Origin of the sequence: Azospirillum himalayense (genome assembly GCF_042657465.1) — a bacterium.
GTDB lineage: Bacteria > Pseudomonadota > Alphaproteobacteria > Azospirillales > Azospirillaceae > Azospirillum > Azospirillum himalayense.
Window position 1 is genome coordinate 55,677 of record NZ_JBHSLC010000004.1, and the last position, 112,344, is coordinate 168,020.

Sequence of the window (112,344 nt, forward strand, 5' to 3'; positions counted from 1 at the left end):
GCCCCTGCGCGGCGATCCACATCCAGCTGCCATCGGCGCGGCGCAGCCGGTAATCGTAGGCATAGGCCGCGGTTTCGCCCCGCAGATGGGCGTCGATGGTGGTCAACACGCGCTGCCGGTCGTTGGGATGCAGGCGGACGTCCCAGAAGTCGGGGGGCATCTCCGGCGGCTCGGCGTAGCCCAGCATGCGCGGGAAGCTGTCGGACCACCAGCAGGTCCCCCGCGGAATGTCGGTGTCCCACACCGCGGCTCCGGTGGCGTCCAGGGCCATTTCCAACCGGTCGGCCAGATCGCGGCGCACCGCGTCGGCCTTCTTCTGCTCCGTCAGATCGTAGAACCAGCTGATGTGGCAGCGCCGCCCTTCGAAGTCGATGACGGTCGAACTCAGCGAACCCATGCAGGTTTCGCCGTCGCCGCGGCGCAGCAAAACCTCCTGTCCGTCGAAGAGGCCGTCGGCGTACAGGCGATCGATGGCGGCCCGGCGGTCCCGCGGGTCATGATAGAGCGGCCACATGCCGTCGCGCTGGAGCTGCTCACCGCTGACTTTGAAACAGGTGGCGGCGCTGGGGCTGTGGTAGAGATTGTCCCCGTCGCGCGTGTTGATGAGAACACCGATGGGTGCGGTGTCCAGAATGGCGCGCAGCCGGTCTTCCGGCGCGCCGGAGGCGTTCAAGCCTTCCGCCGGAGGCCTTGCCCCCATGCGCCGCGCCGCCAGCACGCCGGCGAGAAATCCGGCCAGGAGACCGGCGAACAGCGCAAACAGCGCCACCGTCAGCGAATCTGCAATCATTGGGCCTCCCGCCGGCCCCACTTGAAACCGACGGGAGAACAAAATCAACGGTTATGACGCCGCACCATGCCATGGCATGGCGTCACAACCGCTTCCCGATCAGCCCTTCAGCTTGGTCATCAGGATTTCGTTGACCAGGGCCGGGTTGGCCTTGCCCTGGGTCGCCTTCATGACCTGACCGACGAAGAAGCCGAACAGCTTGTCCTTGCCCGACCGGAACTCCGCCACCTTGTCGGCGTTGGCGGCCAGAACGGCGTCGATGGACGACTCGATGGCTCCGGTGTCGGTGACCTGGCGCAGGCCCTTCTTCTCGACGATGTCGGCGGGCTTCTCGCCCGTTTCGAACATCGCCTCGAACACCTCCTTGGCGATGCGGCCGGAGATGGTGTTGTCGGCGATCAGGTCGATCAGGCCACCGAGGTTCTCCGCCGAGACGGGGCTCTCCTCGATCTCCTTGCCGGCCTTGTTCAGATAGCCGAACAGCTCGCCGGTGACCCAGTTGGCGGCCAGCTTCGGGTCGCGGCCCTTGGCCACCGCCTCGAAGAAGTCGGCGCGGGCCTTCTCCGACACCAGCACGTTGGCGTCATAGGGCGACAGCTTGTACTCGCTGATGAAGCGGGCCTTCTTGTCGTCCGGCAGTTCCGGCAGGGTCTTCTTGATGTCCTCGACCCAGTCGGCGTCCAGCTCCAGCGGCAGCAGGTCCGGATCGGGGAAGTAGCGGTAGTCGTGCGCCTCTTCCTTGGAGCGCATGGAGCGGGTCACGAACTTGGTCGTGTCCCACAGACGCGTCTCCTGGTCGATCTTGCCGCCCTCCTCGATGATCTCGATCTGGCGGCGCGCCTCGTACTCGATCGCCTGCATGACGAAGCGGATCGAGTTGACGTTCTTGATCTCGCAGCGCGTGCCGAAGGGCGCACCCGGCTTGCGCACCGACACGTTGACGTCGCAGCGCATGGAGCCTTCCTCCATGTTGCCGTCGCAGGTGCCGAGGTAGCGCAGGATGGAGCGCAGCTTGCGCACATAGGCGCCGGCCTCCTCCGCGGTGCGCATGTCCGGCTCCGACACGATCTCCATCAGCGCCACGCCCGACCGGTTCAGGTCGATGTAGGTCTTGGCGGGGTGCTGGTCGTGCAGCGACTTGCCGGCGTCCTGCTCCAGGTGCAGGCGCGTGACGCCGACCGTGCGGGAGGAGCCGTCCGGCAGGTCCAGCACGATCTCGCCCTTGCCGACGATGGGCTGCAGATATTGGCTGATCTGATAGCCCTGCGGCAGGTCGGCGTAGAAGTAGTTCTTGCGGTCGAACACCGAGTGCAGGTTGATCTGCGCCTTCAGCCCCAGGCCGGTGCGCACCGCCTGCTCGATGCAACGCTCGTTGATGACGGGCAGCATGCCGGGAAAGGCGGCGTCGACGAAGCTGACCTGGCTGTTCGGCTCCGCGCCGAAAGCGGTGGCGGCGCCGGAGAACAGCTTGGCGTTCGAGATGACCTGGGCGTGGACCTCCAGCCCGATCACGATTTCCCAATCGCCCGTTTCGCCCTGAATGTACGACATCGGTCTCTTCTCTCGTCCGGCTCAGGCCATGAACGGCGGGGTGGCGGTGACGGCGGCGGCCTTCTCGATGACCTGACCGACGCGCAGGACGGTCTCCTCATCGAAGGGCCGGCCCAGCAGCTGGAGCCCCAGCGGCAGCCCGTCCGACCCGACGCCCGCCGGAACCGACATGCCCGGCAGGCCGGCCAGCGAGGCCGGCACCGTGAACACGTCGTTCAGGTACATCTGGATCGGATCATCCATCTTTTCGCCGATGGCGAAGGCGGTGCTCGGCGCGGTCGGCGTCAGGATGACGTCGCACTGCTTGAACGCCTCGTCGAAGTCCCACTTGATGCGCGTGCGCACCTGACGGGCCTTGTTGTAGTAGGCGTCGTAATAGCCGGCCGACAGCACGTAGGTGCCGATCAGGATGCGGCGGCGGACCTCCTTGCCGAAGCCGGCGCCGCGGGTGTTCTCGTACATGTCCTTCAGGCTGGCGCCCTCAACCCGCAGGCCGTAGCGCAGGCCGTCGTAGCGCGCGAGGTTCGACGACGCCTCGGCCGGAGCGACGATGTAGTAGGTGGCCAGCGCGTACTTGGTGTGCGGCAGGCTGATCTCCACCGGCTCGGCGCCGGCCTGCTTCAGCCATTCGATGCCCTGGTCCCAGATCGCAGCGATCTCGGCGGGCATGCCCTCCACCCGGTATTCCTTGGGAATGCCGACCTTCAGGCCGCGGATGTCGCCGGTCAGCGCGGCGCGGAAGTCCGGCACCGCCATGTCGACCGAGGTCGAATCCTTCGGATCGAAGCCGCACATCGAGCGCAGCATGATCGCCGCGTCCTCGACCGTGCGGGTCATCGGGCCGGCCTGATCCAGCGAGGAGGCGAAGGCGACCACGCCCCAGCGCGAGCAGCGGCCGTAGGTCGGCTTGATGCCGACGATGCCGGTGAAGGCGGCGGGCTGGCGGATCGAGCCGCCGGTGTCCGTGCCGGTGGCGCCCAGCGCGGCGCGCGCGGCCACCGCCGCGGCCGAACCGCCCGACGAGCCGCCGGGAACGAGCTGGCGCGACCAGTTGCCGACCTCGCCCGGGCTCCACGGGCTGATCACGTTGCCGTGGTGGGAGGTGATGTTGGCCGAGCCCATGGCGAACTCGTCCAGGTTCACCTTGCCCAGCATGACGGCGCCGTCGCGCCACAGGTTGCTGGTGACGGTGGACTCATACTCCGGCTTGAAGCCGTCGAGGATGTGGCTGGCCGCGGTGGTCGGCACGCCCTTGGTGCAGAACAGATCCTTCACCGCGATGGGCAGGCCCTCCATCGGCCCGACTTCGCCCTTGGCGCGGCGGGCATCGGAAGCCTTGGCCATCGCCAGCGCCTGCTCCGGCGTCTCGGTGATGAAGGCGTTCAGCGGGCGGATGGTCTCCACCGCCTTGACGTGGGCCTCGGTCAGTTCGACCGCGGTGAATTCCTTCTTGGCGAGGCCGTCGAGGGCCTCCGCCATGGTCAGATGCGTAAGACCGGTCATCACTCGACCACCTTCGGAACGACGTAGAAGCCTTCGGCCGTCTCCGGGCCGTTGGAGAGGACGGCGTCGCGGTAACCGCCATCGGTCACCTCGTCCTTGCGGCGGCGCAGCTTTTGCGCGGCAACGCTGGTCATCGGCGGCACGTCCTGCGTGTCGACCTCGCCCAACTGTTCGACAAAGGTCAGGATTTGGCTCAGCTCACCCGCCAGGTGATCCAGTTCATCGTCCGGCACCTTGATGCGGGCCAGATGCGCGATCTTGGCCACGGTGGCCTTGTCGAGCGACATGCCTTCCACTCTCTTCCGAAACGTCTGGAAAAACGGCTTGGAAGCTATCACCCGAATTCTATTACCGCAATGATTCAGGGCTATCCGCCCGAGGTCATCGCGTTTCGTCCGCCCGACCTTCTCCCCTTCGGGAGAGGGAACGGCGCGTGCGGCAGCCATGCCCGACACCTCCGCCGGGCTTGCCGTCCGGGCTTGCGGCTTCTATGGTCCGCAGCATGATCCACACGCTTCCCGAACTGGCCGCCCGTCTGGGCCGGGGCCAGCGCCTGCTCGGCCTCGACGTCGGCACCAAGACCGTCGGCATGGCCGTGTCCGACCCGAACTTCGTCGTCGCCTCGCCGATCGGCACGTTGAAGCGCACGAAGTTCACCCAGGACGCCCGCGAGCTGTCGCGGACGCTGCGCGATTACGGGATCGGCGGGCTGGTGATCGGGCTGCCGCTGAACATGGACGGGTCGGAGGGGCCGCGCGCCGAATCCACCCGCGCCTTCGCCAAGAACCTGATGGAGCGGTCCGACCTGCTGGGCTGGGACGCCGAGATCGCCTTCTGGGACGAGCGGCTGTCGACCTCCGCGGTGGAGCGTTTCATGATCGGCGAGGCCGACATGACCCGGAAACGCCGGGACGAGGTCGTGGACAAAATGGCCGCCGCCTACATCCTGCAAGGCGCGCTGGACGCGCTGGCCCACATCCGCCGCATGGAGCGGGAGCAGCGGGAACGCGACGAGGAAGACGGCATCGGCGGCGACAGCGGCGGAGACGCCTGATGGCCCCATGCTGCCCATCGCCGGGGCGTTGGCCCCGATCTTCCTGTTGATCCTGTTCGGACAGGGGCTGCGCCGCCGCGCCGTGATCCCCGACTCCGCCTGGCCGTCGCTGGACCGGCTGACCTACCTACTGTTCTTCCCCTGCCTGATCGTCGACGAGTTGACGCGGACCGATCTGCGCGCGCTGTCCATGGGGTGGTCGATGGGCGGTACGATGGCGGCGGGGATCTTCGCCGGTGCCGCCCTGGCGCTCGCCGTCCGGCGCCCGATCGGGCTGGATGGTCCGGCCTTCACCTCGGTCTTCCAGGGGGCGATCCGACCCAACACCTATGTGGGTCTGGCGGGGGCAAGCGCGCTCTACGGGTCCGCCGGGCTGACGCTGACGGCGGTGGGCATCGCCGTGGTGGTGCCGCTGGTCAACCTGCTCTGCGTCACGGCGATGGTGCGCTATGGGCGCGTGGCGGACGGCACGCCGCAGCGCAGCGGCGTCGGCGCGGTCGTCTCCGGCATTCTGCGCAACCCGATCATCATCGCCGTCGCCATCGGCGCCGCCCTGAACCTGAGCGGGATCGGCCGGATTCCGGTGGTCGGGGACGTGGTGGGCATCCTGGCGCGGGCCGCCTTACCCATGGGGCTGCTGTCAGTCGGCGCCGGTCTGGACCTCGCCGCGGCGCGCGGTGCCGGGCTCGGCGTGGCGCTCTCCAGCGTCCTGAAGTTGCTGCTGGTCCCCGCCGCGACGGCGCTCGCCGGGCTGTGGCTGGGGGTGGACGGGCTCCCGCTGACCATCGCGGTGCTGTTCAACGCCCTCCCCTGCTCGGCCAGTTCCTATGTGCTGGCCCGGCAGATGGGCGGCGACCACGCGCTCGTCGCCGGCATCATCACCGTCCAGACACTCGCTTCCGCCGCCACGCTGCCGCTGGTCGTCGCCTTGGCAGGGTGAGGGGCCGTCACGACCATAGTGAGGCTCCCTCAGCAGTAAGGCCCCATCAACGCCTCATCAGCGCGAACACGCCCCACCCCAGATAGTCACGCGTGTGGGTGGCGTAGCGCTCGGGCTCCGAGGTCAGCTTATCCCGGACATCCTGCGCAAGTTCGTCGTCGGGATTGGCTTCGAGCCACCGGCGCATGGTCAGCCATTTGGCCGCCTCGTAGCGATCCCATCCGTCCTGATCGGCCAGCATCATTTCAACGACGTCGCAGCCAAGCTGGCGAAAGGACGCGAGCAGGCCCGGAAGCGTGAGAAAGTCGGAAACCGCCCGGGCAAGACATCCCTTGGCGACGTCGTCCGTCGGCGGCAGACGCCGCCAGTAGGGCTCCCCGATGAGGATGATTCCGCCGCGGCGCAGGCTGCGCTCCAGCAGTTCGATCGTGCCGGCGACTCCACCGCCGATCCATGTGGCCCCGATGCAGGCCGCCACGCCGACCGGCTCGGCGGAGACATAACCCGCGGCATCGCCATGGATGAACGTGACCTGGTCAGCAACGCCGAGTTCCACGGCACGACGCTTCGCCTGCTTGGTGAACAGTCGGCTCATATCGACGCCGGTGCCGACGATGCCGTGATCGCGCGCCCATGTGCAGAGCATCTCCCCCGAACCGCTGCCGAGGTCGAGCAAGCGGGTCCCCGCCTCCAGACGCAGCGCAGCGCCGAGTGTGGCAAGTTTCTCCGGGGTGATCGGATTGTGGATGCGGTGAGCGCTTTCCGTTATGTTGAATATTCGCGGAATGTCCATTGCCAAATTCCCAAATTAACGCGAGCAATTCCTTCTTCAGCCCGAGCAGTCCTTCTGAAAACATCTGAGCGGATTCAGGTTACCACAACCCCATTCTCGGCAGCCGGAATTCCGTGCTGGTGCAATAATGTGCGACGACTTGTCCAGCGGCTTACGGCGGCTCGGGAGCGCCCTGGGGGAAGCGCTCCAGCCCGTCGTCGATCGTATAATAGTCCGCCTTGTCCGCCACATGGATGTGCCGCAGCGTGGCGAGCCCGGTCGGTTGGTCCAGGCTCCCGGCGGCGACGTCGAACAGGTCGGACCCGTCGCCGTTCCAGAACAGAGACGAACCGCATCGCGAGCAGAAGCCGCGTTGCGCCTTCCCCGAGGACTGGTACCAGGACAGGGTGCCTTCCGAATCGGACACGGCCACCGTCTCGCGTGGGATGGTGATGTAGGCGCCGAAATGGCCGTGGAAGCGCCGGCACTGGCCGCAATGGCAGTTCACCACCCCCATGGGCCGCTCGGCCACCTCGTACCGGACGGCGCCGCACAGGCAACCACCGGTCAACGTCGCGCCGTCGCTCATGCCTCAATCCTCCATCGGGTTGTTGAAGAGGGTCTGGTTGCCGGGCTCCGTGCTGGTCCGGCGGAGCAGACCGTCGTCGCACAGGCTGTAATAGTCGCCCTTGAAGTCCACCCAGATGTGACGGTCGGCCTGCAGGCCGGTCGGTTCATCCAGGCTGCCCGCCGCGGCGTCCATGCGCGGCTCGGCGACCGGGTCCCAGAACAGGCCGGTTCCGCAGCGTGAACAGAAGCCCCGCCGCGCGCGTTCCGACGACGCGTACCAAGCCAGGGTGTCGTCCGCCACCAGGCGAAGCGCGTCCCGCGGGAATGTGGTGTAGGCGCCGACATGGCTGTGCTGGCGCCGGCACTGGCCGCAATGGCAGAAGGACACTGGCGACGGCGTCGCCATGATCTCATAGCGCACGCCGCCGCAGGCGCAACCGCCGGTCCAGACCCGCCCGTTCCCGCCCTCCGTCATGGGGTCAGCCCTGCCAGAAGGGCTTGTCGGCCTCGGTCACCGCGTCGGCGCGGGACAGGCCAATGTCGTGCAACAGATGATCGGGCAAAGCCTCCAACGCGCGCCGCTGGCGCCGCCGCTCATTCCAGGTCGCCACCGTGTCGAACAGGGTGACCAGCACCCCGCCGAAGCCCTGGCCGGGCCGCTCCTGCGCGTCGGTGCGTGTGTTCATGCTGCCATTCATGCTCTGGGTCATGACCGCGTCTCCTCTTATGTCCGGTCGTCGTCGGGACCTTTGCCCGACGTTCAGGACTGTGTTCCGTGACTGGAGGATGGGCCACCCGATCCTTGCGCACAAACGACGCTTTCTCATAGTTTGGATTAGGAAAACTAATCCGAAGCCCGTGTCCCGGAGTCGCTTCATGGCCCGCCGCCTGCCGCCGCTGAACGCCCTGCGCGCCTTCGAATCCGCCGCCCGGCACCTGTCCTTCACCAAGGCGGCGGAAGAGCTTCACGTCACCCAGGCCGCCGTCAGCCACCAGATCAAGGGATTGGAGGAATGGCTGGGCATGCCGCTGTTCCGCCGGATGAACCGCGCGCTGATCCTGACCGAGACCGGGCAATCCTACCTGCCGCCGGTGCGCGACGCGCTCGACACGCTGTCGCACGCCACGGAGCGGCTGTTCCGCATGGACGGGTCCGGCGCGCTGACCATCTCGACCATGCCCAGCTTCGCGGCGAAGTGGCTGGTCATGCGGCTCGGCCGCTTCCAGGCCCGCCATCCGGAGCTGGAGGTGCGGCTGCACACCACCCCGCAGCTTGTCGACTTCAGCCAGCAGGACGTGGACATCGGCATCCGCTTCGGCGCCGGCAACTGGCCCGGCCTGCGCTGCGAGCGGCTGATGACCGAGGACATCTATCCGGTGTGCAGCCCATCGCTTCTCGACGGCCCCCGCCCCCTGTGCTGCCCGGAGGACCTGCGCCACCACACGCTGCTCCACGACGACTACTTCATCACCTGGGGCACCTGGGGCGAGGCCGCGGGGATCGCTGGGCTGGACCACGCCCGCGGCCCGCGTTTCGACGATTCGGCGCTGCTGCTCCAGGTCGCGGCGGAGGGCGGCGGCGTGGCGCTGGCCCGCGGCGTCCTGGTGGCGGACGACGTCGCCGCCGGGCGGCTGGTCCGGCTGTTCGACGTCCATCTGCCGGGCAACTACGCCTACTACGTCGTCGCCCCGCCCCATTACTTCTCGCGGCCGAAGGTGAAGGCGTTCCGTGACTGGCTGTTCGAGGAAGCCGCCGCCGACCCTGCGGCCGGACACAGCCGGGCCTTGTCCGCGGCGGAGTCCGCCACAACCTCTACCCCAGACGCCTGAACAGACGCCTGACCGGGGAAAGGTTGCGCCATGACGCCCGCACGCCCACTCGCCCTCGCCGCCCTGCTGTCCGCTTCGCTGGCTTGGCCCGCCGCCGCCCATCATGGCTGGGGCGGCTACGAGTCGGACAAGGAGATGACGCTGACCGGCACCGTGCAGCAGATCGCCTTCAACAACCCGCACGCCATGCTGAACCTCCAGGCCGACGGCAAGCTCTGGCACGTCGTGCTCGCCCCGCCCAGCCGCATGAGCACGCGCGGCCTGCCCGCCGATTCGATCAAGCCCGGTCAGACCGTGACGGTGGTCGGCTATCCCGCCAAGTCCGACCCGGCGGAGCTGCGGGCGGAGCGCATCACCGCCGCCGACAAGACCATCGAGCTGCGCTGACGACGCCCCCGCGCTCGGTCGCAACATGGACCACGATCTTGCCCCCACCGGCCCCGGCTGGCTCGTCGCGCTGGAAACGTCCGGGCTCGGCGAGTCGCTGCGCCAGTCGGTCTGGCTCTACCCGCTGGTCGAGATCACGCACATCCTCGGATTCGCCCTTCTGGTCGGGGCGATCCTGGCCTTCGACCTGCGGCTGATCGGGGTCCGGGCGCCGCTGCTGCCGGCGGATGCGCTGGCGCGGCTGCTCCTGCCGGTGGCGGTGACCGGCTTCGCGCTGGCGGTGCCGACCGGCCTTCTGCTGTTCACCACGGAAGCCACCGCCTTGGCCCGCAACCCGGCTTTCCTGGCGAAGCTGGTGCTGATCGGGCTGGCCTTGCTGAACATCCTGGCCTTCCACGGGCTCGCCGGCCGTCGCATGGCGGAGTGGAGCCTTGCGGACCGGCCGCCGCCGGGCGCCCGGTTCGCCGGCGCTGCCTCGCTCGCGCTGTGGGTCGGTGTCCTGGCCTGTGGGCGCCTCATCGCCTACCTTTAAAAAGGGCATAGGGCGCGCTTGCGGGCGTCCGGGACCGCTCCTATAGTCGCGGCCCATGACCGGATCGCCCCATTCCACGACGGTTTTCCCGCACCGCCACCTCCTTGGCATCGAGGGGCTGACGGCAGGCGAGATCACCACCATCCTCGACCTCGCCGACGGCTACGTCGAGCAGAACCGCCAGCCCACGAAGAAGTCGTCGCTTCTCGACGGGCGGACGATCGTCAACCTCTTCTTCGAGAACTCGACCCGCACCCGCACCAGCTTCGAGCTGGCCGGCAAGCGGCTCGGCGCCGACGTCATCAACATGTCGTCGGACGGCAGCTCGGTGAAGAAGGGCGAGACGCTGATCGACACGGCGATGACGCTGAACGCCATGCACCTCGACGCGCTGGTCGTTCGCCACGCCGATTCGGGGGCGGTGAAGCTGCTGGCCGACAAGGTCAACTGCTCGGTCATCAACGCCGGCGACGGCCATCACGAGCACCCGACGCAAGGGCTCCTGGACGCGCTGGCGATCCGCCGCCGCCTCGGCAGCCTCGACGGTCTGATCGTGGCGATCTGCGGCGACATCCTGCACAGCCGCGTCGCGCGCTCCAACATCCATCTGCTGAACGCCATGGGCGCCCGCGTCCGCGTTGTGGCGCCGCCGACGCTGATCCCCTCGCAGATCGACCGGCTGGGCGTCGAGATCCACCACTCCATGGCGACCGGCCTGAAGGACGCCGACGTGGTGATGATGCTGCGCCTCCAGACCGAGCGGATGAGCGGACAGTACGTCCCCTCGACCCGCGAATATTTCTATTTCTACGGCCTCGATTACGAGAAGCTGGCGGTGGCGAAGCCGCACGCGGTGGTGATGCATCCCGGCCCGATGAACCGCGGCGTCGAGATCGATTCGGAAGTCGCCGACGACCTCAAGCGCTCCATGATCCTCGACCAGGTGGAACTGGGCGTGGCCGTCCGCATGGCCGTGCTCGACCTTCTCACCCGCGATCGCCGGGGGAACAATGCCTAATTCCAACGCACCCCGCGTCGCCTACCGCAACGCCCGCCTGCTCGACCCCGCCAGCGGTCTGGACCAGCGCGGCGACCTGCTGACCGAAGGCGCGAAGATCGCCGACTTCGGCCCGTCCCTGTTCGCCGACGGCGTGCCGGAGGGAATCGAGGTCGTCGACCTCCAGGGCCAGTGCCTCGCCCCGGGCCTCGTCGACATGCGCGTCCTCATCGGCGAGCCCGGCGAGGAGGAAAAGGACACCATCAAGAGCGCCTCGCGCGCCGCGGTGGCCGGCGGCATCACCGCCGTGGTCCTGCTGCCCAACACCGACCCGGTGACCGACGAGGTGGCGAGCCTGGAGTTCATCGCCCGGCGCGCCCGCGAGGTCCGTCTGGTCAAGGTCTTCGCCTACGCCGCCGCGACCCGCGGGACGGACGGCAACGAGATCACCGAGATGGGCCTGCTGTCCCGCGCCGGGGCGGTGGCCTTCACCGACGGCACCAAGGCCATCGCCAGCGCCAAGGCGATGCGCCGCGCGCTCAGCTACGCCCGCACCTTCGACAAGCTGATCGTCCAGCATCCGGAGGAGCCGAGCCTCGCCAGCGGCGGCATGATGAATTCGGGCGAGCGGGCCACCCGCCTCGGCCTCGTCGGCATCCCGCGGGAGGCCGAGATCATCATGATCGAGCGCGACCTGCGCCTGCTCGAACTCTCCGGCGGCCGGCTGCACTTCGCCCACGTCACGACGGGCGAGTCGGTGGACCTGATCCGCCGTGCCAAGGCGCGCGGGCTCAAGGTCACCTGCGACACCGCCCCGCACTACTTCGCCCTGACCGAGACGGACGTCGGCGACTACCGCACCTTCGCCAAGGTCTCCCCGCCGCTGCGCGGCGAGATGGACCGGCGGGCCATCGTGGAAGGTCTGGCCGACGGCACCATCGACGCCATCGCGTCCGACCACACGCCGCAGGACCAGGACCAGAAGCGCCTGCCCTTCGCCCAGGCCGCCTGTGGCGTGATCGGGCTGGAGACGTTGTTCCCGCTGACGCTGGAGCTGGTGCACAAGGGCGCCATGCCGCTGCTGAAGGCGCTGGCCTGCGTGACCGTGAAGCCGGCCGAACTCCTCGGCCTGCCGCTCGGCCGTATCGCCAAGGGCGCCCCCGCCGACCTGATCGCCTTCGACCTGGACGTGCCGTGGAAGGTGGACGTGGCGGCCTTCAAGTCGAAGTCGAAGAACAGCCCCTTCGAGGACCGCCCCGTCCAGGGCCGTCCGCTGCGCACCGTGGTCGACGGGCGCACCGTCTGGCAGTTCGAGGGCTGATGCGGTGACCCTGCTTGTCTCGGCCCTGCTGGGCTATCTGCTGGGCTCAATCCCCTTCGGGCTGGTGCTGACGCGGCTGGCCGGTCTGGGCGACATCCGCCAGATCGGGTCCGGCAACATCGGCGCCACCAACGTGCTGCGCACCGGCAACAAGCCGCTGGCCGCCGCCACCCTGATCCTGGACAGCGGCAAGGGCGCCATCGCCGCCCTGCTCGCCCTCGCCTGGGCCGGGCCGGAGGCGGCGGTCTTCGCGGCGGGCGGCGCCATGCTGGGCCACAGCTTCCCGGTCTGGCTCGGCTTCAAGGGCGGCAAGGGCGTGGCGACCGCGCTCGGCGTGCTGCTCGCCGTGTCCTGGCCGGTCGGCGTAATCGCCTGCGCAACGTGGCTCGCCATGGCCTTCCTGTTCAAGATCTCGTCGCTGTCGGCCCTGACCGCTCTCGGCCTCAGCCCGATCGTCGGCTGGTTCTTCGGCGGGCCGCTGGTGGCGGGGCTCTGCCTGTTCATCGCCGTGCTGGTCGCCATCCGCCATTCCGCGAACATCACGCGCCTGCTGAAAGGCGAGGAACCGAAGATCAGCTTCGGCAAGAAGAAGGCCTGATCGCGCTCCGGTCAGGTCTTCAGGAACACCCGCTCCATCGCCGCCAGCAGTTCCCCCGCCAGGACGGGTTTCCTCAGGATCACCAGCGGTCCGCCCTCCCCGTCCTGCAAGCCGGGGATTCCATCCTCGGGCGGAGAGGCCGACAGGACGACGATGGGCAGGTCGGGCCAGTCGAGGCGCAGCCGGCGGATCATCGCCTCGCCGCCCAGCCGGGGCATCACCAGATCTGTGATCAGCGCATCGAAGGAGCCATCGGCCAGGGCGCTCAAACCGGCTTCCCCATCCGTCACGGTGGTGACCGTGCAATGGGCCATCTCCAGCATGCGGGCCATTGCCATGGCGGTGAGCGAGTCATCCTCAACGAGAAGAATCTTGAGCGGCCTCGCGAAACGCACCAGGAACCTCCACGGGTGGCGAACGGGCCGACACTCTCCACGAAGGCCGATGGCTTCGCTCCTGCAAAAAAGTGTGGCCGGGGGCGTTATTTAGGACGCCGGCTTCACCGTACCATGGTGGGGAGTCCGGCGGGATGGTTTCGAGAAGGTCGTGACCGACCCCGCCCCTCGGCCCTTGCGGCGGCTCGACCAGCGGTATTGCGGGTCGTCGGCGATGAGGTGCAGATGATCGGAGATGCGGTTGCGCTCCAGCCAGCCGAGGGCGGCCTCCAGTTCCGACAGCGTCATCTCCGACCGCGCCTTGTTCATGCAGCGCTTCAGCACGGCGTTGTAGGTGTGGTAGCTGACCGGCCCCTCGGCGACGAGGTTGTTGTCCTGGTCCTCGATCACCTGGGCCGCCACGATCTGGCCGATGCGCTGGCGCAGATGATGCTCCACGGCGCTGGGCACCTGCACCCCGTCCTTGGACGGGCGGTCGGCCGAGGGGCGGTCGGCGGAATCGCGCCCCGGCGACGGGTTGCCGAAATCTGGCCCGGGAGCGACCACGGCGAAGCGCAGGGCCGTCGCGTTGGATTCCAGCGGGATGATCTCGGGCTCCGCCTCCACCGTGCGCTCGAAGGGCAGTTCGTGCTGGCGCCGCGTCTTGACCATGGCCCGCGTGCCCTGCTGGGTCTCGACCATCTGGCGGAACCGCTCGAACATCATGTCGGAGGGGTGGTAGATCACCGCCCGCTGCTGTTCGTAGGCGCCGGCGTGGGGATCGACGCGGGTTGCCCGCGCGATGGCCTGCTCCAGCCAGGGGCGGGAGCGGATGTGGGTCAGGCAGGCGACGTGCGAGATGGCCGGCGCGTCCAACCCCTCGTAGGCCATGGCGACGGAAACCAGAACGGCGGGCTCGGGGCGCAGGCGGAAGGCGGCCACCACCTCCTGGGCGTCGCGCCGCTCGGAAATGGCGATCTGCGCCATCCGCGCCGCCTGCGCGCCGGGCATCCAGCCGCGCAACGTGTCGAGGTAGTTGCGGGCGGTCTCCTGGTCCGGCGCGATCACCAGAAGCTTGCCCAGCCCGGCGCCCTCATGCCCCGCCCCATGTGGACCGTTCCCCGCGGCGCGCCGTTTCGCCCGGTGCTCGCGGCACGAGCGGTAGGCTTCGCGCAGCATGGCCTGGGCGAAGCCGGTGCGCAGCGCGGTGAACAGGGCGTCGCGGGTGTTCTCCCCGGCGCGGGACAGCGCGTCGACGCTGCGAGCCGTCCGCTCGGCGTCCAGCCACGTCGCGGTGCCGTCCATCGCGCCGAAGGTCACCGGCAAAATGGCCTTCTCGGCCAGCGCCTGCCGCCGCGAATAGCCGACGATGGCCCAGCCCGGCGCCTTGAAGTCGATCTCGCGCACCCTCCGCACCCCCTGCGGCGCGCGGTAGGGCAGCCAGAGGATGGGGCGCCCGTCCGCCCGTTCCAGCGTGCCGCTCATCAGCAGCCGGGCGGCGGCGCTTTCCAACAACGGCAGGATGGAGCGGCTCCAGGCGGTCTCGTCCTCCGCCGTGGCCGCCGCTCCGCTGTCGGCAACGGCGGGCAGGTGGTGCAACTCGTCCACGGCCAGCAGGTAGCGGTGGCGGCGGAACTCCTGAAGGTGCAGGTCCGGCGCCGCGGCGACCGCCTGATAGGTGGTGACGTAACCCTGGAGGCCGCGGCAGGGATCGCGCCCGTTCTCCGCCGCCCGCAGCGCGATCCCGTGACCCAGCGCCTCGCGCCAGCGCGGATCGGCGAAGGCCTCCTCGGCCTGCCGGCGCAGGCTGTCGCGCGGCACGATCCAGCAGATGCGGTCGATCAGCCCGGCGCGCATCAGCGCCGCCCCCATGATCACCGGCAGCAGCGACTTTCCCCCACCCGGCGTCACCGCGGCCAGCACGTCCCGCACGTCGGTCTGCCGCTGCGCGATGGCCGCGGCGACGCCGGCGACCATGGTCTGGTGGCTTCTCAACGCTGGCATGCCGGCCTGACGCCCCTCCCTGACGGTTTCCGCGGTACGGACCGGCAAGGCTAAGCTGCAGGGAGTCACCGGGTCACGGATTCAATCGTAGGTAGGCATCCCCCAAAGGAGGGGGGCCACTCGCCAAAGGAGTCCGAAGGAAAGGCGCCGGATGCGCTTCGGTCTGGGCGCGGCTCGGGCTTCGTGGTACACGAATTGTTCTTTTGAAAAGTCCCCAACGAGACGAGCAAGGAGGGCACCAGGAGATGAGCACCCGTCCGCAGGCGGTTTCCACCCAGCATGTCGAGAACGAGCGCACCCGCGTCACCGAATGGCGTCTGGTGCCGGGGGCGGAGACCGGCGCCCATGTGCACGGCTACGACTATGTGATCGTTCCGGTGACGGCCGGCGCCTTCACCATCGTCGATCCGGACGGCAACGCCCGCCAATTCCCGCTGGAGCCGGGCCGCTCCTATTTCCGCAAGGCCGGCGTCAGCCACAACGTCATCAACGACGGCGACAGCGACATCGTTTTTGTCGAGGTCGAATTCCTCCAGCTCGGCTGACCCCTCACGCCCGATCCGACTGACCGATGCACCGCGGCTCCTCCATGTTCGACTATGGCCAGGACGGCGACGAGCCGCTTCCCGACGCCGTCATCCGCACCGGCGGGCCGCGGTCCGTCCAGCATTTGCTGCTCTCGCTGTCGCCGGAGAACCCGCTCTACCTCTACGCCGACGCGGCGGACGCCGGGGGCGGCGCCTATTACCGGGACTCCCGCGAGGTCTGGCAGTCGCTGGCCGACGGCGAGGGCCAGCGCTGGCGCTGGTTCGTCGGCAGCCAGGGCCGCGTCGTCGAGGCCGCGCCCGGCGACGTCCATGGCCTGCGCCGCGCCGCGCCGGTCGCCCTGACCATCACTTGGTACAGCCTCCCGGACCGCGAGAGCGTCGGGCGGGTGCGCAACGCCCTGCGCGCCATCGGCGCCACCTGCAGCCGCGGCCCGGCGGGCTGACGGCATCCCTGCCCTGCTGGTGCCGGCGTGAACGCATAGGCGCCATGTCATTTCGGAATCCCTCTTGATCAGGCCGTTATTGTGTGGGCGCGACTTCTGTCCTAATGTTAGGAACTAGGAATCCGGGAGCATCCGACAGAGTGGCCGTCACCCTGGCACAGCCTTCGCGCGTTCTGACGCCCTGTGCCTCATCGCTCGCCCTGCGGTGACCGCCCATGATGGCCTCTTCCCACATGATCGTCGGCGGGGCGGCGTGGTTCTACACCTCGGCGCGCTTCGGCCTGCCCTTTGACGTAGTGGCGTTCGGGGCGGCGGTGATCGGGTCTCTGGCGCCGGACATCGACCATCCCAAATCGACGCTCGGCCAGTTGATGCGGCCACTGTCGAACGTGATCTCAGCCGTCTTCGGGCATCGCGGCGTCACCCATTCCACGCTGGCCATCGCGGGATGCTTTTGGGTGCTGCACGAGTACGCGGACTACTCGCACCTGATCCTGCCCTTCCTGATCGGCTATCTGACCCATCTGGCGGGCGACCTGCTGACCCCGGCGGGGCTGCCTCTGCTGTGGCCGATCAAGCGGCGGCGCAACTTCGCGCTGCCCATCCTGAAGACCGGCGGATTCTCGGAACAGCTGGCGGTCACGCTGCTGGCCGGCTGGATGATTTCCGGCCTGTTTTCCGCGTCCTGGCCGGGCCTGCCCCTCGACCGCCTGCCCTTCGAGAACTGGATGGCGATGGACCGCCCGTGGCGCTCCGCCGTCGTCGCGGCGCAAGGATTCCTTGGGGAGGAAGGGCGGGAACGCAGTGCGCCGCCCATCCCCGCACGCAAGCCCACCGAGCCGGCGAAGACCCGCCCGTTGAAAGGCTGAGTCATGAGCGCCTGGATTGTGTTTTAAATGTAACGGTCAATGACTCATCTTGGCTTTCTGTTTCGTCACCCTTGTTGCATTTCGTCATAGAGACCGTGAAAATCTGTCTTTGTCACCGCTTAGCGATTCGTTAGGCTTTTTAGGCACATTCTAACGACCATATCCAATCGATCTTAGATTGAATTTCCACACGCTTCGATGCGGACGGATCCGACCATGGCAAAGCTCCGGATGTCGAAAGAGAGGCAGGCGGTCGACGGCGTGCCGCCCAATGCGGCGACGGCGATTCCGCTCCACCTCGCCCTTCCCGATCTGCCCGGCGGGCAGGACAAGAGCTTGAAGCGTGTGTCCGACGTGCTGGCCCCGCTGGACCATGGTCAGAAGCTCCAGCTCTACAAGATGATCCGCGACGGGTATCTGGAGGACATGGCCGAGCCGGTCGCCCAGATGCTGGTCACCATGCTGAACGGGCGGCGGTCCGAGCACGCGCGCCGCGTCTGGACCGGCCTGTTCGACGCGCTGATCCTGCGCGACGATTCCCTGCTGACCAGCGGGGTCCGGCTGGCCGGCGCCCTGCATCTGGCGGACGTCAGCGCCTGGTGGTTCGCCCTGGCCCCGCGCATGGAACCGCTGGTCGGCCGCGTCCAGGAAACGGTGGCCCGCCTCGCCAAGGACCAGCCGCTGAACGAGATCTTCGCTTCCGCCGAGGCGCAGAGCTGGGCGGACGCGCTGCGCCAGCGCAGCCTCGCCGTGCTGGCCCGCCTGCGCTCCGCACCGGCGGAGGCGACCGCCTTCCTGTCCGAAGTGTCGGGCTTCCGCGCGCAGATGTTGAAACGCCACGGCGTCCGCCAGCGCGAGGGCGTCGCCCGCGCGGAGCTGGAGCGGATGGAAACCATCCTTCTGGCCGCCCCCGCCTGGGCGGACCAGCCCCTGCCGTCGCTGCTGCACGGCGACCCGGTGCGTCTGGCGCGGGAGATGGTGCGCCGCGGCGACTGCACGCGCGAGGGGGCGGCCATGTTCGCGGTGGCCGGCCTGCACCGGCGCGACGACGCCGCCCTGGCGATCCGACTGTTCGAAGCCTTCCCCGTCGCGGTGGCCAAGGACGCCATCATCGGCCGCCTTCTGGTCGCCGCGGAAGCGCTGAAGGCCACGCTGACCGGCAGCTTCCTCAGCAAGCCGGGCCTGCTGGTGGCGGACGCGGTGGACGACCGCGACCATCCCTCCGCCCAGCTCCAGCATTTCCTGGCTTGGTACGACGCCGTCCATGCGCTGGAGCTGGACACCACCGACCGCGAACGCAACATGGTCCATCAGGCGTTCCGCGAGCTGAGCAACGCCGTGCACGAGGACCTCGCCCCTGTCCTCGCCCGGCGGATCGAGGCGCTGACCATGCACAGCGTGCTCGACCCGCTGATGGAGCGCGTGCGCTTCGTCAACGAGTTCCAGGCACAGCTGGCGCGGCGCGGCATCGTGTCGTCGGGCAAGCCGTGGCGGGCCGAGGACGGCAACCACGTCGCCACGGCCTTCCGCCGCCTGTCCTCCACCGGCGCCGCGGAAGGGCTGCGGATGCTCGGCCAGCTCGCCGATCTGGCGGACATGCTGAGCTACCCCATCGAGATCACCGCGCTCGACATCGCGCTGGCCGGGGTGATCGAGGCGGCGTTGCGGCAGCAGAAAACGTTCGGCGCTGCCGAAACCCGCCTGATCGACCGGGTGATCGCCGTGTCGAGCGACGAGCGCAAGCGCTGCCGTTGGTGGGTCGCCCCCGAGGTCGTCACCCTGCTGGACGCCGCGGAAAAATCCGGCATCGCCGGCACCGCGAAGAAGTAACGGCGAACCGCCGAACCCCCATCATTTCAGCGTGTGCCCAGGATGCGGCGGCGCCCGCTCCCGGCCGGTTCATTCCGTCTTCGGAACGGCGGTGCCAACCTCCTGTTGTCCGGACATGTGATGTCGGCGCAGCCCTTGATCGTGGCGGCGTCCGGCGCTCCCCCGCAGATCCGGAGTCTCCATGGCACAGCTCAACGCCAGCCTGCGCCCGGCCCCCGCCCCGCCGCCCGAACCGATTCCCGTCACGCTGAACGTCAACGGGGTGGAGCGGACACTTCACCTTGCGCCATGGACGACGCTGCTGGACGCGCTGCGCCTGCATCTCGGCCTGACTGGCACCAAGAAGGGCTGCGACCACGGCCAGTGCGGAGCCTGCACCGTCCTGGTGGACGGGCGGCGCATCAACTCCTGCCTGACGCTGGCGGCGATGCAAGACGGCCGCAAGGTCACCACCATCGAGGGGCTGACCACCGGCGACGCGCTCCACCCGCTCCAGGAAGCCTTCATCGAGCATGACGCCTTCCAGTGCGGCTACTGCACGCCGGGCCAGATCTGTTCCGCCGCCGGACTGATCGCCGAGGGCAAGGCCAGCACCGACGACGAGATCCGCGAGTTGATGAGCGGCAACCTCTGCCGCTGCGGGGCCTATCCCAACATCGTCGCGGCGATCCGGCAGGCCATGACCATCGCCGGCCCGAAGGCGGAGGGCGCGCCATGAGATCCTTCACCTACGCCCGCGCCGACAGCGCGGCGGACGCGGTCGGGCGGGCCGGCGCCTCCGGCACCGCCTTCGTCGCCGGGGGGACCAACCTGCTCGACCTGATGAAGGCCGACGTGCTGCGTCCGGAAGGGCTGGTCGACATCTCCCGCCTGCCGCTGGACCGGATCGAGGAGACGGCGGAGGGCGGCCTGCGGCTGGGCGCGCTGGCCCGCAACGCTGACACCGCCTACGACGAGCGCGTGCAGACCCGCTACCCCATGCTGTCCAAGGCGATTCTCGCCGGCGCCTCGGCGCAGCTCCGCAACATGGCGACCAACGGCGGCAATCTGCTGCAGCGGACCCGCTGCTACTACTTCTACGACACGGCCACCCCCTGCAACAAACGGGAGCCGGGGTCGGGCTGCGGCGCGATCGGCGGGGTCAACCGCATCCACGCCATCCTGGGCGCCAGCAATCAGTGCATCGCCGTCCACCCCTCCGACCTCTGCGTCGCTCTGGCGGCGCTCGACGCAGTCGTCCAGGTGACCGGGCCGGAGGGTGAGCGCAGCATCCCCTTCGCCGAGTTCCACCGCCTGCCCGGCGACCGTCCGGAGATCGACACCACCTTGCAGCCGGGCGACCTCGTCACGGCCATCGACCTGCCGGCCAGGGGCTTCGCCGAGCATTCGACCTATCTGAAGATTCGGGACCGCGCCTCCTACGCCTTCGCGCTGGTGTCGGTGGCGGCGGGGCTGGAGATGGATGGGGACACCGTCCGCGAGGCCCGTCTGGCGCTGGGCGGGGTCGCCCACAAGCCCTGGCGCGACCCGGAGGCCGAAGCCGCCCTTATCGGGAAGCCCGCCACGCCCGACCAGTTCCGCGCCGCCGCGCGCGTGCTGCTGCGCGACGCCAAGGGGCACGTGCACAACAGCTTCAAGATCGAACTGGCCGAGCGCGCCATCGTCCGCGCCCTGACCGAAGCCGCCGAGCGCAAGGGAGCGCCCCGCCCATGATCGCCATTCCCAGCATCCCCGGCTTCCTGACGGAGCCCAACGGCCCCATCGGGAAACCCGTCAGCCGGGTGGACGGGCGCAAGAAGGTGACCGGCAACGCCCATTACGCCGCCGAGTTCACCTTGCCGGACCTCGCTCACGGCTGCATCGTCTCCAGCGCCATCGCGCGCGGACGGATCACCCGCATCGACACGGCGGCGGCGCTCGCCCTGCCCGGCGTCATCCACGTCTTCACCCACGAGAACCGGCCGAGCCTCGCCTGGTTCGACCGCAAGTGGAAGGACGACGACGCGCCCAAGGGAACGCCCTTCCGCCCGCTCTACGACGCGGAGATCCACCACGCGCTCCAGCCGGTGGCGCTGGTGATCGCCGAGAGCTTCGAGCTGGCCCGCTACGCCGCCCGCCTCGTCCACATCGAGTATGAGGCGGCGCCCCACCAGACCGACCTGCGCGCCAACCGCGCGAACACCTTCACCCCCGGCAAGGACAAGGGCGGCTTCCAGCCCCCGCCGAAGCCGCGCGGCAACCCGGAGCAGGCCTTTCTCGACTCGCCCGTCCAGGTGGACGCGGAGTTCACCCAGGCGGCGGAATACCACAACCCGATGGAGATGCACGCCACCACCGTCCTGCACCACGACGACGGCACGCTGACCGTCCACGACAAGACCCAGGGCGCGCAGAACTGCCACACCTACGTCTGCAACGTCTTCGGCTTGGCCAAATCCGCCGTGCGGGTGATGTCGCCCTTCGTCGGCGGCGCCTTCGGCTCCGGCTTGCGGCCGCAGCATCAGCTCTTCATGGCCATGCTGGCGGCGACGCAGTTGAAGCGCTCCGTCCGGGTGGAGCTGTCGCGCCCGCAGATGTTCAGCTTCGGCCACCGGCCCGAAACCATCCAGCGGGTGGCGCTGGGCGCCGAGCGCGACGGCACGCTGCGGGCCCTGATCCACGAGGCGGTGCAGGAAAGCTCCCGAAACGAGAATTATGTGGAGATCGTCGTCAACTGGTCGGGCCAGCAGTACGCCTGCGACAATGTCCGGCTGGACTACAAGCTGTCGCGGCTGGACGTGCACACGCCGCAGGACCAGCGCGCGCCGGGCGCTGCGACCGGCGTCCCGGCGCTGGAGATCGCCATGGACGAGCTGGCCTGCAAGCTCGGCATAGACCCGGTGGAGCTTCGTCTGAAGAACTACGCCGAGACCGATCCCAACACCGGAAACCCCTTTTCCAGCAAGGAGCTGCGCGCCTGCTTCCAGCACGGGGCGGAGCGGTTCGGCTGGGCGAAGCGCAACCCCGCGCCGCGCTCCATGCGCGAGGGGCGGGAGCTGATCGGCTGGGGCATGGCGGCGGGCGTGTGGGACGCCATGCAGGGGCAGGCCGCCGCCAAGGCGGTCCTGGGCGTCGATGGGAAGCTGGTGGTGTCCAGCGCCACCGCCGACATCGGCACCGGCACCTACACCGTCATGACGCAGATCGCCGCCGACGTTCTGGGCCTGCCGATCGAGGAGGTGACCTTCTGCCTGGGCGATTCCTCGCTTCCCACCGCCCCCATCGAGGGCGGGTCCTGGACCGTCTCCACCGTCGGGTCGGCGGTGAAGGCGGTGTGCGACCGGGTGCGGTCACAGCTGGTCACGCTGGCCGGCAAGCTGGAGAACAGCCCGCTGAAGGGCGTGGCGGAGGAGGATGTGCTTTTCGCCGACGGTCATCTGATCGTCCGGGACGACCGGGCGCGGCGGCTGTCCATCACCGACGTGATGCGCGGCTCCGGCACCCTGAGCATCGAGGAGGAGGCGCGCGCCCTGCCTTATCTGCTGGCGCGGGCGCGGCACACCTTCGCCACCCATTCTGCCGTCTTCGTGGAGGTGCGGGTGGACGAGGATCTCGGCACCATCCGTGTGGCCCGCGTGGTCAGCGCCATCGCCGCCGGCCGCATCATCAACCCCAAGACGGCGCGCAGCCAGATCCAGGGCGCCGTGGTCTGGGGCATCGGCATGGGTCTGGAGGAGGAGGCCTTCACCGACCACCGGCTGGGCCGGGTGATGAACCACGACTACGCGGAGTACCATGTCCCGGTGAACGCCGACGTGCCGGAGATCGACGTGCTGTTCGTCGAGGAGCACGACGACATGGTCAACGCCCTGGGCGCCAAGGGGGTCGGTGAGATCGGCATCGTCGGCGTTCCCGCCGCCATCGCCAACGCCATCCATCACGCGACCGGAGTGCGCGTGCGCGATTTCCCGATCACGCTGGACAAGGTGCTGGCAGGGCTACGCTGACGAGGGCGGATGGTCGCAACGGGCCCCCACCCAACCCTCCCCCGCTTCGCAGGGGAGGGCTTTCTCCTCCCCCTGCGTCAGCGGGGGGAGGCCGGGAGGGGGGCCCTACACGACCAGATCCCCCTTACGCCGCGGCGACAGCCTCGACCGGCGCCATGCGGATCAGGTAGTCGAAGGCCGACAGGGCGGCCTTCGAGCCCTCGCCCATGGCGATGATGATCTGCTTGTAGGGCACCGTCGTCGCGTCGCCCGCAGCGAACACGCCGGGGACGGAGGTCTGGCCGCGCGCGTCCACCTCGATCTCGCCGCGCGGGCTCAGCGCCACAGCCCCCTTCAGCCACTCGGTGTTGGGCACGAGGCCGATCTGCACGAAGATGCCTTCCAGATCGATCCGGTGCACCTCGCCGGTGTTGCGGTTCTTGTAGCTGAGGCCGGTCACCTTGGTGCCGTCGCCATGCACCTCGGTCGTCAGGCCCGAGGTGATGACGCGCACGTTCGGCAGGCTGCGCAGCTTGCGCTGGAGCACCTCGTCGGCGCGGAGCTGGCTGTCGAACTCGATCAGCGTCACCTCGGCGACGATGCCGGCCAGATCGATGGCCGCTTCCACACCGGAGTTGCCGCCGCCGATGACCGACACGCGCTTGCCCTTGAACAGCGGGCCGTCGCAGTGCGGGCAATAGGCCACGCCCTTGTTGCGGTACTCGTCCTCGCCGGGGACGCCCATCTGGCGCCAGCGGGCGCCGGTGGACAGGATCACCGTCTTCGACTTCAGCGAGGCGCCGTTGGCGAGCTGGACCTCGATCAGGCCGCCCGGACCCGAAGCGGGGATCAGCTTCTCCGCCCGCTGCAGGTTCATCACGTCGACCTCATACTCCTTGACGTGCTGCTCCAGCGCGGTGGCCAGCTTCGGCCCCTCGGTGTGGGAGACGGAGATGAAGTTCTCGATGGCCATGGTGTCGAGCACCTGACCGCCGAAGCGCTCCGCCGCGACACCGGTGCGGATGCCCTTGCGGGCCGCGTAGATCGCCGCCGCGGCGCCGGCCGGGCCGCCGCCGATCACCAGCACGTCGAAAGCGTCCTTGGCCTTGATCTTCTCCGCGTCGCGCTGCGAGGCGCCGGTGTCGATCTTGGCAAGGATCTGCTCCAGCCCCATGCGGCCCTGGCCGAACGGCTCGCCGTTCAGGAAGACGGACGGGACGGCCATGATCTTGCGCGATTCGACCTCCTGCTGGAACAGCGCGCCGTCGATGGCGACATGCTTGATCCGCGGGTTCAGAACGCTCATCAGGTTCAGGGCCTGCACCACGTCGGGGCAGTTCTGGCAGGACAGCGAGAAGTAGGTCTCGAAGCTGTACTCACCTTCCAGCGCCTTCACCTGCTCGATGACCTCCGCCGACTCCTTGGAGGGGTGGCCGCCGACCTGCAGCAGGGCGAGGATGAGGGAATTGAATTCGTGGCCCATCGGCAGGCCGGCGAAGCGGACGCCGACGTCGGTGCCGGTGCGCTTGATCGCGAAGGAGGGCTTGCGCGCGTCGTCGTCGCTGCGGACGAAGGTGATCTTGTCCGACAGGGACGCGATGTCCTGCAGCAGAGCCTGCATGTCCTGCGATTTGACGCCGTCGTCCAGGGAGGCGGCCAGTTCGATGGGCTGCGTGATCTTGTCGAAATAGGCCTTGAGCTGGCCTTTGACGTTGCTATCCAACACGGCGAGGGCTCCCGAAAGTGGTTTTTCGAAGCGAGCCCGGTGGCGCCAGGGCGGGTCCGGGCAGCAGAGTGTCTTTGAGCAGACTTTTTTTGAACGGATGAAGGCCACTCGTGATCCGGGCCCGGAATCGATCCGGGCCCAGAGCCGTGGCGCCGCGGCCGGCGTGGCCGCGGCCGAACCGTCCGGCCGCGGTTGCGGCCGGCGGTTCCCAGAGGATCAAGCCGGAGAGGCTTAGATCTTGCCGACGAGGTCGAGCGACGGGGCGAGCGTCTTCTCACCCTCTTCCCACTTGGCCGGGCAGACCTCGCCCGGGTGCGAGGCGACGTACTGGGCGGCCTTCACCTTGCGGAGCAGCTCGCGGGCGTCGCGGCCGATGCCGCCGGCGGTGATCTCGATGATCTGGATCTTGCCGTCCGGGTCGACGACGAAGGTGCCGCGGTCGGCGAGGCCCTTCTCCTCGATCAGGATCTCGAAGTTGCGGCAGATCGTGGCGGTCGGGTCGCCGACCATGGTGTAGCCGATCTTGCCGATGGCCGGCGAGGTGTCGTGCCAGGCCTTGTGGCAGAAGTGGGTGTCGGTCGAAACGCTGTAGATCTCAACGCCGAGCTTCTGGAACTCGCTGTAGTTATCGGCCAGGTCTTCCAGCTCGGTCGGGCACACGAAGGTGAAGTCCGCCGGGTAGAAGAAGACGACCGACCACTTGCCCTTCAGGTCGGCGTCGCTGACGTCGATGAACTTGCCGCCCTTGAAAGCGGTCGCCTTGAACGGCTTAATCTCGGTGTTGATCAAGGACATGATTTCTCCATCAGTCTGAATGATTGGAGCAAGCTTCCCTCCGGTGTCCTGCCAGCCTGGCGCCGTTTCCCATATGGGCTACCGGTGCCGCGGCATCCCTGCCGGATGTCTGCTCCCCCCTCGTTGGTCGCTTGACACCAGGGAAGTTAGGGGCAATGGGTCAGCGATGGAAGCGAAAAATACCAATCGCTTTGATCGATAAAACCGATTATTGTGCAGCGCATGAAGCCGCTTCCCACCCTGCGCCAGCTCCACTACCTCGTCGCCGTCGTCGATCGCTGCCATTTCGGCAAGGCGGCGGAGGCCTGCCTCGTCAGCCAGTCCACGCTCAGCGCCGGCATCCAGGAATTGGAGAATCTGCTGGGCGCCCCGCTGCTGGAACGAACGCGGCGCACCGTCCTGCCGACCCCGCTGGGCCGCGAGATCGCCGACCGCGCCCGCATCGTCCTGAAGGGGGCGGAGGAGCTGGTGGACATGGCCCGCTCGGTGGAGGACCCGATGTCCGGGCCGCTCCATCTGGGCGTGATCCCGACCATCGGCCCCTTCCTGATCCCCCGCGTGATGCCGGCCCTGCGCGACAGCTTCCCCAAGCTGAAGCTGTTCCTGCGCGAGGACCAGACCGCCCGGCTGCTCGACCGGCTGGAGTCGGGGGAGCTGGACGCGGCCATCCTCGCCCTGCCCTATCCGTCCGGCGACGTGGAATCGATCGACATCGCCGAAGACCGCTTTTCCGTGGTCTGCACGCCCGAGCACCGGCTGAGCGACGTCACGGCGCCCCGCCCGTCCGACGTCGCGCTGGAGGATCTGCTGCTGCTGGAGGATGGGCATTGCCTGCGCGACCACGCGCTGGCCGCCTGCTCGATGGAGGGGGCGCGGCAAAGCGCCACGTTCCAGGGCACCAGCCTGCACACGCTGGTCCAGATGGTCGCCAACGGTCTGGGAGTGACGCTGCTGCCGCAGATGGCGCTCGACTCGGGGATTCTGCGCGGTTTGGATGTGGTGGTCCGCCCGCTCGGCGGGGAACGGCCGTTCCGCCGCATCGGGCTGGTCTGGCGCCGCACGTCCGGCCGCAAGGAAACCTTCCGGCAGCTCGCCGCCGCCCTGAAGACGGAGATGTCCCGCGACAGCGGACCGCAGGCCCCGGCCAACGGCGACGCCAGCGTGCGGACCGCCGCCTGACCGGGCTTAGAGCACGTAGGTCATCACAAGGTACAGCAGCGCCTCGCCGTCGCCCACATTGCGGTAGGCGTGGGGGGCGTCGGCGTCGAACTGGATCGTGTCGCCCTCCTCCAGCCGGTGGGTGCCGTCGCCGGTTTCGATCTCGACCACGCCGCGCCCGACCAGGATGTTCTCCACCGTGCCGATGGTGTGGGCGTCGGCCCGCTCGTCGGTGCCGGGAGCGAGGCGCAGCTCGTAGAACTCCACCTGCCGCTCTCCGCGGAAGGGAAACAGCGCCCGCGAGCTGAACCGTCCGTCGCGCGAGGCCAGCGGCCGGCTGTCCGCCCGCCGGATCACCGTGGTCCCGCCGCTGCCCCCGCTGCTGAGCAGGCTGGAGAAGGGCACGTCGAGCGCGCGGGCGATGGTCCACAGGAAATCGATGTTGGACGGCCCCTGCCCGGCCTCCACCGCCGTCAGCTCCGCCCGGCTGTTGCCCGACAGCTTGGCAAGCGCGTCGACGGACAGCCCCTGGCGGAGTCGGAAGTTGCGGATGTTTTCGGCGATCACGCCGGTCAGCGGGTTGGCGTCGCCATCCGTGCTCCGGGGGTCCGTGCTCCGGGGGGTCGATGTCGTGCTCATGGTGTTTGGCCCTCCCGTTCCATCACTGCGTGCTCATGTCCTGGGATTCAGCGGGGCGCTGACTGGATCTGGTCGAACAGGGCACCCTCGGCGAAATGGGTCGCCTGGGCCTTGCGCCAGCCGCCGAACACGTCGTCCACGGTCACCAACTCCACCGGGGAGAAGCGCCCGGCATATTGCCGCGCCAGCTCGGGATGGCGGGGGCGGTAGAAGTTCCGGGCGGCGATCTCCTGCCCCTCGCGGGTGTAGAGATATTGCACATAGGCCTCGGCCACCTTGCGCGTGCCCTTGCGGTCGACCACGCTGTCCACCACGGACACCGGCGGCTCGGTCAGGATGGACAGGGACGGCACGACGATCTCGAACTGATCGGCGCCAAACTCCTGAAGCGACAGGAAGGCCTCGTTCTCCCAGGCCAGCAGAACGTCGCCGACGCCCTTGCGGGTGAAGGTCAGCGCGGCCCCGCGGGCGCCGCTGTCCAGCACCGGGACATGCCGATACAGATCGGCGACGAACTGCCTGGCCTTCGCCTTGTCGTTGCCGTTGGTCTTCAGCGCGTAGGCCCAGGCGGCAAGGTAGTTCCAGCGCGCCCCGCCCGAAGTCTTCGGGTTGGGCGTGACCACCTCAACGTCCGGCTTCACCAGATCGTCCCAGTCCTTGATCTGCTTCGGGTTGCCCTTACGGACCAGGAAGACGATCGTCGAGGTGTAGGGGGAGCTGTTGTTCGGCAGGCGCGTTCGCCAGTCCTTCGCGATCAGACCGGCGTCTGCAATCGCATCCACGTCGTAGCCCAGAGCCAGCGTCACCACATCGGCGTCCAGCCCATCAATGACCGAGCGCGCCTGCGCGCCCGATCCGCCGTGCGACTGGTGGATGACCACCGTCTCTCCCGACGCGTCCGCCCAGGTGCGGGCAAAGGCCGGATTGAACTCCTCGTACAGCTCCCGCGTCGGGTCGTAAGAGACGTTCAGGATCGTACTGCGGCTCGCGGCGCTGGCGGTCGCCAGGGCGGCCAAGGTCACCAGCCCGACGGCGATGAGGCTCTGGCTGAAGCGCGACGGCATGAACGGTGATCCCCAGGCTGACGGTCGATGGCGCGGTGCCGGGGATTATTGAACACGGACGATCCCTATCAGGCAAGTCGTCTTTTGCGGACTTGTGTGTAATTCACATATGCTCAATTCACATTTATCAAAATTTATATGTGAAAATAGGAGATTGAAAGGCGCCGCCAGCCGAACGGCGCATCCGGACCGGTCAGGCCTGCTTGGCGTCGATGATGCCGCGGCGGATGGCGCGGGTCTTGGTGAAGTGGTCCTGCAACTGCTCCCCCTCGCCCCAACGGATGGCGCGCTGGAGGGCGGTCAGGTCCTCGGTAAAGCGCTGGAGGATTTCCAGGACCGCTTCCCGGTTGTTCAGGAACACGTCGCGCCACATCACCGGATCGCTGGCGGCGATGCGGGTGAAGTCGCGGAAACCGCCGGCCGAGAACTTGATGACCTCGGACTTGGTGTCGTCCTCCAGGTCGGACGCCGTGCCGACGATGGTGTAAGCGATCAGGTGCGGCAGGTGCGAGGTGATGGCCAGCACGCGGTCATGGTGGTTGGCGTCCATCAGTTCCACGGTGGAACCGATGCGGCGCCACATCGTCACCACCTTGTCCACCGCGCCCTCGTTGGCGCCGGGCGGCGGGGTGACGATGCACCAGCGGCCCTGGAACAGGGTGGCGAAGCCCGCTTCCGGCCCCGAATGCTCGGTGCCCGCCACCGGGTGGCCGGGAATCAGATGCACGCCGTCCGGGATGTGCGGCCCGACGTCGCGCAGCACCGCCTGCTTCACCGAGCCGACGTCCGTCACGATCATGCCGGGGCGCAGCAGCGGCCCGAGCTGCTCCCCCACCTCGGCAAAGGCGCCGACGGGAGTCGCCAGGACCACCACGTCCGCACCCTCCAGCGCTTCCGCCAGATCGGTGGTGGCGCGCTCCACGATCCCCAGTTCCACCGCCTTGGCGCAATGCTCCGGGCTGCGGTCCGCGCAGACGACCTGACGCGCCACCCCGTAATGCGTGAGCGCCCGCGCCAGGGACGAACCGATCAGACCCACGCCGACGATGGCGACGCGGTCGAACAGGGGGGCGGCCAGAGGGGCTGCGGTCTCGCTCATGATCTCAGGGCACCGGCTGCGGATGGGTTGCAGAACGCCCCGCTATAAAGCACCAAGGCGCCCTGTGACCAAGGGAAAGTTTGGTCGGCCGGCCTCGTGAGGAAACGCGCGCAGCGGCGCGATCCCCTCTCCCGGGGCGGGAGAGGGAAAGCCACTCCGGCCTTACGCCGCCAGGAAGTCCTTCAGCGCCTGCACCACCTCGCGCATTTCGGCTTCCGTGCCGATGGTGACGCGCAGGCAGCTCGGCAGGCCGTAGGCGGGCATCTGGCGGACCAGGATGCCGCGGCCCTTCAGGAACAGGCGCGCCGTCTCGGCGTCGTCCTTCCCGGAGGTCTGGCCGGCGAAATCGACCAGAACGAAGTTCGTCACGCTGGGGTGGGTCTTCAGCCCCAGCCCCTGCACCTGCTGGACGAACCACTCCCGCCATTCGGTGTTGTGGCTGCGCGAGCGCTCCAGGAACGCGGTGTCCTCCAGCGCCGCCACCCCGGCGATCTGCGCCGCGGAGGAGACGTTGAAGGGGCCGCGCACGCGGTTCAGCACATCGGCGATCCCCGCCGGGCAATAGGCCCAGCCCAGCCGGACCGAGCCCAGCGCGAAGATCTTCGAGAAGGTGCGGGTCATCACCACGTTGGGGAAGCGGTCGACCAGCTCCTGCCCCGCCGAATAGTCGTTGTGGTTCATATACTCGGCGTAGGCCGCGTCAATGACCAGGATGGCGTTCTCCGGCAGGCCGGCGTGCAGGCGGGCCATCTCGTCGGCGGTGATGTAGGTGCCGGTCGGGTTGTTCGGGTTGGCGACGAAGACCAGCCGGGTGCGCGGCGTGACGTGGGCCAGCAGCGAATCCACATCGGTGGTCAGGTTCGTCTCCGGCGCCTGGACCGGGGTGGCGCCGACCGACTTGGCGCCGATCGGGTACATCAGGAAGCCGTGCTGCGAGTACAGCACCTCGTCCCCCGGACCGGCATAGGCGCGGATCAGCAGGGCGATCAGCTCGTCGGAGCCGGCGCCGCAGACCACGCGCTCGGCGTCCAGGCCGAAGCGCTCGGCGATGGCCTTGCGCAGCTTGGCGGAGCCGCCGTCCGGGTAGCGGTGCAGCTCGCCCGCGGCGGCCTTGTAGGCCTCCACGGCGCGCGGGCTGGGGCCGAGCGCGCCTTCGTTGGAGGCGAGGCGGATGTGCCCCGCATGCTCGCCGCCGACATAGGGGGCGATGTCGAGAATCCCCGGGCGGGGCGCCGGGCCGTTGTTCGGCTGGGTCATGTCAGGTCTCGGACCTTGCGGGCGTCATTGGGCGGGCGTCATTGGAAAGACGAGGTGGAGAGATGGAGCGGGACGGCGTAGCCGCCCACGATGTTGATCCGCACCGGGATCTCGCCCAGCCGGCCGGCAAAGGCGGCCAGGCGCGGGTCGGTGTGGTCGACGAAGTCGGCGACCTCGACCAGATGGATGGACGGGCCGGACGGGTCGCGGGCGTGCCAGGTGCAGAAATAGGTCGGGGCGAGGCCGCTCGTCTCCAGATGGTCCTTGAGCCGGCCGCGGCTGAGGTCATGACCCAGCTCGATCCCCAGGAGGGTGCGGTCGTCGCCGGTCGGCTCGTGCGGAACCAGCGCGATGGCCAGCGCGTCGCGGTCCTCGCCGCGGGCGTTGCCGCGCCCGGCGAAGGGCAGCCGCGCCACCACGCGCGGCGTGCGCGCGTCGGACGACACCAGGAAGCGCCACCAGGGGTCCGCGTCGTCTTCCGCCGGGTAGGGAACGACGCCGACGGTGGCCGTGCCCTCCGACACCGCGCGGATGGCGGCGGCGGGGGAGTTGACCGCGGTCATCGGAACGACGCTGCCGAAATGGTCGCGGGCCACGTCCCAGAATCCGCGGCGGTCCTCCGGCGCGTAGACGGCGACGGCGAAGGGCCCCTGGAGACGGGTGAAGGCCGTGATCATCTCCCGCCACATGCGGACGACGGCCATCGCCGGAAAGGAGCCGGCGTGGCGCGCCATCAGGCGGCGCAGGATCACCGCCTCGCGCGCCGGGCGCAGATAGATCGGGCTCTGGGGGTTCCCGCTGACCTGGCCTTCCGCAGCCTCGATCTGGCTTTTGACGACGCCGACGCGCTCCACCACCGCAGCGCGGCGCATCAGCAGGTCGTGGATCGTATCGTCGATGTGATCGATCTCGCGGCGCAGATCGTCGAGCGGGGACTTGGGCGGAGGCATGGGGCGGGAAACCGTCAAATCCAGGGCGAATCCAAAGCCGGATAGTAGTAGTCCGCAAGCGACGCGAAATCAAAGAAAACGTTGACACTCCCAACCGACGATCCGTAGCTATACCGTCCCGTTTTCCGGAGGCCACCGACCCGTCATGTCCGCGCCGAACCCCGCCGCCGCCGTGCCTGCCGCCGCGCCTGCCGAGCCCGCGACGATGCCCGGCCACCGGGTCACGCTCGGGGTGGATCGGCCCATGCGGCTGGACAGCGGAGCGGAGCTGGGTCCCTTCGAGGTCGCCTACCAGACCTATGGCGCGCTGAACGCCGACCGGTCGAACGCCATCCTGATCTGCCACGCCCTGACCGGCGACCATTATGTGCTCGACCAGCATCCGGTGACCGGCAAGCCGGGCTGGTGGGAGATGCTGGTCGGCCCGGGCAAGCCGGTCGACACCGACCGCTATTTCGTCATCTGCTCCAACGTGATCGGCGGCTGCATGGGCTCCACCGGCCCGAAGGAGACCGATCCGGCGACCGGCAAGCCCTACGGCCTCGGCTTTCCCGTCATCACCATCGGCGACATGGTGCGCGCGCAGAAGCTGCTGGTGGAGCATCTGGGGATCGACCAGCTGTTCTGCGTGATCGGCGGCTCGATGGGCGGCATGCAGGTCCTGCAATGGGCGGTGGCCTATCCCGAATCGGTCTTCGCCGCGGTGCCGATCGCCACGGCGGCCCGCCACTCGGCGCAGAACATCGCCTTTCACGAGGTCGGCCGGCAGGCGATCATGGCCGACCCGGACTGGGCCGGCGGCAATTACCTGCTGGAGGGCACCCGCCCCCACCGCGGGCTGGCGGTGGCGCGCATGGCCGCGCACATCACCTACCTGTCGGAGCCGGCGCTGCACCGCAAGTTCGGGCGCAACCTGCAGAACCGCCAGACCGTCACCTACGGCTTCGACGCCGATTTCCAGGTGGAGAGCTATCTGCGCCATCAGGGCATCACCTTCGTCGAGCGGTTCGACGCCAACTCCTACCTCTACATCACGCGGGCAATGGACTATTTCGACCTTGCCGCGGATTACGGGGGCGGCACCCTGTCCAACGCCTTCCGCAAGGACGGCAAGGGCACGCCGGTGCGCTTCTGCCTCGCCAGCTTCTCCAGCGACTGGCTGTTTCCGACCTCCGAATCGCGGGCCATCGTGCACGCGCTGAACGCGGTGGCGGCCAACGTCAGCTTCGTGGAGATCCGCACCGACAAGGGCCACGACTCCTTCCTGCTCGACGAGCCGGAATTCCATCAGGTGATCCGCGGCTTCCTGGACGGCTGCGCCGAGCACCGGGGTCTGACACGGGCGTCCCGGCCATGAGCCCCCTCGACGAGAATCAAGCCGCCGCCCGCGCCGCTTCCGGCAACGGCATCCGCACCGACCTGAGGCTGATCGCCGAGATGGTGGAGCCGGGCAGCCGCGTGCTCGATGTCGGATGCGGCGACGGCGCCCTGCTCGCCTACCTGTCCCGCCAGAAGGGGGTTGACGGGCGCGGGATCGAGCTGTCGATGGACGGCGTGCACCAGTGCGTGGCCCAAGGCCTGTCGGTCATCCAGGGCGACGCCGAGACCGACCTGAAGGACTACCCGCCGGGCGCCTTCGACTACGTGATCCTCAGCCAGACCCTCCAGGCGATGCGCGAGCCGCGGACGGTCCTGGAGACGATGACCCGCATCGGGCGGCGGGCCATCGTGTCGGTGCCGAATTTCGGCTATTGGCGCATCCGCGTGCAGCTCCTGCTGACCGGGCGCATGCCGGTGACCGAGAAGCTGGGCTACCAGTGGTGGGAAACGCCCAACATCCATTTCTGCACGATCAAGGATTTCGTTGTCCTGGCGGAGGAGATGGGCATCCGCATCGAGCGCTGCATGATCGTCAACGACACCGGAAGGGTCACCGGCCACGCCCATTCCGGGCTCGCCAACCTGCTGGGCGAGCAGGGCGTCTTCCTGCTGCGCCGGGACTGACCGGACCCCGCCGCTTCCCGGCGATGCAACCCCTGCCCCGCTGGCGCTGTTGATAGGCAAAGTCCGTTCAACAACAGACCAGCGGGAGCCACGCACCATGCGCCTCGTCCCCTCCTCCATCCTGGCCGCATCGGCCGCCGTCCTGCTGCTGTCCGGCGCCGCATCGGCCCAAACATCGCAGGCCCAGGCCCCGCAAGCGTCACCGGACGCCGCGCGTCCCCCGCTGATGACGGCGCCGCGCCCGGACGACACCCCGGCCACCCCACCCGCCGCCTCGCCGGAGGGGCTCGGCGGCGACGCACCCTCTGACGAGATGCAGCGCGCGGCCCCCTCCGTCGCCGCGATTCCCCATCTGCTGACCCCGGAGGAGGCGCGGACCCTGATCGGCAAGGAGGTGCGGACCCGCGACGGTCAGCCTGGCGGCTCCATCAAGGATTTCACGCTGGACGGCAGCGCCGCCTCGATCGAACGGATCGTGCTGGCTCCCGCCGAGGGCAGCGGGGCGGACGGGAAGCTGCGGTCCCTGCCGGTCAGCATGCTGCGCACCGACATTGCGGGCGCGGCCGCCAGCAGCGACGGCTCCACGCCGCCGACTTTGGACCTGCCGGCGGCCGAACTCGCGCGGGCGCCGGAATTCACCTACGGCGAGGGCGTGAAGACGGTGAGCGGCCAGCCGCAGTGACGGCTCAAGCGCCGCTGTCCACGGCGCGCAGCAGGTCAAGAACAAGCCGCTCGCCGTCCGGCCAGGGACCGTAGCCGGCGGCGGTGTTGATGTGGCCGAGATCGCCCGCATCGATGAAGTCGGCGCCCCACCCCACCGCGAAGGCGCAGGAACGCGCGATCGCAGCGTAGGGGTCGTTGCGGCTGGCCAGCACCAGCGCGCGGAAGGGCAGCGGATCGGTGGGCACCGGGGCGAAGCCGTGGACCTCCGGCGGCGTGTGCTCCGCCGATTCGACGTCGGGCGGGGCGACCAGCAGGGCGGCGGCGACGTTGCCGACCGCCGAGCCGCTCCGCACGGCCCAATGGGCCACCGTCATGCCGCCCAGGCTGTGGGCGATCAGCACCACCGGGGCGGCCGCGGCAGCCACCGCCTGTTCCAGCGACCACACCCAGTCCTCCAGGGCCGGCGCGTCCCAATCGGCCTGCTCGACCCGCGTGAAGGACGGGTGGCGCTGCTGCAACCAGCTTTGCCAGTGGTCCGGGCCGGAATTGCCGAGTCCGGGGACGATGAGAACGCTCGCCTTCGCCATGGGGTCCGATCCGCTGCGGTGACCACGAAAGTTACAAACCGCAACGACCCCGGAGCAAGACCTACGGCTCCTCCGACACCCGCCACGCGCCGGACCCCGCCGGGCGGCGGGCCGGGGCCGCGCCGCCGGGAAGCGGGACGATCAGGCGGCGCTTGGCCGGCTGCTGGGTCTTGCGCGACACCCCGGCGAAGATCTGCTTGGACGCCTCGATCATCGTGACCCCGGCGAAGGCCTTGAACCAGCGTCCGCCGACCTCCTCCCAGGCCGGGGCGGTCTTCATCAGGAAGCGGGAACGCAGCGGCGGCAGGAACAGGGCGTGGCCGGTGCGCTCCGGCACGAACATGGTGTCGCGCAGCACCTGCTTCAGTTGGGAGGCCGAATAGGGAAAGCCATGGCCGAAGGGCGTCCAGTCGGCCCGCGCCCACAGGCCGCGGCGGTTGGGCACCACCACCAGCACGCGCCCGCCGCCGGCCAGCACGCGCCAGATCTCCCGCATCATCGGGCGGAGCTGCTCCGTCCCTTCCAGCCCGTGGACGAGCAGCACGCGGTCCACCGACATGTCGGCCAATGGCAGGTCCGCCTCGTCGCCCAGCGCGACCAGCCCCGGCCCGCCCGGCGGCCAGAAGGTCACGCCCTGGGTCGCCGGCATGATCGAGAACACCCGCTCCGCCTCGTCGCGGAAGGGTTGCAGGTACGGCGTCGTGTAGCCGACCCCCAGCACGATCTGGCCACGCAGGTCGGGCCAGATCGTGCGGATGCGCCGGCGGATCATCCGCCGCGCCGCCTGACCAAGCCCGGACTCGTAGAATTCACGAAGATCGACGATATCGGTGTACATGGTCATCCCAGGCTATCACGTTTTGATCAAACGTCCATTCATGCGGGAGGGGCCCAAGCCCATGGACATCCACCTGATTCCGGCGTTCAACGACAACTACATCTACCTCCTGCGCGACCCGGCCAGCGGCGCTGTGGGTGTCGTCGATCCCGGCGACGCGCAGCCTGTGCTGGCGGAACTGGACCGGCGCAACTGGACGCTGACGCACATCTTCAACACCCACCATCACAACGACCACATCGGCGGCAACCACGCGCTGAAGGCGCGCTATGGCGCCGACGTGATCGGTCCGCGCGCCGACGTCGCCCGCATTCCCGATATGGAGACGTGTCTGGGCGAAGGCGAGACCATTTCGTTCGGATCGCTCACCGCACACGTGTTTTTCGTCCCTGGCCACACCTCCGGCCACATCGCCTTCTGGTTTCCGGAGGCCAAGGCTCTGTTCTGCGGGGACACGCTGTTCGCGCTCGGCTGCGGGCGGCTGTTCGAGGGCACGCCGGCCCAGATGTGGACCTCTCTGGTCAAGCTGCGCGGCCTGCCGGACGACACGCGCGTCTATTGCGGCCACGAATACACCCTGTCCAACGCCCGATTCGCCGTGACGGTGGAGCCGGACAACGCCGCCCTGAAGGCCCGCGCGGCGGAGATTGCCGCACAGCGCGAGCGCGGGGAGCCGACCATCCCCTCCATCCTGGGCGTCGAGAAGGCCACCAACCCCTTCCTGCGCGCCGACGTGCCGGAGGTCCAGTCCGCCCTCGGCATGGCCGGGGCCGACCCGGTGGCGGTCTTTGCCGAGATCCGCGGCCGCAAGGATCGCTTTTAAGAGGGACCGCTTTCAAGACGGCGCGCCCTCGCGCTACGCTGACGCCCACAGAACGGGAGGAGAGATTTTGATGAAGCTGCGCTGGAGCCCGACCTCGCCCTACGTCCGCAAGGTCGCGATGGTCCTCATCGAATGCGGGCTGGAGTCGGCGGTCGAGAAGCAGGTGACCAACGCCTGGGCGCCGGACACCGACCTGCCGGCGGACAACCCGCTGGGCAAGGTGCCGGCCCTGATCCTGGACGACGGCTCGGCACTCTACGACAGCCCGGTGATCGCCGAGTATCTCGACTCGCTGCACGATGGCCCGCGCCTGTTCCCGGCCGCCGGCCCGGCGCGCTGGACGGCCCTGCGCCAGCAGGCACTGGCCGACGGCATCTGCGACGCCGCCATCCTGCGCCGCCTGGAGCTTCAACGTCCGGACGGTGAGCGCTCCGAAACCTGGGCGGACCGCCAGCGCCGCGCCGTGGCCCGCGCGCTCGACGTGCTGGAGGCGGAGGCGCCGGCCCTCGACGGCAGGCTGACCATCGGCACGCTGTCCATCCTGGTGGCGCTCGGCTACCTCGACTTCCGCTTCGGGCACGAGGACTGGCGGGCGGGCCGTCCGGAGCTGGCGGCGTGGTTCGCCGCCGCCTCCGACCTCGACAGCTTCCGCCGCACCACGCCGCCGCCGGCGTAAGGGCCGCCGTGGGAAAGGACGACGCCATGGAGACCCTGACGCCCGAGCGCATCATCGCGACGCTGGGCATGCAGCCCCATCCGGAAGGCGGCCACTATGTGGAAACCTTCCGGGACGCCCCGTCGGGCGGCGGACGCGGGGTCAAGACCGGCATCCACTACCTGCTGCAGGCGGGCGAGCGCTCCCACTGGCACAGGGTGGACGCGGTCGAGATGTGGCACTGGCACGCCGGAGGGCCGCTGGAGCTGTCCATTTCCACCGACGGGCGGTCGGTGGAGCGTGTGGTGCTGGGGATGGACCTTGCGGGCGGCCAGCGCCCGCAGGGGGTCGTTCCGGCGCAGGCGTGGCAGGCGGCACGGCCGCTGGCGGGCTGGGTTCTGGTGGGTTGCACCGTATCCCCCGCCTTCGAATTCGCCGGTTTCGAGATGGCGCCGGAGGGGTGGGAACCCGGATAACGGAACCCGCTCAGCACCCCCGCGAACGAAAAAGGCGCCCCGGAAACGGGGCGCCTTTTTCTTGTTGGCCTTCGGAAATCAGCCCTCAGGGCTGTTCCAGGTTGATCCGGCTCGGCAACGGGTCGAGCTGGTCGCGGTACTTGGCATCGGGGCGCGCGGCGTAGGGCTTGGAAGTCGGCGACATCAGCGTCTCGAAGCTGAGGGCGCAGATCCGCATGCCCGGGCGCAGCGCCAGCGGCAGCCGTCCGCAATTGAAGAATTCCAGCGTGATGCGGCCGTTCCAGCCCGGATCGATGGTGTGCGCGGTGGCGTGCACCATCAGGCCCAGGCGGGCGAGGCTGCTGCGGCCGTCCAGGCGACCGGCGATGTCGTTGGGCAGGCCGATGCGCTGCACGGTGATGCCGAGCACCAGCTCGCCCGGATGCAGGAAGAACGGCTCGCCGACGGGAACCTCGACGCGGTCCATCAGCTTGTCGGGAACCTGGCTGGGATGCCCCTCCGGCGGGGCGAGGTCAACGAAGGCCGCCTTGCCCGGCGGGAAGACCTGGAAGGCGCTCCCGAGCTGGAGGTCGACCGACATGGCGCCGATCTGGCTCTCCGCCGGCAACGGGTCGATCTCGATGCGTCCTTCGGCGAGGTATCGGCGAATATCGACGTCTGACAGCTTCATTCCTTCCGAACCTCCTGGCGAACCCGCAATCGGCGCGGCTCCGGTCGCGTCCCTGGCGCACTCTATAGCCGGATCGACGCCTCTCGACAACACAATCACCAGTCCCTTAGATGGGGCCGCTTTGCACAAGGGGTGATGGGAATGGCGGTATCCTCGATCGACGCGGCGGCAACGGAGCATGAGGCCACCCTGCGGCGGCTGTCCGTGATCCTGGGCGATGTCCCGCCCGAGGGTGACCGGCCGGACGCGGTCGCGCTGTTCCGCAGCCACGTCGCAGAACACGGAGAGCGGGTCAGTGCCCTCAAGGCCTCGGTGTCGCCGCTGTTCGTCGAAAACGGCGACCTCGCCGCCTACGCCACCACCGACGGCCCGCTGCCGGCGCTGATCCTGGTCGGCGACAATCCGGGGCGCCGGGAGTTCGAGCAGTCCGTCTATCTCTGTGTCCAGGGGCGCGCGGGGGCCATGGCGCACAGCTTCTTCGACGGCATCTTCGGCGCCGGTTCCTTCCGCCGCAAGGTGATGGTGCTGAACAAAAGCTCCTTCCACACACCGCGCACGGTGGGGCTGACCGAGGCGATGCGCGGCGATCCGGCGCTCGCCGAGGCCATCCGGCGCGACCAGGAGGAAAACGCCCGCCTGATCGCCGACTCGGTGGCCCTGCTCGGCGTTCCGGTCGTCACCATCGGCATGGAGAGCGGCGGGACGACCTTCCAGAGTTTCCGCAAGACTCTGGAAACCCGCTACCGCGCGCTCGGCAACCCGCCAGCCGTCTTCCAGGGAAAGCGTCTCGCCGGCCCCTTCCGCAAGGTGCCGCACTTCTCGCTGTCGAAGATCTTCTGCCGCAACGCCGATGCCGCCTGGAACGCCGGGTTGGACGGCTTCCTGGCCCGCCACGCCGCGGTTCCGGGCCTGCGGACGGAGAACGGCAACGTCTCGTCCAAGCTGCTGCTCGGGCTGGGTGATGGCCCCCTGCTTGCCGATTACCTGGACCGGGTGATCCTCGGCAACGCTGGATAAACCGCCGCTTCCGTCAATGGCTCAGGGTCTGCCGGGCCTTGCGGCAGGCGTCCTCGCAGGTCCGGCAGGCTTCGGCGCAGATGCGGCAATGCTGGTGCATGCCGGCGTGGCGCTCGCACTCCTCGGCGCACAGACGGCAGGCGGTGGCGCAGGCGTCGAGCATGGCGCGGATCACCGCCTCGTTGGAGCCGCTGCGCCGGGTTGCGACGGAGCCGGTCGCCGTGCAGACGTCGGCGCAATCCATATTCAAGCGGATGCACTGGACCAGTTCGGCCACCTGATCCTCGCCCAGGCAGGCGTCGGCGCAGGTGGTGCAGGTCTGGGCGCAGTCGTAGCAGGCCTCGATGCAGCGGATGAGCGCGTCGTTGGTGTTGCCGCGGACCTGAGGGTGCGTGCTGATCATTTCGCGGGCGTGCATGGGCAGCCTCCGAGGGACAGGGGTGGGGGTATGGGCGTCGGTGCCCTCCTTCCGCCAACAGCGCCACGCCGCCATGGTTCGGAAAATCTCCACCCTTTCCCTGGCCCCTCCCACGCGCCCCGGTTTACAAGCGATCGGCACGGCTTGAGGGGAAACGCGGGTGTTCAACGAGACGGTCGGACTGACGACGCTGATTCTGGTCATCGCCACGCTGTACGCCGCGGTCGGGCAGGCGGGAGCCTCCGGCTATCTCGCGGTCATGGGCATCGTCGGGCTCGACCCCGCGACGATGAAGCCGACCGCGCTCGCCCTCAACCTTCTGGTGGCGACCATCGGCACAATCCGCTTCGCCCGCGCCGGGCTGTTCACGTGGCGGGCCTTCTACCCATTCGGCGTGCTGGGAATGCCCTTCTCATTCCTCGGCGGCACGATGCACCTGCCGCCGCAACTCTACTACCCGCTGGTCGGGGCGATCCTGCTCCTGGCGGCGCTGGAGCTGGCGCGGTCCACCTGGGTGGCGCGTGGGACGCCCGGGCGCACGGATGCGGCAGCACCACCCTTCCTGCCGGCGCTCACCGCCGGGGCCGCCGTTGGCTTCCTGTCCGGAATGACCGGCACCGGCGGCGGCATCTTCCTGGCGCCGCTGATTCTGCTTATGGGCTGGGTCGAGACGCGTCGCGCCGCCGCCGTCTCGGCCGCCTACAACCTGCTGAACTCGGCGGCGGCGCTGGCCGGGACCTGGACAACCGCGTCCACCCTGCCCGCGGCTTTGCCATGGTGGCTGGCTGCCGCCGGAGCGGGCGGCGCGGTCGGCGCCTGGCTGGGCAGCCGTCATCTGCCGACCGCCATACTGCGCTATCTGCTGGCGGCGATCCTCGCCTTGTCCGCCCTCAAGATGCTGACGGCCTGATCCGCGAGTTCTCCCACGCCCGCCGCTCCCAGACATGGGCGGGCAGTCGGCTCATCAGGCCGATGGGCAGCAGGAACAAGGCGACGTTGGTCCAGCACAAGGCGCGGCGTCCGTCTCCCCGGCCCTGCGGCGCCTGCGCGGCCGCGCGCTCCATCCAGCCGCCGCTCGCCTCCCGGTAATCCGGCATGGCCTCCAGAACGCCGCCAGAGGTGTCGTGGGCCGGGCGGTTGTCGAACATGTCGCGGTCCATCCGGTGGGCCAGCATGCGGTCGGCCAGCGCCGGCGCCACCACATGCGGCAGAGCGGCGGAGCGCCCCGCGGCGCCGACGAACAGCTCCGGCCGGGGATTTTCGGCCAAGCGCAGGATGGCCTCGGCAACCTCCTCCGGCGGGCGCAGCGGCGTCATTGCCTTGACGGCGCGGCCGGTGTAGTTGGCGCCATGCTGCCACAGCGGCGTGTCGATGGGGCCGGGCAGCACGGTGCAGACCTGAATGCCGGGATCCTCCACCAGCTCCTGCCGCAGCGTCTCGGAGAAGCCGCGCACCGCGAACTTGCTGGCGGCGTAGGCGGCGGCGTAGCGCTGCCCGACGATGGAGGCCAGCGAGGCGACGTTGATGACGGTGCCCTCCCCCCGCTCCAGGAAATGCGGCAGCACGGCGCGGCAGCCGTTGGCGGTGCCGAAGAAATTGGTGCGCATCACCTCCTCGAACACGTCCTGCGGAGTCTCCTCGAAGCGCCCGAAGGCGATGACGCCCGCGTTGTTCACCCAGACGTCGATCCCACCGAACACCTCGATGGCGCGCTCGGCCAGCCGGTTCATCTGCTCGTGGTCGCGCACGTCGGTGGGCACGACCATCGCCCGCCCCCCGGCCTCGATGCAGTCCTCCGCGACCTCGTGCAGGGCGGCGTGGCGCCGCGCCGCCAGCACCACCGCGGCGCCATGACGCGCGAACTCCAGGGCGGTCGCCCGGCCGATCCCGCTGGACGCCCCGGTGATGACCACCACCTTGTCGAAATGCCGACCGGCCATAAGCGTTGCTCCCGCATTGTTCGTTCGAATCCGTTTCCCTGGCTAACATCCCAGCCCGGCAAAGGTGCCCTGGGCCAACGGACCGCCAAACTGTCCGGAACACCAAATCTATGGGAACGGTGGAGACGGCGGCGCGAACCCGCTACAGTCGCGGCGTCCGGTGCCCATGCAGAAGAAGAGGTTACGTCCGTGGCGGCCAAGGAACTCGACGTGAAGGGGCTGCATTGCCCGCTGCCCATCCTGCGGACGCGCGCCCTGCTGGACAAAATGGCCGAGGGGGAGGAGGTGATCGTCTACGCCACCGACCCGGCATCGATCATCGACTTCAAGCATTTCTGCAACACGACCGACAACGTGCTGCTGGCGCACGAGACGCGCGGGGAGGTGTTCGTGTACCACATCCGCCGCGGCGTCTCCGCCGCCTGACGTTCATCTCCATTCCTGAAGGAGTCCGCCCCATGCCGACCCTGCGCCCCGCGGTCCCGCCCCCGCTGCGTCCTGGTGCTGTGGTCCATGGCCCCGGTTCCATCGCCGTCGACGCGATGATCGACCGCTTCGTGATGGAGCTGCGGCGGCGCGGCTTCCGCGTCGGCGGCGTGATCCAGCGCAACACCGGCGCGCCCGGCGACTGCGCCGACCTGATGGAACTGGTGGACGTCGCCACCGGCCAGGCCTACGACATCTCTCAGCATCTCGGCCGCGAATCGCAGTCCTGCCGCGTCGATCCCCAGGGGGTGGCCGAAGCCAGCCAGGCGTTGCGCCGCGCCATCGCGGAGCGCGCCGACCTGCTGGTGGTCAACAAGTTCGCCGGGCTGGAAGCGCATGGCGAAGGGCTGGCGGACGAGCTGCTGGCCGGCATCGCCGAGGGCATCCCGGTGCTGACCAGCGTCGGCAGCCGCTTCCTCAACGAATGGCAGAGCTTCACCGGCGGCTTCACCACGCTGATCTCGCCGGACGAGGACGCGCTGTGGCGCTGGTGGGGAGCGCACCGGCTTTACGACGACCTGCTGCACGGCGTGGAGGACGCCGAGGTCCGCGCCATCACCATCGGCGCCAAATGGATCATGGTGGAGACGGACGGCGCCGGGGGACCCGGCATCGGTCTGGCCGCTCGCCCGCAGTCGGCGCCGCCGCCCGATCCGGCGCGCTGGGCCGGCGTCGGCCTCGCCGAACTGGCCGCCCACGCCGCGCGCTCCTGGGACCCGCAGGAGGCCGCGGTCGGCATGGCCGCGCTGAACGCCCATTACAACCGCCCCGACCTGACCGGCTCTTCGGCCAACGGGCTGGACCTGTTCACCGGCATGGAGGGGCGCGTCGTCGTCTTCGGCGCCTTCCCGCAGATTGCCCGTCGCCTGCCCAACGCCCATGTGGTCGAAATGAACCCCAGCGACGGGGAGTATCCGGAGGCCGCCGGGGAATGGCTGCTGCCGGGGGCAGAGGGCGCGGCGATCACCGCCTCCACCCTGACCAACCGCACCCTGCCCCGCCTGCTGTCGGTGGCGGAGGGAACCCGCGTCGCCCTGGTCGGGCCGGGGACGCCGCTGACCCCGCGGCTGTTCCGCTACGGCATCGCCGCGCTGGCCGGCTTCGTGGTGGAGAACCGCGACGCCGTGGCCGAGGCGATCCTGGCCGGGGGCTCGTCCCAGAGCTTCCACCGCCATGGCCGCTTCGTCACGCTGCACAACGAACAGAATTGAGAGGGATTGGAATGGACGAGAAGACCCGCACCGAGTTGGAAGCCGCCGCGTTCCGCGGTCTGGTCGCGCATCTTCAGAAGCGCACCGACGTGCAGAACATCGACCTGATGAATCTGGCCGGCTTCTGCCGCAACTGCCTGTCCAAATGGTACGCCGCCGCCGCCCGGGAGCGGAACGTGCCGCTGACCGACGAGGAGGCCCGCATCGCCGTCTACGGCATGCCCTATTCGGAATGGAAGGCGAAGCACCAGAAGGAAGCCACCCCCGAGCAGCAGAAGACCTTCGAGGACACCAAGCCCCTGCACGCCGAGATCAGCGGCCACATGCCGAAGAAGTAAAGGCTCTCTCTCCCTCTCCCGCCTCCGGGAGAGGGAGCGTCCGGCGTTCAGGCGAACAGGCCGGTGAAGGGCAGGAACTCCACCATGTCGCCGTCGCGGATCGTGGTGGCGTCCGCCGGCATGTCCACCAGCCCGTCGGCCTCGACCATTGAGGTCAGGACGCCGGAACTGTCGCTGGGAAACTTGTGGGCGACCGGGCGGCCATCCGGTCCGATCGCCAGACGGGCGCGCAGGAACTCCCGCCGCCCCGGCTTCTTCTTGAACTCGAAACCGGCGACGACGAGGCAGCGCGGGGCCGGCGCGCTCTCCGCCCCCGACAGGCGCAGCACCAGCGGGCGCCCCACCAGCATGAAGGTCACCATGGCCGACACCGGATTGCCCGGCAGGCCGAGGAACGGCGTGGTGCCGATGCGCCCGAGCGCCAGCGGCTTGCCCGGCTTCAGCGCGAGCTTCCACAGATCGACCGACCCCAGCTCGCCGACCACCCTCTTCACATGGTCCTCCTCACCCACCGACGCGCCGCCGGAGGTGACGACGAGGTCGGCGGTCGCCGCGGCGTCGGCCAGGGCGGCGCGGGTCACGTCCGGCTTGTCGGGCAGGATGCCGAGGTCGCGCACATCCGCCCCCAGCGCGTCGAGCTGGGCGGCCAGCGTGTAGCGGTTGGCGTCGTAGATCGCGCCCTCCGGCTTCTCCGTCCCCGGCTCGCGCAGCTCGTCGCCGGTGGAGAACAGGACGACGCGCAGGCGCTTGCGCACCGACAGGCTCGACCGCCCGACCGCGGCGGCCAGCCCGACCTCCTGGGCGCGCAGCCTCAGGCCGGGGGTCAGCACGACCGACCCGGCCGTCATGTCCTCCCCGGCGTCGCGGATGTTGGCGCCGCGCTTCAGGCCGGCGGGCACCAGCACCGCCCCGTCCCCGGCCCGGCAATCCTCCTGCATGGCGACGGTGTCCACCCCCGCCGGGATCGGCGCGCCGGTGAAGATGCGCACCGCCTCGCCCGGCCCGACCGTTCCGGGGAAGACCGAGCCGGCGGGCACGCGCCCCACCACGGCCAGCCGCAGGACGTCGCCGTCCGCCCCCACGGCGTCCGCCTTGCCGTATCCCCAGCCATCCATCGCCGAGACGGCGACCGGCGGCACGTTGACCGTCGCCGTCACCGGTTCCGCCAGGATGCGGCCGAGCGCGGCGCGCAGCGGCACCTCCTCCGGCTCCGTCACCGCACCGTAGACGTGCTCCACGCGGGCTAACGCCTCGTCCAGCGGAAGGGGAGCGGAGGGGGCGGGAGCGGCGAAGCAGTCCATGCGACAATCCTTCTCCATTGGGCCACCCCAAAGGGGGGCGGCACCGCGTCGTATCACCCCGGATAGTCCGGTGCGCGGCCGTGTTCGACCTTGATCATCGTCAAGACGCGGCGCGGCGCAAGCGTCCGTTCGTGGACGCACCATTGCGGTTTAACATCACCACGGCGAATGCGCGGGATGATTGTTGGCTGCACGTAGTAATTTTCGCAGCGCTGCGTTTTCCGTCTTGCGCATTTGGATCGATCCAAATAGGCTCCCCACATCCGGCGCCGGAGGCATCGCCACGGCCCGCCGGACGACGAGAGGCCGACAACGAGAATCCCGCACAAGGGACCGTTCACCGAACGCGCACAGCGGTCCGGATGCGGCCGGCCCGGATGCGGAGGAAAAACCCGTGAACTACACCTTCGATTTCAAGGCGGTCATCGAGTCCTGGGACTATCTGCTCCAGGGCGCCTGGCTGACCGTGCAATTGTCGATCGGCGCCATGGTTCTCGGCCTGATCGTCGCCATTCTCTGCGCGCTCGGCAAGACGTCCGGGCCGAAGCCGGTCCGCTGGGTGATTAACGCCTACATCGAAGTGGTGCGCAACACGCCCTTCCTGGTGCAGATCTTCCTGATCTTCTTCGGCCTGCCGACCATGGGCATCCGCCTGTCGCCCGACCTCGCCGCGCTGATCGCCATGGTGGTCAATGTCGGGGCCTACGCGACGGAGATCATCCGGGCCGGCATCGAATCGATCCAAAAGGGCCAGATCGAAGCCGGGCTGGCGCTGGGGCTGAAGCCGTTGCAGGTCTTCCGCTACATCGTCATCAAGCCGGCGCTGCGCACCGTCTATCCGGCGCTGACCAGCCAATTCATCCTGCTGATGCTCAGCTCCAGCGTGGTCTCGGCGATCTCGGCGGACGAGCTGACCTCGGTCGCCAACAACATCCAGTCGCAGACCTTCCGCAGCTTCGAAATCTACATCGTGGTCACCGGCATCTATCTGGCGCTGGCGATGATGTTCTCCGCGCTGTTCGCCGGCATCTACAAGCTGGCCTTCGCCTACGACACCGACCGGCGCTGAGGGAGGACCGAGCCATGATCCGCGCCTTCAGTTACAACGAATTCCTCTTCCTCCTCAGCGCCGTGCAATGGACGTTGGCGCTCTCGGCCATCGCCTTCATCGGCGGGGCCACGGTCGGGCTGGTCATCGCGCTGGCCCGCACCTCGGACATCAAGGCGGTGCGGCTGGCCGCCACCGGCTACATCCAGCTCTTTCAGGGCACGCCGCTGCTGATGCAGCTCTTCCTGGTGTTCTTCGGCGCCACGGTGATGGGGCTCGACCTCAACCCTTGGACCGCCGCGGCGCTCGGCCTGACGCTGAACGCCAGTGCCTTCCTCGGCGAGATCTGGCGCGGCTGCATCCAGGCGGTGCCTCGCGGCCAGTGGGAGGCCGCCTCGGCGCTCGGCCTGCGCTATCCGGGGCTGATGCGCTACGTGATCCTGCCGCAGGCGGTGAAGGTCGCGGTGCCGCCGACGGTGGGCTTCCTCGTGCAGCTCATCAAGAGCACGTCGCTGGCCGCCATCATCGGCTTCACCGAGCTGACCCGCGCCGGGCAGATCGTCAACAACGCGACCTTCCAGCCCTTCCTGGTGTTCGGGATCGTGGCGGTGCTCTACTTCCTGATGTGCTGGCCGCTGTCGCTGCTCAGCGCCCGTCTGGAGCGGCGCTACGCCCTCGCCACCCGCTGATCCCCCTTTTCATAAGAACCGTGAGGAAACACCCAATGACGCTGTCGATCACCCGCCGCCTCGCCGTCGCCGGCGCCATGATGGCTGCCGCCACCGTTGGCGCCGTCGTCCTGGCCGTTCCGGCCGCCGCCCAGACCGTCGACGAGATCAAGTCGAAGGGCAAGCTGACCATCGGCATGCTGGTGGACTTCCCGCCCTTCGGCATCACCACCGCCGACGGCAAGCCGGACGGCTACGACGCCGACGTCGCCAAGCTGCTGGGCAAGCACATGGGCGTCCCGGTTGAGATCGTTCCGGTCACCGGCCCGAACCGCATTCCCTACCTGCTGACCAACAAGGTCGACCTGCTGGTCGCCTCGCTGGGCATCACCCCGGCCCGCGCCGAGCAGGTGCAGTTCTCCGAACCCTACGCCGCCATCGAGATCGGTTTGGTCGCCCCGGCCAACACCAAGATCAAGGAGGCCGCGGAGTTGTCGGGCAAGCGCGTCGGCGTCGCCCGCGCCAGCACCCAGGACAACGCCCTGACCGCAGTCGCCCCGAAGGACGCGCGCATCATGCGCTTCGACGACGACGCCAGCGCCGTTCAGGCCATGCTGTCCGGTCAGGTGGACGCGCTGGGTCTCAGCAACGTGGTCACCAGGGAGATCAAGAAGCTGGCCCCGCAGGCCAACTACGAGATGAAGTTCGTGCTGAACCGTCAGGTCCAGGGCATCGCCATGCGCAAGGGCCAGGACGCCCTGCTGAAGTGGGTCAACGAGTTCATCGACACCGCGAAGTCGAACGGCGAGCTGAACGAGATCCACAAGAAGTGGCTGGGCACCGACCTGCCCCCGCTGACCAAGCCGTAACGACGTAACTCCCTCTCCCCTCTGGGGAGAGGGCTGGGGTGAGGGGGTTGCGCTTTTGCCGGACGCTCCGACACGCACATCCCCCTCACCCTCCCCTCTCCCCGGAGGGGAGAGGGTTTGGATAAAGGAGGAGTCCCCCATGGCCTCGGCTTACGATACCACGGACGTCCCCGCGCCGCGGCCGGTCAGCGGTGAGGTCGTCATCCGCATGGCCGGCGTCCAGAAATGGTACGACAGCTTCCATGTGCTGAAGGACATCGAGCTGGAGGTCCACAAGGGCGAGCGGATCGTCATCTGCGGCCCCTCGGGTTCCGGCAAGTCCACGCTGATCCGCTGCATCAACCAGCTCGAGAAGCACCAGAAGGGCACCATCACCGTCAACGGCGTCACGATCGACGCCCACCACCGCCACCTCGATCAGGTGCGGCGCGACGTCGGCATGGTGTTCCAGCAGTTCAACCTGTTCCCCCACCTGACCGTGGTCGAGAACTGCATGCTGGCGCCCATGCGGGTGCGCGGCACTTCCAAGCAGGAGGCGCGCGACATCGCCATGAAGTATCTGGCGCGCGTGCGCATCCCGGAGCAGGCGGACAAGTACCCCGGCCAGCTCTCCGGCGGGCAGCAGCAGCGCGTCGCCATCGCGCGGTCGCTGTGCATGAACCCCAAGGTCATGCTGTTCGACGAGCCGACCTCGGCGCTCGACCCCGAGATGGTCAAGGAAGTGCTCGACACCATGATCGGGCTTGCCGAGGACGGCATGACCATGTTGTGCGTCACGCACGAGATGGGCTTCGCCAAGTCGGTCGCCGACCGCGTCATCTTCATGGACCGCGGCGAGATCGTCGAGCAGGCCACCCCTGCCGAGTTCTTCACGAATCCGAAGTCCGAGCGGACCCGCAACTTCCTCGGCCAGATCCTCACCCACTGAGCCCACCCCACGAAGGACGCTTTTGATGAAGCCGGAGATCCTCCTCGTCGAATCCATGATGCCGGACATCGAGGCGGCGCTGGACGCGGGCTACACCGTCCACCGCCTCGCCGGCGCGCCAGACCGTGACCGGCTGGTGGCGGAGGTGGGGCCGCGCGTCCGCGCCGTCGTCACCGGCGGCGGCACCGGCGTCAGCAACGCGATCATGGACGCCTGCCCGAACCTGGGGATCGTCGCGATCAACGGCGTCGGCACCGACGCGGTGGACCTGAAGCACGCGGCCGGCCGCGGCGTCCGCGTCACCAACACGCCCGACGTGCTGACCGACGACGTGGCCGACCTCGCCATCGGGCTGATGATCGCCGGGTCGCGCCGCATGATGGTCGGCGACCGCTTCGTGCGCGCCGGGCGCTGGCCGGGCGGCGGCCTGCCGCTGGCCCGCAAGGTGACCGGCAAGCGGCTGGGCATCCTGGGGCTGGGCCGCATCGGCATGGCCATCGCCCAGCGCGCCGCCGGCTTCGGCATGGACATCGCCTACACCAACCGCAAGCCGCGCGCCGACGTGCCCTACCGCTTCGTCGCCTCCCCGGTCGATCTGGCGCGGGAGAGCGACATCCTGATCGTCGCCGCCTCGACCGGGCCGGACGCCCGCAACATGGTCAACCGCGCGGTGATCGAAGCGCTGGGGCCGGACGGGCTGCTGGTCAACGTCGCCCGCGGCGCCGTGGTGGACGAGCCGGAACTGGTCGCCGCCCTGGCCGACGGGCGCCTCGGCGGGGCCGCGCTGGACGTCTTCGCCAACGAGCCGCACGCGCCGGAGGCCCTGTTCGGCCTGGACAATGTGGTGCTCCAGCCCCATCAGGCGAGCGCCACGGTGGAGACGCGGATGGCCATGGGCAATCTGGTTCTGACGAACCTGTCCGCCTTCTTCGCCGGCCAGCCGCTGCCGACCGCCGTCGTCTGAATGGCGGCGTGAATGACCATCCTCGACGAGCGCGGCGGACCGGCCCGCATCACCCTGACGGAGGTGGCACACCACGCCGGGGTGTCGCGGTCCACCGTCTCGCTCGTCCTGCGCGGCAGCCCGCTGGTCGCCGCCGAGACGCGGGAGCGCGTGCAGGCCGCCATCGAAGCCTTGGGCTATGTCTACAACCGCGGCGCGGCAACCCTGCGCGCCGCCCGCACCGACACGGTCGGGCTGCTCGTCTGCGAGATCAACAACTCCTTCTACGGCGAGCTGACCGCCGGGGTGGACGACGTCCTGGGTGAACAGGGGGTCGTCGCCTTCCTTGCCAACACCGCGGAGTCGGGGGAGCGGCAGGACCGCTACCTCCAGCGCATGCGTGAGCAGAATGTGGATGGGGTGATCATCTGCCCCGCCGCCGGCACGTCACCGACGCTGCTGGACCGGCTGCGCCAGTGGCAGCTTCCCGTCGTCCAGGCGCTGCGCTTCCTCTCCGCCCGCGAAGGCGATTACGCCGGGGTGGATTACGAGTTCGGCATGGAGATGGTGACCGAGCATCTGCTGCGGATCGGCCATCGCCGCATCGCCTTCGTCGGCGGCAACCTGTCCCACTCCGCCTTCGCCGGGCGCCGCGTCGGCTTCACCGCGGCGCTGCGCCGCCACGGCCTGACCCCGGACCTCGTCGTGCGTTGTCCGGCCACCCGCCGCGGCGGGCTGGACGCGGTGGGGCCGCTGATGGACCTTGCCGACCCGCCCACCGCGATGCTTTGTTACAACGATCTGGTCGCGTTCGGCGTAATGCTGGGGCTGGAGGCCCGTGGTCTGCGGGCTGGACGGGACATCGCCGTGACAGGGTTCGACGATATGGCCGAAGCGGCGATGAGCCGTCCTGCCCTCACCACCGTCGCGACCTCCGCCCGCCAGATCGGACAGGAGGCCGCCCGCCTGCTCCTGCGCCGCATCGCCGACCCGCAGGGCGCGCCGGAGCGCGTGATCCTGCCCGCCCGGCTGGTCGTCCGCGAGTCCTGCGGCGCCATGAGAGTCCAACCCGACAAGCACCAATAACCAAAGAAAAGCGAAGGCCCGAAGATAATGAACGACTCCGCATTCAGCGATTCCGTTGACGCCCTGATCCAGGCGCGGAAAAGCCGCGACTGGCTGTCCGCCCTGCCGACCCGCCCCACCAGCGAGGCCGAGGCCTACGCCATCCAGGACGCCGTGGCCCGCCGCCTCGGCCCGGTGGTCGCCTGGAAGGTCGGCGCCCGCACCCCGGACACGGAGCCGTTCCGCGCCCCCATCCACGCCGACACGCTGTTCTTCGACACCACGGTGCTTCCCGCCGCGGACTATCAGGTCATCGGCATGGAGGCGGAGATCGCCTACAAATTCGCCAAGGACCTGCCGCCCCGCACCGAGCCCTACAGCCGCGAAGAGGTCCTTGACGCTGTCGAGTCGGTCCATCCCGCCTTCGAGATCGTCGACACGCGCTTCGCCGGTTTCGGCTCGCAGGACTGGTTCAGCCACATGGCCGACCAGTTCAACCATGGCGCCCTGGTCGTCGGCCCGGCCATCGCCGACTGGCGCTCGTTGGAGCCGCTGAAGGAGCGGGTGGCCCTGGTCGTCGACGGCGAGACGAAGGCCGACACGGTCGCCGGCAACTCCGCGGGCGAGCCGGTGCGGCTTCTGGTGTGGATGGCCAACACCGGCGCGGTCAGCCTGGGCGGCCTGAAGGCCGGCGACGTGGTGACCACCGGGTCGCACGTCGGCACCGTCATGGTCCCTGCGGGCAGCACGTCGGTGGCCGTGTACGGGACGATGGGGACGTATGAACTGACGGTGAAGTGATCGAGTTCCCCTCTTCCCTGACCAAGGCCATCACCTCTGGCCTTCTTTATAGCCCTCTCCCCTCTGGGGAGAGGGTGGCCCGCAGGGCCGGTGAGGGGGTTGCGCATGACGGCAAGTCCGTCAAAAGCGCACCCCCCTCACCCTAACCCTCTCCCCGGAGGGGAGAGGGAACCTGCCACAGGACCGCCCCTCACCCGAACACCGACGCTCCGGCCTCGGCGCTGCCGACCGCCCGGCGGAACACGCCGAACAGCTCCCGCCCGCAGCCGACACCGGCATCGGCCGGCGCGTCCGCCAGAGGGCGGGCGGTCCATTCCACGTCGTCCACCAACACCTCCAGCGTGCCGCGCTCGGCGTCCAACCGCAGCATGTCGCCATCCCGCACCCGCCCCAGCGGCCCGCCCGCCGCGGCTTCCGGCGTGACGTGGATCGCCGCCGGCACCTTGCCCGACGCCCCCGACATCCGGCCGTCCGTGACCAGCGCCACCCGGTAGCCGAGATCCTGAAGCACGCCCAACGGCGGCGTCAGCTTATGCAGTTCCGGCATGCCGTTGGCCTTCGGTCCCTGGAAGCGCACCACCACCACCACGTCGCGGTGAAGCTCCCCGCGGCGGAAGGCGGCCTGCACCGACTCCTGGTCGGTAAAGACGCGGGCTGGCGCTTCGATGACGCGATGGACCGGCTTCACGGCGGAGACCTTCACCACCGCGCGGCCCAGCGGCCCGCTCAGCACGCGCAAGCCCCCCTCTGCCGCCATGGGCGACGCGACCGGCGCCAGCACGGCGGGGTCGGCGCTCTCCCGGACCGCCGCACCACGCACCAAGTCACCGTGCTCCAGCCGCAGCGGGCGGCGGTAGGCGGCGATGCCGTCGTCCTCCCACACCGTGCGGGCGTCGCCATGGAGAAGCCCGGCGTCGGCCAGTTCCCCGATCAGGAAGGCCATGCCGCCCGCGGCTTCGAAATGGTTCACGTCGGCGCTGCCGTTCGGGTAGACGCGGGCGAGCAGCGGCACCACCGCCGACAGCTCGGCGAAGTCCTCCCAGGTCAGGGCGATCCCCGCCGCCGCCGCGATGGCCGGCAGATGCAGCGTGTGGTTCGTCGAGCCACCCGTCGCCAGCAGCCCGACCACCGCGTTGACGATGGCGCGCTCGTCGACGATCTCGCCGATGGGCGTGCGCAGGGCGACCACCCGCCGCGCCGCCGCGTCGGTCAGCGCGTCGCGCAACGCTGTGCCGGGGTTGGCGAAGCTCGCCCCCGGCAGGTGCAGCCCCATCATCTCGACCAGCATCTGGTTCGAGTTGGCGGTGCCGTAGAAGGTGCAGGTGCCCGGCGCGTGGTAGGACGCAGCCTCCGCCTCCAGAAGCGCATCCTTGTCCAGCTTGCCCTCCGCGTATTGCTGGCGGATGCGCCCCTTCTCCTTGTTGGGAAGGCCGGAGGGCATCGGGCCGGCGGGCACGAAGACGGTGGGCAGATGGCCGAAGGACAGCGCGCCGATCAGCAACCCCGGAACGATCTTGTCGCAGACACCGAGGCACAGCACGCCGTCGAAGGTGCCGTGCGACAGGGCGACCGCCGTCCCCATGGCGATGACCTCGCGCGAGAACAGCGACAGCTCCATCCCCGGCTCGCCCTGGGTCACGCCGTCGCACATGGCCGGCACGCCGCCCGCCACCTGCGCCACGCCGCCGGCCGCCCGCACCGCCGCCTTGAGCCGCTCCGGATAGTCGCCGTAGGGCTGATGGGCGGACAGCATGTCGTTGTAGGAGGTGACGATGCCGATGGCCGGGGTCGAGCCGCCACGCAGCGCCGCTTTGTCCTCCGCGGCGGTGCAGCCGGCGAAGCCGTGCGCCCGGTTGGCGCAGCCCAGCGCGAGACGGCGCGGTCCCTGCGCTGCCGCAGCCCGGAGACGCTCCAGATAGGCGGCGCGGGTGGCGCGGCTGCGCTCCCGGATGCGGCGGGTGACGGCGTCGAGGACGGGATGAAGACTCATCATGGCGCGGTCCTTCCAGACGGCGGATTGTTCAGGCGGCGCGAGCGATCCGGGAGGAGACGCGGGCGGCGATCTCCGCCGGGCTGGCGTCGATGTCGCAGACGATGCCGAGTTCTCCGGCCTCCAGCGGTTCCAGAGCGGCGAACTGGCTGTCGAGCAGGGTGGTCGGCATGAAATGGCCGGCGCGCAGCGCCATGCGGGCGTGGATGGTGTCCCGGCTGCCGTCGAGATGAACGAACAGGACGCGCGTCCCGCCGGCGCTCAGCCGGTCGCGGTAGCGCCGCTTCAGCGCGGAGCAGGACACGACGATCGGCGCCTTCGCCTCCCGCGCCAGGACGATGTGGGCGGCGATGGTGTCCAGCCAGCCCCAGCGGTCCTCGTCCTGGAGCGGGATGCCGGCGGACATCTTCGCGATGTTCTCCGGCGGATGGAAGCCGTCGCCCTCCAGGAACTGCCAGCCGAGCCGCCGGGCCAGTTCCTCCCCCACCGAGGTCTTGCCGCAGCCCGCCACGCCCATCACCACGATCGCATCCACGGCCCCGCTTATGTTAGCGGTAACATCAGGAGACGGAAGAGCGCTCATACCGGTCGATCCTCGAAACAAAATGAGTGGGAGAGATGCGCATGTTACCGCTAACAAACGAGGCTTGTAAAGGCCAATCCGGCGCGGGATAATGGCCGCCGGACCACTGGAGCGCTGATGACCGCCACCCCCCGCAAACCCCGATCCTCGCGCAGCGGACGCGCCACCATGGCCGACGTCGCCGCCGCCGCCGGGGTCAGCGCCATGACCGTGTCCCGCGCCCTGCGCCGGCCCGACACGGTCAGCGAGGAGGTGCGCGCCCGCGTCGAGGAGGCGAGCTGCCGCCTGGGCTTCGTGCCCAGCCGCGTGGCCTCGGCGCTGGCCTCGGCGCGGACGATGACGGTGGCGGTGCTGATCCCCTCCCTGACCAACGCCGTCTTCATCGACCTGCTGGCCGGCGTGCAGGAGACGCTGAGCCCGCAGGGCTACCAGCCGCTGATCGGCATCACCGGCTACGGCCCGGAGGCGGAGGAGCGCGTCCTGCGCACGCAGCTCGCCCACGATCCGGACGGGGTGATCCTGAGCGGGCTCGACCACACGCCGGGCACCTGGGACCTGCTGCGCAGCCTCACGATCCCGGTCGTCCACACCATGGATCTGACCGCGGAGGGTGAACACAGCGATTGCCCGGTGCAGACGGTCGGCTTCTCGCAGTTCGACGCCGGTTACGCCGTTGGCGCTCATCTGGCCGCGCGGGGGCGGCGGCGGATCGGGTTGATCGCCGGGCAGCTCGACCCGCGGACGCGCCAGCGCTGCGACGGCTGGCGGCAAGCGCTGCGCGACGCCGGACGGCACGACCCCGCCTTGGAACTGATGGTGCCGGACGCCACCTCGGTCGCGCTGGGCGCGGAGCTGCTGGAGCGCGCGCTGGCCACCCACCCGGACACCGACGCGCTGTTCCTGTGCAACGACGATCTGGCGCAGGGCGCGCTGTTCCAATGCGCGCGGCTCGGCATTCCGGTGCCGGGGCGGCTGGCCGTCGCCGGCTTCAACGATCTGGCCGGGGCGGCCTGGACCGTCCCGCCGCTGACCACCGTCGCCACCCCCCGCCGCGCGATCGGTGTGGAGGCGGCCCGCCTGCTGATCGCGGGCATGACCGACCGGGCGCCGAAAGACCGGGAAAATCCGCACCGCGTGGATCTGGGCTTTCGCCTGATGGTCCGCGAGACCACTTGAGAGACCGCAACCGCCCCCCGCGCCGCGGGGTGTCATCAAAGAGAATGTACGGGAGTTCGTTGTGATGGTGCAGGGCAACTCGACCAGGACCGGGGCGGAAACCACCGCCGTCGGCTCGGCCGACATCGCCGTCCTCGGCCTGGGTGTGATGGGGCGCAACCTCGCCGCCAATCTGGCTGACCACGGGGCCGTGGTGGCGGGCTACGACCTGGACGAGGGGCGCCGCGGCGCCTTCGCCGCCCAGGTGGGCAACGCCGTCCCCTGCGCGTCGGTGGAGGAACTGCTGGGCGCGCTCAAGGCGCCGCGGACGATCCTGATGATGGTGCCCGCCGGCGCCCCGGTGGACGAGCTGACGACGGCCCTGCTGCCCCGCCTGTCGCCGGGCGACGTGCTGATCGACGGCGGCAACTCCCATTTCCGCGACACCAACCGCCGCGCGGCACTCGCCGCGGCGGCGGGCGTGCGCTTCGTCGGGCTGGGCGTGTCGGGCGGCGAGGAGGGAGCGCGGCGCGGTCCCGCCCTGATGGCCGGCGGTGACGCCGAAGCGCTGGCCCCCGTCGCTCCGCTGCTGGCCGCCATCGCCGCCCGCGCCCCGGACGGCGAGTCCTGCTTCGCCCGCGTCGGGCCGGAGGGGGCGGGCCATTTCGTGAAGATGATCCACAACGGCATCGAATACGCCGACATGCAGCTGATCGCCGAGGCGTATCATCTTCTGCGCGAGATCGGCGGCTGCTCCTACGAGCGTCTGGCGGACATCTTCGCCGAGTGGAACGGCGGAGAGCTGGCGTCCTACCTGATGGAGATCACCACCGACATCCTGCGCACGAAGGACGGCGAGACCGGCGCCCCGATCCTGGAGGTGATCCGCGACGCCGCCGGCCAGAAGGGCACCGGCCATTGGGCGGCGACCACCGCGCTGGAGCTGGGCATGCCCGCCCCGACCATCGCCGAGGCGGTGCACGCCCGCTGCCTGTCCGCCCTGAAGGACGAGCGCGTGCGCGCCGCCGAGGCGCTGGCCATCCCGCACGTTCCCTCCACGGAGGATCTGGTCGCGTCGGTCGGCGACGCGCTGCTCAGCGGGCGGATCGCGGTCTACGCCCAGGGCTTCGCGGTGATCGCGGCGGGCAGCCGGCAGTTCGGCTGGGACGTCGATCTGGCGGCGGTGGCGCGCATCTGGCGCGGCGGCTGCATCATCCGCGCCCGTCTGCTCGACCGCATCCTGACCGCGCTGAACCGCGCGCCGGAGCTGCCGAACCTGATGCTGGACCCCGACATCGCCGGCCTGATGACCCGCGGTGACGCCGGCTTCCGCCGCGTGGTGGCCGCCGCGACGCTGGCCGCGGTGCCGGTGCCGGCGATGGCCTCGGCCCTGTCCTACTGGGACGGCTACCGCAGCGGCCGGCTGTGGGCCAACATGATCCAGGCCCAGCGCGATTACTTCGGCGCCCACGGCTACGAGCGCACCGACCGGCCGGGCATGGTGCACACGGAGTGGAAGGGGGCCTGAGGCCGCGGCACGGGCCCCCACCCCGGCCCTCCCCCGCTGGGCGGGGGAGGGAGAAACAAGTCCCCTCCCCTGCGATAGCGGGGGAGGGTTAGGGTGGGGGCCCGACTCGCCCACTCACCCCTTCGGAAACACCGGCGCCCGCTTCTCGAAGAAGGCGGTCACACCCTCCCCGGCCTCGTCGTTGAACAGCGACTCCACGAAGGCGTCGCGCTCGCGGTCGAGCTGTTCCGCCAGCCCGCCGTAAGCCACCTCCAGCAGCCCCTTGGCGCGGCCCAGCGCGGCGGTCGGGCCGGCGGCCAGCCGCTCCGCCCAGGCGGTCGCTTCGGCCAGCGCACCGCCGGGGGCGGTCAGACGGTTGATCATGCCGAGTTGCGCCAGACGCGGCGCACCGACCCGCCCGCCCTCGAACAGGATCTCCGCGGCGAGCTGCGGCGGCAGCGCGCGGGCCAGCGACGCCGTGCCGCCGCCGTCGGAGGTCAGCGCGACCTTGATGTAGGACAGCGTGAAGACCGCGTCCTCCGCCGCCACGATCAGGTCGCAGGCCAGCGCCAGCGGGAAGCCCGCCCCGCCCGCCGGCCCCTCGACCGCGGCGATCACCGGCTTGGGGCAGGCGCGCAGGCTGCGGATCATGGCGTGGAAGCTCTCCACCCCCGCCCGCACCGACTCGCGCTCGCCGTTGCGTGCCTCCTTCAGCCATTTCAGATTGCCGCCGGAGCAGAAGGCCCCCTCGGCGCCGGTCAGCACAACCGCCCCGACGCTCGCGTCCGCCGCCGCCGCGTCGAAGGCGGCGCGGGCCGCCTCCATCAGCGCCGGGCCGATGGAGTTGCGGGTGGCCGGGTCGTTGATGGTCAGGCGCAGGACACGGCCGTCCTGCGCGATGTCCAAGCCGGTATTCTTATCGTTCGTGTCGGTCATCGGGGCGTTCCCTCCGGATTTTCACTTCCCGGAGAATATTTGAACATTCCCTCGGCAGACGCCAGCAGCGCGCCGTCGTCCTTGCGCCGCACCTCGCCCCGGCAGCCGACGATCTTGCGCCCGCCGCCCAGCAGCGTGCCGCGGGCCACCACCGTGCCTTCCGCCACGGCACCCAGGAAGCTGGAGGACAGCGACAGCGTGACCACCCGGCGGGAATGGCCGGGCACCGTGCAATGGGTCGCCGCGAATCCCATGACGGTGTCGAGCAGGGTCATCAGCGCGCCGCCATGCAGGACGCCGCCCCGGTTGCGGTGCTGCGGAGCGATGGTCAGCTCCACCTCCGCCACGCCCTCGTCCCACCGCACCAGCGTGTAGCCGAGCAGGGTCTGGAAGCCGGAGGCCGGTTCCCCCTTCATCAAGTTGTCCATAAAAGCGCTCTCCAACCCGTCTTCTTGGTTCTGGAGCGCCAGTGTCGCACAGAAGGGCGTGTCAGTGCCGCCGCGCCGCCTTCAAAAAACGCTCGCGATCGCTGGAGCCGACGCGCATGTCGAAGACGTCGCCCTCCCGCTCCATGGTCAGCGGCACGTCGACCCCCGCCGGGCCGAGGTTCCACAGGGCCCGGTAGAAGTCGGCCAGCGAGCCCACCGGCTGCCCGGCGACGGCGCGCACCACGTCGCCGGCCCGCAGCTCCGCCCGCTGCGCCGGTCCGTCGCCGGCCAGCCCGACCAGCACCACCCGTTCCCGCTCGTCCTGCGTGGCGTAGAGGCCGAGCCAGGGGCGCGGCGGGCCGGCAACCTTTCCGAGGGTCATCAGGTCGTCCAGGATCGGCTTCAGCAGGTCGATCGGCACGTTCATGTTCAGCGGCAGGACGCGCTCCTCCGGCGCCCGGTACTGGAGCTGGAGGGAGCCGATGCCCAGCAACTCGCCGCCCGCCCCCAGCATCGCCGTTCCGCCCCAGTTCGGATGGGCCGGCAGGGTGAACAGGGCGTCGTCGATCATGTACTCCCAATAACCGGCGAACTCCTGCCGGGCGACCACCCGCGCGGTGATGGACCGTTGGCGCCCGCCTGCCCCGGCCACCACCACCGGGTCGCCCAACTGCACATGGCGCGACGAGCCGAGCATCAGCGCCGGCACGCCCAGCGGCGACAGCGCCTGCACCAGCCCGAATCCGCTGGTGTGGTCGTAGGCGACGACATGGGCCTGCACCGCCCGCCCGTCGTTGGTGGTCAGCCAGATCTCCTCGGCCTCCGCGATCAGATAGCCGATGGTCAGGACCAGCCCGTCCTCGCGGATGACGGCGCCTTGCCCGGCGCGCTCCGTGCCCAGCACGCCGGCGGTGTAGGCGTCTTCGGGAACGCTGGCGCGCAGCCCGACCACGGCGGACAGCGCCCGGTCCAGGTCATAGGCCAGATCATCCGGATCGGGCTGGAATTGCGGCGGAATCCGCCAGTCGTCGGACGGGTTCATCGGCGGCTCCTTTGCGCAGGGGGCGGTATGATCCTCTCCCCTTTCGGCGTGATTCTCTATCGCGTTATCTGGGCTCCATGGCCTTATTTGGGAAGTCGAACGCGGCTGCTAAGCCCGGCGTTCCGCACCCCCTCCTCCGCGCGTGAAACCAGCGAGCCGCAGCGATGTTGTTCGGGATCGCTTACCAAGGCGACCAACCGAGGGAGGACATGATGGGCCTGTTCGATTTCTTCCGTCGCGATCATGGCGAAAAGGTCGGTGCCGCGGACACCCCGACCGCCGACGAGCTGAAATCCCACCTATCGCAGGTCGGCCTGCCGACGAACGGACTGGAAATCCAGGTCGCCGACGACACGGTGACCGTCCGCGGCAGCGCCGCCTCCCAGGAGGAGAAGGAGAAGATCGCCGTGGCGCTCGGCAACGTGAAGGGCGTGTCGCGGGTGGACGACCAGACTGCCGTCATCGCCAAGGACCAGGGACCGGGCGGCCCGGACCAGCCGACCGTGCCGCCGACCGAGCAGCCGGCCAGCCAGACGCAGTTCCACACGGTGGAGAAGGGCGACACCCTGTCCGCCATCGCCAAAAAGGTCTACGGCGACCCCAACCGCTACAACGCCATCTTCGAGGCGAACAAGCCGATGCTGAAGGACCCCAACAAGATCTATCCCGGTCAGGTCCTGCGCATCCCGCCGCAGTGACGCGGCACCGTCCCGCGGCGGGGGGAAGAGACCCCGCCGCGGGATCGGTCCGCAAAGGTGCAGATCGTGCCGGAGTCTCCCGTCATTCCGACCGATCTCGAATTGCTCCGCCCAAGCCGCTTCGGCAGGCTCTCCCCCACAAACCGGCAGGGAGGCGCAGGCCATGAAGATCATCGGATACCCGGACGAACTCATTCCGCGCGTCGCGGCGGCCAGCCTGGGCACCTGCCAGGACCGCCCAGCCTGTGTGAAGTTTCTGGAGGGGCTTGCCGCCGCGGAAAAGGCGTTCGAGTCGATCACCTGGAACCGGGTGATGCTGCACGCCCTCGCCAAGCCGGAACCGCTGGACGACGACATCATCAGCACCTACGAAGCCGAGGTGGCCAAGGTCATCAACCCCATGCTCCGGAAGCTGAAGACCGTCGGCACTCTGGCCGCGGAGGCCGCAAAGGATCTGGGCGTTCTGACCAAGGCTCACCCGAAGGCCACGGTGGCGAAGAAGGCCTTGGCCTTCGCCAAATCGGTGCCGGGCGTCACGAGCAAGTTCATCAAGGCGTTCGAGGAGGTCATCGCCAAGGACCGCAAGGACATCAGCGCCCGATTGGCGAAGGACGAAGCGGCCTATGAGAAAGAGCTCAAGACAGCCGAGAAGGCGCAGGCGCAGAGCAAGAGCAGTGAGTTCGTGAACCCCTTCAAAGGAAAAAGAATCGAAGACATCCTGAAAAACAACAAGCTGACGCTGCTGTTGCACGCCTTCGCCGAGCAGGGGCGGAACGGCGAGGTCATCGAATTCCTGTCTCTCACGCGCAAGGGTGTCGAACAGACGAACGCGCCGAAACTCTACAAGACGTTCATCGCTCAGAACAGCCCCAAAGGCCTGAACATCCCGGACGAGTTTCGCAACGATTTTCTCGAAGGAATCGAAGACGGCGCCTACACGGACGCTTTGAAGAAGATTCGGGGGCACGTGATGGTGAACGTCGAAACGCACACACTGCCGCTCGCCAGGGCGCTTGGCGAACCCGCCCTGCGCAAGCTCGGCCACAAGTGACTCTCAAACAACGCCGGACCGCCAGCGGGTCAGCCGCGCCGCCAGCCGGTCGAATCCGGCGTCCAGCACCACCGCCAGGGCGGCCACGATCACCGCGCCCTGGATGACGTAGGCGGGGTTGGAGCCGTTCAGCCCGACGATGATCGGCAGGCCGAGCGTCTTCGCCCCGACCGTGGAGGCGATGGCCGCCGTGCCCAGATTAACGACCGCCGCCGTCCGCACCCCGGCCAGGATCACCGGGGCGGCCAGCGGCAGCTCCACCCGCCACAGCAGCGCGCCCGGCCCCATGCCCATGCCGCGCGCCGCCTCGCGCACCGGTTCCGGCACCGATTCCAGGCCGGCCACGGTGTTCTCCACGATGGGCAGCAGCCCGTAGAGCGTCAGGGCGATCAGCGCCGGGGCCGGGCCGAAGCCGAGGACGGGGACGGAGACGGCCAGCACCGCCACCGGCGGGAAGGTCTGGCCCATCGCCGCCACCGCGTCGAGGACGCCGCGGAACTCCCGGCCGAAGGGCCGGGTCACCGCGATGCCCGCCGCCCCGCCCAGCAGAACCGCGAGCAGGCTCGCCCCGCCGGTCAGGGCGAGATGGTCCAGCGTCAGGGCCAGGAAACCGTCCGCCTCGTACAAGGGCCGGTCGAGCGCCGGGAAGGCCGCGGCGAACAGCGGCTTCAGCGCCGGCATCCCCAAAACCAGCGCCGCCAGGACGAGCAGCCCCAGCGCCAGCGGGTCCGTCAGCAGACTCCGCAGGCGGCTCACGGCCGGTCCGGCCCGCGCAGCAGGTCGGCGAGATGGAGCGTGCCCGCCAAGCGTCCCTGCCCGTCCGCCACGGGAAGCCGGTCGGTGCCGCGCGCCACCATCGCGGCCAGCGCCTGACGTAGCGACGCCCCCGCCGCCAGGGGATCGCCCGGCGCCGTTTCGCCGGGGCGCAGCCGCTCCGCCACCGTCTCCACCGCCAGCCGCTTCAGCCCCCAATCCTCGCGCCCCACCAGATCGCGCACCCGGTCGTCGGCGGGATCGGTCAGGATGTCGAGCGGCGTGCCGGTCTGCACCAGCCGCCCGCGGTCCAGCACGGCGATCCGGCTGGCCAGCGCCAGCGCCTCGTCCATGTCGTGGGTGACGAAAACGATGGTGGTCCCGGTCGCCTTGTGGATCGCCGCCATCTCCGCCTGCAAGGCGCCGCGGGTGATCGGGTCGAGCGCGCTGAACGGCTCGTCCATCAGCAGGATGTGCGGCTCCGCCGCCAGCGCGCGGGCAACGCCGACGCGCTGCTGCTGCCCGCCGGACAGTTGATGGGGATAAGCGCCGCGGTAGCGTTCCGGGTCGAGATTCAGCAGGGTGAGCAGCTCCGTCACCCGGTCGCGCACCCGCGCCCTGGGCCAGCCGAGCAACTCGGGCACGGCGGCGATGTTGCGCTCCACCGTCCAGTGCGGGAACAGCCCGATGCTCTGGATCACGTAGCCCATGCGGCGGCGCAGCGCCTCCGGCTTCAGGCGGGCGATGTCCTCCCCCTCCACCCGGATGGTCCCGGCGTCGGGGGCGATCAGCCGGTTCATCATCCGCAGAACCGTGGACTTGCCGGAGCCGGACGGCCCGATCAGCACGCGGAACTCCCCCGCCGCCACGGTCAGCGACAGGTCGTCCACGGCGGTCCAGGCGCCGAACCGCTTGGTCACTCCCTCGAAGGCGATCACGCCGCCGTCCTCCCGAGTCTCGACAGCGCCAGCGCCGAGGCCAGCTTCAGCGCCGCGTCGGCGGCGACGGCCAGCAGGATCACCGGCACCGCCCCCAGCAGCACGAGGTCCAGCGCGTTGGCGAACAGCCCCTGGAACATGATCGCCCCCAGCCCGCCGGCGCCGATCAGCGCCGCCACCGCGGCCAGCCCGACCGCCTGGACCAGGGTGATGCGCAGCCCGGCCAGGAACACCGGGAGGGCCAGCGGCGCCTCGACCCGCCAGAAGATCTGGCGCGGCGTCATGCCGATGCCGCGCGCCGCCTCCCGCACCGGCTCCGGCACGCCGGCCAGCCCGGCGGCGGTGTTGCGCGCGATGGGCAGCAGCGAATAGAGCGTCAGCGCGATCACCGCCGGCACCGGCCCGACCCCGCCAATCCCCAGCCCCGGAAAGGCGGTGGCCAGAGCCGACAGCGGGGCCAGCAGCAGCCCGAACAGGGCAATGGACGGGATCGTCTGCACCACGTTCAGCACCGGAAAGACCAGCCGACCCACGGCGGCGGAGCGCTGTGCGGCGATGCCCAGCGGCACGCCGATCAGCAGGGTCGGCACCAGGGCCGCGGAGACCAGCGCGGCGTGGCGCAGCACGGCCCCGGCGAAGACGTCCCGCTGGTTCGCGTATTCCTTCATGATCGACAGCTGGTCGAGATGCCCGGCGGCAAACTGCCCGCCGATCAGCGCCGCCGCCAGCACCCCCACGGCGACCCGCCCGGCGGGACCCAACCCCAGCCGCCGCACCCCGTCGAGGACGGCAAGCAAGGCGGCCGCCTCCATCACCCAGAAGCCCGCCCCGAAGGAGGTCCGCGCCGCCGGACTGGCCGTCGCGGCGAGCAAGGCGGCGTGCTGCCCGGCCAGCCAGACCAGACCCGCCGCCGCCAGCACTCCCGCCCCGACATACAGGGCATTCACCGCCAGGGCATTCACCGCCCGGCCCGGCCGCAGGAACGGCATGGCCAGCAGCAGGGCGACCGGCAGCAGCGCCGCCCCGCTCCACCCCGCGCCCGCCACCGCGCTCAACGCGACGGCCTTTCCCGACAACAGCCGGTTGGGCGCGAAGCCAAGGAACGGCAGGGCCAGCGCCGCCGCCACGGTCATGGCGGCGAGCAGCAAGGCAACGCGGTTGTGGATCGGACGGACGCCGGTCATTCCGTCGATTCAGGCCGTCAGTTCAGGAAACCCTTCGACTTCAGGTAGGTCGTGGCGACCGCCCGCGGGTCCTGCCCCTCCACGGAAATCTTGGCGTTCAGCCCGCGCAGGGTCTCGGTGTCCAGGGACTTGAAGACCGGGTCCAGCAGGTCGCGGATCTTCGGATGGGCGTCCAGCACGCCGTCGCGGATGGTCGGGGCCGGGGCGTAGACCATCTGCGCGCTCTTGGTGTCCTTCATGACCACGAGGTCCAGGGCGGCGATGGCGCCGTCCGTGCCGTAGACCATGGCGGTGTTGACTCCGGACGTGCCCTCTGCCGCCGCGCGGATGGTCGCCGCCGTGTCGCCGCCGGCCAGCACCAGGATCTGGTCGGGCTTCAGCGTGAAGCCGTAGGATTTCTGGAAGGAGGGCAGCGCCGCCGGGCTCTCCACGAACTCCGCCGAGGCGGCGAGCTTCGCCGTGCCGCCGGCACCGACCCAGCGGGAGAAGTCCTCCATGGTGGCGAGGTTGTTGGGCACCGCCACGTCGCGGCGCAGCGCGATGGCCCAGGTGTTGTTCGCCGGGGCCGGGGTCAGCCAGACGATGTTGTGTTTGTCGCGGTCGAGCTGCTTCACCGTCTCGTAGCCGGCGGCGGCGTTCTTCCAGGCCGGATCGCTGTCGAGGTTGAAGAAGAAGGCACCGTTGCCGGTGTATTCCGGATAGACGTCGATCTCCCCGGCCAGCAGGGCGCTGCGCACGATCCGGGTGGGGCCGAGCTGGATCTTGTTCTCCACCGGGATGCCGTTGGCCTCCAGCACCTGCAGGATCATCGTGCCGAGCAGGCCGCTCTCGGCGTCCAGCTTCGATCCGACACGGACCTTGTCCGCCGCCACTGCGTCCGCCGCCACTGCGCTCCCCGCCGTCAGCAGCGCTCCCAGCGCCAGGGCGGCCACCGCCCGAACCACACGCCGCATCCCCCGCATCCTCCCAACCATCGTCCAATCTGTCCGTCCGCCAGCATGGGGAAGCCGGGCCGCCGCGACAACCCACCCTTTCCGCCTGTGCGGCCCTCCATTTTGGAGAAGGGGGTCACGCCGTGACGTGGTCCTCCGCGTCGCGGTCCGCCCGCGTCCGGGCGCCGTCCACCCAGCCGCCCAGCTCGCGCTCGACGAGGTCGGCCAGGAAGATGACATGGTCGGGATGGTCGTTCAGGCAGGGGATGTAGGTGAAGCGCTCACCGCCCGCCGCCATGAAGGCGTCCTTCACCTGGAACTGGATCTCCTCCAGCGTCTCCACGCAGTCGGCGGAGAAGCCCGGCGCGATCACCGCGATCTTGGTCTTGCCGGCGCGGGCCAGCTCCTCGACCGTCTTGTCGGTGTAGGGCTTCAGCCACTCCGCCTTGCCGAAGCGCGACTGGAAGCTGTACTGCACGCGCCCCGGCTCCCAGCCCAGCCGCTCGGCCAGCAGGCGCGCGGTCTTCACGCAGAAGCAGTGGTAGGGGTCGCCACGGTCGAGATAGACCTTCGGCAGGCCGTGGAAGCTCGCCAGCAGGACGTCCGGCGTGTGGTCCAGCGCCGCGATGTGCCGCACCACCGAGCGGGCCAGCGCCTCGATGTAGCCCGGCTTGTCGTGGTAGGCGGGGACGGTGCGCACCGCCGGCTGCCAGCGCATGGTCATCAGGTGACGGAAGGCCTGATCGTTGGCCGTGGCCGTCGTGGTCGCCGAATATTGCGGGTAGAGCGGGAACAGCAGGATGCGGTCGCAGCCCTGCTCCTTCAGCCGCTGGATCGCCGGGCCGACCGCCGGCTGGCCGTAGCGCATGGCCCAGTCGACCACCACGCTTTCGCCGTGCCGCGCCGCCAGCGCCGCCGCGACGCCCTCCGCCTGGGCACGGGTGACGGTCTTCAGCGGGCTTTCGTTGCGCTCCTCGTTCCAGATGCTCTTGTAGGCATGGCCGCTCTTGCCCGGACGCACGGTCAGGATGATGCCGTTCAGCACCGGCCACCACACCGCCTTCGGCACCTCGATCACGCGGGGGTCCGACAGGAACTCCTTCAGATAACGGCGCATCGCCCAGTAGCCGGTCGCCTCCGGCGTTCCGAGATTCATCAGAAGCACACCGACGCGGCGCGCGGGAACCGGCGGATGGTCGGCGGGCTTGGGAATGGGCTGCATGATGTCGGTCACCTCGATGTCGCGGCGGGCAGCATAATAGCGAGCCGAACCCATCGGAAGCAGCCCTTTGTCCCTATGCGGTCGATAGGGCCGGGCTATCCTCCGGCCGTTCGGACAGGCTCTTACGGCCGTTCGGTGAAAACGGATTTCAGATCGACCGCGCCGTCCGACCGCGCGTCGAGGTCGAGTTGCCGTTCCACCTCGTCGAGATGCTCCATCATCAGCCGCATCGCCACGCCGGGCGGGCCGGCCTCCAGCGCCTCGACGAAGCGCCGGTGCTCGGTGGCGGAGCAGGAATGGGAGGACCGCCGCTCGAACGCCGCGATGGCGAGGCTGGAGCGGTCGATCAGGTCGGCCAGGATGCCGGCCAGCGTGGCGTTCCCGGCGAAGTCGGCCAGCAGTTGGTGGAACTGACCCGACAGGCGGATCAGCGCCATGCGGTCACCGGCGCGGTCGGCCTCCTCCTCCCGCGCCAGATGGGCGCGCAGCTTCGCCGACATCTCGTCCGGTAGCGGGCGGGGGTTGCGCTCCAGCGCCTCCACCACGGCGCGTTCGATCACCCGCCGGGCCTCGAACACCTCGCGCGCCTCCCGCGCGGTGGGCTTGGCGACGAAGGCGCCGCGGTTGGGGATCAGCGTCACCACGCGCCGCTGCGCCAGCAGCAACAGCACCTTGCGCACCCGCTCGCGGCTGACGCCGAACACCTCGGCCAGGCTCTCCTCCGCCAGCTTGGTGCCGGGCGGCAGCCGGCGGTCGGCGATGGCCTCGCCGATGCTGCGGACGATGCGGGCCTCCGCCCCCTCCCCCCGCCCGCGGACGGCGCGGCGGGGGGCGCTCAGGACAGTTTTCATGATGGCACGGGCGCTGTTCAGTTTGTTGCCGCAGATTGTGCACAAAACGGACCAGCGGACAAACGCCACCGCCGCGGCCTGCCCATGCACCGAGCACAGCCCACCCATGCACAATTTCGCGCCACAGCGCTGAAATCCTGACCATTCGCCGATTTTCGCCGCCGGAAAGCCGCGGGATTCCGCCATTCACACGCTGGCATGGAACTTGCGGACATACTCGACAGCCGCAGCGGGACCTGCGGATTGTGCACAAAATCGGAGAGGGCCATGACCGCCAGAACGACCGCAGCCGGATCGCCCGCCACCGGATCAACCGTCGAACTGGTGAAGCTGCGCAAGTTCTACGGCTCCACCGTCGCCGTGGACGGCATCGACCTGCGCATCGCCGCCGGGGCCTATTGCTGCCTGCTCGGCCCCAGCGGCTGCGGCAAGACCTCCACGCTGCGCATGATCGCCGGACATGAGGACATCTCCGACGGCGACCTGCTGATCGGCGACACGGTGGTGAACGGCGAGCCGCCGGCCCGCCGCGGCACCGCCATGATGTTCCAGAGCTACGCCCTGTTCCCGCACCTCGACTGCACCGACAACGTCGCCTTCAGCCTGAAGATGAAGGGTGTCGCGAAGGAGGAGCGGCGGCGCCGCGCGCGGGAGATGCTGGACCTCGTCCACATGTCCCAGTACGCGGACCGGCTGCCCGCCCAGCTCTCCGGCGGCCAGCAGCAGCGCGTCGCGCTGGCCCGCGCGCTGATCACCCGGCCGGGCGTCCTGCTGCTCGACGAACCGCTGTCGGCGCTCGACCCCTTCCTGCGCATCCGCATGCGCGAGGAGCTGAAGCGTCTGCACACGGAACTCGGCATCACCTTCGTCCACGTCACCCACAGCCAGACCGAGGCGATGGCGCTGGCCGACCTCGTCGTGGTGATGAACCAGGGGCGGATCGAGCAGGCCGGCCCGCCGCGCGAGGTCTTCAACCAGCCGCGCACCGCCTTCGTCGCCCGCTTCATCGGCGGCCACAATGTGGTGGAGGACGCCGCCGGCCGCCGGGCCGTGCGGGCCGACCGCATCCTGCTCGGCCGACCCGACGGGACCGACCACCAGTTGGAAGGCACCGTCCGGGCGCTGGAGTATCACGGCGCATCGGTCCACCTGACGCTCGACGTGCCGGGCTCGGAGGACTTCGCCGTGGTGTTGGACGAATCCCGCTTCTACGACGCCCCGCTCGCCGTCGGCGACCGCGTGACCGCGGGCTGGAAGGCGCGCGACGTCCATCCCCTGGTTGCCTGATTTCCCCGACCAATCCCCAAAAACCGACTCCCCAAGAACCGACCGACCACACTGGAGGCACAGAGCATGACCGAGACGCGCACCGGCTCGCCCCTTTCCGCCGGGACCACCACGGGCGTCAGCCGCCGCACGCTGCTGAAGGGCACCGCCGCCGCCGCCGCGGGTGTCGCCATCGGGTCGGGGGCGATCACCGGCTTCCCCACCATCTGGGCGCAGAACATCAAGAACGTCACGCTGCGCCAGTTCGGCACCGGCGTGTCGAACCTGAACGCCGTCGCCGACAAGGTGAAGGAGGACCTGGGCTTCACGCTTCAGATGACCGCGCTCGACAGCGACGCGGTGGCCCAGCGCGCGGTGACCCAGCCGAAGTCCTACGACATCGCCGACATCGAATACTGGATCTGCAAGAAGGTCTTCCCGGCCGGCGTGATGCAGCCGATGGATGTTTCCAAGATCAAGAACTTCGACAAGATCGTCCCGATCTTCGTCAACGGCAAGCTGACCCCGGAGAGCGCCGTCGCCCAGGGCACCGCGCCGCACACCGTCGGCTTCGTGGAGGGCAAGGACAGCATCAAGTTCGCCAAGTCGGCCACCCAGTGGATGACGCTGATCCCGACCATCTACAACGCCGACACGCTGGGCATCCGCCCCGATCTGGTCGGCCGCCCGATCACCAGCTGGACGGACCTGCTCGACCCGGCCTTCAAGGGCAAGGCGTCGATCCTGAACATCCCCTCCATCGGCATCATGGACGCCGCCATGGTCTGCGAGGCCATGGGCGAGGTGAAGTACGGCGACAAGGGCAACATGACCAAGGAGGAGATCGACAAGACCCTCAAGATCATGACCGACGCCAAGAAGGCCGGCCAGTTCCGCGCCTTCTGGAAGACCTTCGACGAGAGCGTCAACCTGATGTCGTCGGGCGAGGTCATCATCCAGTCGATGTGGTCGCCGGCCGTGGCCGCCGTGCGCGCCAAGGGCATCCCGTGCGTCTACCAGCCGCTGAAGGAAGGCTACCGCGCCTGGGGCGGCGGCCTCGGCATCGCCAAGCATCTGAGCGGGCTGGAGCTGGAGGCAGCCTACGAGTACATCAACTGGTACCTGTCGGGCTGGGTCGGCGCCTATCTGAACCGCCAGGGCTATTACTCCGCCGTGCTCGACACCGCGAAGGAGCACATGTCGCCGGACGAGTGGGCCTTCTGGATGGAGGGCCAGCCGGCCAAGACCGACATCCTCAGCCCCGAAGGCAAGGTGATGGAGAAGGCCGGCGCGGTGCGCGACGGCGGGTCGTTCAAGGACCGCATGGGCCGTGTGGCCTGCTGGAACGCGGTGATGGACGAGGACCGCTACATGGTCCGCAAGTGGAACGAGTTCGTCGCGGCGTAAGGCTCCGTTGCCTCCACCCTCCCGCTTCGCGGGTCCCTCCCTCCCCCGCTCTCGCAGGGGAGGGCCAATTCCCCTCCCCTGCGAGAGCGGGGGAGGGTCAGGGTGGGGGCAAGACTCTCCCACACCAGCACTCCCCCACGGCAACGGACCCCTCCACCATGACCGTCTCCGCCGTCCCATCCGAAGCGTCCAGCGCGTCCGCGGCACCGCGGAGCGGCGGGGTGCGCCGTTCCGTGCTGCGCCGGGTCGCCCCCTATCTCCAGGCCGGGCCGCTGGCGCTGACACTGCTGGTCTTCCTGCTGATCCCCATCCTGACCATCGTCGCGGTCAGCTTCTGGGACTATGACAGCATCCGCATCTACCCGGACTTCGTGCTGACCAACTACGAGGAGCTGCTGACCTCGCCGGTCACCTGGAAGACCTACCTGAACACAGTGAAGTTCGCGGCGCTGACCTGGGTCATCACGCTGCTGATCGGCTTCACGGTCGCCTATTTCCTGGCCTTCCATGTCCAGTCCACGACCTGGCAGATGGTGCTGTTCCTGGTCTGCACGATCCCCTTCTGGACCTCCAACATCATCCGCATGATCTCGTGGATTCCCTTCCTCGGGCGCAACGGACTGCTGAATTCCGGGCTGATCTCCGCCGGGCTGATCGACCAGCCGCTGGAGTTCCTGTTGTTCTCGGACTTCGCGGTGGTGCTGGCCTTCGTGCACCTCTACGCGCTGTTCATGGTGGTGCCGATCTTCAATTCGATGATGCGCATCGACCGCGCCCTGGTCGAGGCGGCGCGCGACGGCGGCGCCAGCGCGGCGCAGGTGGTGTGGAACGTCATCCTGCCACTGGCCAAGCCGGGCATCGCCATCGGCTCCATCTTCGTGGTCACGCTGGTGATGGGCGACTTCATCACCGTCCGGCTGATGAGCGGCGGGCAGAGCGCCTCCATCGGGCTGATGATCGCCAACGAGATTTCGCTGCTCCAGTACCCCGCCGCCGCCGCGAACGCGGTCGTGCTGCTGGCCGTCGTCCTCATCATGGTCGTGGCGATGCTGCGCATCGTCGACATCCGCAAGGAGCTGTAAGCGATGACCGGCACCGGCACCCGGCGCGGCCTGTCCTTCTACCTGCTCGCCGCCTTCTTCGGGCTGTTCGTCCTGTTCCTCTACGGGCCGATCGCCACCATCACCATCCTGTCCTTCCAGGGGCCGGAGGGCGGGTTGACCTTCCCGATGAACGGCGTCTCCCTCCACTGGTTTAGGAACCTGTTCGAGCAGCAGGCGGTCGGCGATTTCGGCGGCTCCTTCCGCCGCTCCATCGCGCTGGGGCTGACGGTGATGGTGCTGACGGTGCTGTTCTCGCTGCTCGCCGGCTTCGCCTTCCGCCGCCGCTTCCTGGGCAGCGGGGCGCTGTTCTATCTGGCGGTGGCGAGCCTGATCGTGCCGTCGATCCTGGTCAGCCTGGGCATCGGCCTGCTCTTCAACATCTTAGGCATCGAGCCGACCTGGTACGGCTCGGCGCTCGGTGCGCACCTGACCTGGACGCTGCCCTTCGGCCTGCTGATCGTCTTCGCCATCTTCAACCGCTTCAACCCCGCCTACGAGGAGGCGGCGCGCGACCTCGGCGCCACGCCCTGGCAGACGGTGCGCCATGTGGTGCTGCCCATCCTGCTGCCCAGCCTGATCGGCGTCGGGCTGTTCGGCTTCACCCTGTCCTACGACGAGTTCGCGCGGACGCTGATGACCGCGGGGTCCTTCAACACCCTGCCGCTGGAGATCTACGGCATGACCACCAACGTCACGACGCCGGTGCTCTACGCGCTGGGCACGCTGACGACGCTGTTCTCCTTCACGGTGATCGGCCTGTTCCTCGCCGGGGTGATGATCCTGCGCCGCCGCCGGCTGCGGCGGACCGGCGCCGCCGCTTGAGACGCAGAGAGCCAACCATGCGCATCCTGGTCGTCAATCCCAACACCACCGCCTCGATGACCGAGAAGGCCGGGGCCGCCGCCCGCGCTGTCGCCGCACCAGGGACCGAGATCGTCGCCGCCAACCCGGCCATGGGCCCCGCCAGCATCGAGGGTTACTACGACGAGGCGCTGGCCGTCCCCGGCCTGTTGGAGGTGATCGCCGCCCGCCAACGCGCCGCACCGGGCATCGACGGCGTGGTGATCGCCTGCTTCGACGACGTCGGGCTGGACGCCGCGCGCTGCCTGTCCGCCATCCCGGTGGTCGGCATCTGCGAGGCGGCGATGAAGACCGCCACCCTGCTCGGCGGGCGGTTCAGCGTGGTCACCACCATGCCGCGCTCCGTCCCGGCGCTGGAGCATCTGGCGGAGCGCTACGGCGTGGCCGGGCGCTGCCGGGTGCGCGCCGCCGGAGTGCCGGTGCTGGCGCTGGAGGACCCGGCGTCGGGCGCCGTGGAGCGGGTGCGCGAGACCATCCGCCAAGCCATCGCGGAGGACGGGGCGGAAAGCGTCGTTCTGGGCTGCGCCGGCATGGCCGATCTGGCCCGCGCCCTGACCGCGGAGATGGGCGTGCCGGTGGTGGATGGCGTCACCGCCGCGGTGAAGCTGGTTGAGGGGCTGGCCGTGCTGGGCTTGCGCACCGGCAAGACCGGCGGTTACGCTTTCCCCCTGCCCAAACCCTACGCCGGGGAGATGGCGCGCTTTGCCCCCGCCCCGCAGCCCTGAACCGGAGGGACGCCATGGAAGGCTACCGCGTGCGCGTGATGAGCCGGGCCGAGCTGGATCTGGCCGTCGACTGGGCGCGGGCGGAGGGCTGGAACCCCGGCCTGCACGACGCCGGGGCCTTCCACGCCGTGGACCCCGAAGGCTTCCTCATCGGGGAGCTGGACGGCGAGCCGGCGGCCTGCATCTCCGTCGTCCGCTATCCCCACAACTTCGGCTTCCTCGGCTTCTACATCGTTCGGCCCGAGATGCGTGGCCGCGGCCTCGGCTGGGACCTCTGGCAGGCCGGACTGAAGCACCTGGAGGGCTGCACCGTCGGGCTCGACGGGGTGGTGGCGCAGCAGGACAATTACCGCAAGTCCGGCTTCGCACTGGCCTATCGCAACGTCCGTTACGGCGGCGCCCCGCCCGCTGGAACCTCTTCCGCCGCGGCGCTGCTGGACGTGCGGACGGTGCCCTTCGACCGTCTTCTGGACTGGGACCGCGCGCTGTTCCCGGCGCCGCGCGCCGGCTTCCTGTCCAACTGGATCACCCTGCCCGGCGCCTCCGCGCTCGCCGCCGTGGTCGACGGTGAATTGCGCGGCTTCGGGGTGATCCGTCCCTGCCACACCGGCAGCAAGATCGGCCCGCTCTACGCCGCCGACCGCGGCACGGCGCGCGATCTCGCTCTGGCGCTCGCCGCCACGGCGGGGGACGGACCGATCTTCCTCGACGTTCCGGAGGTCAACCGCGACGCCGTCCTGCTGGTGGAGGAGCTGGGCCTGACCCCGCAGTTCGAAACCGCCCGCATGTATCTCGGCCCCGCCCCGGCCATCGACACCGCGCGCCTGTTCGGCGTGACGACCTTCGAACTGGGCTGAAGACGGGCAGAGCTGAGCCGTAACAGTCCGTTACCAAACAGGGGACTGCCGGACACACGCCGGCAACGCGGCGCGCGCAGCATCGGTGTATCGGGATCACGATCCCGGCCTGACGAGAAGAGGGACACCCCCATGTCGCGCATCCTGATCGCCGCCATGACCACCGCCTTGACCGCCGCCACCGTGCTGGTCGGACTGGGCGCCCAGGACGCCTCCGCCGCAGGCTGGGGACCGGACCATCGCGATCCGCCGCGGATCGAGCGGGACCACCGCGGCCCCAATGCGCACCGCCCGGAAGCCCATCGCCCGCCTCCGCCGGTCCGCCGCGCGGCACGATACTGGAAACCCGGCGACCGCCTGCCCGCCGCCTACGCGTCGCGGCACTACGTCATCGCCACGCCCGCCGCGTATCACCTGCACCGGCCGCCGCGCGGCCATCACTGGGTCCGCGCCGGGTCGGACGCCGTTCTGGTGGCATCCCGCTCGGGAATCATGGTCCGGATCGTCCCCGGCCTGTTCCGCTGAGAACCCGCCCTTCCTTCGTGGACGTGACATGGCCGGGCGGTCTACTCTCCCCCGAGTTGCACCGCCCTTCCCCGCGATGCCCGCTCCTCAAGATGGACGCTCCATGACGGACAGCCGTAACGCCCGGCCCTCGCTCACCGATGCCCTGACCCTGCACAACGACGGCCGCGGCGATGAGGCGGAGCGGGCGTACCGCCAGATCCTGAAGCATGAGCCGCGGAACCCCGACGCCTGGCATCTTCTGGGCGTGCTGCAGTCCGAGCAGGGCGATCACGAGTCCGGCATCGCCAGCATCCGCACCGCCCTGTCCATCCGGGAGGCGTTGGAATACCACCTGAATCTCGGCTCCTCTCTGCTCGACGCGGGCCACGTGGACGAGGCCCTGGACGCCCTGATGGCGGCGCTGCGCCTCGGCCCGGAGCGGGCGGACATCCATTTCCGGCTGGGCAATCTGTTCCGCCTGCAGCGGAGGCCCAACGAAAGCGTCGCCGCCTACCGTCAGGCCATCGCGCTCCAGCCCGGCTTCGTGGAGGCGCTGAACAACCTCGGTTCCCTGTTCCTGGAGGTCGGGCAAACCGACGCCGCCGTCGCCGCCTTCACCGACGCCATCCAGGCGGCGCCGGCCAACGCCCAGTCCCACGGCAACCTCGGCTACGCCCTGGACCTGCAGGACCGGCTGGGCGAGGCGGCGGCGGCTCACCGCGTCGCCCTGGCCTTCCGGCCCGATTTCGCCCTGGGCTGGTCCAACCTCGGCAACGTCCTGAAAGGACAGGGGCATCTGGACCAGGCCATGGCCGCCTACCGCTCCGCGCTAACGCACCGCCCGGATTTTCCGATGGCGCACAGCAACGTCCTGATGGCCCAGCATTACCTGCCGGAGTGCGGAAACGCCGACTTCCTCGCCGCCGCCCGCGACTGGGCCGGACGAAACGACGGCGGACTCCCGGTGGCCGCTCCGGTGGTGCGCGACGACGGTCACCGCCCACTGCGCATCGGCTACGTCTCCAGCGACTTCAACAGCCATCCGGTCGGCTATTTCCTGGAAAGCGTCCTGAGGGCGCACGACCGCGAGGCGGTAACCGCCTTCGGTTACGCCAACAACGGCCGCACCGACGACGTGACGGAAAGCCTCCGCGCCGCCGCCGACGCATGGCGCCCGATCGTCGGCATGGACGACGCGGCGGTGGCCGACCTGATCCGGCGGGACGGCATCGACATCCTCGTCGATCTCTCCGGCCATACGGGAAACAACCGCCTCACCCTGTTCGCCCGGCGGCCCGCGCCCGTCCAAGTGAGCTGGCTGGGCTACTTCGGGACGACCGGCCTGCCGGCCATGGACTGGATCATCGCCGACCGCCACGTCCTGCCACCGGGGGAGGAGCGGTTCTTCACCGAAAAGGTCTGGCGCCTTCCCGACAGTTATCTGTGTTTCACCCCGCCGGCGGAAGAGGTGGCGGTCGGGCCGCTCCCGGCCCTCGGCGGCGAATCGGTCACGCTCGGCGCTTTCCACAACCGGGCAAAGATCACCCGTCCGACCGTCGCGCTGTGGGCGCAGGTCCTGGCCGCCCTGCCGCAGGCCCGCCTGCTGCTGAAATCGCGGGAGTTCAGTGACTACGGGGTGCGGCAGGCGTTGCGCGACCAGTTCGCCGCGCACGGCGTCGCGTCGAACCGCCTGCGCATGGAGGGGAAGACGCCGCGGGCGGACTATTTCAACAGCCACAACCGCATCGACCTCGCGCTGTCCCCCACCCCCTTCGGCGGCGGCACGACGACGGCCGAGAGCCTGTGGATGGGCGTGCCGGTGGTGACCCTGCGCGGCGACCGCTGGGCAGGGCGGATCGGGGGCAGTTTTCTGGAAACGCTCGGTCTCGCCGACCGCCTGGTGGCGGACAGCCCGGCGGACTACATCGCCAAGACCGTCGCCCTGGTCGGCGACCTGGAGTCCCTGGCGGCTCTGCGCGCCGGCCTGCGCGAGCGCATGCGCCACTCCCCGCTGTGCGACGCACCGGCTTTCGCCCGCTCTTTGGAGGAGGCCTTCCGGTCGATGTGGAAGGGACATACGCACGAACCGTAAGGGTGCGCCGTAAGGGTGCCGTGGGCAGGCCAAAGGAAGTTCTTCCGATACGCTCTGGCACAATGGCGCCGGACGTGCGTTGAAGAGACCGACGACGCAGCGGAAGCGAGGCCGAGACGCCGATGATGAAGGATCCCAAACAGATCGCGCGGGTTGCCCTGCAATCGGCCCGTGTCAATGTCGAGGTCTACGAGGCCTGCGGCCTGATCGACACGCCGTCGGCCCACGGCCTGCGCTACAAGATCGCCGTGCAGGCCAGCGACGTGAACGGCGACGAGTGCCGCTTCCCCTCCTGCGCCTGCCCCTGGCCGGACTGCTCCCGCCAGGCGGAGGCCGGAGCGGCGGACGGTCAGCCCAGCGGGCCGACCGTTTCCACGTAACGCTCCATGGCGGCCACGCCCTCTTCGGTCAGTTCGATGAAGACGCGGCGGCCATCCTTGTCGTCGGCGATGCGCCGGACCAGCCCGCGGTCGTGCAGGTCGGTGATGCGGCGCAGCGCCGTGGTCTGGGCGACGCCGGACGCGATGCACAGCGACGACACGGAAATCCGCCGCCCCTGGAGATGATTGATCATCAGGTCCAGCAGCATGTCCCAGCAGGGGTCCTCGAACAGCCCCTTGGGGAAGAACTTCTCGCGGGCGGCGCGTTTGCGCCGGATCGCCGTCAGGATGCCGAGGCTGTCCGGCGCGCCGCCCTCCGGCACCGGTTCGCAAACGGTTTGAACTGCGGTCGTGATCGCCGCAGGAGTCGTTGCGGGTACGGCCACCGTGCGGTGGGCCGCGACGAAGGGCATCACGCGGGCCGCGGCGGCCTCTCCGCGCAAGGCGCGCACCGTCTCGACCAACGCCAGCCCGTGGCGGTAGGCCTGCTCCAGCGCGTCGTCATGGCTGCCCATGGACACCGGCTGGTGATCCGGAACCGACGACGCGCCCCCCTCCCCGCCATTGAGGACACGGGCCAGCGCGCGCTCGATCTGCGCCTCGTCCTCCGGGTCGGTCACCACGTCGGCGGCTTCCAGCCGCAGGGCGCGCACCACGTCGTCCGCCTCCGGGTTGCGGGCGAAAAGGATGCAGGCGAGACCGCGATGGGTGCGGTGCAGCCGCTCCATCAGCGCGAGACCGTCGAACCAGGGCGATCCGCCATCCACGAACACGACCCCGACGCCGTGATCCACGTCGAGCAGGCCCAGCGCCGAGATCACATCGCGTGTGTCCTGCACCCGGTGACCGAGCCGCAGGGCGCAGTCACGGATTCCGGTGATGGCCGCGCTGTCGTTGCCGATGATCAGAATGGAAGGCGCCACCGCTGAGCAATTCGGTGCCGAGTAGCCCGCCGCCGCTTGACTGGCCGCCGTTTGACTGGACGCCATGTGACCAGTCAGCGCGAGACGCTCCACCGAACGCGAAACCAGGGACCGTTGCATGCCGCTCTCACCCGCATCAAATCGCGCGCCGGTTGGCCGGCGGCGGTGTCAGGCCCGGCGCGGCGACCCGATGCGGCGGAACACTCCGCCACCCCCAGGTACCCGCTTGGAACCGTCAATCATTCGTTGGGTGATGTATAGCATTACCCCGTTCGAACGCGTATCAACGGCCGTTGATACTTTTCCATCGGAGTAACGTGCGGTTTATTATTGCATATTAATCATTATCGTCAAGATTCGTCAGATTCCAATGCATAACCGACCCCACGGACGGTAACAATCGGCGAGACCGCGCCATCGTCCAGCCGCATCTTGCGACGCAACCGGGTGATCAACGTATCCACCGTGTGCTCGCTGATGGAGCGCGGGTCGCGGTTGCTGATCACGTCCAGCAGATATTCGCGGCTGACCGGGTTGGGCCGCATGGCCGCCAGCGCCGCCAGGATGTTGAATTCCCCCGTCGTCAGGGCGAGGTAGGAGCCGTCGGGACGGAACAGCGCCCGGCGCACCAGATCCAGACGCCATCCCCGGAAGGTCAGCGGCGCGTCGGGCGCCGGACCTGGCGCCCCCTCCACGGATGCGGACGGGACGGCGGACGCCCCGGAGCGGCGCAGCAGGTTGCGGATGCGGATCAGCAGTTCCAACAGATCGACCGGTTTGGTCACATAATCGCCGCCATGGGACAGGCCGGCGATGCGGTCGGTCGGGCTGTCGCGCCCGGTCACGAAAATCAGCGGAACGGTTTCCCCCAGCCGCAGCCGCTCGGCCAGGGCCAGCCCGTCGCAATCCGGCAGGTTGATGTCCAGCAGCACAAGGTCCGGCCGGTCCTGCGCAACCCGTTCGGTCAGTTCCGCCCCGTTTGCGGCCCGCAGTACGCGCAACCCCTGGCTTTCCAGGTATGTGGCGATCAAATCCTGCGTTTCGGGAGAATCCTCGACCACCAGCACGGTCCGCCCGACCAGTTCCGATCCGACGCTCATGCCGCCCTGCCCGCCGCTGCCGTTCCCCTCGCAACAATCCCCGTCGCCGTCATGTCAGCCCCGCCTCCCCTTTTTCGATGGCGCGCAGGGCGGCGTGAAGCCGATCCCGAAGCGCCGCCGCGTCCCCTTGCATGGAAGCGGCCCCCCCGCTTCCGCCTTCGACGGCCTGCGCCGTCCGCTCCAACGCCCGCGCCGCAGCGCTCACCTCCGGAAAGCCATAGGTGCCGCCGCTGCCCTTCATGCGGTGGGCCGCGTCGACAACACGCCGGGGCGGCGAGCTCGCGTCATCGAGAACCGCCAGCACGTCGCGGCAGGCCTGCGCAAAGCGCTCCATCAGCCGGGCGCGGTCGGCGCTGGACAGCCCGCCGGTGACGGGTGCACCGGAGAGCGGCGCCCGTTGGACCTCGACGGACGGAGCGGGCGCGCAGGAGCCGGACGGCGCGTGGCGGGCGAGCGCGTCCTGAAGCGCGTCGGGATCCACCGGCTTCGCCACCACCTCGTCTACGCCGGCGTCCAGATAGTCCGCCCGATCCTCCGGAGAGCTGTTGGCGGTCACCGCGATCACCGGCACCAGCGCCCGCTCGGCGTCCGGCAACGCGCGGATGCGCCGCGTCACCTCCACCCCGTCGATCCCCGGCAGCCGCATGTCGAGCAGGACGACGTCCATGACGCGGCTGGCCAACACCGCAAGGGCCTCCTCGCCGCTGTCCACATAGACGGCACGGTGGCCGCCGGGCGCCAGATACTCGCGAAGGATGGCCTGATTCTCCGGAGCGTCCTCCACCACCAGGATGTCCAGGCTTCCCGGCGCCGGCATGGGAGCGGAGCGGCACGGCGACGGATCGGCGACCGGAAGCGGGCGTGTCGGCAACGAGACGGTGAAGAGGGAGCCGCCGCACGCACGGCCTTCCAGGCAGACGTCGCCCCCCATCAGGCGGACGAGACCGTTCACGATGGCGAGACCCAGCCCGGCGCCGTCGCGGCGCTTGCCCTCCAGCCGGCTCCCCTCCAGCCGATGGAAGGGCTCGAAGATGATGGCCTGCGCCGCCCGCGGCACGCCGGGGCCGCTGTCCGCCACGGTCAGGCACAGAACGACCGTCCCGCTCGCCGTGCCCGCCGGGGCCGGCGTCGCGGTCAGCGCCACCTCCACCCCGCCATGTTCGGTGAATTTCACGGCGTTGCTCAGCAGATTCAGGACGATTTGGCGCAGGCGCAGTGGATCGATCCAAAAACGCGCCGCCCCGAGCCCGCTGACCGTCAAAGACAGGTTGAGCCCCTTCTCCTCGGCGCCCGCGCGCATCAGCGCCACCGCGTCCTCCACCAGCGCGACCACGTCGGTGGGCTGGGGATGCAACTCCATCCGGCCCGCCTCCAGCCGCGACAGGTCGAGGATGGTGTCGAGCATGGAAACGAGATGCCGCCCCGCCTCGTCGGCGACGCGCAACCGCTCGTCGAGCTGACCGGTCGGGCCTTCGCGGCGGATCACCCGCACCATGCCGAGGACGGCGTTCAGCGGGGTCCGGACCTCGTGGCTGAGGTTGGCGAGGAAGCGCTCCAGCGTCGCGGACTTGTCCGACAGGGCGCGGGTGCGCTCGGCGATCTGGCGTTCCAGCCCTTCGTTGAGCGCGGCCAGCTCCTGCGACAGTCGGCGCTCGTTGAGGAAGGCCGTCTCCACCCGCCGCCCCAGCACCAGCGCGTGGCTGAACAGGAACAGCAGCGCACCGTAGGGAACAAGGTCGATGCTCTCGAAGAAATGCGCGTACATCAACGCGTCATGCACCACCGACCCCAGGAAGGCCAGCGCCCCCGCCCCCAGCAGGAGCGCGCCGGAATGGCGGCGCAGGGCGGCCACGGCGAGGCGCCACGCGAAATACAGGGCCGACAGCACCAGCAGCAGACTCGCCACGTCGCGCAACCGGGTGAACTGCGCCGGTTCGGTCACCAGCACCAGGAACATGCCGGGCACGGCCACCGCCATCATGACGCGCCCCACCCCGCGGTGCAGGCATCCGGGGAACAGCTCGCGCAGCAGATGGAAGTAGATCGGGTAGAACATGTAGATCGGCAGATATTCCAGCCGATAGGCCCACACCTCCGACACGCCGGGGAAGAAGACGCGCAGCAGTTCGCTGGTGCAGATCAGCCGCATGGCGCAGGCCGCCAGCAACATGACCAGGAACAGCGGGGCCGCCGACAGGCGCCGGCGCAGGAAGGCGCCGATGAACAGCGCCATCAGGGACAGCGACATCAACGCCCCGGCGTTGGTCATCAGCTGCCGCTGCCACAGACGCGACAAGCCTCCATTGGCGTCGAGATAGATCGTGCGCCCGATCCCTCCCTCGAAATGGAAATGGTTGGAGACCTCCACCGCCAGCTCGATCACCCGCTGGCCGCCGTGCAGCGTGACGAAGCGGGAGACGGAGGAGGACTGCTCCTGCGCGGCGGCCAAAGCCGGCACCCCCGCGGCGGCGACCGACCGGCCGTCCACCCACACCCGCATGGCCGAATTCACGGGCGGCATCTTCAGCGTCAGCGGCGGCATGCCGGGCGGCAGCAGGATCTTGAGGCGGAAGGTGGCGGCGCCAAACCCACCCATCTCCTGCCCGTCCGGGCGCTCCGCCCCGTTCCAGATCGCCGGCAGGGTAAAGGGCGTCCAGAGTGATCCATCCGGCTCCGGCAGCGGATTCAGGCTTTCCTCACCGGCCAGACGGTCCCAGGACACCAGCCATTCGCCGTCCAGCGACACCGGCCCGTCGAGGTCGGCGTACCAGCCGCGCAGATCGAGCACGCCGCGCTCCGCCTGCGGCAGGACGGTGGCCAGGGCCGGAACGGTGCCCGGAGTGGTGCAAAGAAGAACGAGAAGCAGAACCGCGCCCAGCCTTCGGGCGACACGCGCGAAAATGGCGGTTACGGACGGCATGACGGCAGGCGGCAGAGGCACCGGGGCACAGTTCCTTCGACAGGCGCATGGCACAGGCCGCGGCCCGACCCGCAGGTCGAATGGCGCCCAGCCAATCCCATCATGAGAGGTATCGCAAAACGGTTGTTGCGGAAATACCGATGCACCCAGGCATTTAAAGCCGAAACCCCACGACACCGAAACCAGTCACGCCGCAAAGTATAATCAGCCATCGGCGCAACAACGACTCAGAAATTCGCGACAAGCTTCATCAATCGTAAATCCTATAGAAAATGTGGTTTTAACCTCTCAATCGAGGATACGGCCCATACTTGGCGCAGACCGGCGGACGCGGCGGTTTCAACAGAGATCGCTAATAGGAAGAGCGTCCGGAACCGCCCGATCACAGGCGAATTTCCGGACGCTCCCACACAGTGCACCCGATCGGCCGCTGCGCTGAGCGCGGTCAGGCCATGGCCTTCATCTGCTTGTCCATGCGGGCGAGCACGGCCATCACCTCCTTGCAGCGGCTCTTCACATCCTCGTCGGTCTCCGGGATGCCGTCCTGGGAGGAGATGTTGCGCCACTCCTTCAGGAAAGCCTTCAGCTCGGGCATCTTCGGCAGCTGGGTGCCGACGCCGCGGATGTCTTCCTTCCAAAGATCCTGGAAATCGTCGACCGTCTTCGCCGTCTTCAGCTTCTTCGCCAGGGACAGCATGTACTTCTCCAGGATCTCCCGCCCCTTGGCCCGCACCTTGTCGGCCTTTTCGATGGCGTCCTTCATGCCCTCGTAGTCATCGACGATCTTGTCGCCGAGCGAGGATTGGTTGAAGGCGACGAAGAGCTGGTCGGCGGTCTTGGCCACCTTCTCCGCATGGGCAGCGGAGTCCTTCGGGATCAGCTTGTTCGACTTGAACCTCTTCGCCGTCGCCTCGGCCAGATCGCGAAGTTTCTGGAGCTGGGTGCGCAGCGGCTCGACCGAGCGCTTGTACTCCGCCCGCGCTTCGTCCAGCAGCGAGTCGAGATCGTCCAGCGTCGCGTTGCTGGGAGCGTTCAGCGACACGCTCAGCTTCTTCCAGTCGATGGCGCCGTGCGCCTTGTCCACCGCCTTCATCGCGTCGCCGACGCCGGTCTTGCCGGCGATCTTGGCGATGGCGCCCTTCTTCTTGTCCCAGTCCTTCTGGGTCAGGATGTCCGGGATGTCGATGCGCTTCAGGGGACCACCCATGTCTCAGCTCCTCCGCTTAACCAAGCATTCACCCTATCGGTCCGCATGGTAGGAGGCGGGAGACACCGTCGGAATCGGCGATTGCTCCTCTCCCGCCCCTACCGGGGGTCGATTGGGTCCAAAACGGCGGCTTCCGTCCCCGCCCCGTTTCAGCGGCCACCCACCAGCTGCACCACGCCCTTGCAGACGGTGGCGAACTCCTTGATGAGATCGGTGATCTGACGGGCGGTGTAATCGGGCGGCACGCGCATCGGCGGCCCGTCACCACCCGACCCGGCCCAGGGAGCGAGCTTCCGGCGGTAGAAGTCCGGATCGGCGCGCAGCCCGTTCAGCGCCTTGGCCGCGGCGAGCTGGGTGGCGAGATCGCGGGCCAGCGCCGGGAACAGCTCGTTGTAAGTCTCCGGCGTCGGCTTCGCGCGCACCTTGGCGACCCCGGCGGCGGCGCGCGCGAGCGCGCCGTTGATATTGGCCTCCCACCGCTTCTGCGCCCGCTCCGCCGATGCCGCGTCCTTCTCGGCCTGGGCGGCCTGCGCCTTGAAGCGGTCGGCGTCCGCGCCGATGTCCGCCTCCAACTCGGCGAGGTCCTTGGCGAGCGCCTTCATCGCCCGCTCGCACGCCGCCGCCGCGGCCTTGTCGCCACGACTCGCCGTATCCTCGTCCAGCGCCTTGTCGAGCGCGGCCAGATAGGCCTTGCGCGCCTTTGCGGCGTCCTTCCCCGCGGCGACGAGATCCTTCACGGCTTCGTCACCGGCGGTTGCGGCGCGGTGGACGGCATCGCCGGATTTCAGCGCCTTGACCAGCGCGGCGTCGTCGTTCAGCGCGGCGACAACGGCCTTGGCGTCCTTCGGCCGATGCTTGGCCGTTGCAGCCTCGAAGCGCTTGCGGGCCGCGGCCCAGCGCTGCTCGTAAGGGACATGGGCCATGGCGCCCGCCCGCTCCGACGCTACGCGACGGTCGGCTGGAGGCGGTCCTCCAGGGAGCGGATGGCGGCCCAATCGCGCTCAAACACGGCGCGGTCCGGATGCGCCAGATAGATTTTCGCCAGCACCTGCGTCAGATCGAGCGTCGGAACCACCGCGTCCCCGACCCGCGGCACGAGGCCGTAGCCGCGCACGCTTGCCAATCCGTCCAGAACGGAGAGATCCGGCAGCGCCTCCACCCGGCCCGATACGAGAACCGGCAGATAGAGGACCATCGCGTCGGCCAGGAACCGGTAATGGCCGTCGAGCAGCGGCCCGACCATCGCCGCCCCGTCGAAGGCGTCGACCAGCAGATCGACCTGATCATGCCCGGTGCCCGCCGCGATGCCGGTGGTCGAACCGGCCGGTCCCATGGCGCGCGCCGCGATCTCCACCAGCGCCGGTCCGCGCGCGGTCATCCGCACCTCGGCATGGCCGGCGCCGTCGGTGATCTCCAGCGCGTCGAGGACCCGGCGGATGTAGGCCATCAGCGCCTGCGCCACCGGCTCCTCCGGCGGCAGCAGACGGTAATAGTCGTACACGAATGGCGACCCGTTCAGCGCCCGCTTGGCGGACAGCAGCACGTCGCAGACATAGTGGCGACCGCCGCGGCTGACCGTGTTGACGACGTATTCGAGCCCGTCCAGGTAGGTCTGGACCAGAACCCGCTCGTTGGCCGAGCCGCAGAAGTCGCGGCTGCCCAGGATGGCGTCGACGGCGGCGCGCAACTGCGCGGGGGTGTCGCAGAAATAGACATGGTCGGTGGAGGCGCTGGCCATCGGCTTCGCCACCACGGGCCAGCCCGCCTGCGCCGCCCATTCCACCGCCTCCGCGGCGCCGGTCGCCATGGTCTGGCGGGCGGTCAGCAGGCCGGCGGCGGCCAGCCGCTCGATCATCATGAACTTGTTGCGGCGGGCGGCGGTCAGCTTCGGGCTGTTGCCCGGCGTGCCGAGAGCGGCGCCCAGCGCGTCGGTCAGCTCCACCGCGGACTCGTTGCCCGGCAGGATGAAGGCCGGGGCCAGCGGGCGCAACCGCTCCGCCAGGGCGTCGAGATCGCCGTCATGAAGGATGTGCGCCGCGAAATCGTCGGGCTGGTAACTGCGCAGCAACGACGGGGCGAGGTCCGGGCGGCTCTGCACCGCGATCACCTCGTAGCCCCGCGCGCGCAGGCGTGGCGCCAGAAGGATGCCGGTGGAATAGGGATCGACGACGACCGCCGTCTTGCGCGAGGCGTTCACGGCGTGACCTCCAGCGCGGAGTCCTGCGGCAGGGCCGTCGCAGCCTCCACCGGGCGCGCGTAGGTGACCAGCGGCACGGGACCGTCCAGCTCCACCGAACGCCCGACCCAGCCGGCCTCGATCACCGCCCTTTGCTCGTCCAACTCCGGCACGGCGAAGACGCGCTCGCTGCCCGGCACCCAGGCGGGCGGCGGCGCGCCCAGGTCACGGTGCAGCAGGTAGCGCAGCCGGCCGCTGGCGTGCATGACCAGCACCCGCCGCACCAGGAAGCCGCCGGCCAGCAGGTTCGCCAGACTGCGCGGGTTGGACAGGGCGACGCGCGAGAACAGATGCGGGCGTCCCGCCCCCAGCGCATGGAGCGTGCGCAGAGTCACCAGCAGCCGTTGCAGCCCGTTGCCGCGGAAGTCCGGATGGACCATGCAACTCGCCATGTGGGCCGTGGCGGTGACGGCGGGGCGCGTACCCGGCAGATCGTCCACGAACGCCGGCATGCCCGGCTGCGGCAGGCCCAGGATGGCGCAGCCGATCAGCCGCCCCTCGGCCTCCAGCCCCAGCGTCACGCCGCGCTCGCCCAGATGCAGCCCGGCGAACTCCGGCGTTTCGGGGAAATAGGCGTCGATGTCCGGCAGCTGCCCGAAGATGTAGCCGCGGAACGCCTCCAGCGCCGGCAGGTCGGCGGGGCCGAGGAAGCGGATGCGGTAGGGAACGCAGACCGGCTCGCCGCACCGGACGCGCAGCATGCCCGTGTGGACCGTCTGTTCGGGGGATAAGAGGACCGTCATGTCAGGCGTCCTGCACGATTTCGGCGATGTTGAGCAGGCGCATCGGCGGGTAGAGGTCCAGTTGCTTGGCCGCCCCGATGCGCAGCAGCAGGGAGAAGCGGTTCAGCGTCTCCACCGGGATGCCGTCGGCGGGCTTGGCCCCGGTCAGGATCTCCACCGCCTTCAGCCCGGCGAAGCGCCCGACGTTGACCGCCGGGCTGACCAGCCCCATCAGCAGGTTGGCCCGGCGGATCGGCAGCTCGGTGGAGCAGAAGGTGGCCAGCCGGTGCGCCAGCGCCTGCTCCGCCACCACCGCATTGTTGTTGGAGGCGACCAGCGTGTCCGGCCCGATGTAGACCAGCTCCGATCCGGCGCGCGCCGCGTCGGCGATCAGGTCGGGGATGGCGGCGGCGACCGGCGCGCCGGAGGCGTCGCGCGGCAGCGCGGCGTCATGGATCTCCACCCCCTGGCGGGCGGCCTCCTCCTTCAGGTCGCGCACGGCGACGACCATGTTGTCCTCCGCCGGGTTGTAGACCGCGGCGATCTTCTTCCAGCGCCGGTAGGACAGCATCGTCTTCATCTGCACCGCGGCCGGCGCGATGTGCCGCGTGCCGGTGACCGCACGCCCCGGACGGTCGAGCGCGCGCACGACGCGCGACGCCACCGGGTCGGTGACCGAGGTGAAGACCACCGGCACGTCGGTCAGGAAGCGCGACGGGTCCGGATCGTCGTAGCGCCCGACCGCTCCCAGCGTCAGCGGCGTGAAGACCGTCACGACCAGATCGGGCTTGGACGCCCGGATCTCCGGCAGCAGCGCCGGCATGGCGGAGGCCTGCGGCACCTCGCGCACCTCCACCGTGGCGGACAGGCCGCTCGACGCGATGAAGTCGCGCAGGCCCAGCACGTCGCCGACATCCTTGCGCGGGGTCAGCACGACGATGCGCGCCGGCTTGGCGGCGGTGAAGGTCCTGGCCGTGGGACCGAAGGATGGCTGCGCAAGGGCCGGGACGCCGCCCGCGGCCAGCGTTCCGGCGGTGAGGGCTCCCGTCAGGACGGTGCGGCGGGACAGGCTCATGCGGGGGTCCTCTGCGGGAAGTCGGCGGGCGGGCGCGGGCGGAACAGGGCGCTCAGCAGAAGCTGCACGGCGACGCAGGCCGCCAGCACCGCGCCGATGCCCTTCAGCGCCCCGGCGTAGCCGTAATGGGCCAGGAACAACCCGGCCAGGAAGGGGGCGACGACGGAGCCCAGCCGCTCGATCAGGCGGAACATGCCGATCACCGTGGTCTCGCCCAGCGCCGCCCGCTCCTTGACGCAGACATCGGCGAGCATGGCGAGCTGCGGCGCGCCGAGCATGGCGTGCGCCACCCCCAGCAGGGCGACCCCGGCCAGCGCCGTGCCGAGCGATCCCGGCATCGAGAGCACCCAGGCCGCCCCGGCGGCGACCAGCCCGCCCGCCACGAGGAAGCCGATGCGCTGGCCCGAGCGGTCGGACAGCTTCGCGGCCATCGGCGACACCACGATCATCAGCAGCCAGTAGAGCAACAGCACGCGGCCGATCCAGGATTGGCTGACCCCCTGGTCGTCCAGAGCCAGCGGCAGCAGGAAGAACAGCAGGGCCGTCAGCCCCAGCTTGGCCGGGACCGCGCTGAAGACGGCCAGCCCGACGAAGCGCGGGTTGCGCAGGCACAGCACGGCGTCGGCCAGACGCAGGCCGCGGCTGGATTTGGCCTGGGCCGCGCGCACCCGCGGCAGCACCTGCCACGCCATGAAGGCGGCCAGCAGCGCCAGCCCGGCGGAGATCAGGAAGGTCGTTCGGAACCCCACCTGCCCGGCGATCACCCCGCCGATGGCCGGGCCGCAGACGCCGGCGCTCAGGATGCCGCCGGCGTACATGGCGATGGCCTGGGCGCGCTGCTTGGGATCGGTGGCGTCGATGACGAAGCCTTGCGCGGCGATGAAGACGCTGGCGTAGCCGATGGCGGTCAGGCAGCGCGCGACGATGAGCTGGATGAGGTCGGTGGCGAGGCCGGAGCCGACCAGACCGACGAAGGAGAGCAGCGCCCCGCCGAGGAACACCGCCCGCCGCCCGCGCCGTTCCGACACGCTGCCGGCGATCGGCTGGCTGACCGCCCAGAGCAGCATGAACAGGGCGATCGGCGCGCCGATGACCATCTCCATCGACAGGCCGGGCACCGGTTCGAACAGCTGCTTGATGTAGACGGACAGGAAGGTGCGGGTCAGCTCCTCCGCCAGGGAGAAGATGAAGATGGCGAAGCGCAGCTCCACCACCCGCTGCATCATGCCGATCTTGGTCATCGCCTGCTCGGAGGCGGTCATGTCGGCCTTGTGCTGCACGCTGTCCAGCGCCCAGTCGACGGCGCGCGACAGCTCCCCCACCTCGTCGCGGTTGCGCAGGGCGACCCGCACGCCGAGATGCCCGTCGGCGGCCTGCTTCATCACCGCCGTCACCCGGCGCAGCGGCGCCGCGACGGAGGAGCCAACGACCAGCAGCAGGATCTCGATGTTGAGCAGAATGGCGACGATCAGCACGGAGCCGAGGTCGAACACCACCTCGTTCATGGCCGAGCGGACATAGCCGGAATCGACGCCAACGTGCAGCCGCGCCTCCTCGTTGCCCTCAAGCGGCAGGACGGTGTCGAGGAACTGCGGGGACTCGCCCTCCGGCGGGGCGTCGGCCACGGTCAGGCGGCTGCCGGACCGCGCCTCCTCGGTCCCGGAGAAGGCGTGGAGGCGCCCGCCGATCTCCAGCGCCAGATACTTGACGTCCGGGTTGGCGGCCAGCGCGTCGGACAGCAGCTCGTCCACCCCGACCAGCTTGTCCAGCTCGAAGCCGAGCGCCACCGCGCGGTCGATCTGCGCCACCACGTAGGAGCCGACGACCTCGGCCTTGCGGGCCAGTTCCGGCTCGATCAGCGGGCGGAACAGCGTGTTGACGTGGTTGGTCTGGACGGCGAGGCTGACCAGCATCAGGACGGACACGACGCCCGTCAGCATCCAGTTCAGGCGGCGGATGAAGGACAGCTTCATGGCGTGACTCCCGCCGGGCGCGCGGCTTCCGCCGCCGGACCGGCGGGCTGGGGATGGTCCTCCTCCGCGCCGTGCTGCTGCTGTTCCAGGATGCGGTCGGCGAAATCCTTCAGGCCGGGGGCGAAGGCCACCAGCTCCGGGGTCAGGTTGGGCGGCTCGCCCATGCCCAGCTGGTTGATGCTGACGGTCATCTCGCGCAGCCGGCGCTGGATCGGGCGCAGCAGCAGCCAGACCGCGACCATGGTGACGAGAAGCCCGGTCACCAGATTGATGCCGCCGGACAGCAGAAGATCCGGGATGGTGCCGCGGATGCCCGCCTGCACCTCGCCCAGCGAATAGGTCAGAGCAACGCCGCCGGCGACACCGCCGAAGGCGTTGCGGATGCCGAGCAGAAGCGCCTGGCTGTCGCCGTCGGCGACGGCGGCCACCCGGTCGGACTTGCCGTCGCGGGCGAAGGCCGCCTTCCAGCCGGCGGAGATCGCCCCCACCGGCCCGCCGCGGCCCGCCCCCCGGCCCGCCGCGGCCAGCACCTCGCCCGTGTCGGTGAACAGGACCAGACCGGTGATGCGGTCGTCCCGCGCCATCGCGCGCTGGATCAGCGCGTCGAGATTGCGCAGGGCGGTGATGGACACGCCGAGGCTGACGGCGCCTTCGACCTCCCCCGCCAGCCCGCGCAGGGCGACGGTGAAGCGGGACGCCACGGTGTCCTCCACCATGCGCTCCATCTTCAGATAGGAGAGCGCCGCGGTGGAGAGCAGCGCGAAACAGAGCGCCACCTGCAGCAGCAAAATGATCTTGGTCGTCAGGGTCAGGCGCATGGGTCCGATGCCGGCAAGGGGTGCGGCCACCTTACGCGCATCGCCCGCACCGCCGTTTCCGAGACGGGTCCAGTCTGGAGAAGACCCCGGCGACATGGCTCCGCTCCGGCCCGACCCCTCCCGGCGCGCACCTTCGCCCACCGCACCGCAACCGGAAAGGGCAATCTGTTGAATTTGACTTATCAAACCAAGAATAGACGACGACGCAATTCCGCAGTCTTATGCCATTCCGCCTAATCCATCAAATTTTTGCGGAATTTCGAGACATTTATCGATCGCTCTATTTTGGACCATGATTGCATCCATGATGGTTTGCTTTGCGTGGTAATCCTTAAGCACAGCATTCCATGCACCCAACGGGGGGAAGGGCTTCGATGCGGATCGAGTTGGAGCGACCCTTGGCATGGCCGGTGCGCCCGGTCCAAACCAGCGCCGGCCTTCATGTTTCGGCGACGTCCATCCTGATCGCCTGCGCGGATCGCGCGCTGGGCATCGGCATGCACGACGCCTTCGAACGCAACGGCCACCGCATCCACGTGACCCACGACCCCATCGCGGCGCTCGATACGCTGGAGACGGACGGCAGCATCGGCATCGTGGCGGTGGAACTGGCCCTGCCCCATTTCGACGGTCTGGCGCTGGTCGAGCGGATGCGCAAGAGTGTGCAGCGGCACCTCCAGGTCATCGTCGTCGCGCCCAACGCCACGGCGGCGGACGTCGTCCGCGCCATGCACCTGCGCGCGGCGGATTTCGTCAGCGACCCGCAGGACGGCAGCCAGCTTCACGGCGCGCTCGCCCGCGCTTTGGCCGCCCATCAGGCGGCGGCTCCGCTGCCCGCACCGCCTCCGCCCGCCGGCAACGGCGAGTTGCATGGGGCGCTGGAGGACGCCTACCGCCATGGCCTCGCCCTTATCGAAGCGGTGAAGGCGCTGCGTGGGAGCCAGACCACGCATGCCGCTCCGGCTCCTGCCCCCGTCACTTCGCCTTCCGTTTCCGCCGCAAATGGAGAGAACCGGCGGCTGGCGGTGTTGAGGACGCTCCAGCAATCCCGCGTCGCCCGCGACAAGTATTTCCCGAAGGGGCTGTTCGAGGACCCTTGCTGGGACATGCTGCTGGACCTGATGGCCAACCATCTGCGCGGGCGGCGGATTTCCGTGTCGTCGCTGTGCATGGCCTCCGGCGTGGCCCAGACCACGGCGCTGCGGCGGATCACCGAGCTGCACGACCGCGGGCTGGTGCGCCGGATCGCCGACGAGAAGGACGGCCGCCGCGTCTTCATCGAACTGACCGAGCAAGGCATCGCCGCCCTGTCCGGCTATGTCGAGCACATCCAGGAGCTGACCTGACCGGCAGGAACGGGCCGGATCGGCGCGAATTGGCCCGGTCCGGCGGGTTCCCCGCCCAGACTGCTTCAACCGGGACCCGTCCCGGATCGACAGCGCCCCCCGAACGCGGCCAACATCGCGGTAAGGAACGCCCTGCGCGCAGGACGGCGGAGACCCGATGGCCGACCAGAAACTGAAGGATGTGATCGTCGTCGCGACCCCCACCGAGGGGATCGGCCCGACATCCTCCCTGCCCACGCGCCCGGCGACTCCCAGCGAGGAGCCGGACCGCCAGCGCATGGCCGAACGGCTGCGCGCCCAGGGCTGGAGCTACCGCCGCATCGCGGAGGAGTTGCAAGTTTCCTACATCCTGGTGTCGCGCTGGCTGGGGGGTGACGGCGCCACCCCCGGCGGTCCGCGCACACCGCCCGCCGCCGCCACGCCCTCCCCACCGCCGCGAGCACCCGGCGGGACGCGGACGACCAAGGCGACCAAGGCCGTGAAGGCGGCGGCCACCGCAGCGGCGGCCAACGCCGACGAGGACGTTCTGGCGCTCCAGTTCCGCGCCTTCGAACAGTATGTGCGCGAAGTCATCGACGCGATGGAGACGCGGCACGAGTCGCTGCTCCAGCGCCAGGAGGAGCTGATCCAGGCGCTCGACACGGAACGCGCCGCCGCCCGCAAGCGGGAAGAGGAACTGCTCGCCACCCTCGACCAGGAGCGCCAGCGCTGGAGCGAGGCCGAGGATCGCTTCCGCGAGGAGCTTGAGCGCTTCAAGGCGGAGATGCGCCGCGGCCAGGGCGCGGCGAGCGCAGTCGCCGTTGCCGCCATGGCCCTCGGCGGTGGCGACGAGGATGAGGAGGACGAATCCTCGGATTTCTCCGCCTTCAGCTTCGACGACGATGATGATGACGAGGCCAAGGACGACGATGCGGGCGGCGGTGACGCCAACGCCTTCAACTTCGATGATGACGAGGACGAGGACGGCAGCGATCCCTTCAGCTTCGACACCGACGACGCGGAGGAGAAGACCGAAGACGAAACGGCCGAAGCGACCGGCTCGGCCGACAGCGCCGACGACGACGGCGATCCCTTCAGCTTCGACGATGACGAAACGGAGGAGACGGCCGAGGTCGCCCCCGCCAAGACGGATGCGGAACCGGACGAGGATCCGTTCTCCTTCGACACGGACGACGATCCGGACGAGCCCAAGCCCGAAACCGAGCCGGCCGAAACCGCAAAGGCTGACGCCGAGGACGATCCCTTCTCCTTCGACGATGAGCCGGAGCCGGAGCCCGAACCGGAGGCTCCGCCGAAGAAGAAGGGGCTCTTCGGCTTCTGGCGCAAATGACCGCTCTGCCGAGTCCCTGAGAAGAGCCCAGACGCACACGTTTGCGTGTTGATAGCGCCCCGGTGCCGGTTGTATGAATGGACGCATGACTCAACCGCGCCGCACCCTGTCCGCCGCCGAGCGGTTCGACTGGCTCCGACTCATTCGAACCGAGAATGTCGGGCCGATCACCTTCCACCGCCTGCTGGAGCGGTTCGGCAGCGCCGGCGCCGCGCTGGAGGCGCTGCCCGACCTCGCCAGGCGCGGCGGGCGGACCAAGCCGCTGCGCATCGCGCCGAAGGCGGACATTGACCGCGAGCTGGTCGCCAACGACCGCATCGGCGCCCGCCTGATCTGCTCCTGCGAGCCCGACTATCCGGAACCGATGGCGGCGCTGGACGACGCGCCCCCGGCGGTGTCGGTCCTCGGTCACCCGCATCTTCTGCAACGGCGCGCGGTGGCGCTGGTCGGGGCGCGCAACGCCTCGATGAACGGCAAGAAATTCGCCGAACGGCTGGCGCGAGAACTGGGGGAGGCCGGGCTGCTGGTCGTCTCCGGGCTGGCGCGCGGGATCGACACGGCGGCCCACGCCGGGGCTCTCGGCAGCGGAACCGCGGCAGTGGTGGCGGGCGGCGCCGACGTCGTCTACCCGCCGGAGAACGAAAAACTCTACCGCGACATAGTGCAGCAGGGCGTGATCGTGGCGGAAAGCCCGGTCGGCACCACGCCGCAGGCCCGCCATTTCCCACGCCGCAACCGGCTGATCTCCGGCCTGTCGCTGGGGGTCCTGGTGGTGGAGGCGGCGCTGCGGTCCGGCTCCCTCATCACCGCGCGCATGGCGCTGGAACAGGGGCGGGAGGTGATGGCGGTGCCCGGCTCCCCGCTCGACCCGCGTTGCCAGGGCACCAACAATCTTCTGCGTCAGGGGGCGGCCTTGGTGGAGGGGGTGGACGACGTGCTGCGGGCGCTGGACAACCTGTCGCCGCCGACCCTGCGGGAGCGCCAGGGCGACCTGTTCGCCCAATCCCGCCCCGCCGTTCCGTCCGAGGCGGACCTTGAATCGGCGCGCGCCGTCATCCTGGAAAACCTCGGCCATACGCCGGTTGCCATTGACGAACTCGTCCGCGGGTGCCAATTGTCCGCTCCGGTGGTGTTGACCGTAGTGCTGGAACTTGAGCTTGCGGGCCGTGTCCAGCGCCAGCCTGGGAATCAGGTGAACCTGATCTGATCCCGATCCGCACCGCCGGTGTATGGGATAGGCACTTTCAGGGGCGCGGACTCTTGCCGGGCAGCAACGTCGTCATCGTCGAATCGCCGGCCAAGGCGAAAACCATCAACAAATACCTTGGCTCGGACTACACCGTGGTCGCCAGCTTCGGCCATGTGCGCGACCTTCCGGCGCGCGACGGATCGGTGCGTCCGGACGAGGACTTCGCCATGGACTGGGAGCTGGGCGACCGCTCCAAGCGCCACATCGACGAGATCGCCAAGGCGGTCAAAGGGGCCGAGCGCGTCTATCTCGCCACCGACCCGGATCGCGAAGGGGAAGCCATCGCCTGGCATTTGTCGGAGCTGCTGCGCGAAAAGCGGCTGATCGACGACTCCAAGGTCCAGCGCATCACCTTCAACGAAATCACCAAGAGCGCCGTCCAGGCCGCGCTGGAGGCTCCGCGCGACGTCTCGCGGGAGCTGGTGGACGCCTATCTGGCCCGCCGCGCCCTCGATTATCTGGTGGGCTTCACCCTGTCGCCGGTGCTGTGGCGCAAGCTGCCGGGCTCCCGTTCGGCTGGCCGCGTGCAGTCGGTGGCGCTGCGCCTGATCTGCGAGCGCGAGTCGGAGATCGAGGTCTTCAAGCCGCAGGAATACTGGACCATCGAGGTGGGCTTCGCCACGCCGGGCGGCGCCTCCTTCACGGCCCAGTTGACCCAGCTCGACGGCAAACGTCTCGACAAATTCGCTCTGCCCGCCCGCGAGGCGGCGGAGGCCGCGGTGGCGCGCATCAGCCCGCAGGCCTTCTCGGTCGCGACGGTCGAGCGCAAGCAGAGCCGCCGCAACCCCTCCCCGCCCTTCACCACCTCGACCCTGCAGCAGGAGGCCTCGCGCAAGCTGGGCTTCGGCGCCACCCGCACCATGCGCACCGCGCAGCGGCTCTACGAGGGCGTGGACATCGGCGGCGAGACGGTCGGCCTGATCACCTACATGCGAACCGACGGCGTCAGCCTGTCGCAGGAGGCCATCGAGGGCGCCCGCAACCTGATCGGCTCTCATTGGGGCGAGCGCTACGTCCCGGCGCAGCCGCGCGTCTACAAGACCGCCGCCAAGAACGCCCAGGAAGCGCACGAGGCCATCCGCCCGACCGACCTGTTCCGCCGCCCGGAGGAGGTCGCCTCCTATCTGGAAGGCGACGAGCTGCGGCTCTACGAGCTGATCTGGAAGCGCACGCTGGCCAGCCAGATGGAAAGCGCGGTGCTGGATCAGGTGGCGGTGGACATCGCCTCGCCGTCCAAGGACGTCGTGCTGCGGGCCACCGGCTCGGTCGTCGTGTTCGACGGCTTCCTCAAGGTCTACCAGGAGGACCGCGACGACGGCGCCGCCGACGACGACCAGGAGCGCCGCCTGCCCGCCATGGACCAGGGCGACGCCCTCGCCCGCGGCGACATCAGCCCGGAACAGCATTTCACCCAGCCGCCGCCCCGCTACACCGAGGCGAGCCTGGTCAAGAAGCTGGAGGAGCTGGGCATCGGCCGCCCGTCCACCTACGCCTCCATCCTTCAAGTGCTCCAGGACCGCAACTACGTGCGGCTGGACAAGCGGCGCTTCATTCCGGAGGACCGCGGCCGTCTGGTCACTGCCTTCCTGAAGAACTTCTTCAACCGCTACGTCGAGTACAACTTCACGGCCGACCTGGAGAACAAGCTCGACGAGATCTCCGACGGGCGGATCGACTGGAAGACCGTGTTGCGCGACTTCTGGCGCGCCTTCCACGTCGCGGTGGACGGGACCAAGGACCTGACCATCACCCAGGTTCTGACCACGCTGGACGAGGAGCTGGGGCCGCACTTCTTCCCGACCAACGCCGACAGCGGCACGCCGGGCCACGACCCGCGCGTCTGCCCGGTGTGCAGCCAGGGCCGGCTTGGGCTGAAGCTCGGCAAGATGGGCGCCTTCATCGGCTGCTCGCGCTACCCGGAATGCCGCTACACCCGCCCGCTCGCCGTCGCCAACGACGAGAACGGCGAGGCGCAGGAGGGCCCGCGCGAGCTGGGCAACGACCCGGAGACCAGCCTGCCGGTGACCGTGCGGCGCGGTCCCTACGGCGCTTACATCCAGCTCGGCCCGCCCCCGGCGGCGGCGGCCCCGGCCGAGGCGGTGGTCGAGGAGGCTCCCGCCGACGGCAAGAAGACCAAGGGCAAGAAGAAGGTCAAGACCGAGGCTCCAAAGCCCAAGCGCGTCTCCCTGCCCAAGGGCATGGCCGCCGCCGACGTGGATCTCGACACCGCGCTGAAGCTGCTCGCCCTGCCGCGCAGCATCGGCAACCACCCGGAAACGGGCGAGGACATCAGCGCCGGCATCGGCCGCTTCGGCCCCTATCTGAAGCACGGCAGCGTCTACAAGTCGCTGACGCCGGACGACGACGTGCTGACCATCGGCATCAACCGCGCGGTCGACCTGCTGGCCGGCGCCGCCAAGAAGGCGTCGGCCCCCGCCAAGACCTTGGGCGACCATCCGAAGACCGGCAAGCCGGTCACCACCGGGTCCGGCCGCTTCGGTCCCTACGTCAAGCACGGCTCCGTCTACGCCTCCATCCCCAAGGGCACGGAAGCGGACAGCGTGACGCTGGAGCAGGCGCTGGAGCTTCTGGAGGCCAAAGCCGCCAAGGACGCCGCCAAGAAGGGCAAGGCTCCGAAGGACGCCGAGCCGGCGGCGGCCGACGGTGCCGAGGCGCCCACCAAGGCCGAGAAGGCAACCAAGGCCAAGGCGACCGCCACCAAGAAGGAGCCGGCCAAGAAGGATGCGGCCAAGAAGGCCGCTCCGAAAAAGGCGGCCGCCAAGAAGGCCGACAGCTCCGACACCGACAAGACCGACGCCGGCGAGGATAAGCCCGCCGCCCGCAAGCGGGCTTGATTACTCCCTCACACTCATCGACCGCCCCCTCTTAACCCTCTCCCCTCTGGGGAGAGGGTGGCCCGCAGGGCCGGTGAGGGGGATGTGCATGGCGGTATGTCCGGCAAAGCGGCATGTCCGGCAAAAGTGCATCCCCCTCACCCTAACCCTCTCCCCGGAGGGGAGAGGGGATAACTGCCGCTCACCGCTCCCTACCGCACCCAACGCATGACGCCGCTCTCGAACGGGGTCCAGGCACCCACGGTCACCCCGGCGGCGCGCAGAGCCTTGCCGGACCATTCGTTGCAGGTTTCGACCGGGCTGTAATGGCCGATCGCCTCGTAGAAGAGATCGGTCGCGCCATAGCCGCTGCCCGGCAGGGGCAACACCCGCCCTTCCCCGTCCCGGCGGAAACTGCCGCTCACGAAGGCCGCCAGGGCTCCGTACTGCGCCGCGCCCAGCGTCAGCGCCCCGCAGTCCGGACTCCCTGCCGGGCGATGCAGCGCGTAGACGTGCATCACCGATGGCCCGCGGCCGAACAGGGCGGACAGCGCCGTGGCGAGCCTCAGGTCCGACCATTGGCGGGTTTCCAGATAAAAGGCGCGGTCGCCCCAGCCGAAGGAGCGATGGCTCGCCCAGGAACCTGCACCGGGAAAGTTGCCGGGCGGCAGGTCGGTCGTCCAATCCACGGCGTCCGTGACGGCGGGAAGCACCAGATCGGTGTGGATGCCGTTGGTGCAGACAAAGACCTCCACGCCCTCCCGCGCCGCCGGCCGCCCCTCCACCGCGAGGCGGGACAGCACCCCAGCAGCCAGCAAGTAGGCTCCGGCCGCAATCGCCGGAACGGCCAACGCCAGCGCCACCCCGTTCCGTACCACCCTCATGGATGCGCTCCCGCCACGCCCGGCACGGTTCTGGCGCGTCTTTGTGGCGGAGCCATGGCGCGGCGGTTGGATTCGCCGCGCCCAGGGCTTACTTAAGCGGTCCACCCTCCACGGCACGGATTCCCTTGACCGACATCTCCCGCCGCTCCGGCAGCTTTCCCGGAAGCTTTCCCGACAAGGACACGGTCCTCTCCTTCATCCGCAACAGCGCGACCCCGGTCGGCAAGCGCGAGATCGCGCGCGCCTTCAAACTGTCGGGCAGCGACGACCGCGAGAGGCTGAAGGAACTTCTGAAGGAGCTGGAAGCCGACGGCGCCGTGGAGCGCGGGCGCAACAAGCGCGTCGCCCCGCCGCAGTCGCTGCCGGAGGTCGCCGTGCTGGAGGTGACCGGCACCGATGCGGACGGCGAGGTCACCGCGCGCCCGGTCACCTGGACCGGCGAGGGCAACCCGCCGCGCATCTTCCTGATGCCGGAGAGGAAGGGCCACCCCACGATGGGGGCGGGCGACCGGGTGCTGGCGAAGCTCAGCCGCGTCAACGACCGGCTCTACGAGGCCCGCACCATCCGCCGGCTGGACGGCACGGTGGGGCGCGTGCTCGGCGTCTATTACCCCGCGGCGGACGGCGGGCGCATCGTCCCCACGGACAAGCGCAACAAGACCGAACTGCTGGTCCTGCCGGCCAACCGCAACGATGCCGAGCCGGGCGAACTGGTGCTGGCCGACCTGCTGCCGGCCTCCCGGATGGGCTTGCCGCAGGCCCGCGTCGCGGAGCGGCTGGGCCATACGGCGGAGCCGCGCGCCGTCAGCCTGATCGCCATCCACACCCACGGGCTGCCCACTGACTTCCCGCCCGCCGCCCTGCGCGAGGCGTCGCACGCCGCCGTGCCCTCGCTGACCGGACGGACCGACCTGCGCGACCTGCCGCTGGTGACCATCGACGGTGCCGACGCCCGCGACTTCGACGACGCGGTGTGGGCGGAGCCGGACCCCGACCCGGCGAATGAAGGCGGCTGGCACCTGTTGGTCGCCATCGCCGACGTGGCCTTCTACGTCCGCCCCAATGCGGCGCTGGACCGCGCGGCCTTCGAGCGCGGCAACTCCGTCTACTTCCCCGACCGCGTCGTGCCGATGCTGCCGGAGGCACTGTCCAACGACCTCTGCTCGCTGCGCCCCCACGAGGACCGCGCCTGCGTCGCGGCGCATCTGTGGATCGACCGCCACGGCGCGCTGCTGCGGCACCGCTTCGTGCGCGGCCTGATGCGCTCCGCCGCGCGCCTGACCTACGAGCAGGTGCAGGCGGCCCGCGACGGGGCGCCGGACGAGGCGACGGCGCCGCTCCTGGAGACGGTCATCGCCCCGCTCTACGGCGCCTACGCCCGCCTTTGGGCGGCCCGGCAGCGGCGCGGAACGCTGGAACTGGACCTGCCGGAACGGCGCGTCCGGCTGGACGAGCGCGGGCGGGTGGCGGAGATCGCGCCGCGCGAGCGGCTCGACAGCCACCGGCTGATCGAGGAGTTTATGATCTGCGCCAACGTCGCGGCGGCCGACAGCCTGGAGCGGGCGACCATGCCCGGCCTGTTCCGCGTGCACGACCAGCCGTCGCTCGACAAGCAGGAGACGCTGCGCGAATTCCTGACCGGCATCGGCCACACGCTGCCGCGGGTGCCGCGGCTGTCCCCGGCCCATTTCACCGCGATCCTCGACCGCGCCGCCGGCACCACGGAATCGCAGCTGGTCAGCGAAGTGATCCTGCGCAGCCAGTCGCAGGCGGAATACAGCCCGGAGAACATCGGCCATTTCGGCCTGTCGCTCGACCGCTACGCCCATTTCACCTCGCCGATCCGCCGCTACGCCGACCTGATCGTCCATCGCGCGCTGATCCGCGCGCACGGGCTGGGGCCGGGCGGGCTGGACGACGCGGCCATGGCCGGGCTGACCGACATCGGCGAGCACATTTCGATGACCGAACGCCGCGCCGCCACCGCCGAGCGCGACGCCATCGACCGCTTTACCGCCGCCTTCCTGGCCGACCGCGTGGGCGCCCTGTTCACCGGGCGGATTTCCGGAGTCACCCGCTTCGGCCTGTTCATCCGGCTCGACGACAACGGGGCCGACGGGCTGATCCCCGCCAGCACCCTGCCCGACGACCAGTACGAGCATGACGAGCGCGCCCATGCCCTGGTCGGCCAGCGCAGCGGCCGCAGCTACCGTCTGGGCGCCGCGGTGAAGGTGGTGCTGGTCGAGGCCGATCCGCTGACCGGCAGCACCCTGTTCGCCCTGCCCCGCGCCGAGGAGGATTTCTCCGGGGATTCCGTTGGGGGCACCGATCATCCGTTGCAATCCGGCCACCGCGATCCCCTCCGGCGGAGCGCCCGTTTCGCGGGCCGCGCAACCCAGAAGCAACGGGAGCGTGGCCGCTGAGTCACAGTGGTGGACATTCCGCAACAAAGAGTCCACCCCCCGTCTTTTGTCCCGCCAGCCCTCATTTCTGAAGTGCTATTCCTTATCCGTTCGAATCCGGCGGGCGACCGTCCGGGTCCGCCTGTGGGAAAGGAGGCCGCGTTCGGCGCGCCATGGGCATACGGAAACGAGGATTTTCGCCGCGCGGGCGTCTGTCGGTCCCGCTCGCGGCTGCCATGCTCGCTGTCGGCCTCGGAAGCCTCGGCGGGTCCCTGCCCCGTCCGGCCGAAGCCGCGACCGAAGCCGCCTTCGTCAGCGAGCAGGTCTTTGCCGTCGCTTACGGCAAAATCGCCGAAGTGTACCTTCAGCAGGTCGATTTCGGCCGCCTCGGGCTTGACGGGCTGAAGGGTCTCGCGACCATCGATCCGACCGCCCGCGCCGAGCGCCAGGGCAACACCGTACGCCTGTACGTGTCCGGGAGCGTGATCGGCGAGTACGCCGCACCGTCCCTGTCCGACGCCGCCGGCTGGGCCGCCCTGACCACCAAGGCGGTGGAGCGCGCCCGTCTCTATTCTCCCACCCTCTATCAGGCGGTGCCGGAGCGGGTCTATCAGGTGGTCCTCGATTCCGTGATGACGGACCTGGACGGCTATTCCCGCTACACCGGCACCCAGCGCGCCACCAGCGAACGCGCCCAGCGCGAGGGCTACGGCGGGATCGGCCTGTCGCTGGAGACGGCGAACGGGCGCACCCTGATCCGCAACGTGGTGCCGCGCAGCCCGGCGGACCGCGCCGGCATCCGCAGCGGCGACCAGCTTCTGGCGATCGACGGCGACCTGACCGCCCGCCTGAGCGAGTCGGACATGCGCGACCGGCTGCGCGGCCCGACCGGAACCATGGTCCTGCTGACCGTGGCGCGCGACAACAACCCGCCGCGCCGCGCTCCCATCCGGCGCGAGCGCGTGGTTCCCAACACCGTGAACGCCAGCGTGTCCGAACAGGTCGGCGTGCTGAAGGTGGATCGATTCAACGCCGCCACCGCCTCCAACCTGCGCGACGCCGTCCTGTCCACGCGGCAGAGCGTTGGCAAGGGCCTGCGTGGCTTCGTGCTCGATCTGCGCGGCAACCCCGGCGGCCTGCTCGACCAGGCGGTCGCGGTGGCAGACCTGTTCATTGCCCAGGGCAAGATCATCACGACCGAGGGCCGCCACCCCGACAGCCGCCAGCGCTTCGAGGCCGGCCCCGACGACATCGCCGAAGGGATGCCGCTGGTGGTTCTGGTCGACGGGCGGTCCGCCTCCTCCGCCGAGGTGGTGGCGGCGGCGCTCCAGGACTCGGGCCGCGCGGTGGTGGTGGGCGCTTCCTCCTACGGCAAGGGCAGCGTCCAGACGGTGACCCGCCTGCCCAACGACGGTGAGCTGTTCCTGACCTGGAGCCGCATCTACACGCCCGCCGGCTACACCCTGCACCGCCAGGGCGTGCAGCCGACGGTCTGCACCAGCCGCACCGGCCAGGACGATCCCGTCGCCCTGCTGTCCGACCTGCGCGACGGCCGGGCACGCCCGATGACCCAGTTCGCCGGCTGGCGCGCCCGCGCCGCCGACGACGAGGAGGCGCTGGCCCGCCTGCGCGAGGCCTGCCCGTGGAAGGAGCATGAACCGGAACTCGACCTGAAGGTGGCGCTGCGCCTCCTCGCCGAACCGGCGCTCTACCAGCGCGCGGTCGCCCTGTCCTCCACCAACACCGTGGCGGAGCGCTGACCCCCCTTGCGGGGCGGGCGCAAGGCCACTACTAGCCCTTGACATCGCGGCTGCAGCGGGTATCTTCCCCCGCTACGACGCCGCCCCGCCGGGCTGGCGGGTCACGGATTTTTAGTCGGGATTGAGATCATGGCGAAGCAGAACACCGTCCTCATCAAGCTGGTGAGCACGGCCGACACCGGCTTCTTCTACGTGAAGAAGAAGAACCCGAAGAAGACCACCGAGAAGCTGTCGTTCCGCAAGTACGACCCGGTGGCTCGCAAGCACGTCGAGTTCAAGGAAGCCAAGATCAAGTAAGGTTTCCCCGGGACCGCCGGAATTGAAAAGGCCGCCTTTCGGCGGCCTTTTGCTTGTCCGGAGGGTCGCAGGTTCCGTCAGGAGACGGCCCGGCGCCGGTCAGGGGGCCAGCAGGGCGTCGGCGCGAGGGTCGGCGATGGTGCGGTTGCGCCCGGCGCGCTTGGCCTCGTAGAGCGCTTCGTCGGCCCGGCGGATCAGCCCTTCGGCGGTGTCGCCCAGCCGGCCGCCGACCGTGAAGCCGATGGACACCGTGACCGGGATCTCACCCACGTCGGCGGTCACCTTGAACGGGGTGTCGGCGATGCGGGTGCGCAGACGCTCCGCCACCGTCAGCGCCGCTTCGGCGTCGGTGTCCGGAAGGATCACCACGAACTCCTCGCCGCCGAGCCGCGCCACCAGATCGAAGGTGCGCAGGTTGCGGCTGGCGCGGCTGGACACCTCCTTCAGCACCTCGTCGCCCACGGTATGGCCATAGCTGTCGTTGACCACCTTGAAATGGTCGATGTCGAACAGCAGGATCGCCACCGGCTTGTGGTTGTCGATCGCCCGCTCCAGCAACCGCGGCAGGTGGGCGTTGATGTAGCGGCGGTTGAAGACCCCCGTCAGGCTGTCGGTCAGGGCCATGGACAGGCTCTGCTCGTAGTTCGCGCGCAGCCGCTCCTGATAGCGCTTGCGCCGGATCTGGGTGCGGGCGCGGGCCAGCAACTCGTTCCGGTCGATCGGCTTGATGACGTAATCGTTGGCGCCCAGTTCCAGGCCCTTGGCGACGCGGTTCAGATCGCCCTCGTCCACCACCAGCAGGATCGGCACCTGCCGTGTGCGCTCGTGCGAGCGCAGTTGGGAACACAGGCGCAGCCCATCCTCGTTCATCAGGGTCAGGCTGATCACCACGAGATCCAGATCGTCGCCCAGCGCGCGCTCCAGCGCCGTCGCACAGGTTTCGGCGGACATGACATGGCCATGGTCGCGCTGCAGCGTTTCGGCGATCTTGGCCAGATCGAGCCGCGAATCCTCCAGCACCAGGATGCGGGCGCCCTCGAAGGATTCGCTGCGCAGCGTGCCGGTCGGCTCCAGCACCCCGAACTGGCCGGAGGTGGTCTCGCGCAGCCGCCATTCGTCCATCATCATCTTCAGGCGGACGAGCGAGCGCACCCGAGCGAACAGGGCCACGTCGTTGACCGGCTTGGTCAGGAAGTCGTCGGCCCCGGCCTCCAGCCCGCGCACGCGGTCGGCGCCGTCGGACAGGGCGGTGACCATCACCACCGGAATGTGCATGGTCGCGGGGTCGGAGCGGATGCGCTCGCACACCTCGAACCCGTCCATGCCCGGCATCATGACGTCGAGCAGAACGATGTCCGGCGACTCACGGCGGACCACCTCCAGCGCCTCGGGACCATTGCTGGCGGTGATGACGTTGAAATACTCGCGCGTCAGCTTCGCCGCGAGCAGCTTCACGTTCGGAAGGACATCGTCGACGACGAGGACGCGAGCGGACATGGAACGTGCGACCGATCCCGTAAAAGGTTAACGGAGGAACTTCTGAACGGCTTGCAGGAACTTGGTCACCGAGATCGGCTTGGCGATGTAGTCCTCGCAGCCGCCCTCCCGGATCTTCTCCTCGTCCCCCTTCATCGCGAAGGCGGTCACCGCGATGATCGGAATGCTCGCCAGTTCCGGATCGTCCTTGATCCAGCGCGTGACCTCCAACCCCGACACTTCCGGCAGTTGGATGTCCATCAGGATGAGGTCCGGCCGGTGCTCCCGCGCGATGGCCAGGGCATCCATCCCGTTGCGGGTCTGAAGCGTCGCGTAGCCGTGCGCTTCCAGCAGATCGTGGAAGAGCTTCATGTTCAGCTCGTTGTCCTCGACGATCAGGACACGCTTCACGGTTCGGTCGTCCATCGGCGCCTTCTTGGGGCTGTTCGGTTCCGCGGGCGTCGTGCGACCCGCACTCCTGCTTGCAGCGACCACACCCGGAGAGACCGGTATATCCCGTTCACTGTCCCGCCGCGACGGTTAAATTGTCGTTAGCAATGCCTTGCATGGACCTCCGGAGCCCGGGAAGTCCTGAAGATTCCACGGATTCCGTCATGCGATCACCCGCTCCGGCGGGAAATGCAGCTCGATCCGCGTGCCCTGTCCCGGGGTGCTTGAGAGGGCCAGCCGCCCGCCATGGGCTTCCACCAGGGAGCGCACGATGGGCAGGCCCAGCCCGGTTCCGGCACCGCCGCGGATGCGTTCCCCCGGCACCTGCCGGAAGGGCTCCAGGACGATGGGATGGTGCTCCTCCGGAATGCCGATCCCGGTGTCGATCACGGCGATTCTCAGCCCGGCCCCAGCCTCCTCCTCCGTGCGCGTCACGTCGATGGTGACACGCCCGCCCGCCGGGGTGAACTTGACGGCGTTGGACAGCAGGTTCAGCAGGATCTGGCGGAGCGACCGCCGGTCCGCGCGCAGGCGCGGCAGTGGACGGGGAAGCAGCGCGTCGAAGGTCAGCCCAGCCGACGCCAGGGTCAGCTCCTGGAGGGCGTAGACCTCGCCCACGACGACCGCGACGTCCACGTCCTCGTCGTTCAGATCGAAATGCCCGGCCTCGATCTTCGACAGGTCCAGCACATCGTTGATGAGTTCAAGGAGATGCGTGCCGGAGGCGCGGATGTTGCCGAGGTAGTCGCGCTGCCGGTCGGTCAGCGGACCGGACCCCGGATGCAGCAGGAAATCCGAATAGCCGATGATGACGTTGAGCGGGGTGCGCAACTCGTGGCTCATCCCGGTCAGGAAGTCGGACTTGACCCGGTTCAGCTCCGCCTGCCGCGTGGCGTGGGCGGTGCGGCGCTCCCGCTCCAGGGCGCGTTCGGCGGCGTCCAGCATCAGGCCGAACGCGTCGGCGGCCATGGCGGTCAGCATCCGGACGGATGGCGGCACCCCCTGGGGCTGGCGGCGGTGGCCGGAAATCACCCCCCACGGCTTGCCGCCCTGGAAAATCGGGACGGTCAGGGCCGCCCCGGCTCCCATGCGCCTCAGGAAGTCCCGGCGGGCCGGAGGCGGGCTGCGCAGATGGGCATGGGCGAGATCGGGCGGCGGAACCGTCTTGTCGGCGCGCAGGAGGGGAACCGGCGCTGCCGCATGGTCGAGGACCACGCGCAGGCGCGGGCTGCCGTCCGGACCGCGGTCGAAGGCGCTTGCCGGCAGGGCCGCGCCGGGCCGGACTTCCGGAAGGGCGTGCGCCCAATCCGGCGCCTCGTCCCCTGCCACCACCTCGCCGTTGCCGAAATCGTCGAAACGGCAGACGATGACGCGGTCCATCCCGGTGAGACGGCGGACGGTCCGGGCGGTGTGCGCCGCCATGGCCTCCAGCCCCGCGACCCCGCGCAGGGCGGCGACGCCCGGCATGAAGCCGGATGGCGGCGTGGTGGCGGGCCAATGCTCCGCCCCGGCGACCAGCCTTTCCACCTCGATGATCACCCGACCGTCATGCTCGTGCAGAAAGGCCGGCAGCGGCCGGCTTCCCGGCGGCGTCACGGACGCGTGCAATCCCAGCGCCCGCAGGTCCGGCGGCAGGGCGCGCAGCCCCGTCAACAAACCCGCAAGCTCGGGAAGTTCGAGAACCCCGACGTCACGACCCAGCAGCCGGTCCGGCACCAGGCCGAGGAATTCCGCGGTGTTCGCGCTGCAGGCCAGGATCGTCTTTCCATCGCTGCGCAACGCCACCAGGGCGCCGTGCGGCTGTATCCCATCGGCCGCGCCTTCGGCGGCCCAACCGGTTGATTGGCCAGCCCGGAATGGCGAAGAAGGAGGATTCGGACTATCCGAAAACGTGTTCAGGACGGGCACCTCTGCGACGGAAAGGTGCCGATGCTGCGGCTGGAACGACCGCCCGGTCAAGCGCGGTCTGGGGGGTGCGACAGGCTGCCCGATCCCGCTGTCCGGCGGTGACCTCCGGGCCGGAGTCGAACGGTGTCAGGCGGTGGTCCGCGGGTTCGCCGCGCGATGACCGGACGGGCGTTCGGCCTTGCGTCCCGTGGGGCGCGGGCGGCGTCCGGCCTTGTTGCTGTACATGCGGGAATCGGCGAGGCGGATCACCTCCTCCTCCCGATCGTCGGCCCCGTAGGATTGCACCCCGAAGGAGAAGCGGACCGGCAGGTCGGCGTTGTTCCAACGCACGCAGTGTCGGCCCGCCGCCGCGGCGATCTGCCGGGCGCGGACGTCGCCGCAGACCGCGTCGGTGTTGGTCAGCAGAAGCGCGAACTCATCCCCGCCCAGCCGGGCCACCACATCCTCCTCGCGGACCGATCCGACGAGCATCCGCGCGACCTGCCGGAGATAGGCATCGCCGGCCATATGCCCATGGGTGTCGTTGATCCGCTTGAAGCCGTCGAGGTCGATGATGACCAGCACCCCGCCGCCCGTTCCATTTCCCTTGGCGCCGTTTCCTTTGGCGCCCTGCCGCCGCGCGGCGGCGATCTCGCGCCGGAAATGGCTGAAGAAGCCGCGGCGGTTCAGCAGGCCGGTCAGCTCGTCCGTCATGGACAGGCTTTCCAGATAGGCGATCCGGTCACGCTGCTCGGCGATAGTTGCGCGGGCCTCGGCAAGCTGACGTTCCAATGCCGACGCCTCGACGGTCACGGAGACCGCCGGATGGGCGATGCGAGGGCTGCGTAAGGGAGGCATCCGCAGCAGCCGGTCGTGGGTCCCGCGGTCGAAAGGCAGTCCGTCGTGATGGTCGGCGGCAATAGCGTCCGGGTCCTGGGTGTTCACGACGGCGCTCATGGGCTTTCTCCACATGATCGGCACTGGCTGCGCCAAATTCAAAGCAATCGCCGTGCCATATGAGGAAATCCGGAAGACTAGGCCTTTCGTCCCGGCAACTTCTGCCGGGCAAGGCCGCCCCCAGGCAGAATTTGCCTGGAGAACAGCCGATTACGGAAAATTTTATCTATTTTTGATTTATTTCCTTTTTTGAACCGCTTTCGAACAATGGGTCTGTCCGGCTCCTGACAGACCCGCTCGCGACGCTGTCACACCACGCGGTCCGGTGCCATCATCCCGGCGAAAAAGGCGTCCAGATTGTCGAGCGCCTTGAAGCCCATGGCGTTGCGGGTTTCCACCGTGGCGCTGCCCAGATGCGGCAGCAGGAAGGCGTTCTCCAGCCCGCGGTAGCCGGCGTGCAGGTTCGGCTCGTTCTCGAACACGTCCAGCCCCGCCGCCGCCAGCCGTCCGGAGGCCAGGGCGGCGATCAGCGCCGCGTCGTCGACGACGGAGCCGCGTGCCGTGTTGACCACCATGGCGCCCGGCGGCAGGCGTTCGATCCGCTCCGCGTTCAGCCAACGGGTGGTCTCCGGAGTCGCCGGGAAATGCAGGGACAGCACGTCGCAGACCGCCAGCATCGCCTCGGGATCGGCGTGATAGACGGCCCCCGCCTCCTGCTCGGCGGGCAGGCGCCGCCGGTTGGAATAGTGGATGGTCATGCCGAAGGCCCGCGCCCGCTGCGCCACCGCCTGCCCGATTCGGCCCATGCCGATGATGCCCAGCCGCTTTCCGCCCAGATGGGTGCCGAGAAGCTGGGTCGGCGTCCAGCCGGTCCAGGCGCCGGCACGGATTATCCGCTCGCCCTCCGAGGCGCGCCGCGCCGCGCCCAGCATCAGCAGCAGCGCGATGTCGGCGGTCGCGTCGGTCAGCACGTCCGGGGTGTTGGTGACGATCAGGCCGCGGGCCTTGGCCGCGTTCAGGTCGATGTGGTCGGTGCCGACGGAGAAGGTGGCGACGACCCGTACGCCCTCGGGCAGGGCCGCGATGGCCGCGGCGTCGAGCCGGTCCCCGGCGGTGCAGAGGATGCCCTCGGCGCCGGTCTCCGCCGCCAGGGCGGCGATGTCGGCGCCGGACAGCGCGCGGTCCTGCGGGTTCAGGCGGGCGTCAAAGTCGCGCGCGGCGCGCGCTTCCACCGCCTCGGGCAGGCGCCGGGTCACCAGGAGGACGGGCCGTGATGCGGGAGAGTCGCTGCGCATGAATCTGTCCTCAGCCTTCCGTTTATTCGGGGGGTCGGGCCTTCCGCTCCGACGCCGAAACACCCATAATCCATCCGACGCTGCCAATCACCTGTGGATGTCGCTTTGCAGAACCGCCGCTCCGCCGCCCGCCTCGCCCTTTGCGCGACCTTCGGCGCGTTCCTGGTGTCCGTGACCGCCCTTCCCGCCGCCGGCCCGGCCCAGGCGGCACCCGCCAATGCGGTCGGGGCGGCGGCCGGTGCCGCGGCGAACATCCTGCCGCACCGCGCCGTCTACAAGATGTCGCTGCTGTCCGCCCGCAACAGTTCCAAGGTCAGCGACGTGCGGGGTCGCATGCTGTTCGAATGGGCCGACGCCTGCGACGGCTGGACGACGGAGCAGCGCTTCCAGCTCCGTTTCGTCTACGCCGAAGGCGACGAGATGGCGATGACCACCAATTACACGACGTGGGAGGCCAAGGACGGGCAGCGCTACCGCTTCAACGTCCGCAAGCTGATCAACGGGGAGGAGGACGAGGAGGTGCGCGGCGACGCCCGGCTGGCCAAGGACGGCACCGGCACCGCCGCCTTCTCCAAGCCGGAGCCCCAGGACATGGAGCTGCCCCCCAACACCATGTTCCCCACCGCCCACACCCTGGCGGTGCTCGACCACGCCAGCGCCGGCGACACCTTCTTCAACCGGGTCGTCTTCGACGGCGCCGATTCCGAAGGGGCGACGGAGGTGTCCACGGTCATCGGCGCGGCGGCGCCGATCAAGGAGGACGGCGCCGACCCGCTGCTGAAAGGCAAGAAGGCGTGGCCGGTGCGCATGGCCTTTTTCCCGCTGAAAAGCGATTCGTCCCAGCCGGAGTATGAGATGAGCCTGCGCCTGCTGCAGAACGGCGTCGCCGAATCCATGCAGATCGACTACGGCGATTTCACCGTGAACGCCATCCTGGAGAAGGTGGAGGCGCTGCCGAAGTCAGGCTGCTGACCGCCGAACGCAAAGGTCACAGCCTTTGGCGCAAATCGTTACAATTCTATTTGCCATATTCTGAGGAAACTGGCCTAAGCTGTGCATGGTGCGCCCACGCCTCCATGGAGTCATGGCGTGCACCGACAGCAGGATGAGGGTTTCCCTATGGCCAAGAAGCAGGTTTTGGTGGGACAGGTGTTCCAGACCGTTGGCGCGACCAACGGGCGGTCCTGGCGCGTGCGGGAGACCGTGACCCTGTTCGGCATCCCGCATGCCCGCGTGGTCAGCACGGAGGATGAGGGCGACGCGAAGACGCTGAGCTGCCTCGTCCTGGTGGACTCCAACTATTATCGCATGATCGGCTCCGCTCCCGTCGGCAACGTCGCGGCCTGACGCCTTCCCGATATGCAACAAGAAAGCCCCCCGGCCTCGCGGACGGGGGGCTTTCTTGTTGGCCGCCCTTTCCTCCCCGCCGAAGCGGGAAGGAAGGGAAGACCCCGAAGCGTCAGGTGGCGGCCTTCGGCGTTTCGGCGGCGACCTTCGGCTTCGGCAGGTCCAGCTTCAGGTGCAGCTCGCGCAGGCGCGCCTGGTCCACCGGGGCCGGGGCCTGCATCAGCAGGTCTTCCGCGCGCTGGTTCAGCGGGAAGGCGATGACCTCGCGGATGTTCGGCTCATCGGCCAGCAGCATCACGATGCGGTCGATGCCCGGGGCCGAGCCGCCGTGCGGCGGGGCGCCCAGCTTGAAGGCGCTGAGCATGCCGCCGAAGCGGGCTTCCAGCTCCTCCGGCGGGTAGCCGGCGATCTCGAACGCCTTGTACATCAGCTCCGGCAGATGGTTCCGGATGGCGCCCGACGACAGCTCCACGCCATTGCAGACGATGTCGTACTGGTACGCCTTGATGTCCAGCGGGTTCATCGTGTTCAGCGCCTCCAGGCCGCCCTGCGGCATGGAGAAGGGGTTGTGGCTGAAGATGACCTTGTTGGTCTCCTCGTCCAGCTCGTACATCGGGAAGTCGACGATCCAGCAGAAGCGGAAGGCGTTTTTCTCGATCAGGTCCAGCTCCTCGCCGATCTTCGTGCGGGCGAAGCCGGCCAGCTTGGCCGCCGGGCCGGGCTGGTCGCAGACGAAGAAGACCGCGTCGCCGTCCTCAACGCCCGCCGCCGTGCGCAGCTCCGCCTGGGCGGCCTCCGGCACGAACTTGGCGATCGGGCCTTTGCCGCCCGCCGCCTCGAAGATGATGTAGCCGAGGCCCGGAGCGCCGAGGCCGCGCGCCCAGTCGTTCAGCTTGTCGAAGAAGCTGCGCGGCTTGTCGGACACCTTCGGGGCGCGGATGGCGCGGACCACGCCGCCCTTCTCCAGCGTCTGCTTGAAGGCGCGGAACTCCACGTCGTCGCGCTTGAAGACGGCGGTGACGTCGGTGATCTCCAGCGGGTTGCGCAGGTCCGGCTTGTCGTTGCCGTACTTCAGCATCGACTCCGCGAAGGAGATGCGGCGGAAGGGCGGCTTGTCGATGGCCGGCGGCGTCTCGCGGCGGAAGCCGCCGAACTCGTCGAAGATGCCGTGCAGCACCGGCTCGATGGCGGCGAACACATCCTCCTGGGTGACGAAGGACATCTCGAAGTCGAGCTGGTAGAACTCGCCCGGGCTGCGGTCGGCGCGGGCGTCCTCATCGCGGAAGCAGGGGGCGATCTGGAAGTAGCGGTCGAACCCGGCGACCATCAGCAGCTGCTTGAACTGCTGCGGCGCCTGGGGCAGCGCGTAGAACTTGCCCGGATGGTTGCGGCTGGGCACCAGATAGTCGCGGGCCCCCTCCGGCGAGGAGGCGGTCAGGATCGGCGTCTGGAACTCGGTGAAGCCCTGGTCGATCATGCGGCGGCGCGCCGACGCGATGACGCGCGAGCGCAGCAGGATGTTCTCGTGGATGCGCTCGCGGCGCAGGTCGAGGAAGCGGTAGCGCAGGCGCACGTCCTCGCCGGCGTCGGTGTCCTGGTTGACCTGCAGCGGGATCTGCTCCGCCTCGCCCTGCACCGTCAGCTCGGCGATCTGCACCTCGATGCGGCCGGTCGGCAGGCGGTCGTTGATGGTCTCCGCCGTGCGCTTGACCACCTTGCCGGTCACGGTGATGACCGATTCCAGCTTCAGCCGCTCCGCCGCCTGGAAGGCCGGGTTGGAGGTGTCGACCACGCACTGCGTCAGGCCGTAATGGTCGCGCAGGTCGATGAACAGGAGCTGTCCATGGTCGCGCTTGCGGTTGATCCAGCCCGACAGGCGGACAATCTGACCGGCGTTCTCTTCGCGAAGCTGGCCGCAGGTGTGCGTGCGGTAGGTGTGCATGGGTCGAAACACCTTGGAAAAGGTCGGAATCCTGCGCGGAAAGGCGGCCCGACACACCACACCGACAGCGCGGGAATGTCAAGTCGCCATCCGCGTCCGCTGCACGCTGGGAGAGTTGCCGAAGGGCGAGCTTTCGCGCGGTCGCGCGCTCGTGTATGAAGCCCGCATGACACTCATCACGACCACCGAAGACCTTGACGCCTTCTGCCGCTCGCTGGCCGGGGTGGACTACATCACCGTCGACACCGAATTCCTGCGCGAGAAGACCTATTGGCCGCAGCTCTGCCTCGTGCAGGTCGGCGGGCCGAACGGCGCGGTCGCCATCGACCCGCTGGCCGAGGGCATCGATCTGGCGCCGCTGTTCCGCGTGATGGTGGACCCGGCCATCCTCAAGGTGTTCCACGCCGCCCGGCAGGACGTGGAAATCTTCTGGCACCTGTCCGGCCAGATCCCCCACCCGCTGTTCGATACCCAGGTCGCGGCCATGGTCTGCGGCTTCGGCGAGAGCGTCGGGTACGAGACGCTGGTCACCAAGCTGGCCGGGGCGCGCATCGACAAGTCCAGCCGCTTCACCGACTGGTCGCAGCGCCCGCTGACCGAGCGGCAGCTGACCTACGCCCTGTCCGACGTGATCCACCTGCGCCCGGCCTACGAGAAGCTGAAGCGCCGCCTCGTCCGCTCCGGCCGCGCCCACTGGCTGGAAGAGGAGATGTCCGTCCTGACCGACCCGGCCACCTACCAGACGGACCCGGACAGCTCCTGGCTGCGGTTGAAGGTGCGGACCAACAAGCCGCGCTTCATGGCCGTGCTGAAGGAGCTGGCGGCGTGGCGCGAGCGCGAGGCGCAGCGCCGCGACCTGCCCCGCTCCCGCGTGCTGCGGGACGAGGCGCTGCTGGAGATCGCCGCCCACGCCCCCACCAGCGTGGACGACCTCGCCCGCACCCGCGGCATGGGCCGCGGCTTCGCGGAAGGCCGTCAGGGCGCCGACGTGCTGGCCTGCGTCCAGAAGGGCCTGGACCTGCCGGAGTCCGAACTGCCGCGCATCGAGCCGCGCGAGGAGCCGCCGCCCGGACTGCAACCGATCGTTGAGTTGCTTCGCGTGCTTCTGAAGATGAAGTGCGAAGAGAACAACGTGGCGTCCAAGTTGATCGCGTCCGCCGCCGACCTGGAGGCGATCGCCGCTGACGACGAGGCCCAGGTGCCGGCGATGCAGGGCTGGCGCCGGGAATTGTTCGGCGACGACGCGCTGGCGCTGAAGCATGGCCGTATCGGCTTGGCGGTGCTCGACCGCCGTGTCCGCATCGTTCCGGCCGGCAATGGAGAGGGGTCGTAAACGGCCCCATCCAGAATCATTCCAGAATGGCGCAAGAGTCGGCTTGGTCCGTTACAGGTTCAGTCAGCGCCGCGACGTTTAGCCAAAATTATGAAACAATTCATCGCAATTAACAGCGCTTTAAGGCATTGTTAAAAAAGGTCAGGGCTAATAAGTCACGGGCTCCGTATCCATGCCGTGTATCGGCCCGGTGTGGTTCGCGGATGGAATTCTCGCCTATAAGGTGCGCACACGCCCTATGCGCACACCCGGGGGATTTCGCGTATGAGCAGGTTCGGCGGCAAACCACCCATGGGACGCGACCGCGTCCGCCTCTCCACGACGGAGAAGCAAGCTGCCGTCGCCGCCTCGAAGGACCAGAAGCCCGAATTCGACAATGACAAGCTGCTGAATCTCCTCCGCTCCGCGAAATCCGAACTGCAGGGCATGCGGCTGATCCACATGCACCTGTCGCTGTTGCGGGACAAGGACCCGTCCAGCCAGATGATCGTCCGCACGATCATCCAGGAACTGGCGAGCAAGGCCTCCTATCTGCAATCCTTCAACATTTCCAACGGCGACGTCATCATCCTCTACAAGGGGCTGAAGCTGACCGGCGTCACCGACGTCTGCCAGAAGGTGGAACAGATCTTCCTGGCCAAGACGACGCTGACCGGGGCGAACCCCTACAAGGAATTCTCGCTCTACTCGATCATGGAACTGGCGTTGAACTTCATCAACGTCATCCGATTCATCGAGGAATTGCAGGCCAACGAGACCGGCGACCACTCCAACGAGACGAAGCCGCCGATCACGCTGGAGGAGATGGCAAAGCTCGAACGCTCCATGCAGATGTTCGACCTGTCGCCCTTCCTGTTC

109 protein-coding genes (2 of these 109 running past the window's edge) are annotated in these 112,344 nt (G+C 69.2%); 58 read left to right on the forward strand and 51 right to left on the reverse strand.

All coding sequences use genetic code 11. The features are described 5' to 3' along the window. The 4 genes from ACFPMG_RS02255 to gatC form a co-directional block, all read right to left on the reverse strand. Positions 1-790, reverse strand: partial view of a PAS domain S-box protein gene (locus tag ACFPMG_RS02255; protein ID WP_376993614.1) — the 5' end (the start) only. 1,322 nt of this gene lie to the left of the window's left edge; only the first 790 of its 2,112 coding nucleotides appear in the window; the start codon lies at positions 788-790; its stop codon lies beyond the left edge, outside the window. Positions 791-889: 99 nt separating this feature from the next. After that, positions 890-2,341 (reverse strand): Asp-tRNA(Asn)/Glu-tRNA(Gln) amidotransferase subunit GatB, encoded by a 1,452-nt coding sequence (gatB, locus tag ACFPMG_RS02260; protein ID WP_376993615.1) that lies wholly within the window; start codon positions 2,339-2,341, stop codon positions 890-892. 21 nt (positions 2,342-2,362) lie between these two features. Further along, positions 2,363-3,844 carry an Asp-tRNA(Asn)/Glu-tRNA(Gln) amidotransferase subunit GatA gene (gatA, locus tag ACFPMG_RS02265; RefSeq protein WP_376993616.1) on the reverse strand — a complete coding sequence of 494 codons (1,482 nt, stop codon included), beginning with the start codon at positions 3,842-3,844 and terminating at the stop codon, positions 2,363-2,365. Then, positions 3,844-4,131, reverse strand: coding sequence for an Asp-tRNA(Asn)/Glu-tRNA(Gln) amidotransferase subunit GatC (gatC, locus tag ACFPMG_RS02270; protein WP_376993826.1), 288 nt, complete (start codon positions 4,129-4,131; stop codon positions 3,844-3,846). Before gatC ends, gatA begins: the two co-directional genes overlap by 1 nt. A gap of 215 nt (positions 4,132-4,346) precedes the next feature. Between gatC and ruvX the strand changes: the two genes are divergently transcribed. Continuing rightward, positions 4,347-4,898, forward strand: coding sequence for a Holliday junction resolvase RuvX (gene ruvX / locus ACFPMG_RS02275; RefSeq protein WP_376993617.1), 552 nt, complete (start codon positions 4,347-4,349; stop codon positions 4,896-4,898). A gap of 7 nt (positions 4,899-4,905) precedes the next feature. Continuing rightward, entirely contained in the window at positions 4,906-5,838 is a 933-nt protein-coding gene (locus ACFPMG_RS02280) for an AEC family transporter (protein ID WP_376993618.1), read from the forward strand. 46 nt (positions 5,839-5,884) lie between these two features. Here ACFPMG_RS02280 and ACFPMG_RS02285 read toward each other — a convergent pair whose 3' ends face one another. The 4 genes from ACFPMG_RS02285 to ACFPMG_RS02300 all read right to left on the reverse strand — a co-directional run bounded on the left by ACFPMG_RS02285 (position 5,885) and on the right by ACFPMG_RS02300 (position 7,890). Further along, complete coding sequence (locus ACFPMG_RS02285) at positions 5,885-6,631, reverse strand: SAM-dependent methyltransferase (RefSeq protein ID WP_376993619.1); 747 nt, start codon at positions 6,629-6,631, stop codon at positions 5,885-5,887. Positions 6,632-6,782: 151 nt separating this feature from the next. Next, the gene (locus ACFPMG_RS02290) at positions 6,783-7,199 is read right to left on the reverse strand and encodes a GFA family protein (RefSeq protein ID WP_376993620.1); all 417 of its coding nucleotides are present in this window, start codon (positions 7,197-7,199) and stop codon (positions 6,783-6,785) included. A gap of 3 nt (positions 7,200-7,202) precedes the next feature. After that, on the reverse strand, positions 7,203-7,655 hold the full coding sequence (locus tag ACFPMG_RS02295; RefSeq protein ID WP_376993621.1) for a GFA family protein: 453 nt from the start codon (positions 7,653-7,655) through the stop codon (positions 7,203-7,205). 4 nt (positions 7,656-7,659) lie between these two features. Beyond that, positions 7,660-7,890, reverse strand: coding sequence for a DUF1127 domain-containing protein (locus tag ACFPMG_RS02300; protein WP_376993622.1), 231 nt, complete (start codon positions 7,888-7,890; stop codon positions 7,660-7,662). Positions 7,891-8,056: 166 nt separating this feature from the next. On the opposite strand from ACFPMG_RS02300, the gene ACFPMG_RS02305 reads away from it, so the two are divergent. The 6 genes from ACFPMG_RS02305 to plsY are packed head-to-tail and all read left to right on the forward strand — an operon-like array spanning position 8,057 to position 12,845. Next, the gene (locus tag ACFPMG_RS02305) at positions 8,057-9,010 is read left to right on the forward strand and encodes a transcriptional regulator GcvA (protein ID WP_376993623.1); all 954 of its coding nucleotides are present in this window, start codon (positions 8,057-8,059) and stop codon (positions 9,008-9,010) included. Between the two features lie 30 nt (positions 9,011-9,040). Continuing rightward, positions 9,041-9,397: a DUF6152 family protein gene (locus ACFPMG_RS02310; protein WP_188260664.1), complete on the forward strand. Its 357-nt coding sequence runs from the start codon at positions 9,041-9,043 to the stop codon at positions 9,395-9,397. Positions 9,398-9,422: 25 nt separating this feature from the next. Continuing rightward, positions 9,423-9,929 carry a hypothetical protein gene (locus ACFPMG_RS02315; protein WP_376993624.1) on the forward strand — a complete coding sequence of 169 codons (507 nt, stop codon included), beginning with the start codon at positions 9,423-9,425 and terminating at the stop codon, positions 9,927-9,929. Between the two features lie 55 nt (positions 9,930-9,984). Beyond that, positions 9,985-10,947 carry an aspartate carbamoyltransferase catalytic subunit gene (locus ACFPMG_RS02320; protein ID WP_376993625.1) on the forward strand — a complete coding sequence of 321 codons (963 nt, stop codon included), beginning with the start codon at positions 9,985-9,987 and terminating at the stop codon, positions 10,945-10,947. Beyond that, complete coding sequence (locus tag ACFPMG_RS02325) at positions 10,940-12,247, forward strand: dihydroorotase (RefSeq protein WP_376993626.1); 1,308 nt, start codon at positions 10,940-10,942, stop codon at positions 12,245-12,247. Before ACFPMG_RS02320 ends, ACFPMG_RS02325 begins: the two co-directional genes overlap by 8 nt. 4 nt (positions 12,248-12,251) lie before the next feature. Beyond that, positions 12,252-12,845 carry a glycerol-3-phosphate 1-O-acyltransferase PlsY gene (plsY, locus tag ACFPMG_RS02330; protein ID WP_376993627.1) on the forward strand — a complete coding sequence of 198 codons (594 nt, stop codon included), beginning with the start codon at positions 12,252-12,254 and terminating at the stop codon, positions 12,843-12,845. Between the two features lie 11 nt (positions 12,846-12,856). On the opposite strand, the gene ACFPMG_RS02335 is transcribed toward plsY, so the two are convergent. Further along, complete coding sequence (locus tag ACFPMG_RS02335; protein ID WP_376993628.1) at positions 12,857-13,240, reverse strand: response regulator; 384 nt, start codon at positions 13,238-13,240, stop codon at positions 12,857-12,859. A gap of 90 nt (positions 13,241-13,330) precedes the next feature. Beyond that, on the reverse strand, positions 13,331-15,223 hold the full coding sequence (locus ACFPMG_RS02340) for a DEAD/DEAH box helicase (RefSeq protein ID WP_376993629.1): 1,893 nt from the start codon (positions 15,221-15,223) through the stop codon (positions 13,331-13,333). A 245-nt stretch (positions 15,224-15,468) separates the two neighbouring features. Here ACFPMG_RS02340 and ACFPMG_RS02345 point away from each other — a divergent pair, with 245 nt between their 5' ends. The 7 genes from ACFPMG_RS02345 (at position 15,469) to ACFPMG_RS02375 (ending at position 22,899) form a co-directional block, all read left to right on the forward strand. Then, entirely contained in the window at positions 15,469-15,768 is a 300-nt protein-coding gene (locus ACFPMG_RS02345) for a cupin domain-containing protein (protein WP_376993630.1), read from the forward strand. Between the two features lie 26 nt (positions 15,769-15,794). Then, positions 15,795-16,214: a hypothetical protein gene (locus tag ACFPMG_RS02350; RefSeq protein WP_376993631.1), complete on the forward strand. Its 420-nt coding sequence runs from the start codon at positions 15,795-15,797 to the stop codon at positions 16,212-16,214. 215 nt (positions 16,215-16,429) lie between these two features. After that, a complete protein-coding gene (locus ACFPMG_RS02355; RefSeq protein ID WP_376993632.1) occupies positions 16,430-17,083 on the forward strand; it encodes a metal-dependent hydrolase in 654 nt (217 codons plus the stop codon). 216 nt (positions 17,084-17,299) lie between these two features. Beyond that, positions 17,300-18,913, forward strand: coding sequence for a hypothetical protein (locus ACFPMG_RS02360; RefSeq protein ID WP_376993633.1), 1,614 nt, complete (start codon positions 17,300-17,302; stop codon positions 18,911-18,913). Between the two features lie 181 nt (positions 18,914-19,094). Further along, positions 19,095-19,631, forward strand: a complete 537-nt coding sequence (locus ACFPMG_RS02365; RefSeq protein WP_376993634.1) for a (2Fe-2S)-binding protein — start codon at positions 19,095-19,097, stop codon at positions 19,629-19,631. Next, positions 19,628-20,626, forward strand: a complete 999-nt coding sequence (locus ACFPMG_RS02370) for an FAD binding domain-containing protein (protein WP_376993635.1) — start codon at positions 19,628-19,630, stop codon at positions 20,624-20,626. The genes ACFPMG_RS02365 and ACFPMG_RS02370 overlap by 4 nt, the downstream gene beginning before the upstream one ends. After that, positions 20,623-22,899 (forward strand): xanthine dehydrogenase family protein molybdopterin-binding subunit, encoded by a 2,277-nt coding sequence (locus ACFPMG_RS02375; protein ID WP_376993636.1) that lies wholly within the window; start codon positions 20,623-20,625, stop codon positions 22,897-22,899. The genes ACFPMG_RS02370 and ACFPMG_RS02375 overlap by 4 nt, the downstream gene beginning before the upstream one ends. Positions 22,900-23,023: 124 nt before the next feature. Here the strand turns inward: ACFPMG_RS02375 and ahpF are convergent, their stop codons facing one another. Next, the gene (gene ahpF, locus ACFPMG_RS02380; protein ID WP_376993637.1) at positions 23,024-24,604 is read right to left on the reverse strand and encodes an alkyl hydroperoxide reductase subunit F; all 1,581 of its coding nucleotides are present in this window, start codon (positions 24,602-24,604) and stop codon (positions 23,024-23,026) included. A gap of 231 nt (positions 24,605-24,835) precedes the next feature. Further along, positions 24,836-25,399 carry an alkyl hydroperoxide reductase subunit C gene (ahpC, locus tag ACFPMG_RS02385; RefSeq protein ID WP_145623952.1) on the reverse strand — a complete coding sequence of 188 codons (564 nt, stop codon included), beginning with the start codon at positions 25,397-25,399 and terminating at the stop codon, positions 24,836-24,838. Positions 25,400-25,621: 222 nt separating this feature from the next. On the opposite strand from ahpC, the gene ACFPMG_RS02390 reads away from it, so the two are divergent. Further along, a complete protein-coding gene (locus tag ACFPMG_RS02390; RefSeq protein ID WP_376993638.1) occupies positions 25,622-26,578 on the forward strand; it encodes a hydrogen peroxide-inducible genes activator in 957 nt (318 codons plus the stop codon). 6 nt (positions 26,579-26,584) lie between these two features. On the opposite strand, the gene ACFPMG_RS02395 is transcribed toward ACFPMG_RS02390, so the two are convergent. From ACFPMG_RS02395 to ACFPMG_RS02415, 5 genes are all read right to left on the reverse strand, one after another. Continuing rightward, positions 26,585-27,196, reverse strand: coding sequence for a helix-turn-helix domain-containing protein (locus ACFPMG_RS02395; protein ID WP_376993639.1), 612 nt, complete (start codon positions 27,194-27,196; stop codon positions 26,585-26,587). Positions 27,197-27,243: 47 nt separating this feature from the next. Next, the gene (locus ACFPMG_RS02400; protein WP_376993640.1) at positions 27,244-28,260 is read right to left on the reverse strand and encodes a sulfate ABC transporter substrate-binding protein; all 1,017 of its coding nucleotides are present in this window, start codon (positions 28,258-28,260) and stop codon (positions 27,244-27,246) included. 193 nt (positions 28,261-28,453) lie between these two features. Beyond that, positions 28,454-29,359, reverse strand: a complete 906-nt coding sequence (locus tag ACFPMG_RS02405; RefSeq protein WP_376993641.1) for a prephenate/arogenate dehydrogenase family protein — start codon at positions 29,357-29,359, stop codon at positions 28,454-28,456. A gap of 162 nt (positions 29,360-29,521) precedes the next feature. Further along, the gene (gene hisC, locus ACFPMG_RS02410) at positions 29,522-30,616 is read right to left on the reverse strand and encodes a histidinol-phosphate transaminase (RefSeq protein ID WP_376993642.1); all 1,095 of its coding nucleotides are present in this window, start codon (positions 30,614-30,616) and stop codon (positions 29,522-29,524) included. Positions 30,617-30,654: 38 nt separating this feature from the next. Beyond that, on the reverse strand, positions 30,655-31,566 hold the full coding sequence (locus ACFPMG_RS02415; RefSeq protein WP_376993643.1) for a chorismate mutase: 912 nt from the start codon (positions 31,564-31,566) through the stop codon (positions 30,655-30,657). Positions 31,567-31,771: 205 nt separating this feature from the next. Here ACFPMG_RS02415 and metX point away from each other — a divergent pair, with 205 nt between their 5' ends. From metX to ACFPMG_RS02430, 3 genes are all read left to right on the forward strand, one after another. After that, entirely contained in the window at positions 31,772-32,923 is a 1,152-nt protein-coding gene (metX, locus tag ACFPMG_RS02420) for a homoserine O-acetyltransferase MetX (protein WP_376993827.1), read from the forward strand. Beyond that, positions 32,920-33,570 carry a methionine biosynthesis protein MetW gene (metW, locus tag ACFPMG_RS02425; protein ID WP_376993644.1) on the forward strand — a complete coding sequence of 217 codons (651 nt, stop codon included), beginning with the start codon at positions 32,920-32,922 and terminating at the stop codon, positions 33,568-33,570. The genes metX and metW overlap by 4 nt, the downstream gene beginning before the upstream one ends. A gap of 97 nt (positions 33,571-33,667) precedes the next feature. Further along, on the forward strand, positions 33,668-34,252 hold the full coding sequence (locus tag ACFPMG_RS02430) for a PRC-barrel domain-containing protein (protein WP_376993645.1): 585 nt from the start codon (positions 33,668-33,670) through the stop codon (positions 34,250-34,252). 4 nt (positions 34,253-34,256) lie between these two features. Here ACFPMG_RS02430 and ACFPMG_RS02435 read toward each other — a convergent pair whose 3' ends face one another. Together ACFPMG_RS02435 and ACFPMG_RS02440 are read right to left on the reverse strand one after the other, a co-directional pair. Beyond that, complete coding sequence (locus ACFPMG_RS02435; protein WP_376993646.1) at positions 34,257-34,820, reverse strand: RBBP9/YdeN family alpha/beta hydrolase; 564 nt, start codon at positions 34,818-34,820, stop codon at positions 34,257-34,259. A gap of 61 nt (positions 34,821-34,881) precedes the next feature. Further along, positions 34,882-35,658, reverse strand: coding sequence for a class I SAM-dependent methyltransferase (locus ACFPMG_RS02440; RefSeq protein ID WP_040134347.1), 777 nt, complete (start codon positions 35,656-35,658; stop codon positions 34,882-34,884). Positions 35,659-35,719: 61 nt separating this feature from the next. On the opposite strand from ACFPMG_RS02440, the gene gloB reads away from it, so the two are divergent. The 3 genes from gloB to ACFPMG_RS02455 all read left to right on the forward strand — a co-directional run bounded on the left by gloB (position 35,720) and on the right by ACFPMG_RS02455 (position 37,612). Further along, complete coding sequence (gloB, locus tag ACFPMG_RS02445; RefSeq protein ID WP_376993647.1) at positions 35,720-36,481, forward strand: hydroxyacylglutathione hydrolase; 762 nt, start codon at positions 35,720-35,722, stop codon at positions 36,479-36,481. 70 nt (positions 36,482-36,551) lie between these two features. Next, on the forward strand, positions 36,552-37,157 hold the full coding sequence (locus ACFPMG_RS02450) for a glutathione S-transferase N-terminal domain-containing protein (protein WP_376993648.1): 606 nt from the start codon (positions 36,552-36,554) through the stop codon (positions 37,155-37,157). Between the two features lie 26 nt (positions 37,158-37,183). Beyond that, positions 37,184-37,612: a cupin domain-containing protein gene (locus ACFPMG_RS02455; RefSeq protein WP_376993649.1), complete on the forward strand. Its 429-nt coding sequence runs from the start codon at positions 37,184-37,186 to the stop codon at positions 37,610-37,612. Positions 37,613-37,697: 85 nt separating this feature from the next. Here the strand turns inward: ACFPMG_RS02455 and dcd are convergent, their stop codons facing one another. Next, positions 37,698-38,282, reverse strand: a complete 585-nt coding sequence (gene dcd / locus ACFPMG_RS02460) for a dCTP deaminase (RefSeq protein WP_040134349.1) — start codon at positions 38,280-38,282, stop codon at positions 37,698-37,700. Positions 38,283-38,423: 141 nt separating this feature from the next. Between dcd and ACFPMG_RS02465 the strand changes: the two genes are divergently transcribed. Beyond that, a complete protein-coding gene (locus ACFPMG_RS02465; protein WP_376993650.1) occupies positions 38,424-39,299 on the forward strand; it encodes a hypothetical protein in 876 nt (291 codons plus the stop codon). A gap of 13 nt (positions 39,300-39,312) precedes the next feature. Here the strand turns inward: ACFPMG_RS02465 and ACFPMG_RS02470 are convergent, their stop codons facing one another. Next, on the reverse strand, positions 39,313-39,717 hold the full coding sequence (locus ACFPMG_RS02470) for a four-helix bundle copper-binding protein (RefSeq protein WP_376993651.1): 405 nt from the start codon (positions 39,715-39,717) through the stop codon (positions 39,313-39,315). 160 nt (positions 39,718-39,877) lie between these two features. Between ACFPMG_RS02470 and ACFPMG_RS02475 the strand changes: the two genes are divergently transcribed. Next, positions 39,878-40,627, forward strand: a complete 750-nt coding sequence (locus tag ACFPMG_RS02475; protein ID WP_376993652.1) for a sulfite exporter TauE/SafE family protein — start codon at positions 39,878-39,880, stop codon at positions 40,625-40,627. On the opposite strand, the gene ACFPMG_RS02480 is transcribed toward ACFPMG_RS02475, so the two are convergent. Then, complete coding sequence (locus tag ACFPMG_RS02480) at positions 40,608-41,657, reverse strand: SDR family oxidoreductase (protein WP_376993653.1); 1,050 nt, start codon at positions 41,655-41,657, stop codon at positions 40,608-40,610. The genes ACFPMG_RS02475 and ACFPMG_RS02480 overlap by 20 nt on opposite strands. A gap of 189 nt (positions 41,658-41,846) precedes the next feature. On the opposite strand from ACFPMG_RS02480, the gene ACFPMG_RS02485 reads away from it, so the two are divergent. From ACFPMG_RS02485 to ACFPMG_RS02495, 3 genes are read left to right on the forward strand one after another with little or no spacing between them, the layout of a single operon-like run. Further along, complete coding sequence (locus ACFPMG_RS02485; RefSeq protein ID WP_376993654.1) at positions 41,847-42,083, forward strand: sulfurtransferase TusA family protein; 237 nt, start codon at positions 41,847-41,849, stop codon at positions 42,081-42,083. Between the two features lie 32 nt (positions 42,084-42,115). Next, entirely contained in the window at positions 42,116-43,354 is a 1,239-nt protein-coding gene (locus ACFPMG_RS02490; protein ID WP_376993655.1) for a DUF2478 domain-containing protein, read from the forward strand. Positions 43,355-43,365: 11 nt separating this feature from the next. Then, positions 43,366-43,692, forward strand: coding sequence for a DUF1244 domain-containing protein (locus ACFPMG_RS02495; RefSeq protein ID WP_149650130.1), 327 nt, complete (start codon positions 43,366-43,368; stop codon positions 43,690-43,692). Positions 43,693-43,739: 47 nt separating this feature from the next. Here ACFPMG_RS02495 and ACFPMG_RS02500 read toward each other — a convergent pair whose 3' ends face one another. Beyond that, a complete protein-coding gene (locus tag ACFPMG_RS02500; protein ID WP_376993656.1) occupies positions 43,740-44,993 on the reverse strand; it encodes a molybdopterin molybdotransferase MoeA in 1,254 nt (417 codons plus the stop codon). Between the two features lie 394 nt (positions 44,994-45,387). On the opposite strand from ACFPMG_RS02500, the gene ACFPMG_RS02505 reads away from it, so the two are divergent. The 7 genes from ACFPMG_RS02505 (at position 45,388) to ACFPMG_RS02535 (ending at position 51,315) form a co-directional block, all read left to right on the forward strand. Continuing rightward, positions 45,388-46,062, forward strand: coding sequence for an amino acid ABC transporter permease (locus tag ACFPMG_RS02505; RefSeq protein ID WP_119507707.1), 675 nt, complete (start codon positions 45,388-45,390; stop codon positions 46,060-46,062). A 14-nt stretch (positions 46,063-46,076) separates the two neighbouring features. Further along, positions 46,077-46,730, forward strand: a complete 654-nt coding sequence (locus ACFPMG_RS02510; protein ID WP_103039538.1) for an amino acid ABC transporter permease — start codon at positions 46,077-46,079, stop codon at positions 46,728-46,730. Positions 46,731-46,765: 35 nt separating this feature from the next. Next, positions 46,766-47,578, forward strand: a complete 813-nt coding sequence (locus tag ACFPMG_RS02515; protein WP_376993657.1) for a transporter substrate-binding domain-containing protein — start codon at positions 46,766-46,768, stop codon at positions 47,576-47,578. Between the two features lie 139 nt (positions 47,579-47,717). After that, positions 47,718-48,506 carry an amino acid ABC transporter ATP-binding protein gene (locus ACFPMG_RS02520; RefSeq protein WP_014197340.1) on the forward strand — a complete coding sequence of 263 codons (789 nt, stop codon included), beginning with the start codon at positions 47,718-47,720 and terminating at the stop codon, positions 48,504-48,506. A 25-nt stretch (positions 48,507-48,531) separates the two neighbouring features. Beyond that, the gene (locus ACFPMG_RS02525) at positions 48,532-49,470 is read left to right on the forward strand and encodes a 2-hydroxyacid dehydrogenase (RefSeq protein ID WP_376993658.1); all 939 of its coding nucleotides are present in this window, start codon (positions 48,532-48,534) and stop codon (positions 49,468-49,470) included. 12 nt (positions 49,471-49,482) lie between these two features. Further along, positions 49,483-50,535 (forward strand): LacI family DNA-binding transcriptional regulator, encoded by a 1,053-nt coding sequence (locus ACFPMG_RS02530; protein ID WP_376993659.1) that lies wholly within the window; start codon positions 49,483-49,485, stop codon positions 50,533-50,535. A gap of 27 nt (positions 50,536-50,562) precedes the next feature. Further along, on the forward strand, positions 50,563-51,315 hold the full coding sequence (locus tag ACFPMG_RS02535) for a 2-keto-4-pentenoate hydratase (RefSeq protein ID WP_376993660.1): 753 nt from the start codon (positions 50,563-50,565) through the stop codon (positions 51,313-51,315). A gap of 190 nt (positions 51,316-51,505) precedes the next feature. On the opposite strand, the gene edd is transcribed toward ACFPMG_RS02535, so the two are convergent. Continuing rightward, on the reverse strand, positions 51,506-53,308 hold the full coding sequence (gene edd / locus ACFPMG_RS02540) for a phosphogluconate dehydratase (protein ID WP_465252018.1): 1,803 nt from the start codon (positions 53,306-53,308) through the stop codon (positions 51,506-51,508). Between the two features lie 28 nt (positions 53,309-53,336). Continuing rightward, a complete protein-coding gene (locus ACFPMG_RS02545; protein WP_376993661.1) occupies positions 53,337-53,840 on the reverse strand; it encodes a gluconokinase in 504 nt (167 codons plus the stop codon). Positions 53,841-54,005: 165 nt separating this feature from the next. Here ACFPMG_RS02545 and gntR point away from each other — a divergent pair, with 165 nt between their 5' ends. Both gntR and gndA read left to right on the forward strand, forming a co-directional pair. Next, positions 54,006-55,064: an HTH-type transcriptional regulator GntR gene (gntR, locus tag ACFPMG_RS02550; RefSeq protein ID WP_376993662.1), complete on the forward strand. Its 1,059-nt coding sequence runs from the start codon at positions 54,006-54,008 to the stop codon at positions 55,062-55,064. Between the two features lie 64 nt (positions 55,065-55,128). Then, a complete protein-coding gene (gene gndA / locus ACFPMG_RS02555) occupies positions 55,129-56,571 on the forward strand; it encodes an NADP-dependent phosphogluconate dehydrogenase (RefSeq protein ID WP_376993663.1) in 1,443 nt (480 codons plus the stop codon). Positions 56,572-56,685: 114 nt separating this feature from the next. Here the strand turns inward: gndA and ACFPMG_RS02560 are convergent, their stop codons facing one another. The 3 genes from ACFPMG_RS02560 to ACFPMG_RS02570 form a co-directional block, all read right to left on the reverse strand. Then, positions 56,686-57,486: an oxepin-CoA hydrolase, alternative type gene (locus ACFPMG_RS02560; RefSeq protein ID WP_376993664.1), complete on the reverse strand. Its 801-nt coding sequence runs from the start codon at positions 57,484-57,486 to the stop codon at positions 56,686-56,688. Further along, complete coding sequence (locus ACFPMG_RS02565; RefSeq protein WP_376993665.1) at positions 57,483-57,914, reverse strand: PaaI family thioesterase; 432 nt, start codon at positions 57,912-57,914, stop codon at positions 57,483-57,485. The genes ACFPMG_RS02560 and ACFPMG_RS02565 overlap by 4 nt, the downstream gene beginning before the upstream one ends. Before the next feature lie 61 nt (positions 57,915-57,975). Next, complete coding sequence (locus tag ACFPMG_RS02570; RefSeq protein WP_376993666.1) at positions 57,976-58,956, reverse strand: S1C family serine protease; 981 nt, start codon at positions 58,954-58,956, stop codon at positions 57,976-57,978. A gap of 209 nt (positions 58,957-59,165) precedes the next feature. Here ACFPMG_RS02570 and lysM point away from each other — a divergent pair, with 209 nt between their 5' ends. Both lysM and ACFPMG_RS02580 read left to right on the forward strand, forming a co-directional pair. Beyond that, the gene (gene lysM, locus ACFPMG_RS02575; RefSeq protein ID WP_376993667.1) at positions 59,166-59,654 is read left to right on the forward strand and encodes a peptidoglycan-binding protein LysM; all 489 of its coding nucleotides are present in this window, start codon (positions 59,166-59,168) and stop codon (positions 59,652-59,654) included. Between the two features lie 163 nt (positions 59,655-59,817). Then, entirely contained in the window at positions 59,818-60,705 is an 888-nt protein-coding gene (locus tag ACFPMG_RS02580; RefSeq protein ID WP_376993668.1) for a regulator of G-protein signaling domain-containing protein, read from the forward strand. A gap of 3 nt (positions 60,706-60,708) precedes the next feature. Here the strand turns inward: ACFPMG_RS02580 and ACFPMG_RS02585 are convergent, their stop codons facing one another. The 6 genes from ACFPMG_RS02585 to ACFPMG_RS02610 all read right to left on the reverse strand — a co-directional run bounded on the left by ACFPMG_RS02585 (position 60,709) and on the right by ACFPMG_RS02610 (position 66,585). Continuing rightward, positions 60,709-61,461: an ABC transporter permease gene (locus ACFPMG_RS02585; protein WP_376993669.1), complete on the reverse strand. Its 753-nt coding sequence runs from the start codon at positions 61,459-61,461 to the stop codon at positions 60,709-60,711. After that, the gene (locus tag ACFPMG_RS02590; protein WP_376993670.1) at positions 61,458-62,396 is read right to left on the reverse strand and encodes an ABC transporter ATP-binding protein; all 939 of its coding nucleotides are present in this window, start codon (positions 62,394-62,396) and stop codon (positions 61,458-61,460) included. Before ACFPMG_RS02590 ends, ACFPMG_RS02585 begins: the two co-directional genes overlap by 4 nt. Continuing rightward, the gene (locus ACFPMG_RS02595) at positions 62,393-63,580 is read right to left on the reverse strand and encodes an ABC transporter permease (protein ID WP_376993671.1); all 1,188 of its coding nucleotides are present in this window, start codon (positions 63,578-63,580) and stop codon (positions 62,393-62,395) included. The genes ACFPMG_RS02590 and ACFPMG_RS02595 overlap by 4 nt, the downstream gene beginning before the upstream one ends. 17 nt (positions 63,581-63,597) lie before the next feature. After that, complete coding sequence (gene osmF, locus ACFPMG_RS02600) at positions 63,598-64,533, reverse strand: glycine betaine ABC transporter substrate-binding protein OsmF (RefSeq protein WP_376993672.1); 936 nt, start codon at positions 64,531-64,533, stop codon at positions 63,598-63,600. Between the two features lie 115 nt (positions 64,534-64,648). Next, positions 64,649-65,788, reverse strand: a complete 1,140-nt coding sequence (hemH, locus tag ACFPMG_RS02605; RefSeq protein WP_376993673.1) for a ferrochelatase — start codon at positions 65,786-65,788, stop codon at positions 64,649-64,651. 68 nt (positions 65,789-65,856) lie between these two features. Next, positions 65,857-66,585 carry a GntR family transcriptional regulator gene (locus ACFPMG_RS02610; RefSeq protein WP_376993674.1) on the reverse strand — a complete coding sequence of 243 codons (729 nt, stop codon included), beginning with the start codon at positions 66,583-66,585 and terminating at the stop codon, positions 65,857-65,859. Positions 66,586-66,852: 267 nt separating this feature from the next. On the opposite strand from ACFPMG_RS02610, the gene ACFPMG_RS02615 reads away from it, so the two are divergent. The 9 genes from ACFPMG_RS02615 (at position 66,853) to ACFPMG_RS02655 (ending at position 75,783) form a co-directional block, all read left to right on the forward strand. Beyond that, complete coding sequence (locus ACFPMG_RS02615) at positions 66,853-67,872, forward strand: ABC transporter ATP-binding protein (RefSeq protein WP_376993675.1); 1,020 nt, start codon at positions 66,853-66,855, stop codon at positions 67,870-67,872. 66 nt (positions 67,873-67,938) lie between these two features. Beyond that, the gene (locus ACFPMG_RS02620) at positions 67,939-69,258 is read left to right on the forward strand and encodes an ABC transporter substrate-binding protein (protein WP_376993676.1); all 1,320 of its coding nucleotides are present in this window, start codon (positions 67,939-67,941) and stop codon (positions 69,256-69,258) included. Between the two features lie 158 nt (positions 69,259-69,416). Further along, positions 69,417-70,340: an ABC transporter permease gene (locus ACFPMG_RS02625; protein WP_376993677.1), complete on the forward strand. Its 924-nt coding sequence runs from the start codon at positions 69,417-69,419 to the stop codon at positions 70,338-70,340. 3 nt (positions 70,341-70,343) lie between these two features. Continuing rightward, on the forward strand, positions 70,344-71,183 hold the full coding sequence (locus ACFPMG_RS02630; protein ID WP_109071501.1) for an ABC transporter permease: 840 nt from the start codon (positions 70,344-70,346) through the stop codon (positions 71,181-71,183). A gap of 17 nt (positions 71,184-71,200) precedes the next feature. Continuing rightward, positions 71,201-71,947 (forward strand): aspartate/glutamate racemase family protein, encoded by a 747-nt coding sequence (locus ACFPMG_RS02635; protein ID WP_376993678.1) that lies wholly within the window; start codon positions 71,201-71,203, stop codon positions 71,945-71,947. Between the two features lie 14 nt (positions 71,948-71,961). Beyond that, positions 71,962-72,804 (forward strand): GNAT family N-acetyltransferase, encoded by an 843-nt coding sequence (locus ACFPMG_RS02640; protein ID WP_376993679.1) that lies wholly within the window; start codon positions 71,962-71,964, stop codon positions 72,802-72,804. A 132-nt stretch (positions 72,805-72,936) separates the two neighbouring features. Next, entirely contained in the window at positions 72,937-73,329 is a 393-nt protein-coding gene (locus ACFPMG_RS02645; RefSeq protein ID WP_376993680.1) for an RcnB family protein, read from the forward strand. Positions 73,330-73,432: 103 nt separating this feature from the next. After that, positions 73,433-75,403 (forward strand): O-linked N-acetylglucosamine transferase, SPINDLY family protein, encoded by a 1,971-nt coding sequence (locus tag ACFPMG_RS02650; RefSeq protein WP_376993681.1) that lies wholly within the window; start codon positions 73,433-73,435, stop codon positions 75,401-75,403. Positions 75,404-75,525: 122 nt separating this feature from the next. Beyond that, entirely contained in the window at positions 75,526-75,783 is a 258-nt protein-coding gene (locus tag ACFPMG_RS02655) for a hypothetical protein (RefSeq protein ID WP_109071506.1), read from the forward strand. On the opposite strand, the gene ACFPMG_RS02660 is transcribed toward ACFPMG_RS02655, so the two are convergent. The 10 genes from ACFPMG_RS02660 to ACFPMG_RS02705 all read right to left on the reverse strand — a co-directional run bounded on the left by ACFPMG_RS02660 (position 75,753) and on the right by ACFPMG_RS02705 (position 88,787). After that, complete coding sequence (locus ACFPMG_RS02660; RefSeq protein ID WP_376993682.1) at positions 75,753-76,706, reverse strand: response regulator; 954 nt, start codon at positions 76,704-76,706, stop codon at positions 75,753-75,755. The two genes, ACFPMG_RS02655 and ACFPMG_RS02660, sit on opposite strands and share 31 nt — an antisense overlap. Before the next feature lie 350 nt (positions 76,707-77,056). After that, positions 77,057-77,806 (reverse strand): response regulator transcription factor, encoded by a 750-nt coding sequence (locus ACFPMG_RS02665; protein ID WP_376993683.1) that lies wholly within the window; start codon positions 77,804-77,806, stop codon positions 77,057-77,059. Positions 77,807-77,855: 49 nt separating this feature from the next. Continuing rightward, the gene (locus ACFPMG_RS02670; protein ID WP_376993684.1) at positions 77,856-80,747 is read right to left on the reverse strand and encodes a response regulator; all 2,892 of its coding nucleotides are present in this window, start codon (positions 80,745-80,747) and stop codon (positions 77,856-77,858) included. A gap of 424 nt (positions 80,748-81,171) precedes the next feature. Beyond that, entirely contained in the window at positions 81,172-81,933 is a 762-nt protein-coding gene (locus ACFPMG_RS02675; protein ID WP_376993685.1) for a hypothetical protein, read from the reverse strand. Positions 81,934-82,082: 149 nt separating this feature from the next. Beyond that, positions 82,083-82,856, reverse strand: a complete 774-nt coding sequence (locus ACFPMG_RS02680; protein ID WP_376993686.1) for a hypothetical protein — start codon at positions 82,854-82,856, stop codon at positions 82,083-82,085. A gap of 20 nt (positions 82,857-82,876) precedes the next feature. Next, positions 82,877-84,130, reverse strand: a complete 1,254-nt coding sequence (locus tag ACFPMG_RS02685; protein ID WP_376993687.1) for an ATP-grasp domain-containing protein — start codon at positions 84,128-84,130, stop codon at positions 82,877-82,879. Further along, on the reverse strand, positions 84,127-84,912 hold the full coding sequence (locus ACFPMG_RS02690) for a GNAT family N-acetyltransferase (RefSeq protein WP_376993688.1): 786 nt from the start codon (positions 84,910-84,912) through the stop codon (positions 84,127-84,129). Before ACFPMG_RS02690 ends, ACFPMG_RS02685 begins: the two co-directional genes overlap by 4 nt. 1 nt (position 84,913) lies before the next feature. Further along, entirely contained in the window at positions 84,914-85,966 is a 1,053-nt protein-coding gene (locus tag ACFPMG_RS02695) for an ABC transporter substrate binding protein (protein WP_376993689.1), read from the reverse strand. After that, entirely contained in the window at positions 85,963-87,939 is a 1,977-nt protein-coding gene (locus ACFPMG_RS02700) for an MFS transporter (RefSeq protein ID WP_376993690.1), read from the reverse strand. Before ACFPMG_RS02700 ends, ACFPMG_RS02695 begins: the two co-directional genes overlap by 4 nt. Continuing rightward, on the reverse strand, positions 87,936-88,787 hold the full coding sequence (locus tag ACFPMG_RS02705; RefSeq protein WP_376993691.1) for a hypothetical protein: 852 nt from the start codon (positions 88,785-88,787) through the stop codon (positions 87,936-87,938). The genes ACFPMG_RS02700 and ACFPMG_RS02705 overlap by 4 nt, the downstream gene beginning before the upstream one ends. 344 nt (positions 88,788-89,131) lie before the next feature. On the opposite strand from ACFPMG_RS02705, the gene ACFPMG_RS02710 reads away from it, so the two are divergent. The 4 genes from ACFPMG_RS02710 (at position 89,132) to topA (ending at position 95,537) form a co-directional block, all read left to right on the forward strand. Next, the gene (locus ACFPMG_RS02710) at positions 89,132-90,103 is read left to right on the forward strand and encodes a response regulator (RefSeq protein ID WP_376993692.1); all 972 of its coding nucleotides are present in this window, start codon (positions 89,132-89,134) and stop codon (positions 90,101-90,103) included. 157 nt (positions 90,104-90,260) lie between these two features. Then, positions 90,261-91,433, forward strand: a complete 1,173-nt coding sequence (locus ACFPMG_RS02715; RefSeq protein WP_376993693.1) for a helix-turn-helix domain-containing protein — start codon at positions 90,261-90,263, stop codon at positions 91,431-91,433. 85 nt (positions 91,434-91,518) lie between these two features. Further along, on the forward strand, positions 91,519-92,640 hold the full coding sequence (gene dprA / locus ACFPMG_RS02720) for a DNA-processing protein DprA (RefSeq protein WP_376993694.1): 1,122 nt from the start codon (positions 91,519-91,521) through the stop codon (positions 92,638-92,640). A gap of 53 nt (positions 92,641-92,693) precedes the next feature. Continuing rightward, positions 92,694-95,537, forward strand: a complete 2,844-nt coding sequence (gene topA / locus ACFPMG_RS02725; protein ID WP_376993695.1) for a type I DNA topoisomerase — start codon at positions 92,694-92,696, stop codon at positions 95,535-95,537. A 191-nt stretch (positions 95,538-95,728) separates the two neighbouring features. On the opposite strand, the gene ACFPMG_RS02730 is transcribed toward topA, so the two are convergent. Then, positions 95,729-96,400: a TIGR02117 family protein gene (locus ACFPMG_RS02730; RefSeq protein ID WP_376993696.1), complete on the reverse strand. Its 672-nt coding sequence runs from the start codon at positions 96,398-96,400 to the stop codon at positions 95,729-95,731. A 125-nt stretch (positions 96,401-96,525) separates the two neighbouring features. Here ACFPMG_RS02730 and rnr point away from each other — a divergent pair, with 125 nt between their 5' ends. The 3 genes from rnr to rpmG all read left to right on the forward strand — a co-directional run bounded on the left by rnr (position 96,526) and on the right by rpmG (position 100,859). Then, complete coding sequence (rnr, locus tag ACFPMG_RS02735) at positions 96,526-98,823, forward strand: ribonuclease R (RefSeq protein WP_376993697.1); 2,298 nt, start codon at positions 96,526-96,528, stop codon at positions 98,821-98,823. A gap of 215 nt (positions 98,824-99,038) precedes the next feature. Further along, positions 99,039-100,562 (forward strand): S41 family peptidase, encoded by a 1,524-nt coding sequence (locus ACFPMG_RS02740; protein ID WP_376993698.1) that lies wholly within the window; start codon positions 99,039-99,041, stop codon positions 100,560-100,562. Between the two features lie 129 nt (positions 100,563-100,691). Further along, the gene (rpmG, locus tag ACFPMG_RS02745; protein ID WP_012974790.1) at positions 100,692-100,859 is read left to right on the forward strand and encodes a 50S ribosomal protein L33; all 168 of its coding nucleotides are present in this window, start codon (positions 100,692-100,694) and stop codon (positions 100,857-100,859) included. Positions 100,860-100,958: 99 nt separating this feature from the next. Here the strand turns inward: rpmG and ACFPMG_RS02750 are convergent, their stop codons facing one another. From ACFPMG_RS02750 to ACFPMG_RS02770, 5 genes are all read right to left on the reverse strand, one after another. Further along, positions 100,959-102,356: a PleD family two-component system response regulator gene (locus tag ACFPMG_RS02750; protein ID WP_376993699.1), complete on the reverse strand. Its 1,398-nt coding sequence runs from the start codon at positions 102,354-102,356 to the stop codon at positions 100,959-100,961. A gap of 27 nt (positions 102,357-102,383) precedes the next feature. After that, positions 102,384-102,761, reverse strand: coding sequence for a response regulator (locus tag ACFPMG_RS02755; protein WP_376993700.1), 378 nt, complete (start codon positions 102,759-102,761; stop codon positions 102,384-102,386). Between the two features lie 186 nt (positions 102,762-102,947). Beyond that, entirely contained in the window at positions 102,948-104,693 is a 1,746-nt protein-coding gene (locus ACFPMG_RS02760; RefSeq protein ID WP_376993701.1) for a sensor histidine kinase, read from the reverse strand. 126 nt (positions 104,694-104,819) lie between these two features. Further along, on the reverse strand, positions 104,820-105,629 hold the full coding sequence (locus tag ACFPMG_RS02765; protein WP_376993702.1) for a GGDEF domain-containing protein: 810 nt from the start codon (positions 105,627-105,629) through the stop codon (positions 104,820-104,822). Positions 105,630-105,877: 248 nt separating this feature from the next. Beyond that, the gene (locus ACFPMG_RS02770; protein ID WP_376993704.1) at positions 105,878-106,864 is read right to left on the reverse strand and encodes a 2-hydroxyacid dehydrogenase; all 987 of its coding nucleotides are present in this window, start codon (positions 106,862-106,864) and stop codon (positions 105,878-105,880) included. A gap of 105 nt (positions 106,865-106,969) precedes the next feature. Between ACFPMG_RS02770 and ACFPMG_RS02775 the strand changes: the two genes are divergently transcribed. Together ACFPMG_RS02775 and ACFPMG_RS02780 are read left to right on the forward strand one after the other, a co-directional pair. Next, positions 106,970-107,836: a cell envelope integrity EipB family protein gene (locus tag ACFPMG_RS02775; RefSeq protein ID WP_376993705.1), complete on the forward strand. Its 867-nt coding sequence runs from the start codon at positions 106,970-106,972 to the stop codon at positions 107,834-107,836. A 147-nt stretch (positions 107,837-107,983) separates the two neighbouring features. After that, complete coding sequence (locus ACFPMG_RS02780; RefSeq protein ID WP_376993706.1) at positions 107,984-108,211, forward strand: hypothetical protein; 228 nt, start codon at positions 107,984-107,986, stop codon at positions 108,209-108,211. Positions 108,212-108,323: 112 nt separating this feature from the next. On the opposite strand, the gene aspS is transcribed toward ACFPMG_RS02780, so the two are convergent. Beyond that, entirely contained in the window at positions 108,324-110,153 is a 1,830-nt protein-coding gene (aspS, locus tag ACFPMG_RS02785; protein ID WP_376993707.1) for an aspartate--tRNA ligase, read from the reverse strand. A gap of 166 nt (positions 110,154-110,319) precedes the next feature. On the opposite strand from aspS, the gene rnd reads away from it, so the two are divergent. After that, a complete protein-coding gene (rnd, locus tag ACFPMG_RS02790) occupies positions 110,320-111,486 on the forward strand; it encodes a ribonuclease D (protein WP_376993708.1) in 1,167 nt (388 codons plus the stop codon). A gap of 264 nt (positions 111,487-111,750) precedes the next feature. Further along, positions 111,751-112,344 carry the 5' portion of a hypothetical protein gene (locus ACFPMG_RS02795; protein WP_376993709.1) on the forward strand. The gene runs 696 nt beyond the window's last position, so only the first 594 of its 1,290 coding nucleotides appear in the window; the start codon lies at positions 111,751-111,753; its stop codon lies off the right edge, out of view.

Coding starts and splice junctions, on each gene's coding strand:
- gatB (WP_376993615.1), bottom strand. CDS start 2,341: ATGTCGTACATTCAGGGCGAAACGGGCGATTGGGAAATCGTGATCGGG.
- gatA (WP_376993616.1), bottom strand. CDS start 3,844: ATGACCGGTCTTACGCATCTGACCATGGCGGAGGCCCTCGACGGCCTC.
- gatC (WP_376993826.1), bottom strand. CDS start 4,131: ATGTCGCTCGACAAGGCCACCGTGGCCAAGATCGCGCATCTGGCCCGC.
- ruvX (WP_376993617.1), top strand. CDS start 4,347: ATGATCCACACGCTTCCCGAACTGGCCGCCCGTCTGGGCCGGGGCCAG.
- ACFPMG_RS02280 (WP_376993618.1), top strand. CDS start 4,906: ATGCTGCCCATCGCCGGGGCGTTGGCCCCGATCTTCCTGTTGATCCTG.
- ACFPMG_RS02285 (WP_376993619.1), bottom strand. CDS start 6,631: ATGGACATTCCGCGAATATTCAACATAACGGAAAGCGCTCACCGCATC.
- ACFPMG_RS02290 (WP_376993620.1), bottom strand. CDS start 7,199: ATGAGCGACGGCGCGACGTTGACCGGTGGTTGCCTGTGCGGCGCCGTC.
- ACFPMG_RS02295 (WP_376993621.1), bottom strand. CDS start 7,655: ATGACGGAGGGCGGGAACGGGCGGGTCTGGACCGGCGGTTGCGCCTGC.
- ACFPMG_RS02300 (WP_376993622.1), bottom strand. CDS start 7,890: ATGACCCAGAGCATGAATGGCAGCATGAACACACGCACCGACGCGCAG.
- ACFPMG_RS02305 (WP_376993623.1), top strand. CDS start 8,057: ATGGCCCGCCGCCTGCCGCCGCTGAACGCCCTGCGCGCCTTCGAATCC.
- ACFPMG_RS02310 (WP_188260664.1), top strand. CDS start 9,041: ATGACGCCCGCACGCCCACTCGCCCTCGCCGCCCTGCTGTCCGCTTCG.
- ACFPMG_RS02315 (WP_376993624.1), top strand. CDS start 9,423: ATGGACCACGATCTTGCCCCCACCGGCCCCGGCTGGCTCGTCGCGCTG.
- ACFPMG_RS02320 (WP_376993625.1), top strand. CDS start 9,985: ATGACCGGATCGCCCCATTCCACGACGGTTTTCCCGCACCGCCACCTC.
- ACFPMG_RS02325 (WP_376993626.1), top strand. CDS start 10,940: ATGCCTAATTCCAACGCACCCCGCGTCGCCTACCGCAACGCCCGCCTG.
- ACFPMG_RS02340 (WP_376993629.1), bottom strand. CDS start 15,223: ATGCCAGCGTTGAGAAGCCACCAGACCATGGTCGCCGGCGTCGCCGCG.
- ACFPMG_RS02345 (WP_376993630.1), top strand. CDS start 15,469: ATGAGCACCCGTCCGCAGGCGGTTTCCACCCAGCATGTCGAGAACGAG.
- ACFPMG_RS02350 (WP_376993631.1), top strand. CDS start 15,795: ATGCACCGCGGCTCCTCCATGTTCGACTATGGCCAGGACGGCGACGAG.
- ACFPMG_RS02355 (WP_376993632.1), top strand. CDS start 16,430: ATGATGGCCTCTTCCCACATGATCGTCGGCGGGGCGGCGTGGTTCTAC.
- ACFPMG_RS02360 (WP_376993633.1), top strand. CDS start 17,300: ATGGCAAAGCTCCGGATGTCGAAAGAGAGGCAGGCGGTCGACGGCGTG.
- ACFPMG_RS02365 (WP_376993634.1), top strand. CDS start 19,095: ATGGCACAGCTCAACGCCAGCCTGCGCCCGGCCCCCGCCCCGCCGCCC.
- ACFPMG_RS02370 (WP_376993635.1), top strand. CDS start 19,628: ATGAGATCCTTCACCTACGCCCGCGCCGACAGCGCGGCGGACGCGGTC.
- ACFPMG_RS02375 (WP_376993636.1), top strand. CDS start 20,623: ATGATCGCCATTCCCAGCATCCCCGGCTTCCTGACGGAGCCCAACGGC.
- ahpC (WP_145623952.1), bottom strand. CDS start 25,399: ATGTCCTTGATCAACACCGAGATTAAGCCGTTCAAGGCGACCGCTTTC.
- ACFPMG_RS02390 (WP_376993638.1), top strand. CDS start 25,622: ATGAAGCCGCTTCCCACCCTGCGCCAGCTCCACTACCTCGTCGCCGTC.
- ACFPMG_RS02395 (WP_376993639.1), bottom strand. CDS start 27,196: ATGAGCACGACATCGACCCCCCGGAGCACGGACCCCCGGAGCACGGAT.
- ACFPMG_RS02400 (WP_376993640.1), bottom strand. CDS start 28,260: ATGCCGTCGCGCTTCAGCCAGAGCCTCATCGCCGTCGGGCTGGTGACC.
- ACFPMG_RS02405 (WP_376993641.1), bottom strand. CDS start 29,359: ATGAGCGAGACCGCAGCCCCTCTGGCCGCCCCCCTGTTCGACCGCGTC.
- hisC (WP_376993642.1), bottom strand. CDS start 30,616: ATGACCCAGCCGAACAACGGCCCGGCGCCCCGCCCGGGGATTCTCGAC.
- ACFPMG_RS02415 (WP_376993643.1), bottom strand. CDS start 31,566: ATGCCTCCGCCCAAGTCCCCGCTCGACGATCTGCGCCGCGAGATCGAT.
- metX (WP_376993827.1), top strand. CDS start 31,772: ATGCCCGGCCACCGGGTCACGCTCGGGGTGGATCGGCCCATGCGGCTG.
- metW (WP_376993644.1), top strand. CDS start 32,920: ATGAGCCCCCTCGACGAGAATCAAGCCGCCGCCCGCGCCGCTTCCGGC.
- ACFPMG_RS02430 (WP_376993645.1), top strand. CDS start 33,668: ATGCGCCTCGTCCCCTCCTCCATCCTGGCCGCATCGGCCGCCGTCCTG.
- ACFPMG_RS02435 (WP_376993646.1), bottom strand. CDS start 34,820: ATGGCGAAGGCGAGCGTTCTCATCGTCCCCGGACTCGGCAATTCCGGC.
- ACFPMG_RS02440 (WP_040134347.1), bottom strand. CDS start 35,658: ATGTACACCGATATCGTCGATCTTCGTGAATTCTACGAGTCCGGGCTT.
- gloB (WP_376993647.1), top strand. CDS start 35,720: ATGGACATCCACCTGATTCCGGCGTTCAACGACAACTACATCTACCTC.
- ACFPMG_RS02450 (WP_376993648.1), top strand. CDS start 36,552: ATGAAGCTGCGCTGGAGCCCGACCTCGCCCTACGTCCGCAAGGTCGCG.
- ACFPMG_RS02455 (WP_376993649.1), top strand. CDS start 37,184: ATGGAGACCCTGACGCCCGAGCGCATCATCGCGACGCTGGGCATGCAG.
- dcd (WP_040134349.1), bottom strand. CDS start 38,282: ATGAAGCTGTCAGACGTCGATATTCGCCGATACCTCGCCGAAGGACGC.
- ACFPMG_RS02465 (WP_376993650.1), top strand. CDS start 38,424: ATGGCGGTATCCTCGATCGACGCGGCGGCAACGGAGCATGAGGCCACC.
- ACFPMG_RS02470 (WP_376993651.1), bottom strand. CDS start 39,717: ATGCACGCCCGCGAAATGATCAGCACGCACCCTCAGGTCCGCGGCAAC.
- ACFPMG_RS02480 (WP_376993653.1), bottom strand. CDS start 41,657: ATGGCCGGTCGGCATTTCGACAAGGTGGTGGTCATCACCGGGGCGTCC.
- ACFPMG_RS02490 (WP_376993655.1), top strand. CDS start 42,116: ATGCCGACCCTGCGCCCCGCGGTCCCGCCCCCGCTGCGTCCTGGTGCT.
- ACFPMG_RS02495 (WP_149650130.1), top strand. CDS start 43,366: ATGGACGAGAAGACCCGCACCGAGTTGGAAGCCGCCGCGTTCCGCGGT.
- ACFPMG_RS02500 (WP_376993656.1), bottom strand. CDS start 44,993: ATGGACTGCTTCGCCGCTCCCGCCCCCTCCGCTCCCCTTCCGCTGGAC.
- ACFPMG_RS02510 (WP_103039538.1), top strand. CDS start 46,077: ATGATCCGCGCCTTCAGTTACAACGAATTCCTCTTCCTCCTCAGCGCC.
- ACFPMG_RS02515 (WP_376993657.1), top strand. CDS start 46,766: ATGACGCTGTCGATCACCCGCCGCCTCGCCGTCGCCGGCGCCATGATG.
- ACFPMG_RS02520 (WP_014197340.1), top strand. CDS start 47,718: ATGGCCTCGGCTTACGATACCACGGACGTCCCCGCGCCGCGGCCGGTC.
- ACFPMG_RS02525 (WP_376993658.1), top strand. CDS start 48,532: ATGAAGCCGGAGATCCTCCTCGTCGAATCCATGATGCCGGACATCGAG.
- ACFPMG_RS02530 (WP_376993659.1), top strand. CDS start 49,483: ATGACCATCCTCGACGAGCGCGGCGGACCGGCCCGCATCACCCTGACG.
- ACFPMG_RS02535 (WP_376993660.1), top strand. CDS start 50,563: ATGAACGACTCCGCATTCAGCGATTCCGTTGACGCCCTGATCCAGGCG.
- edd (WP_465252018.1), bottom strand. CDS start 53,308: ATGATGAGTCTTCATCCCGTCCTCGACGCCGTCACCCGCCGCATCCGG.
- gntR (WP_376993662.1), top strand. CDS start 54,006: ATGACCGCCACCCCCCGCAAACCCCGATCCTCGCGCAGCGGACGCGCC.
- gndA (WP_376993663.1), top strand. CDS start 55,129: ATGGTGCAGGGCAACTCGACCAGGACCGGGGCGGAAACCACCGCCGTC.
- ACFPMG_RS02560 (WP_376993664.1), bottom strand. CDS start 57,486: ATGACCGACACGAACGATAAGAATACCGGCTTGGACATCGCGCAGGAC.
- ACFPMG_RS02565 (WP_376993665.1), bottom strand. CDS start 57,914: ATGGACAACTTGATGAAGGGGGAACCGGCCTCCGGCTTCCAGACCCTG.
- ACFPMG_RS02570 (WP_376993666.1), bottom strand. CDS start 58,956: ATGAACCCGTCCGACGACTGGCGGATTCCGCCGCAATTCCAGCCCGAT.
- lysM (WP_376993667.1), top strand. CDS start 59,166: ATGATGGGCCTGTTCGATTTCTTCCGTCGCGATCATGGCGAAAAGGTC.
- ACFPMG_RS02580 (WP_376993668.1), top strand. CDS start 59,818: ATGAAGATCATCGGATACCCGGACGAACTCATTCCGCGCGTCGCGGCG.
- ACFPMG_RS02595 (WP_376993671.1), bottom strand. CDS start 63,580: ATGACCGGCGTCCGTCCGATCCACAACCGCGTTGCCTTGCTGCTCGCC.
- osmF (WP_376993672.1), bottom strand. CDS start 64,533: ATGCGGCGTGTGGTTCGGGCGGTGGCCGCCCTGGCGCTGGGAGCGCTG.
- hemH (WP_376993673.1), bottom strand. CDS start 65,788: ATGGGTTCGGCTCGCTATTATGCTGCCCGCCGCGACATCGAGGTGACC.
- ACFPMG_RS02610 (WP_376993674.1), bottom strand. CDS start 66,585: ATGAAAACTGTCCTGAGCGCCCCCCGCCGCGCCGTCCGCGGGCGGGGG.
- ACFPMG_RS02615 (WP_376993675.1), top strand. CDS start 66,853: ATGACCGCCAGAACGACCGCAGCCGGATCGCCCGCCACCGGATCAACC.
- ACFPMG_RS02620 (WP_376993676.1), top strand. CDS start 67,939: ATGACCGAGACGCGCACCGGCTCGCCCCTTTCCGCCGGGACCACCACG.
- ACFPMG_RS02625 (WP_376993677.1), top strand. CDS start 69,417: ATGACCGTCTCCGCCGTCCCATCCGAAGCGTCCAGCGCGTCCGCGGCA.
- ACFPMG_RS02630 (WP_109071501.1), top strand. CDS start 70,344: ATGACCGGCACCGGCACCCGGCGCGGCCTGTCCTTCTACCTGCTCGCC.
- ACFPMG_RS02635 (WP_376993678.1), top strand. CDS start 71,201: ATGCGCATCCTGGTCGTCAATCCCAACACCACCGCCTCGATGACCGAG.
- ACFPMG_RS02640 (WP_376993679.1), top strand. CDS start 71,962: ATGGAAGGCTACCGCGTGCGCGTGATGAGCCGGGCCGAGCTGGATCTG.
- ACFPMG_RS02645 (WP_376993680.1), top strand. CDS start 72,937: ATGTCGCGCATCCTGATCGCCGCCATGACCACCGCCTTGACCGCCGCC.
- ACFPMG_RS02650 (WP_376993681.1), top strand. CDS start 73,433: ATGACGGACAGCCGTAACGCCCGGCCCTCGCTCACCGATGCCCTGACC.
- ACFPMG_RS02655 (WP_109071506.1), top strand. CDS start 75,526: ATGATGAAGGATCCCAAACAGATCGCGCGGGTTGCCCTGCAATCGGCC.
- ACFPMG_RS02665 (WP_376993683.1), bottom strand. CDS start 77,806: ATGAGCGTCGGATCGGAACTGGTCGGGCGGACCGTGCTGGTGGTCGAG.
- ACFPMG_RS02675 (WP_376993685.1), bottom strand. CDS start 81,933: ATGGGTGGTCCCCTGAAGCGCATCGACATCCCGGACATCCTGACCCAG.
- ACFPMG_RS02680 (WP_376993686.1), bottom strand. CDS start 82,856: ATGGCCCATGTCCCTTACGAGCAGCGCTGGGCCGCGGCCCGCAAGCGC.
- ACFPMG_RS02690 (WP_376993688.1), bottom strand. CDS start 84,912: ATGACGGTCCTCTTATCCCCCGAACAGACGGTCCACACGGGCATGCTG.
- ACFPMG_RS02695 (WP_376993689.1), bottom strand. CDS start 85,966: ATGAGCCTGTCCCGCCGCACCGTCCTGACGGGAGCCCTCACCGCCGGA.
- ACFPMG_RS02700 (WP_376993690.1), bottom strand. CDS start 87,939: ATGAAGCTGTCCTTCATCCGCCGCCTGAACTGGATGCTGACGGGCGTC.
- ACFPMG_RS02710 (WP_376993692.1), top strand. CDS start 89,132: ATGCGGATCGAGTTGGAGCGACCCTTGGCATGGCCGGTGCGCCCGGTC.
- ACFPMG_RS02715 (WP_376993693.1), top strand. CDS start 90,261: ATGGCCGACCAGAAACTGAAGGATGTGATCGTCGTCGCGACCCCCACC.
- dprA (WP_376993694.1), top strand. CDS start 91,519: ATGACTCAACCGCGCCGCACCCTGTCCGCCGCCGAGCGGTTCGACTGG.
- ACFPMG_RS02730 (WP_376993696.1), bottom strand. CDS start 96,400: ATGAGGGTGGTACGGAACGGGGTGGCGCTGGCGTTGGCCGTTCCGGCG.
- ACFPMG_RS02740 (WP_376993698.1), top strand. CDS start 99,039: ATGCTCGCTGTCGGCCTCGGAAGCCTCGGCGGGTCCCTGCCCCGTCCG.
- rpmG (WP_012974790.1), top strand. CDS start 100,692: ATGGCGAAGCAGAACACCGTCCTCATCAAGCTGGTGAGCACGGCCGAC.
- ACFPMG_RS02750 (WP_376993699.1), bottom strand. CDS start 102,356: ATGTCCGCTCGCGTCCTCGTCGTCGACGATGTCCTTCCGAACGTGAAG.
- ACFPMG_RS02755 (WP_376993700.1), bottom strand. CDS start 102,761: ATGGACGACCGAACCGTGAAGCGTGTCCTGATCGTCGAGGACAACGAG.
- ACFPMG_RS02765 (WP_376993702.1), bottom strand. CDS start 105,629: ATGAGCGCCGTCGTGAACACCCAGGACCCGGACGCTATTGCCGCCGAC.
- ACFPMG_RS02770 (WP_376993704.1), bottom strand. CDS start 106,864: ATGCGCAGCGACTCTCCCGCATCACGGCCCGTCCTCCTGGTGACCCGG.
- ACFPMG_RS02780 (WP_376993706.1), top strand. CDS start 107,984: ATGGCCAAGAAGCAGGTTTTGGTGGGACAGGTGTTCCAGACCGTTGGC.
- aspS (WP_376993707.1), bottom strand. CDS start 110,153: ATGCACACCTACCGCACGCACACCTGCGGCCAGCTTCGCGAAGAGAAC.
- rnd (WP_376993708.1), top strand. CDS start 110,320: ATGACACTCATCACGACCACCGAAGACCTTGACGCCTTCTGCCGCTCG.